Origin of the sequence: Kitasatospora sp. NBC_01287 (assembly GCF_026340565.1) — a bacterium.
Lineage (GTDB): Bacteria > Actinomycetota > Actinomycetes > Streptomycetales > Streptomycetaceae > Kitasatospora.
The window spans coordinates 5,273,903-5,385,415 of sequence record NZ_JAPEPB010000001.1 but is presented as its reverse complement, the minus strand read 5'-3'; the positions used below and the strand labels follow the sequence as shown (position 1 = coordinate 5,385,415).

107 protein-coding genes and 1 pseudogene (2 of these 108 only partly in view) are annotated in these 111,513 nt (G+C 72.8%); 38 read left to right on the top strand and 70 right to left on the bottom strand.

Going from position 1 to position 111,513, the window contains the following annotated elements:
• The 3 genes and pseudogenes from OG455_RS23280 to OG455_RS23270 form a co-directional block, all read left to right on the top strand.
• On the top strand, positions 1–1,377 hold the 3' portion of the coding sequence (locus OG455_RS23280; protein ID WP_266296697.1) for a phosphatase PAP2 family protein. Its footprint begins 6 nt before the window's first position; the window shows 1,377 of its 1,383 coding nt (coding positions 7–1,383); its start codon lies off the left edge, out of view; its stop codon occupies positions 1,375–1,377.
• A 108-nt stretch (positions 1,378–1,485) separates the two neighbouring features.
• Complete coding sequence (mug, locus tag OG455_RS23275) at positions 1,486–2,061, top strand: G/U mismatch-specific DNA glycosylase (protein ID WP_266296695.1); 576 nt, start codon at positions 1,486–1,488, stop codon at positions 2,059–2,061.
• Between the two features lie 194 nt (positions 2,062–2,255).
• Positions 2,256–3,266: pseudogene (locus OG455_RS23270) on the top strand (NADP-dependent oxidoreductase).
• 54 nt (positions 3,267–3,320) lie between these two features.
• On the opposite strand, the gene OG455_RS23265 reads toward OG455_RS23270, so the two are convergent.
• Complete coding sequence (locus OG455_RS23265; RefSeq protein WP_323185556.1) at positions 3,321–4,634, bottom strand: citrate/2-methylcitrate synthase; 1,314 nt, start codon at positions 4,632–4,634, stop codon at positions 3,321–3,323.
• A 138-nt stretch (positions 4,635–4,772) separates the two neighbouring features.
• Between OG455_RS23265 and OG455_RS23260 the strand changes: the two genes are divergently transcribed.
• Positions 4,773–6,044 carry a citrate synthase/methylcitrate synthase gene (locus tag OG455_RS23260; protein WP_266296691.1) on the top strand — a complete coding sequence of 424 codons (1,272 nt, stop codon included), beginning with the start codon at positions 4,773–4,775 and terminating at the stop codon, positions 6,042–6,044.
• Positions 6,045–6,196: 152 nt separating this feature from the next.
• On the opposite strand, the gene OG455_RS23255 is transcribed toward OG455_RS23260, so the two are convergent.
• Entirely contained in the window at positions 6,197–6,598 is a 402-nt protein-coding gene (locus OG455_RS23255) for a YccF domain-containing protein (RefSeq protein ID WP_266296689.1), read from the bottom strand.
• A gap of 207 nt (positions 6,599–6,805) precedes the next feature.
• Here OG455_RS23255 and OG455_RS23250 point away from each other — a divergent pair, with 207 nt between their 5' ends.
• Both OG455_RS23250 and OG455_RS23245 read left to right on the top strand, forming a co-directional pair.
• Entirely contained in the window at positions 6,806–7,642 is an 837-nt protein-coding gene (locus tag OG455_RS23250) for a PP2C family protein-serine/threonine phosphatase (RefSeq protein WP_266296687.1), read from the top strand.
• Positions 7,643–7,699: 57 nt separating this feature from the next.
• The gene (locus tag OG455_RS23245) at positions 7,700–8,710 is read left to right on the top strand and encodes an MASE1 domain-containing protein (protein WP_266296685.1); all 1,011 of its coding nucleotides are present in this window, start codon (positions 7,700–7,702) and stop codon (positions 8,708–8,710) included.
• Between the two features lie 9 nt (positions 8,711–8,719).
• Here OG455_RS23245 and OG455_RS23240 read toward each other — a convergent pair whose 3' ends face one another.
• The 3 genes from OG455_RS23240 to OG455_RS23230 all read right to left on the bottom strand — a co-directional run bounded on the left by OG455_RS23240 (position 8,720) and on the right by OG455_RS23230 (position 11,182).
• Positions 8,720–10,198, bottom strand: coding sequence for a CehA/McbA family metallohydrolase (locus OG455_RS23240; protein WP_323185646.1), 1,479 nt, complete (start codon positions 10,196–10,198; stop codon positions 8,720–8,722).
• A gap of 248 nt (positions 10,199–10,446) precedes the next feature.
• Positions 10,447–10,743, bottom strand: coding sequence for a YciI family protein (locus tag OG455_RS23235; RefSeq protein WP_266296684.1), 297 nt, complete (start codon positions 10,741–10,743; stop codon positions 10,447–10,449).
• A gap of 1 nt (position 10,744) precedes the next feature.
• Complete coding sequence (locus tag OG455_RS23230; protein ID WP_266296683.1) at positions 10,745–11,182, bottom strand: helix-turn-helix domain-containing protein; 438 nt, start codon at positions 11,180–11,182, stop codon at positions 10,745–10,747.
• 168 nt (positions 11,183–11,350) lie between these two features.
• On the opposite strand from OG455_RS23230, the gene OG455_RS23225 reads away from it, so the two are divergent.
• Positions 11,351–12,259: an MBL fold metallo-hydrolase gene (locus tag OG455_RS23225; protein WP_266296682.1), complete on the top strand. Its 909-nt coding sequence runs from the start codon at positions 11,351–11,353 to the stop codon at positions 12,257–12,259.
• Between the two features lie 67 nt (positions 12,260–12,326).
• Here the strand turns inward: OG455_RS23225 and htpX are convergent, their stop codons facing one another.
• The 11 genes from htpX to OG455_RS23170 form a co-directional block, all read right to left on the bottom strand.
• Positions 12,327–13,187: a zinc metalloprotease HtpX gene (gene htpX, locus OG455_RS23220; RefSeq protein ID WP_266296681.1), complete on the bottom strand. Its 861-nt coding sequence runs from the start codon at positions 13,185–13,187 to the stop codon at positions 12,327–12,329.
• A gap of 139 nt (positions 13,188–13,326) precedes the next feature.
• The gene (locus tag OG455_RS23215) at positions 13,327–14,883 is read right to left on the bottom strand and encodes an NADH-quinone oxidoreductase subunit N (RefSeq protein WP_266296679.1); all 1,557 of its coding nucleotides are present in this window, start codon (positions 14,881–14,883) and stop codon (positions 13,327–13,329) included.
• Between the two features lie 3 nt (positions 14,884–14,886).
• Positions 14,887–16,446, bottom strand: a complete 1,560-nt coding sequence (locus OG455_RS23210) for a NuoM family protein (protein ID WP_266296678.1) — start codon at positions 16,444–16,446, stop codon at positions 14,887–14,889.
• Between the two features lie 58 nt (positions 16,447–16,504).
• Positions 16,505–18,592, bottom strand: a complete 2,088-nt coding sequence (locus tag OG455_RS23205; RefSeq protein WP_266296677.1) for an NADH-quinone oxidoreductase subunit L — start codon at positions 18,590–18,592, stop codon at positions 16,505–16,507.
• Positions 18,589–18,972, bottom strand: a complete 384-nt coding sequence (nuoK, locus tag OG455_RS23200; RefSeq protein ID WP_266296676.1) for an NADH-quinone oxidoreductase subunit NuoK — start codon at positions 18,970–18,972, stop codon at positions 18,589–18,591. Before nuoK ends, OG455_RS23205 begins: the two co-directional genes overlap by 4 nt.
• A 6-nt stretch (positions 18,973–18,978) precedes the next feature.
• Positions 18,979–19,617 (bottom strand): NADH-quinone oxidoreductase subunit J, encoded by a 639-nt coding sequence (locus OG455_RS23195; RefSeq protein ID WP_266296675.1) that lies wholly within the window; start codon positions 19,615–19,617, stop codon positions 18,979–18,981.
• Entirely contained in the window at positions 19,614–20,099 is a 486-nt protein-coding gene (locus OG455_RS23190; protein WP_266300922.1) for a 4Fe-4S binding protein, read from the bottom strand. The genes OG455_RS23195 and OG455_RS23190 overlap by 4 nt, the downstream gene beginning before the upstream one ends.
• A 50-nt stretch (positions 20,100–20,149) precedes the next feature.
• Entirely contained in the window at positions 20,150–21,097 is a 948-nt protein-coding gene (locus OG455_RS23185) for a complex I subunit 1 family protein (protein ID WP_266300921.1), read from the bottom strand.
• Between the two features lie 11 nt (positions 21,098–21,108).
• Positions 21,109–22,092: an NADH-quinone oxidoreductase subunit C gene (locus OG455_RS23180; protein ID WP_266296674.1), complete on the bottom strand. Its 984-nt coding sequence runs from the start codon at positions 22,090–22,092 to the stop codon at positions 21,109–21,111.
• Positions 22,089–22,721, bottom strand: coding sequence for an NADH-quinone oxidoreductase subunit B (locus tag OG455_RS23175; protein WP_266296672.1), 633 nt, complete (start codon positions 22,719–22,721; stop codon positions 22,089–22,091). The genes OG455_RS23180 and OG455_RS23175 overlap by 4 nt, the downstream gene beginning before the upstream one ends.
• Positions 22,712–23,128 (bottom strand): NADH-quinone oxidoreductase subunit A, encoded by a 417-nt coding sequence (locus tag OG455_RS23170; protein ID WP_266296671.1) that lies wholly within the window; start codon positions 23,126–23,128, stop codon positions 22,712–22,714. Before OG455_RS23170 ends, OG455_RS23175 begins: the two co-directional genes overlap by 10 nt.
• A 261-nt stretch (positions 23,129–23,389) precedes the next feature.
• Here OG455_RS23170 and OG455_RS23165 point away from each other — a divergent pair, with 261 nt between their 5' ends.
• The gene (locus OG455_RS23165; RefSeq protein ID WP_266296670.1) at positions 23,390–24,601 is read left to right on the top strand and encodes a sensor histidine kinase; all 1,212 of its coding nucleotides are present in this window, start codon (positions 23,390–23,392) and stop codon (positions 24,599–24,601) included.
• Between the two features lie 102 nt (positions 24,602–24,703).
• On the opposite strand, the gene OG455_RS23160 is transcribed toward OG455_RS23165, so the two are convergent.
• Together OG455_RS23160 and OG455_RS23155 are read right to left on the bottom strand one after the other, a co-directional pair.
• Complete coding sequence (locus OG455_RS23160; RefSeq protein WP_266300920.1) at positions 24,704–25,750, bottom strand: S1C family serine protease; 1,047 nt, start codon at positions 25,748–25,750, stop codon at positions 24,704–24,706.
• Positions 25,751–25,957: 207 nt separating this feature from the next.
• On the bottom strand, positions 25,958–28,564 hold the full coding sequence (locus OG455_RS23155; protein WP_266296669.1) for a PQQ-binding-like beta-propeller repeat protein: 2,607 nt from the start codon (positions 28,562–28,564) through the stop codon (positions 25,958–25,960).
• Positions 28,565–28,963: 399 nt separating this feature from the next.
• On the opposite strand from OG455_RS23155, the gene OG455_RS23150 reads away from it, so the two are divergent.
• Positions 28,964–29,611, top strand: coding sequence for a TetR family transcriptional regulator (locus tag OG455_RS23150; protein WP_266296667.1), 648 nt, complete (start codon positions 28,964–28,966; stop codon positions 29,609–29,611).
• 206 nt (positions 29,612–29,817) lie between these two features.
• On the opposite strand, the gene OG455_RS23145 is transcribed toward OG455_RS23150, so the two are convergent.
• From OG455_RS23145 to OG455_RS23120, 6 genes are all read right to left on the bottom strand, one after another.
• Positions 29,818–30,762 (bottom strand): beta-ketoacyl-ACP synthase III, encoded by a 945-nt coding sequence (locus tag OG455_RS23145; protein ID WP_266296665.1) that lies wholly within the window; start codon positions 30,760–30,762, stop codon positions 29,818–29,820.
• 230 nt (positions 30,763–30,992) lie between these two features.
• Positions 30,993–31,955: a L,D-transpeptidase family protein gene (locus OG455_RS23140; RefSeq protein ID WP_266296663.1), complete on the bottom strand. Its 963-nt coding sequence runs from the start codon at positions 31,953–31,955 to the stop codon at positions 30,993–30,995.
• Between the two features lie 107 nt (positions 31,956–32,062).
• Positions 32,063–33,226: an aminofutalosine synthase MqnE gene (gene mqnE, locus OG455_RS23135; protein WP_266296661.1), complete on the bottom strand. Its 1,164-nt coding sequence runs from the start codon at positions 33,224–33,226 to the stop codon at positions 32,063–32,065.
• A gap of 63 nt (positions 33,227–33,289) precedes the next feature.
• Positions 33,290–34,261 carry a threonine/serine dehydratase gene (locus OG455_RS23130; protein WP_266296659.1) on the bottom strand — a complete coding sequence of 324 codons (972 nt, stop codon included), beginning with the start codon at positions 34,259–34,261 and terminating at the stop codon, positions 33,290–33,292.
• Positions 34,262–34,263: 2 nt separating this feature from the next.
• Complete coding sequence (locus OG455_RS23125) at positions 34,264–34,725, bottom strand: Lrp/AsnC family transcriptional regulator (RefSeq protein ID WP_266296657.1); 462 nt, start codon at positions 34,723–34,725, stop codon at positions 34,264–34,266.
• 150 nt (positions 34,726–34,875) lie between these two features.
• The gene (locus OG455_RS23120) at positions 34,876–35,610 is read right to left on the bottom strand and encodes a UbiX family flavin prenyltransferase (protein ID WP_266296655.1); all 735 of its coding nucleotides are present in this window, start codon (positions 35,608–35,610) and stop codon (positions 34,876–34,878) included.
• A gap of 40 nt (positions 35,611–35,650) precedes the next feature.
• Between OG455_RS23120 and OG455_RS23115 the strand changes: the two genes are divergently transcribed.
• The 3 genes from OG455_RS23115 (at position 35,651) to OG455_RS23105 (ending at position 37,696) form a co-directional block, all read left to right on the top strand.
• Positions 35,651–36,397, top strand: a complete 747-nt coding sequence (locus OG455_RS23115; protein ID WP_266296653.1) for a cyclase family protein — start codon at positions 35,651–35,653, stop codon at positions 36,395–36,397.
• A 20-nt stretch (positions 36,398–36,417) separates the two neighbouring features.
• Positions 36,418–36,849 (top strand): PH domain-containing protein, encoded by a 432-nt coding sequence (locus OG455_RS23110; RefSeq protein ID WP_266296651.1) that lies wholly within the window; start codon positions 36,418–36,420, stop codon positions 36,847–36,849.
• A gap of 136 nt (positions 36,850–36,985) precedes the next feature.
• Positions 36,986–37,696: an MOSC domain-containing protein gene (locus OG455_RS23105; RefSeq protein WP_266296649.1), complete on the top strand. Its 711-nt coding sequence runs from the start codon at positions 36,986–36,988 to the stop codon at positions 37,694–37,696.
• A 74-nt stretch (positions 37,697–37,770) separates the two neighbouring features.
• On the opposite strand, the gene OG455_RS23100 is transcribed toward OG455_RS23105, so the two are convergent.
• From OG455_RS23100 to OG455_RS23090, 3 genes are all read right to left on the bottom strand, one after another.
• Positions 37,771–38,139, bottom strand: coding sequence for a VOC family protein (locus OG455_RS23100; RefSeq protein ID WP_266296647.1), 369 nt, complete (start codon positions 38,137–38,139; stop codon positions 37,771–37,773).
• Positions 38,140–38,210: 71 nt separating this feature from the next.
• Positions 38,211–39,122 carry a menaquinone biosynthesis prenyltransferase MqnP gene (mqnP, locus tag OG455_RS23095; protein WP_266296645.1) on the bottom strand — a complete coding sequence of 304 codons (912 nt, stop codon included), beginning with the start codon at positions 39,120–39,122 and terminating at the stop codon, positions 38,211–38,213.
• A gap of 70 nt (positions 39,123–39,192) precedes the next feature.
• Positions 39,193–40,650 (bottom strand): menaquinone biosynthesis decarboxylase, encoded by a 1,458-nt coding sequence (locus OG455_RS23090; protein ID WP_266296643.1) that lies wholly within the window; start codon positions 40,648–40,650, stop codon positions 39,193–39,195.
• 108 nt (positions 40,651–40,758) lie between these two features.
• Between OG455_RS23090 and OG455_RS23085 the strand changes: the two genes are divergently transcribed.
• The 3 genes from OG455_RS23085 to OG455_RS23075 all read left to right on the top strand — a co-directional run bounded on the left by OG455_RS23085 (position 40,759) and on the right by OG455_RS23075 (position 43,451).
• Entirely contained in the window at positions 40,759–41,088 is a 330-nt protein-coding gene (locus OG455_RS23085; protein WP_266296641.1) for a PLD nuclease N-terminal domain-containing protein, read from the top strand.
• Positions 41,089–41,580: 492 nt separating this feature from the next.
• Positions 41,581–43,167, top strand: a complete 1,587-nt coding sequence (locus tag OG455_RS23080) for an acyl-CoA carboxylase subunit beta (protein ID WP_266296639.1) — start codon at positions 41,581–41,583, stop codon at positions 43,165–43,167.
• 62 nt (positions 43,168–43,229) lie between these two features.
• On the top strand, positions 43,230–43,451 hold the full coding sequence (locus OG455_RS23075; protein ID WP_266296637.1) for an acyl-CoA carboxylase epsilon subunit: 222 nt from the start codon (positions 43,230–43,232) through the stop codon (positions 43,449–43,451).
• Between the two features lie 244 nt (positions 43,452–43,695).
• Here the strand turns inward: OG455_RS23075 and OG455_RS23070 are convergent, their stop codons facing one another.
• The 7 genes from OG455_RS23070 to hemL all read right to left on the bottom strand — a co-directional run bounded on the left by OG455_RS23070 (position 43,696) and on the right by hemL (position 50,832).
• Positions 43,696–44,100 (bottom strand): hypothetical protein, encoded by a 405-nt coding sequence (locus OG455_RS23070; RefSeq protein WP_266296635.1) that lies wholly within the window; start codon positions 44,098–44,100, stop codon positions 43,696–43,698.
• Positions 44,101–44,292: 192 nt separating this feature from the next.
• Positions 44,293–45,447 (bottom strand): c-type cytochrome biogenesis protein CcsB, encoded by a 1,155-nt coding sequence (gene ccsB / locus OG455_RS23065; RefSeq protein ID WP_266296633.1) that lies wholly within the window; start codon positions 45,445–45,447, stop codon positions 44,293–44,295.
• A complete protein-coding gene (locus tag OG455_RS23060) occupies positions 45,444–47,270 on the bottom strand; it encodes a cytochrome c biogenesis protein ResB (RefSeq protein ID WP_266296631.1) in 1,827 nt (608 codons plus the stop codon). Before OG455_RS23060 ends, ccsB begins: the two co-directional genes overlap by 4 nt.
• 2 nt (positions 47,271–47,272) lie before the next feature.
• The gene (locus tag OG455_RS23055) at positions 47,273–48,064 is read right to left on the bottom strand and encodes a cytochrome c biogenesis CcdA family protein (RefSeq protein ID WP_266296629.1); all 792 of its coding nucleotides are present in this window, start codon (positions 48,062–48,064) and stop codon (positions 47,273–47,275) included.
• Positions 48,061–48,657, bottom strand: coding sequence for a TlpA disulfide reductase family protein (locus OG455_RS23050; protein ID WP_266296627.1), 597 nt, complete (start codon positions 48,655–48,657; stop codon positions 48,061–48,063). The genes OG455_RS23055 and OG455_RS23050 overlap by 4 nt, the downstream gene beginning before the upstream one ends.
• A 142-nt stretch (positions 48,658–48,799) precedes the next feature.
• Entirely contained in the window at positions 48,800–49,501 is a 702-nt protein-coding gene (locus OG455_RS23045; protein WP_266296625.1) for a histidine phosphatase family protein, read from the bottom strand.
• Positions 49,498–50,832 (bottom strand): glutamate-1-semialdehyde 2,1-aminomutase, encoded by a 1,335-nt coding sequence (gene hemL, locus OG455_RS23040; RefSeq protein WP_266296623.1) that lies wholly within the window; start codon positions 50,830–50,832, stop codon positions 49,498–49,500. Before hemL ends, OG455_RS23045 begins: the two co-directional genes overlap by 4 nt.
• A gap of 406 nt (positions 50,833–51,238) precedes the next feature.
• Here hemL and OG455_RS23035 point away from each other — a divergent pair, with 406 nt between their 5' ends.
• Entirely contained in the window at positions 51,239–51,727 is a 489-nt protein-coding gene (locus OG455_RS23035) for a hypothetical protein (RefSeq protein WP_266300919.1), read from the top strand.
• Between the two features lie 13 nt (positions 51,728–51,740).
• Here OG455_RS23035 and OG455_RS23030 read toward each other — a convergent pair whose 3' ends face one another.
• From OG455_RS23030 to OG455_RS23020, 3 genes are all read right to left on the bottom strand, one after another.
• Entirely contained in the window at positions 51,741–52,256 is a 516-nt protein-coding gene (locus OG455_RS23030; protein ID WP_266296621.1) for a GNAT family N-acetyltransferase, read from the bottom strand.
• Positions 52,257–52,333: 77 nt separating this feature from the next.
• Complete coding sequence (locus OG455_RS23025; protein WP_266296619.1) at positions 52,334–53,977, bottom strand: RICIN domain-containing protein; 1,644 nt, start codon at positions 53,975–53,977, stop codon at positions 52,334–52,336.
• A gap of 235 nt (positions 53,978–54,212) precedes the next feature.
• Entirely contained in the window at positions 54,213–54,452 is a 240-nt protein-coding gene (locus OG455_RS23020) for a chaplin (protein WP_266296617.1), read from the bottom strand.
• Between the two features lie 253 nt (positions 54,453–54,705).
• Between OG455_RS23020 and OG455_RS23015 the strand changes: the two genes are divergently transcribed.
• From OG455_RS23015 to OG455_RS23000, 4 genes are all read left to right on the top strand, one after another.
• Positions 54,706–54,945: a chaplin gene (locus tag OG455_RS23015; RefSeq protein ID WP_266296615.1), complete on the top strand. Its 240-nt coding sequence runs from the start codon at positions 54,706–54,708 to the stop codon at positions 54,943–54,945.
• Between the two features lie 180 nt (positions 54,946–55,125).
• Positions 55,126–55,368, top strand: coding sequence for a chaplin (locus OG455_RS23010; protein WP_266296613.1), 243 nt, complete (start codon positions 55,126–55,128; stop codon positions 55,366–55,368).
• A 34-nt stretch (positions 55,369–55,402) separates the two neighbouring features.
• Complete coding sequence (locus tag OG455_RS23005; protein ID WP_266296611.1) at positions 55,403–55,669, top strand: chaplin; 267 nt, start codon at positions 55,403–55,405, stop codon at positions 55,667–55,669.
• Positions 55,670–55,780: 111 nt separating this feature from the next.
• Positions 55,781–56,158: a hypothetical protein gene (locus tag OG455_RS23000; RefSeq protein ID WP_266296609.1), complete on the top strand. Its 378-nt coding sequence runs from the start codon at positions 55,781–55,783 to the stop codon at positions 56,156–56,158.
• Between the two features lie 89 nt (positions 56,159–56,247).
• On the opposite strand, the gene OG455_RS22995 is transcribed toward OG455_RS23000, so the two are convergent.
• Entirely contained in the window at positions 56,248–56,928 is a 681-nt protein-coding gene (locus OG455_RS22995) for a hypothetical protein (RefSeq protein ID WP_266296607.1), read from the bottom strand.
• 432 nt (positions 56,929–57,360) lie between these two features.
• Between OG455_RS22995 and OG455_RS22990 the strand changes: the two genes are divergently transcribed.
• The 3 genes from OG455_RS22990 (at position 57,361) to OG455_RS22980 (ending at position 58,601) form a co-directional block, all read left to right on the top strand.
• Positions 57,361–57,699 (top strand): rodlet layer protein, encoded by a 339-nt coding sequence (locus OG455_RS22990; RefSeq protein WP_266296605.1) that lies wholly within the window; start codon positions 57,361–57,363, stop codon positions 57,697–57,699.
• Between the two features lie 65 nt (positions 57,700–57,764).
• Positions 57,765–58,103 (top strand): rodlet layer protein, encoded by a 339-nt coding sequence (locus OG455_RS22985; RefSeq protein ID WP_266296603.1) that lies wholly within the window; start codon positions 57,765–57,767, stop codon positions 58,101–58,103.
• A 222-nt stretch (positions 58,104–58,325) separates the two neighbouring features.
• Positions 58,326–58,601, top strand: a complete 276-nt coding sequence (locus tag OG455_RS22980) for a hypothetical protein (RefSeq protein ID WP_266296601.1) — start codon at positions 58,326–58,328, stop codon at positions 58,599–58,601.
• 68 nt (positions 58,602–58,669) lie between these two features.
• Here the strand turns inward: OG455_RS22980 and hemB are convergent, their stop codons facing one another.
• The 6 genes from hemB to OG455_RS22950 all read right to left on the bottom strand — a co-directional run bounded on the left by hemB (position 58,670) and on the right by OG455_RS22950 (position 65,102).
• Positions 58,670–59,665, bottom strand: coding sequence for a porphobilinogen synthase (gene hemB / locus OG455_RS22975; protein WP_266300918.1), 996 nt, complete (start codon positions 59,663–59,665; stop codon positions 58,670–58,672).
• Complete coding sequence (locus OG455_RS22970) at positions 59,662–61,320, bottom strand: bifunctional uroporphyrinogen-III C-methyltransferase/uroporphyrinogen-III synthase (protein ID WP_266296599.1); 1,659 nt, start codon at positions 61,318–61,320, stop codon at positions 59,662–59,664. The genes hemB and OG455_RS22970 overlap by 4 nt, the downstream gene beginning before the upstream one ends.
• On the bottom strand, positions 61,317–62,327 hold the full coding sequence (hemC, locus tag OG455_RS22965) for a hydroxymethylbilane synthase (protein WP_266296596.1): 1,011 nt from the start codon (positions 62,325–62,327) through the stop codon (positions 61,317–61,319). Before hemC ends, OG455_RS22970 begins: the two co-directional genes overlap by 4 nt.
• A 50-nt stretch (positions 62,328–62,377) precedes the next feature.
• Positions 62,378–63,736, bottom strand: coding sequence for a glutamyl-tRNA reductase (locus tag OG455_RS22960; RefSeq protein WP_266296594.1), 1,359 nt, complete (start codon positions 63,734–63,736; stop codon positions 62,378–62,380).
• Positions 63,733–64,578 (bottom strand): redox-sensing transcriptional repressor Rex, encoded by an 846-nt coding sequence (locus OG455_RS22955; RefSeq protein ID WP_266296592.1) that lies wholly within the window; start codon positions 64,576–64,578, stop codon positions 63,733–63,735. Before OG455_RS22955 ends, OG455_RS22960 begins: the two co-directional genes overlap by 4 nt.
• Before the next feature lie 251 nt (positions 64,579–64,829).
• On the bottom strand, positions 64,830–65,102 hold the full coding sequence (locus tag OG455_RS22950; protein ID WP_266296591.1) for a glutaredoxin family protein: 273 nt from the start codon (positions 65,100–65,102) through the stop codon (positions 64,830–64,832).
• 74 nt (positions 65,103–65,176) lie between these two features.
• Between OG455_RS22950 and OG455_RS22945 the strand changes: the two genes are divergently transcribed.
• The 3 genes from OG455_RS22945 (at position 65,177) to OG455_RS22935 (ending at position 68,984) form a co-directional block, all read left to right on the top strand.
• On the top strand, positions 65,177–66,148 hold the full coding sequence (locus tag OG455_RS22945; RefSeq protein WP_266296590.1) for an HAD family phosphatase: 972 nt from the start codon (positions 65,177–65,179) through the stop codon (positions 66,146–66,148).
• Positions 66,149–66,703: 555 nt separating this feature from the next.
• Positions 66,704–67,444, top strand: a complete 741-nt coding sequence (locus tag OG455_RS22940) for an ECF subfamily RNA polymerase sigma factor, BldN family (RefSeq protein ID WP_266300917.1) — start codon at positions 66,704–66,706, stop codon at positions 67,442–67,444.
• A 262-nt stretch (positions 67,445–67,706) separates the two neighbouring features.
• Positions 67,707–68,984 (top strand): DUF5667 domain-containing protein, encoded by a 1,278-nt coding sequence (locus tag OG455_RS22935; protein ID WP_266296588.1) that lies wholly within the window; start codon positions 67,707–67,709, stop codon positions 68,982–68,984.
• 93 nt (positions 68,985–69,077) lie between these two features.
• On the opposite strand, the gene OG455_RS22930 is transcribed toward OG455_RS22935, so the two are convergent.
• From OG455_RS22930 to proC, 8 genes are all read right to left on the bottom strand, one after another.
• A complete protein-coding gene (locus OG455_RS22930) occupies positions 69,078–70,094 on the bottom strand; it encodes a lysophospholipid acyltransferase family protein (RefSeq protein WP_266296586.1) in 1,017 nt (338 codons plus the stop codon).
• A 6-nt stretch (positions 70,095–70,100) separates the two neighbouring features.
• Positions 70,101–71,180, bottom strand: a complete 1,080-nt coding sequence (locus OG455_RS22925) for an NAD-dependent epimerase/dehydratase family protein (RefSeq protein ID WP_266296584.1) — start codon at positions 71,178–71,180, stop codon at positions 70,101–70,103.
• Between the two features lie 138 nt (positions 71,181–71,318).
• On the bottom strand, positions 71,319–71,417 hold the full coding sequence (locus OG455_RS22920) for an AURKAIP1/COX24 domain-containing protein (RefSeq protein WP_003948845.1): 99 nt from the start codon (positions 71,415–71,417) through the stop codon (positions 71,319–71,321).
• 121 nt (positions 71,418–71,538) lie between these two features.
• Entirely contained in the window at positions 71,539–71,748 is a 210-nt protein-coding gene (locus OG455_RS22915; RefSeq protein WP_035847941.1) for a helix-turn-helix domain-containing protein, read from the bottom strand.
• A gap of 202 nt (positions 71,749–71,950) precedes the next feature.
• Complete coding sequence (locus tag OG455_RS22910; RefSeq protein ID WP_266296580.1) at positions 71,951–73,150, bottom strand: acetoin utilization protein AcuC; 1,200 nt, start codon at positions 73,148–73,150, stop codon at positions 71,951–71,953.
• Complete coding sequence (locus OG455_RS22905) at positions 73,131–74,345, bottom strand: MFS transporter (RefSeq protein ID WP_266296578.1); 1,215 nt, start codon at positions 74,343–74,345, stop codon at positions 73,131–73,133. Before OG455_RS22905 ends, OG455_RS22910 begins: the two co-directional genes overlap by 20 nt.
• A 126-nt stretch (positions 74,346–74,471) precedes the next feature.
• Positions 74,472–75,128, bottom strand: a complete 657-nt coding sequence (locus tag OG455_RS22900; RefSeq protein ID WP_266296576.1) for an HAD family phosphatase — start codon at positions 75,126–75,128, stop codon at positions 74,472–74,474.
• Positions 75,129–75,133: 5 nt separating this feature from the next.
• Entirely contained in the window at positions 75,134–75,961 is an 828-nt protein-coding gene (gene proC, locus OG455_RS22895) for a pyrroline-5-carboxylate reductase (RefSeq protein WP_266296574.1), read from the bottom strand.
• A gap of 491 nt (positions 75,962–76,452) precedes the next feature.
• On the opposite strand from proC, the gene OG455_RS22890 reads away from it, so the two are divergent.
• A complete protein-coding gene (locus OG455_RS22890) occupies positions 76,453–77,964 on the top strand; it encodes a cation:proton antiporter (protein ID WP_266296572.1) in 1,512 nt (503 codons plus the stop codon).
• 50 nt (positions 77,965–78,014) lie between these two features.
• On the opposite strand, the gene glgA is transcribed toward OG455_RS22890, so the two are convergent.
• Positions 78,015–79,199, bottom strand: a complete 1,185-nt coding sequence (gene glgA, locus OG455_RS22885; RefSeq protein WP_266296570.1) for a glycogen synthase — start codon at positions 79,197–79,199, stop codon at positions 78,015–78,017.
• Positions 79,200–79,242: 43 nt separating this feature from the next.
• Positions 79,243–79,401 (bottom strand): hypothetical protein, encoded by a 159-nt coding sequence (locus tag OG455_RS22880; RefSeq protein WP_266296568.1) that lies wholly within the window; start codon positions 79,399–79,401, stop codon positions 79,243–79,245.
• A 279-nt stretch (positions 79,402–79,680) separates the two neighbouring features.
• Between OG455_RS22880 and OG455_RS22875 the strand changes: the two genes are divergently transcribed.
• Positions 79,681–81,027, top strand: coding sequence for a helix-turn-helix domain-containing protein (locus tag OG455_RS22875; RefSeq protein ID WP_266296566.1), 1,347 nt, complete (start codon positions 79,681–79,683; stop codon positions 81,025–81,027).
• A gap of 46 nt (positions 81,028–81,073) precedes the next feature.
• Here the strand turns inward: OG455_RS22875 and glgB are convergent, their stop codons facing one another.
• From glgB to OG455_RS22845, 6 genes are all read right to left on the bottom strand, one after another.
• The gene (gene glgB, locus OG455_RS22870; RefSeq protein WP_266300916.1) at positions 81,074–83,428 is read right to left on the bottom strand and encodes a 1,4-alpha-glucan branching protein GlgB; all 2,355 of its coding nucleotides are present in this window, start codon (positions 83,426–83,428) and stop codon (positions 81,074–81,076) included.
• A gap of 183 nt (positions 83,429–83,611) precedes the next feature.
• Positions 83,612–85,153, bottom strand: coding sequence for a hypothetical protein (locus tag OG455_RS22865; protein WP_266296564.1), 1,542 nt, complete (start codon positions 85,151–85,153; stop codon positions 83,612–83,614).
• A complete protein-coding gene (locus tag OG455_RS22860) occupies positions 85,153–87,165 on the bottom strand; it encodes an alpha-1,4-glucan--maltose-1-phosphate maltosyltransferase (protein ID WP_323185553.1) in 2,013 nt (670 codons plus the stop codon). The genes OG455_RS22865 and OG455_RS22860 overlap by 1 nt, the downstream gene beginning before the upstream one ends.
• A 22-nt stretch (positions 87,166–87,187) precedes the next feature.
• Positions 87,188–87,751: a DJ-1/PfpI family protein gene (locus tag OG455_RS22855; RefSeq protein ID WP_266300914.1), complete on the bottom strand. Its 564-nt coding sequence runs from the start codon at positions 87,749–87,751 to the stop codon at positions 87,188–87,190.
• Between the two features lie 76 nt (positions 87,752–87,827).
• Positions 87,828–89,492 carry a thiamine pyrophosphate-binding protein gene (locus tag OG455_RS22850; protein WP_266296562.1) on the bottom strand — a complete coding sequence of 555 codons (1,665 nt, stop codon included), beginning with the start codon at positions 89,490–89,492 and terminating at the stop codon, positions 87,828–87,830.
• Between the two features lie 106 nt (positions 89,493–89,598).
• On the bottom strand, positions 89,599–90,450 hold the full coding sequence (locus OG455_RS22845; RefSeq protein WP_266296560.1) for a type 1 glutamine amidotransferase domain-containing protein: 852 nt from the start codon (positions 90,448–90,450) through the stop codon (positions 89,599–89,601).
• Positions 90,451–90,735: 285 nt separating this feature from the next.
• On the opposite strand from OG455_RS22845, the gene OG455_RS22840 reads away from it, so the two are divergent.
• The 6 genes from OG455_RS22840 to OG455_RS22815 all read left to right on the top strand — a co-directional run bounded on the left by OG455_RS22840 (position 90,736) and on the right by OG455_RS22815 (position 95,451).
• Positions 90,736–91,437, top strand: coding sequence for an NAD(P)H-binding protein (locus OG455_RS22840; RefSeq protein ID WP_266296558.1), 702 nt, complete (start codon positions 90,736–90,738; stop codon positions 91,435–91,437).
• The gene (locus tag OG455_RS22835) at positions 91,434–91,859 is read left to right on the top strand and encodes a VOC family protein (RefSeq protein WP_266296556.1); all 426 of its coding nucleotides are present in this window, start codon (positions 91,434–91,436) and stop codon (positions 91,857–91,859) included. Before OG455_RS22840 ends, OG455_RS22835 begins: the two co-directional genes overlap by 4 nt.
• 47 nt (positions 91,860–91,906) lie before the next feature.
• Positions 91,907–93,388 (top strand): ankyrin repeat domain-containing protein, encoded by a 1,482-nt coding sequence (locus tag OG455_RS22830; RefSeq protein WP_266296554.1) that lies wholly within the window; start codon positions 91,907–91,909, stop codon positions 93,386–93,388.
• A gap of 43 nt (positions 93,389–93,431) precedes the next feature.
• Positions 93,432–93,740 carry a muconolactone Delta-isomerase family protein gene (locus OG455_RS22825; protein WP_266296552.1) on the top strand — a complete coding sequence of 103 codons (309 nt, stop codon included), beginning with the start codon at positions 93,432–93,434 and terminating at the stop codon, positions 93,738–93,740.
• Positions 93,741–93,776: 36 nt separating this feature from the next.
• Positions 93,777–94,463, top strand: coding sequence for an EthD family reductase (locus OG455_RS22820; protein WP_266296550.1), 687 nt, complete (start codon positions 93,777–93,779; stop codon positions 94,461–94,463).
• 97 nt (positions 94,464–94,560) lie between these two features.
• Positions 94,561–95,451 carry a TMEM175 family protein gene (locus OG455_RS22815; protein ID WP_266296548.1) on the top strand — a complete coding sequence of 297 codons (891 nt, stop codon included), beginning with the start codon at positions 94,561–94,563 and terminating at the stop codon, positions 95,449–95,451.
• Positions 95,452–95,552: 101 nt separating this feature from the next.
• Here OG455_RS22815 and OG455_RS22810 read toward each other — a convergent pair whose 3' ends face one another.
• From OG455_RS22810 to OG455_RS22790, 5 genes are all read right to left on the bottom strand, one after another.
• Positions 95,553–96,776: an IS701 family transposase gene (locus OG455_RS22810; RefSeq protein WP_266296546.1), complete on the bottom strand. Its 1,224-nt coding sequence runs from the start codon at positions 96,774–96,776 to the stop codon at positions 95,553–95,555.
• 105 nt (positions 96,777–96,881) lie between these two features.
• Positions 96,882–99,038, bottom strand: a complete 2,157-nt coding sequence (locus tag OG455_RS22805) for an AGE family epimerase/isomerase (protein ID WP_266296544.1) — start codon at positions 99,036–99,038, stop codon at positions 96,882–96,884.
• The gene (gene glgX / locus OG455_RS22800; protein WP_266296542.1) at positions 99,035–101,122 is read right to left on the bottom strand and encodes a glycogen debranching protein GlgX; all 2,088 of its coding nucleotides are present in this window, start codon (positions 101,120–101,122) and stop codon (positions 99,035–99,037) included. The genes OG455_RS22805 and glgX overlap by 4 nt, the downstream gene beginning before the upstream one ends.
• Before the next feature lie 228 nt (positions 101,123–101,350).
• Positions 101,351–102,043 (bottom strand): NAD(P)H-binding protein, encoded by a 693-nt coding sequence (locus OG455_RS22795; protein WP_266296540.1) that lies wholly within the window; start codon positions 102,041–102,043, stop codon positions 101,351–101,353.
• 136 nt (positions 102,044–102,179) lie between these two features.
• On the bottom strand, positions 102,180–103,514 hold the full coding sequence (locus OG455_RS22790; protein WP_266296538.1) for an NDP-sugar synthase: 1,335 nt from the start codon (positions 103,512–103,514) through the stop codon (positions 102,180–102,182).
• A 521-nt stretch (positions 103,515–104,035) separates the two neighbouring features.
• Between OG455_RS22790 and OG455_RS22785 the strand changes: the two genes are divergently transcribed.
• Both OG455_RS22785 and OG455_RS22780 read left to right on the top strand, forming a co-directional pair.
• A complete protein-coding gene (locus OG455_RS22785) occupies positions 104,036–104,491 on the top strand; it encodes a hypothetical protein (RefSeq protein ID WP_266296536.1) in 456 nt (151 codons plus the stop codon).
• 59 nt (positions 104,492–104,550) lie between these two features.
• Complete coding sequence (locus OG455_RS22780) at positions 104,551–105,000, top strand: hypothetical protein (protein ID WP_266296535.1); 450 nt, start codon at positions 104,551–104,553, stop codon at positions 104,998–105,000.
• A 170-nt stretch (positions 105,001–105,170) separates the two neighbouring features.
• On the opposite strand, the gene OG455_RS22775 is transcribed toward OG455_RS22780, so the two are convergent.
• From OG455_RS22775 to OG455_RS22755, 5 genes are all read right to left on the bottom strand, one after another.
• On the bottom strand, positions 105,171–105,659 hold the full coding sequence (locus tag OG455_RS22775; protein WP_266296533.1) for a hypothetical protein: 489 nt from the start codon (positions 105,657–105,659) through the stop codon (positions 105,171–105,173).
• A gap of 76 nt (positions 105,660–105,735) precedes the next feature.
• Positions 105,736–107,580: a dihydroxy-acid dehydratase gene (gene ilvD, locus OG455_RS22770; RefSeq protein WP_266296531.1), complete on the bottom strand. Its 1,845-nt coding sequence runs from the start codon at positions 107,578–107,580 to the stop codon at positions 105,736–105,738.
• Between the two features lie 107 nt (positions 107,581–107,687).
• Positions 107,688–108,452, bottom strand: a complete 765-nt coding sequence (locus OG455_RS22765) for a class I SAM-dependent methyltransferase (protein ID WP_266296529.1) — start codon at positions 108,450–108,452, stop codon at positions 107,688–107,690.
• Positions 108,453–108,483: 31 nt separating this feature from the next.
• Positions 108,484–109,287, bottom strand: coding sequence for a sugar phosphate isomerase/epimerase (locus OG455_RS22760; protein ID WP_266300913.1), 804 nt, complete (start codon positions 109,285–109,287; stop codon positions 108,484–108,486).
• A gap of 288 nt (positions 109,288–109,575) precedes the next feature.
• A complete protein-coding gene (locus OG455_RS22755; protein ID WP_266296528.1) occupies positions 109,576–110,538 on the bottom strand; it encodes a Ppx/GppA phosphatase family protein in 963 nt (320 codons plus the stop codon).
• A gap of 118 nt (positions 110,539–110,656) precedes the next feature.
• Between OG455_RS22755 and OG455_RS22750 the strand changes: the two genes are divergently transcribed.
• Entirely contained in the window at positions 110,657–111,412 is a 756-nt protein-coding gene (locus OG455_RS22750; RefSeq protein WP_266296526.1) for an alpha/beta fold hydrolase, read from the top strand.
• A 41-nt stretch (positions 111,413–111,453) separates the two neighbouring features.
• Positions 111,454–111,513: the beginning of a hypothetical protein gene (locus tag OG455_RS22745; protein WP_266296524.1), read on the top strand. It continues 771 nt past the right edge of the window; only the first 60 of its 831 coding nucleotides appear in the window; it begins with the start codon at positions 111,454–111,456; its stop codon lies off the right edge, out of view.

Here is a 111,513-nt window from a genome sequence, read left to right as displayed (position 1 = left end):
AGCCCGCTCCACCTCGTCCGTCCCGCCGCCGACACGAGTCGCTCGGCGCCGGCCCGTCTCCCGTCGACCGCCCCGGATCCCAGCGATAGCGAGAGCGGGGGCGCTGGTCCGGACGAGACGCCGGACCCGGACGGCGGCGCCCTCGACGGCCACCGCTCCCCCGACGGCGGCTCCGCCAACGGCAGCTCCGCGAGCGGCGCGGCGCGGCGGACGGCGCCCCCGACGGCCGGCACCACGCCCACCGCCCCCACCGCCGCCGCCACCGCTCCCTCGACCTCGACCCCCCCGACCACGGCCGCGCCGAACGGGTCCACCGGCGTCAGCGGCAGGCGGCAGGAGTCGTCGGACGGCCTGCGGGGCCGGCTGGCCGGGGCCTGGGACGCCCTCGCGGGGATCCGGCACCGGGCGCGGTACCTGCGGCTGCTGGCCTGGCCGCTGTACTTCTTCGCGCTCTGGCGGTACATCGCGGACAACGGGCTGCCCTACCAGAACGACGTCGTCTTCTGCTGGCTGATCGGCGCGCTGATCGCCGCCACCGTGCAGAGCGGGCACCGGTTCGGCTGGCTGCGGGTGCTGCGCGACTGGCTTCCGGTGATGTTCGCGGTGTACGTCTACTCACTGCTGCGCGGCTACGGGGCCCACACGCCCTGGCCGGTGCGCTGGCGACCGCAGCTGGAGATCGACAAGGTGCTCGGCTTCGGCCAGGTCTGGACCGTGCGGCTGCAGCACTGGCTGTACACCCCGGGGCACCCGCACTGGTACGACTACCTGTGCACCACGGTCTACATGTCGCACTTCTTCGCGATCTTCATCGTGCTGGCCGCGCTCTGGAAGCGCCGGCACGACCGCTTCACCCGGCTGCTGGCCTTCTACCTGGCGCTCACCTTCGCGGGCTTCGCGACGTACATCCTCTACCCGGCCGACCCGCCGTGGCTGACCGCGCAGAACGGGCACCTGCCGGACCTGACCCGGGTGGTCTCGGACGTGCTGACCCAGAGCGGGATGCCGCGAGCCGGGTCGATCTTCGAGAACGGCAGCCAGTTCGACAACGACGTGGCCGCGATGCCCTCGCTGCACGCCGCCTACCCGATGCTGCTGGCGCTCTTCTTCTGGCCGACCGCCGGGCGCAAGCTGCGGGTGCTGCTGGCCGCGTATCCGCTGGCGATGGCCTTCACCCTGGTCTACGGCGCCGAGCACTTCGTGATCGACGTGCTGATGGGGTGGCTGTACGCCGCCGCCGTGTACTACGGGCTCGGCCGGGTGCTGGACCGGCGGGCGGCCAAGCGGGCGGCCGCCCGGGCCGAGCGGGACCGGGAGCGGCAGCAGGCGCTCGGCGCCACGCCCGAACCGGCCGGCGCCACCGCGATGACGGCCTAGCCCCACCATTCGTCCGACTCATTGAACTGGTGCCTCGAAGGTAGCGACCTTCGGGGCACCAGTTCGTTCGGTCCTCGGGGCACCGGTTCGCACGGCAGACTGGCCCTCGTGCAGACTCCCGCCACCGACCCGGCCCCGGCTCCGTTCCGCCCCACCCCCGCGCAGCTGGCCGCCGCCCAGGACGTGACCATCCCCGACGTGTCCGCTCCCGGCCTCCGGGTGCTCTTCTGCGGGATCAACCCCGGGCTCTGGTCCGGCGCCACCGGCCGCCACTTCGCCCGTCCGGGCAACCGGTTCTGGCCGGCCCTGCACCGCTCCGGCTTCACGCCCCGACTGCTGCGCCCGGACGAGCAGGGCGAACTGCTCGCCCTCGGCCTGGGCATCACCAACGTCGTCGCCAGGGCCAGCGCCAAGGCCGAGGAGCTGAGCCGGGCGGAGCTGAAGGAGGGCGGCGCGGCACTGGTCGCACGGGTCGCCGAGCTGCGACCGCGCGCGCTGGCGGTGCTCGGGATCGGCGCCTACCGCACGGCGTTCGGGCGCCCGCGCACGGTGGTCGGCCGGCAGCCCGAGGGCCTGGGTGACACCGAGGTCTGGGTGCTGCCCAACCCGAGCGGACTCAACGCGCACTACTCGCTGGACGCCCTGGCGGCGGAGTTCCGCGCCCTGCGCGAGGCCCTGGAGTGACCGCCCGGCGCACACGTAGGACCCCTCCATGAGGCCCCGTCCATGAGGCGCTTTCATGGATGCCCGCGATTCCATCGACACCACCCCCTGCTTCCGGGCCGCCCCCGCTCCTAGCGTGATCGACACCGCCCGAGATCGGCACCGCCCGAGATCGGCACCGCCCGATCGCCCCGCGCAGGAGTCAGGAGCCCGTGATGTCGTCGCTGCACCCCAAGGCCGTCCACCTGGTCGCCCGTCCCACCGGACGCGCCACCGCCGAGCAGTTCGCCTTCGTCGACGACGAGCTGCCGCCGCTCACCCCCGGCACGGTGCTGGTCGAGAACGTCTACCTCTCGGTCGACCCGTACATGCGCGAGGCGATGGGCGTCGACGGGAGCTGGAAGCTGCACACCCCGTTGGAGGGCCGCTCGATCGGCCGGGTGATCGAGTCCAGGGCGCCCGGGCTCGCGGTCGGCGACCTGGTCCTCCACCGGCGCGCCTGGCGCACCCACGCGGTGCTCACCCCGGCCGACGTATGACCGCTGCCGGCCATCGACGGCGTGCCGCTGAGCACCCATCTGAGCCTGCTCGGCGGCACCGGCCTGAGCGCCTACGTCGGCCTGACCCGGGTGCTGCGGCTGCAGCCCGGCGAGTCGCTCTTCATCTCGGCGGCCGCCGGCGGGGTCGGCACGGCGGCGGGGCAGTTCGCCCGGCTGCTCGGCGCCGGGCGGATCATCGGCAGCGCCGGTTCGAAGGCCAAGGTGGCGCACCTGACGGAGCGGGCCGGGTTCGACGCCGCCTTCGACTACCACGACGGGCCGGTGGGCGACCTGCTGCGGGCGGCGGCGCCGGAGGGCATCGACACCTTCCTGGACAACGTCGGCGGCGACCACCTCGAAGGCGCGCTCGACGTGCTGCGCGACCACGGGCGGATCGCCTGGTGCGGCGCGATCGCGCAGTACAGCACCGCCGAGCCGCCCGCCGCACCGCGCAACCTCTACAACGTGGTGCACAAGGCGCTGCGGCTGGAAGGGTTCCTGGTCCGTCAGCACCTGGACGCGCAGCAGGAACTGACCGACTTCCTGGTGCCGCACCTGCGCTCCGGCCGGGTGCGGGCGGACGAGACGGTGGTGGCCGGCTTCGAGAACGTGGTGGACGCGTTCCTGGGCCTGCTGGACGGCGCGAACATCGGCAAGATGCTGGTCCAGGTGAGCGAGGAGTCCTGACAGGCTCCGCCAGCGGCGCAAGCGCCGTCAGCGCCGTCAGCGCCGTCACCGCCGTCAGCGCTCCGGGCGCGGCCCCGTGTAGTCGGCCCGGGTCCGCAGCCGCAGCGGTGCCTCGCGGTACTCCTCCATGGCGTGCGCGAGCCAGCCCGCCGTCCGGGCGACCGAGAAGATCACCTCACCCGCCTCGGCCGCCATGCCACCCACGTGGGCGAAGGCGGCCAGGGCCAGGTCCACGTTGGCCGCCTCGGCCGCGGTGGCCCGGTGGCCGCCGGCCGCCCGCACCACCGCGTCGACCGCCGCGAGCACCGGCCCGGCGGCCGGCAGCGAGCGCTGCGCGTCGAGCAGCGCGACCGCGCGCGGGTCGCCCCGCGGGTAGAGGCGGTGGCCCAGGCCCGGGATCGAGCGGCCGGTACGGAGGTACTCGGAGACCACCGGCACCGCGTCCCCTGCGGCCAGCACCTCGGCGAGCATCCGGTGGGCCGACGCGCTGGCGGCGCCGTGCAGCGGACCGTCGGACGCGCCGAGCCCGGCCGAGAGCACCGCGTACGGGTCGGCCCGCGCGGAGGCCGCGACCCGGGCTGCGACGGTGGACACCGCCAGCTCGTGGTCGGCGAGCAGCACCAGCGCGCGGTCCAGGCAGGCCACCGCGCCGGGCGGCGGCGCGCCGGGCGCCAGGCGGGACCAGAGGCGGGCGGCCAGCGACTCCCCGGCCGGCGGCACCCCGACCGGCGACTCCCCGGCCGACGGCCCGGCCGACACCGTCGGCAGGGCCTCCACCTGCGCGGCGATCAGCGCCGCACCGACGGCCCGGACGTTCTCCTCGCGCAGGTCGAAGCGGAGCGGATCCAGCGAGGCCGCGACCGCCGCCGAGACCCGCAGCCGGTCGGGCAGCCTGATCGCGGCGGGCAGCGTCTCCCCCGTGCGGCGCAGCGCGGCCACCAGGTCGGCGGAGGCGTGCAGCGCGAGGCCCTGATCGGCGTCGATGCCCCAGAGCAGGCCGACCGCCGCCTCGAAGCCGTGCCGCTCGGCGAACTCGACGGCGTCCACACCGCGGTAGTAGAGCCGGCCCCCGTCGATCAGGGTGAGCGCGGTGCGCACGGTGACCGGCTCGATCGGTGGCAGATCCCCGTAGCCACTGCCCGGCGCTCTCCCCGCACCTCCCCCTGCCACTCCCGCCGCGCCCGCCCCCGCCGCTCCCCTCGGCGGGCGCCGTCGCGGACCGCCGGCGAGTGCCGCCACCTCCTCGGCGTCGAAGGTGCTGCCCTTGCCGCCGGGCACCCGCTCACTGCTCAGCAGCCCGCGGCTGGCGTACGCGTAGACGGTCTCCACCTTGACCCCGAGCAGCTCGGCCACCTGCTGCGTCGTCAACCTGCCAGCGCTCATCCCACGGCCTCCCGTTGTGTTGCCCGCAGTATCTCATATTGATTCAATCAACATTGACAACATGGATCAATGCTCGGAGAGTACTGACTGTCAGCCCGTTCCGAGGAATCCGAGGAGGCAGTCATGGCCACCGCCATAACCCCGAGCGCAGCGTCCACCACCCCGAACGCGACGTCGGCGCCGACGGCAGCGTCCGCGCCGAGCACGCCGTCCGCACCGGCCGCGCCGACTGCGCCGTCCGCACCGACCGGCGAGGTGGGCATCGAGGTGCCGCGCGGCCTCAAGGGCGTCGTCGTCACCGAGACCGCGCTCAGCGACGTGCGCGGACTGGAGGGCTTCTACCACTACCGCCAGTACTCGGCGATCGAACTGGCCGAGCAGCGCGGCCTGGAGGACGTCTGGCACCTGATGCTGCTCGGCGAACTGCCGGACGCCGAGGCCCGGGCCGCCTTCCACGCCCGCACCGCGCCGCTGCGCCGACTGCCCGAGGCGCTGCGCCCGCTGCTGCCCGCGCTGGCCGCCGCCACCAAGGACGCCGGACCGCTGGCCGCCCTGGGCCCGGCGCTCGCCGTCGCGGCCGCCGATCGGGGCATCCGCCCGCTCTACGACACCGCGCCGGAGCAGCGGATCGAGGACGCGCTCTTCGCCACCGCGCTGGTGCCCACCATCCTCACCGCGCTGCACCGCCTGCAGCAGGGCGAGCAGCCGGTCGAGCCGCGCGAGGACCTGCCGTACGCCGCCAACTACCTCTACATGCTGACCGGCCGCGAACCGGGGGCGGCCGAGGCCAGGGCGATCGAGCGCTACCTGATCTCCACCGTCGACCACGGCTTCAACGCCTCCACCTTCACGGCCCGGGTGATCGCCTCCACCGGCGCCGACCTGGTCGCCTGCCTGGTCGGCGGCCTCGGCGCGCTCTCCGGCCCGCTGCACGGCGGCGCCCCCAGCCGGGCCCTGGACACCCTGGACGAGATCGGCACCCCCGACCGGATCGACCCCTGGATCCGCGCCCGCGTGCTGGCCGGCGACCGGATCATGGGCTTCGGCCACCCCGTCTACCGCACCGACGACCCGCGCTCGCGCATGCTGCGCGGCGTCGCCGAGGGCTTCGGCGGCGAGCTGGTGGATTTCGCCGTCGAGGTCGAGCGCCAGGTCCTCGCGATCCTCGCCGAGCTCAAGCCGGGTCGCGAACTGCACACCAACGTCGAGTTCTACGCGGGCGTGGTGATGCACCTCTGCGGCCTGCCGAGCGAGATGTTCACCCCCACGTTCGCCGCCGCCCGCGCGATCGGCTGGAGCGCCAACATCCTGGAGCAGGCCGCCGACACCAAGATCATCCGCCCGGCCGCCCGCTACACCGGAACCCCCGCCCCCCAGCCGGTCCCCAGCCCCTGACCCGGCCGCCCGCTACACCAAATGCCCCACCGCTGACACGAAATCACCGCTTTCCGCCCGAGGAACCCGGCAGCTCGCCATCCCGGCCACACTTGTCCGACACAACGAGTGGCACGTCGACGGTGGCGGCACCGGTCGGTCGCCTGCCGGGATCACCAGCCGGCGAACCGCTGGTCCGTGGGGACCACCTCGCGGCCCAGCGGCATCAGCGAGATCGGGATCATCTTCAGGTTCGCCCAGCCGAAGGGGATCCCGATGATCGACACGAAGAGCGGGATGCTCGTGGCCAGATGCGCCAGCGCCAGCCACCACCCCGCGAAGACCAGCCAGATCACGTTGCCCACACAGGACGCGGCCCCGGCCTCGGGACGCTCCACCGTCGTGCGGCCGAACGGCCACAACACGTAGCCGGCAATGCGGAACGAGGCAATTCCGAATGGAATTGTAATAATCAGAATGCAGCAGATAATTCCGGCGATCGCATAGCCGATGGCCATCCAGATACCGCAGAAGACCAGCCAGAGCACGTTGAGGACGAAGCTGAGCACCTTCATGACTCAAGCGTTGCACGCCTGCGGCGGGACTACTAGACGAACGCCCTCCTTCCGCTCCCGTTCGGCCCGGTGGCCCACCTGCCCGATGCCGAACGGGTGACCGGACGGTCGGGAAGAGTGAACTGGGCCGGCCGGGCGAGTGGGAAATAGGATGAGCGTGGTTAGTGCCCGCCCCGCTGGGACCCGACGCAGCACTTCGGAGGGTCGATGACCCGACGCCGCCCCGCCCGCCATGTGACCGCCGACGAGCTGCTGACCGAACTGGGCCGGCTCACCGAGCAGGCGCTGGAGCGCGCGGAGCTGCAGCAGGCGCGGGTGGAGCTGGCCGAGGCGCTGCAGCGCGAGCTGCTGCCGGCCGAGTTGCCCGAGCTGCCCGGCCTGCGCGCGGCCGCCCGGTACTCGCCCGCTCGGCACGGGCTGAGCGTCGGCGGCGACTGGTACGACGGCTTCCGGCTTCCGGACGGCGCGCTGGCGTTCTCGATCGGCGACGTCCAGGGCCATGACGTCGAGGCGGCGGCCTTCATGGGGCAGGTACGGGTGGGCCTGCGCGCGGTGGCTGCGACCGCGGCCGACCCGGGCGAGGTGCTCAGCCGGGCCAACGACCTGCTGCTGTCGATGGACAACAGGCTCTTCGCGACCTGCAGCTTCCTGCGCTTCGACCCGGCCACCCGGGAGCTGGCGCACGCCCGGGCCGGCCATCTGCCCTGGGTCTGGGCCACCGCCGGCGGCGACTGGGGGCTGGCCGAGGACGAGGGCGGACTGCCGCTCGGCGTGCTGCCCGCCGAGGAGTACCCGGTGACCCGTCGGCGGCTGCCGCCGACGGGAGGTGCGCTGGTGCTGGTCACGGACGGGGTGGTCGAGGGCCCGGCGTTCCCGATCACCGCGGGCCTGGAGCAGGTGGCCCGGGTGACCAGGGCCGGGGTGCGGGCCGACCCGGCCGAGTTGGCCGCCGAGGTGATCAAGGTCGCGGACCTGACCGGGCACACCGATGACGCCGCCGTCCTGGTGCTGCGGCACGACGAGCCACCGACCGGCGGAGCGTGAGGGCGCCCGCGCGTGTCACAGCCGCGTGCGTCACCGCGGCGTTGTCTGATGGCTGCTGTGCTGCGAAACGCTGAGCCGCTGCTGCGGGACCCCGGGCGCCTGGGCATCGCGGTCCTGCGGGTGCTCGCGGTCGCGGCCGCCTACTTCGTCTCCGGCCGGCTCGGCCTGCTCCAGCAGATCGTGGTCGCGGGGGCCAAGGTCACCCCGCTCTGGCCGCCCACCGGCATCGCGCTGACCTGCCTGCTGCTGCTCGGCCTGGGCATCTGGCCGGGCATCGCGCTCGGCGCCTTCCTGGTCATCGCCTCGATCGGCCCGCTGCACCCCGCCTCCCTGGGGATCGTGGCGGGCAACACGCTGGCCCCGGTCGCCGCCTGCCTGATGCTGCGCCGGGTCGGCTTCCGGGTCGGGCTGGACCGGCTGCGCGACGGGCTGGCCCTGGTCTTCCTGGGCGCGCTGGGCGGCATGCTGATCAGCGCGACCGTGGGCAGCGGAGTGCTCTGGCTGAGCGGCTCGGTGCCGGGCCACGAGTTCCTGGCCACCTGGTCGGCCTGGTGGACCGGCGACGCGATGGGCGTCCTGGTGGTGACCCCGCTGCTGCTGGCGCTGCGCGCCTTCCGGCTGCCCGAGGAGCGCGAGCCCTTCGACTGGGTCGAGCCGGTGCTGCTGCTGGCCGGCACGGTGGCGATCACCCTGATCGCCACCGCCAGCTCGCTGGGCCTGCTCTTCCTCGTCTTCCCCCTGCTGATCTGGGCCGCGCTGCGGTTCCAGCTGATCGGCGCCGCGCCCTGCGTGCTGGTGGTCTCGGTGCTCACCATCGCGGCCGCGGTCGACCACGAAGGACCGTTCAGCCACCACAGCGTCTTCTCGACCATGGTGATCCTGCAGGCGCTGAACGGCTCGGCCGCGTTGACCGGGCTGCTGCTCTCCGCCGTCATCGCCGAGCAGCAGTCGATGTACCAGCGGATCGAGCAGGCCTGCCTGGGGCTGGCCGAGGTGGTGGCCAGGCTCGCGCCGGGCGAGGACGACGGCCGCTGGCCGCCGTCCGGGGACGGTGGCAGCGGCCCGTAGCGCCGCCCGTTACTGGAGCGACAGCAGGATCGGGTTGGTCAGCGCCGCCATCGGACCGAACGGCAGCGCGGGTCCCATGGTGTTGCCCTGGCCCGGTGTCCCGTCCGCGAGCGGGTGGCGGACCTCGGCGCGCACATAGCTCGCCAGCGAGGCGGTGGTGCGCCAGACCACGGTGCCCGCGCCGCTCGCGGGCAGCGCCTGCTGGTGCAGCTGGCCCTCGTCGGTGATCAGCCGCACCGTGCCGTCCGGCACCCCGGCGACGGTGAGGGTGACGTCCACCGGCGCGTCGGCCGGGACGGTGAGCCGCTCGCCGATGCCCACCTGGCGCCCGTGCCCGGTAGCGGTGAAAGCCAGCTGGACCGCGGCCGACTCGGCCAGCCAGCTGCGTCCGGCCCGCAGGCCGGCCAGGATCTGCTGCCGCGTCAGGTCGTCGGCCAGCACCACGTTGTGCGGGGAGCCGATCACCTGCGGCACGCTGTGCGCGTCGCTGTTGCCCATCGCCGGCAGCCACGGCCGGCCGGCCCGCAGGTCCTCGGCCAGTCGGCCGTCCCAGGTGTCGACGGCGGACTCGTCGTCGTAGGTCCACGGCCCGTTCCACACCTCCACGGCGTCCGCGCCCTGGTAGCCGAACTTGAACTGGCAGGCCACGTACGGGCAGTACGGGTGCGCGGGCACCACCAGGCCGCCCGAGCCGCGCACCTGGCGGACGAACCGCGGGTAGGCACCGTCCCGGGAGCGGTAGCGCCAGTCGATCCAGTCCCCGGGCGGCAGGCCCAGCGCCAGCCAGTGGCCGTTGCGGGTGGTGACCTCCTCACCCGTGATGATCAGCAGGTCGGGCCCGGCCAGCGGGCCCCAGATCCCGTGCGAGGCGGACGTGTTGTGGTCTGTGGAGACCATGAAGTCCAGCCCGGCCGCACGGGCCCCGGCGGCCACCTCCTCGGGCAGCCGGCGCCCGTCGGAGTAGACCGTGTGGAGGTGGCAGTCGCCGCGGTACCAGGCCCGGCCGCGCCCCTCGGCCCGGTCGGCCGGGTAGCGCGGGGTGAAGGCCGGCCCGGGATCGCCGAACGTCAGCGTCACCTGGACGGAGTAGTTCAGCCCCTGCGGCGCCACCTGGTACGGGCCCAGCACCACGTGCCACGTCCCCGCCTCGACGGGGCCCGGCAGGTACCCGGGGGTCGCCTCGCCGTTGCTGATCTCGAAGGAGGTGCGGAACCCGCCGGACCAGCCCCGGAACCCGGCGGACCCGAGGTCGGTGCCGCGCTGGTCGAAGATCCCGATGTCGCAGGAGTTGCCGGGCACGCCGGCGGGCACGGCGGGCTTGTCGTAGCTGTAGGAGACGGCGATCTGCCGCACGCCCGGCGGGACCTCGACGGGCAGGTGGACGAAGTCGGCGGCCCCGGTCTCCAGGTGGCCGGTGATGGTCCGGGTGGCGGTGCCGGCCGCCGGGGGCGGCGCGGCGGCGGCGAAGGAGACCGGCGCCAGGGTCAGCGCGGTGACCGCGCCGGCCGCCAGACCGCCCCGCAGCAGGGCGCGCCGGTCGGTGCCCCGCTCGTCACCGGGGACGGGGTGCTCGCGGTTGTCGTCGTCGCTCACGGTGGGTCCTCCCTTGGCGTGTCCGTGTCGACTGCCTACCCCGACCGGTTACGCCACGGCGATCGGCACTCGGACGGCGGGGAACCGACGGGCAATCAGTCGGGGCGCCTGCCCGTCACCGCCGCCTCACCGCCGACCCACCGTCAGCCCGCCCGCACCGCCAGCGAGTCCAGCGCCGGCGCCGTCTTGGTCGGCAGGAACTCCACCACCTGGTACTCGGCCACCCCCGCCTTGTTGAACGGGTCCTCGGCGAGCACCGCCGCCAGCGCCTCGGGGCTCGCCGCCTGCGCCAGGATCACGCCGCCGGTGCGGGGCACCCGGCGGCCCGAGGCGAGGAAGACGCCCGCCGCGTAGTTCTGGTCCAGCCACTCGACGTGGGCCGGGACCAGCTCGTCGATCCGCTCCAGCGCGGCGGTGTAGGTCAGTGTCACAACGAACATGTCAGTCTCCCGAGTCATCGGAGTCGTAGCGCAGCCGAGCTTCCTCGACCTCGTTGATGTACCGCTCCGCCCAGTCGCGCACCGCCGCCAGCGGCGCGTCCAGCGTCTGCCCGAGGGTGGTCAGTCGGTACTCGACCCGCGGCGGGACCACCGGGTACACCCGGCGGACGACCAGGCCGTCGCGCTCCAGGCTGCGCAGGGTCTGGGTGAGCATCTTCTCGCTGATGCCGCCGACCTCCTCGCGCAGCTCGCTGAAGCGCTTGGTCCCCGTCGCCAGGGAACCCACGAGGAGCGCGGTCCACTTGTCGGCGATCCGGTCGAGCGCCGCGCGCGAGGGGCACGGGGCGCTGTAGACGTCGGCCCGGTGGCCGTCGGGGAGGATGGTCGGCGCCCGGCCGGGGGTGCCCGGGCGAGGGCGTCGGACGGGTGGTGTCGGCACCTCTGCAAGCTAACTGAAGGAGAGTCAGCACGCCAGGACTTACTTCCCGGTGGCCGGCGCACCTGCAAGTGCGTACTTCCCGTTGGAGAGCGACTCTCCAATAGTCAGTGGCACGAGCACTACGGCGCAGACGCCACCGCCGAAGGCGCCACCACCGAAGGAGAAGCCATGCCCCACCCCGCCCCGCGTGCCCAGGTCAGCATCGGCGGCACGACCGTCACCTACCTCCCGGACGGCCACGGCCGGCTGGACCCCGCCGCCTTCTTCCCGCCCAGCGCCCCGGGCGGCTGGGCCCCGCACCGCAGCCACCTGGATCCGGACGGGTGGTTCACCGTCAGCATCGGCTCCTTCCTGGTGCGGACGGCCGACGGCCGCGCCCTGCTGGTCGACCTCGGCCTCGGGGTGGTCGACTTCAGCATCCCGGGCCTGGCCGAGTTCCGCGGCGGCGAGCTGCTCGACTCGCTCGCCGCCGAGGGCCTGGCACCGACCGATGTCGACACCGTGGTCTTCACCCACCTGCACCACGACCACGTCGGCTGGACCACCGACCTGGCCCCCACCCCCGACGGCACCGCCGGCCGGGCCGCCACCGCGCTGACCTTCCCCCGCGCCCGCCACCTGGTCGCCGCGGCGGAGTGGCACCACTGGTCCGGCACCGCCGACCCGGCCGGCCCCGACCCGCGCGCCGTCCAGCAGCCGCTCGCCGAGCGCATCGCCTTCGTCGCGGACGGCGAGGTGATAGCGCCCGGCGTGCGCGTCCTGGCCACCCCGGGCCACACGCCCGGCCACCTGAGCCTGGAGGTCACCGACCCCGCCGGGCGCGACGGCCGGCGCCTGGTCGTGCTGGGCGATGTGCTGCACTGCCAGGTGCAGGTGGCCGAGAGCCACTGGACCTGCGCCTTCGACCACGACCCGGCCCAGGCGGTCCGCACCCGCGAGCGGCTGCTGGCCGAGCTGCGGGACGACGCGGTGATCGTGGCCGGCGGCCACTTCACCGAGCAGGTCTTCGGACAGGTGCTGCCGGTGACGGCCCGCCGGGCCTGGTCCTCGCCGGAGCCGGCCCTGCTCGGCCGCTGAGACCGGCCCGCCGGGGGAGGCCGGCCCGCCGGGGGAGACCGGCGGGGCCGGCCTGCCGAAGCGACCGCTACGGTCGGCCTGCCAGCCGCTCCAACCGGGCGATCCGGTCGGCCATCGGGGGGTGGGTGGCGAAGAGCCGGGTGCCGGAGTCACCGCGGCGGAACGGGCTGGCGATCATCATGTGGCTGGCGGTCTGCAGCTGCGGCTCGGGCGGCAGCGGGCGCAGCTGGGTGCCCGTCTCCAGCTTGCGCAGGGCGCCGGCGAGGGCGAGCGGGTCACCGGTGATCCGGGCGCCGTCGGCGTCCGCCTGGTACTCGCGGGAGCGGCTGACGGCCAGCTGGATCATGGTCGCGGCGAGCGGGCCCAGGATCATGATGGCGAGCACGCCGAAGAGCCCGGGTCCGTCGTCGTCCTCGCTGCGGCCGAACGGGATCAGCCAGGCGAAGTTCACCAGGAACATGATCACCGAGGCCAGCGCTCCGGCCACCGAGGAGATCAGGATGTCGCGGTTGTACACGTGACTGAGTTCGTGGCCGATCACCCCGCGCAGCTCGCGCTCGTCCAGCAGGCGCAGGATGCCGTCGGTGCAGCAGACCGCGGCGGTGCGCGGGTTGCGCCCGGTGGCGAAGGCGTTGGGGGCCTCGGTCGGCGAGAGGTAGAGGCGGGGCATCGGCCGGCGCGCGGAGGTGGAGAGCTCGCGGACGATCCGGTACAGCACCGGTGCCTCGATCTCGCTGACCGGGCGGGCCCGCATCGCGCGCAGCGCGAGCTTGTCGCTGTTCCAGTAGGCGTAGCCGTTGGTGGCGAGGGCGACCGCCAGGCCGATGAGCAGGCCGGTGCGCCCGAAGAAGCTGCCGATCAGCAGGATCAGTGCCGACAGTCCACCGAGGAGAACGGCCGTTCTCAGTCCGTTGTGCTGGCGGTGCACGGCAGCCCCTCCAAGTGGTGCGGTGGGAAGCCCTCTGGTCACATCCCTCTGTGCTCGGTCAACGGAGGAGGTCGGGGCTCAGGTTCCCTTCCTCCCACGGCGGCGGACCGGGCGCACCCCGGCAGCCGTGCCGCTCACCTCAGAAGAGGGTGCCCGCCACCACCTGGAGCACCAGCTGGGGAGCCACCGAGAGCACCACCGCGACCGCCGTGGTCAGCCCGAGGGTGACGGCCAGCGGCCTGGGCACCCGGGCCGGCGCGGTGTCGGCGCCGGGCGCGAAGAGCTTCGCCAGCCAGAAGAGGTAGTAGTACAGGGCGATCACCACATTGACCGCCATCACCACCGCGAGCCAGCCCAGGCCCGCGTCCACCGCGGCCCGGAAGACGACCACCTTGCCGAAGAGGCCGACCACGCCCGGCGGCAGACCGGCCAGGCAGAGCAGGAAGAAGGCCAGCGCCAGCGCGGCCCAGCGGTTGCGGGCGAAGAGGCCCCGGTAGTCGTCCAGCCGGTTGGCCGGGCTGGTCCTGGCGACCACCGCGGCCACCCCGAAGGCGCCCAGGTTGACCAGGCCGTAGATCAGCGCGTACGCGACCGTGGCACCCAGCGGGTGGGCGTCCCCCGCGTAGCCGGCCGCCGCCAGCGGGACCAGCAGGTAGCCCGCCTGGGCCACCGAGGACCAGGCCAGCAGGCGCACCGCGCCCTGCGCCGAGTCGGAGCGCTGGCGCAGCGCGGCCGTGTTGCCGGCCGTCATGGTGACGGCGGCGATCACCGCGAGCAGCAGGCCCCAGGTGTGGCCGTAGGGGCGGAAGGCGAGGTTGGTGACCAGCGCCAGACCGGCGAAGCCGGCTGCCTTGCCGACCACCGAGAGGTAGCCGGCCACCGGCAGCGGGGCACCCGCGTAGGTGTCCGGTACCCAGAAGTGGAACGGGACGGCGGCCACCTTGAAGGCGAAGCCGACCAGGGTCAGCGCCGCCCCGGCCTCGGCGAGCGGCCGCAGCCGCGCCGGGAGGTGGGCCAGGCCGTCCGCGATGGCGCCCAGGTGCAGGCTGCCGGTGGCGGCGTAGACGAAGCTGACGCCCAGCAGCATCACGGCCGTCGCGGTGACCGAGGAGAGGAAGAACTTCAGCGCGGCCTCGCCGCCGCGCCCGTCGCGCTTGAAGGCGACCAGCGCGAAGGAGGGCAGCGAGACCACCTCAAGGGCGATCACCAGGGTGGCCAGGTCCCGGGAGGCGGGCAGCAGCGCGGCCCCGGCGGCGCTGCTGAGCAGCAGGAACCAGTACTCGCCGGCCGGCAGCTTCTCCTCGTCCACGGTGTGCAGCGAGAGCAGCGCGGCGATCAGCGCGCCGCCGAGCGCGAGCAGTTGGAAGACCAGCGTGAAGTGGTCGGCCACGTAGGAGCAGCCGCCGGTGCCGCCGGGCAGGCAGAAGGTGGCCCGCGGCCGGCCGCCGGTCAGCGGCAGCAGCGCGAGCAGGGCCAGCACCAGGCCGAACACGGTGAGCGGACCGAGCAGCCGCTTGCGGGAGTCGGGCAGCAGCAGGTCGGCGAGCAGCACCAGCAGCGCGGTCAGGGCGGCGATCAGCGGCGGGGCGATCGCCACCCAGTCGACGGACTGGATCAGCGCGCCCGGGTTGGCCACGGCGAGCAGCGAGGTCGGGTTCACGGCGGACGGCCCCAGGGGGTGAAGGGTGCTGATCATCGGTCAGCCACCTGCCAGCAGCTGCTTGACGGCCGGATCGGAGAGCCCGAGCAGCAGCGCGGGCCAGCACCCGGCCAGCAGGCTCAGCGCGGCCAGCGGCGTCCAGCTCACCGCCTCGTACGGGCGCAGTTCGGCGGGCTGGGCGACGGCGGGCTGCGTCGGGTCGCCCATGCAGACCCGGCGGACCACGATCAACAGGTAGGCGGCGGTCAGCAGGGTCCCGAGGCCGGCCAGCACCATGTAGGTGACGAAGGCGGGCCGGGACAGGCCCGCGGCCGGGTCGAAGGCGCCGAACATCGCCAGCACCTCGCCCCAGAAGCCGGCCAGGCCGGGCAGGCCGAGGCTGGCCACCGCGGCGAAGGCGAGCAGCGCGCCGAGCCGGGGCGCCCGGCCGTAGAGCGCGGCCCCGGTGGCGCCCGAGAGGGTGTCCAGATCGGCGGTTCCGTAGCGGTCCTTGAGCGCGCCGACGATGAAGAAGAGCAGGCCGGTGACCAGGCCGTGGGCGATGTTGGCGAAGAGCGCGCCGTTCACCCCCACCGGGGTGAGCGAGGCGATGCCCAGCAGCACGAAGCCCATGTGGCCCACCGAGGAGTAGGCGATCAGCCGCTTGAGGTCGCCCTTGCGGCCCGGCCTGGTCAGCGCGAGGCAGGCCAGTGAGCCGTAGACGATGCCGACGGCGGCCAGCGCGCCGAGGTAGGGCGCCAGTGTGGCGGTGCCGGAGGGCACGATCGGCAGCAGCACCCGGACCAGGCCGTAGGTGCCCATCTTGAGCAGCACGCCCGCCAGCAGCACCGAGCCGGTGGTCGGCGCGGCGGTGTGGGCGTCGGGCAGCCAGCTGTGCAGCGGCCAGCCGGGGGCCTTGACCAGCAGGCCCAGGCCGATCGCCAGCGCGGCGACCACCTGGGTGCCGTGCGAGAGCCCGTGACCGTGCGCGGCGGCCAGCGCCGTCATGTCGAAGGTGCCCGTCTTCAGCCCCACCAGCAGGAAGCCGAGCAGCATCACCGCCGAGCCGAGCAGCGTGTAGAGGATGAACCGGTTGGCCGAGGCCGTCCTGGCCCCGCTGCCCCAGCGGGCGATCAGGAAGTACATCGGGATCAGCACGATCTCGAAGGCGAGGAAGAAGAGCAGCAGGTCCAGCACCAGGAAGGTGGCCAGCATGCCGACTTCGAGCAGCAGGAAGAGTCCGGTGTAGGCCCGCGCGGACGGGGTGCCCGCACCGTGCGGCAGCCGCTTGGTGGAGTAGAGCGCGCAGAGGAAGGTGAGCAGCGCGGTCAGCACCACCAGCGGCAGCGAGACGCCGTCCACCCCGAGGTGGAAGCGCACGCCGATGGCCGGGATCCAGGCGGTGTCGACCACGCCCTGCATCCGGCTCGGGTGGGCGTGGTCGAAGGCGGCCGCCAGTGCCACGGCCAGCGCCAGCACCAGGCCGGTGACCACCGCGTTGAAGCGCAGCGCGCGCCGGTCGCGGGTCTCGGTGTCCGGGCCGAAGAGGCCGGCCGGGGCCAGCGTGGCGGCGGCGCCGAGCAGCGGCAGCACCAGGAGGGCGATGAGGAGCACGTTCATCGGGGACTCCCTGGGCGGGCCGGGGCGGACGGGTGACGGGTGACCAGCTGGGCGGGCGTCATGTGCCGACCGCCACGAAGACCGCGATCAGCACCGCACCGGCCAGCAGCGCGCTCAGGTAGGTCTGCGCGTTGCCGTTCTGGCTGCGGCGCACCACCCACCCGAGCAGCTTGGCCGCTCCGCCGGAGGCCTGCACGTAGCCCTCGACCACCTCGCGGTCCAGGAACCTGACCAGGGCGGCGAGGGCCACGGTGGGACGCACGAAGAGCCGGCTGTAGAGCTGGTCCACGTGGAAGCCGTGCTGCGCCGGACGGTAGAGCGGGCCCAGCAGCAGCCGGCCCGGGTCGGTGACCGGTCGGGGCGGCGTGGCGGTTGCCGTCGCGGGGACGAGGCTCTCGGCCCCCGGCGCACCGCCCTGCTCGGGCACCCGCTCCACCAGGGCTGCGGCCCGGGCGGTGCTCGTGCGCCAGGCCGCGTAGCTGATCAGCACCCCGGCCGCGGCGAGGCCGGTGCCGAGCACCCAGGTGACCGGACTGGGGCGCAGCGATCCGCCGTCCAGCAGTTTGGGCAGCCAGTCGGGGTCCAGGCCGGCGACACCGAAGGCCATGGTGGGGAGCGCCAGCACCCAGAGCGGCCAGCGCATCGCGGCCGGCTCGGCCTGGCCGGGGTCGGCCTCGTCCACCTCGGGCGAGGAGGGCGCGTCCGGCTCGGTGGCGAGGGCGGCGGGATCGGCGAGCCCGGCCGGCACGGCTGGCACGGCGGCGAGCAGCGCACCGGCGCGGCGGCCCGGGAAGGCGAGCAGCCACAGCCGCGTCGCGTAGGCGCCGGTGAGCAGCGCGGTGGCCAGGCCGGCCACCAGCACGAGCCACCCCGCCGCGTGCGGCACCGCGCTCGCCGGGCCGACACCGTTGGTCAGCGCCTCCCCGGTGGCGGCGTGCTCGGCGGCGGTGAGCACCGACTCCTTGGTGAAGAAGCCGGAGAACGGCGGCAGGCCGACCAGGGCCACCAGGCCGATGCCCAGCGTCCAACGGGCGTCCGGCACCCGGTCGCGCAGCCGGGGCAGCCGGGACATCGCGGAGAGCGAGTTGGTGTGCGCGGCGTGGATCAGCACACCGGCGGCCAGGAACAGCAGTGCCTTGAAGGCGCCGTGGCCGACCAGGTGGAAGACGGCCGCCTCGCGGTCGCCGCAGGCCAGCGCGCCGGCCATGTAGCCGAGCTGACCGACGGTGGAGTAGGCCAGCACCCGCTTGATGTCGTCCTGGGCCAGCGCGCAGAGCGCCGAGCCGACCATGGTCACCGCCGCCATCACGGCGAGCACCACCAGCGCCGCGCCGGAGAGCAGGAAGACCGGCAGCAGCCGGGCCACCAGGTAGATGCCGGCCGCGACCATGGTGGCGGCGTGGATCAGCGCGGAGACCGGGGTCGGGCCGGCCATCGCGTCCGGCAGCCAGGTGTGCAGCGGGAACTGCGCGCTCTTGCCGGCCACCCCGCCCAGCAGCAGCAGGGCGATCAGCGTGGGGTGGTGCAGTTGCCCGTGCGCGGCGGCCTGCAGCACCCCGGTGATCCGGAAGGTGTGCGCGTCGGCGCCGAGCAGGAAGATGCCGAACAGGAACGGCACGTCACCGAGCTTGGTGACCAGGAAGGCCTTGAGCGAGGCGCCCCGGGCGTCCTCGGTCTCCCAGTGGTGGCCGATCAGGAAGTACGAGCAGATGCCCATGATCTCCCAGCCGACCAGCAGCACGATCAGGTCGCCCGAGTAGACCACCAGGAGCATCGCGGCGGTGAAGAGCGAGACCAGCGCGGCGTAGGACGGGTAGCGCGGGTCGGAGCGCAGGTAGGCCGTGGAGTAGACCTGCACGCAGGTGGCGACCACGCCGACCAGCACCGAGAGCAGCGAGGTGTAGCCGTCCAGGTGGAGGGCCAGCCAGATGTCCGGGCCGCCGGTGGGGGCGAGCCGGGTGCCGGCGTCCAGGGCGCTGCCGGTGCCCAGCTGCAGGGCGGTGACCAGGGCCAGCACGGTGGCGGCCGCCACCGGCAGGATCGCCAGCGGCCGGGCGAAGCCCGGTGCCCGGCGGCCGGTGGCGAAGAGGGCGGCGGCGCCGAGCGCGGGCAGCGCCGGGACGAGCACGGGGAGGGCGAGGTTCACGAGAGGGTCCGGCCCTTCGACGCGGCGTCGGCTTCCAGGTCGAGCGGCTGGGCCGGGGCCGGGACCTCCGCGGCGCGGTCGCCGAGCACGGTCAGCCGGTCCACGTCGGCGGTGCCCCTGGTCCGGAAGACCAGCAGCACGATCGCCAGGCCGAGGCCGATCTCGGCGGCGGCCACGGTGATGGTGAACAGGGTGAGCGCCTGCCCGGCGTGCAGCGCGTCGCGCAGCCAGGCGTCGAAGGCGATCAGGTTGAGGTTGACGGCGTTGAGCATCAGCTCGACGGACATCAGCACGAGGATGGTGTTGCGCCGGGCGAGCAGGCCGTAGACGCCGATGCTGAAGAGCAGCGCGGCGAGGACGGCGGGGTAGGCGAGATGCATCGGCGGTCAGCGCTCCTGCTGCTGGGGGGCGGCGGAGCCGGCAGGGCGCCGGGTGCGCAGCCGGCCCGGGCGCGGCCGGGCGCCGCCCTTGCCGGTGCGGGAGATGACGATCGCGCCGACCAGCGCGGCCAGCAGCAGCACCGAGAGCGCCTCGAAGGGCAGCACCCAGTAGCGGAACAGACTGGCGCCGACCGCGGCGGTGGAGCCGCCGCCCGCGCCCAGGTCGATCCAGGAGGTGCGGAAGGCGTCGACCACCAGGGTCACCAGGGTGCCGGCCGAGGCCAGCGCGACGCCCAGGGCGATCCACCGGTTGCCCGAGTCGGCGTCCGGTGAGCGGCCGATCGGCGCCCTGGTGAGCATCAGGCCGAAGAGCACCAGGACGACCACCGAGCCGAGGTAGATCAGCACCTGCACCCAGGCCACGAACTCGGCGGTGAGCAGCAGGAACTCGATCGCCAGGCCGCCGAGCGCGACGACCAGCCAGAGCGCGGCGTGCACCAGCTGCTTGGTGGTCACCGAGATCAGCGCGGCGCCGAGCACGGCCAGGCCGACCAGCACGAAGACGATCTCCACCCCGGTCGGGGAGAGGAAGCCGCGGGTGGCGGGCGCCAGCGAGCCGGTGGCGGCGAGCAGGGTCGCGGTCATGCGGAGTCACCCCCGGCGGCGGCCGCCAGCTTGTCGGCGGCCTTGCGGGCGGCGGCGATCTCCTTGGGCTCCTCGGCGGCCGGGTCCAGCGCGGGCGGAGCCGGCACGGTCCACATCCACTCGCGCAGCTTCTCCCGCTCGTGGGTCAGCTCGTGGATGTCGGTCTCCGCGTACTCGAACTCGGGCGACCAGAAGAGCGCGTCGAAGGGGCAGACCTCGATGCAGATCCCGCAGTACATGCAGAGCGAGAAGTCGATGGCGAAGCGGTCCAGCACGTTGCGGGTGCGGGCGCGCGCGTTCGGGTCGACCGCCGGGAGGGTCTCCTTGTGCGAGTCGATGTAGATGCACCAGTCCGGGCACTCCCGGGCGCAGAGCATGCAGACGGTGCAGTTCTCCTCCAGCAGCCCGATCACGCCCCGGCTGCGCGGCGGCAGCTGCGGCTGGACCTCGGGGTACTGCGCGGTGACAGTCTTGCGCGTCATGGTCCGCAGGGTGACGGCGAGGCCCTTGGCCAGGCCGGAGCCGGGGAGGTTCACTGGGAGATCGCCACCTTGATGATGCCGGTCAGAGCGAGCTGGAGGAGCGCCAGCGGGATGAGCCCGGTCCAGGCGAAGCGCATCAGCTGGTCCTCGCGCAGCCGCGGGAAGGTCACCCGGGCCCAGATCACCACGAAGGCGAGCGCGAAGGTCTTGAGCAGCGTCCAGAGCCAGCCGAGGCTGTGCGGCAGCGGTCCGTGCCAGCCGCCGAGGAAGAGCACCGCGGTGAGCGCGCAGAGCACCAGGATGCCGGCGAACTCGGAGAGCAGGAAGAGCGCGAAGCGCAGCCCGGTGTACTCGGTGTACGCGCCGAAGATGATCTCGGAGTCGGCCACCGGCATGTCGAACGGCGGGCGCTGCAGCTCGGCCAGGCCGGCCGTGAAGAAGACGAAGCCGCCGATCGCCTGCCACGGGATCCACCACCAGTGGAAGCCCGCCATGATCCCGGTCAGCGAGACGGTGCCCGCGGCCATCGCCACCGAGGCGCCGGCCAGCAGCATCGGCAGCTCGTAGGACATCAGCTGGGCGGCCGTGCGCAGGCCGCCGAGCAGCGAGAACTTGTTCGCCGAGGCCCAGCCGGCCATCAGCGAGCCGAGCACGCCGATGCCCATGACCGCGAGCACGAAGAAGATGCCCGCGTCGACCGCCTGGCCGACGAAGCCGTTCGGGCCGACCGGGATCACCAGCAGCACCAGCAGGTACGGCAGCAGCGCGACGGCCGGGGCGAGCTGGAAGACACGCCGGTCGGCGCCGGCCGGGACGATGTCCTCCTTCTGCGCGAACTTCACGCCGTCGGCGACCAGTTGGGCCCAGCCGTGGAAGCCGCCGGCGTACATCGGGCCGAGCCGGCCCTGCATGTGGGCCATCACCTTGTGCTCGGTCTGCCCGATGATCAGCGGGAAGGTGAGCAGGACGACCAGCGCGGCGAGGCAGCGCAGCAGCATGTCGAGCAGGTTCACGTGCCCTCTCCGTTCTGGTCCTCGGGTGATGCGGGCTCGGGTGATGCGGGCTCGGGTGCGGCAGGCGCGGCCGGCGGTGCGTCGGAGGTCGGCTCGGCCGACTTCTCGGGCTCGGCGGGCACAGCGGGCTCGGCGGGCACAGCGGGCTCAGGATCGTGCGCGGGCACCGGGGAGTGCCACGGAGCGTCGGTGCCGCGGGTGCGCGCCGGGCGCTCGGGCCGCTCGGCCTGCTCGCCCGGGGCCGCCGCCTGACTGGTCGAGCCCTCGGTGATGCTGCGGGTACGGCGCGGCCGGTCGGCCCGCACCGCGGGCGCGCCCTCGGCCCCGGCCCCCGGCGCGGCCCCCGCACCGGCCGCCGCCGCGCGCGGACCGCGCGCCGCCCGCGCCGGGCGCTCCGCCACCGGTGGCAGGGTGCCCTTGAGCGGCCCCCACTCGTTGGGGTCCGGCACCCCGGGCGGCTGCATCTTGCGCCGCGCCGGGCCGCCGTGGTCGTGCTCGCTCTCGCCCGGCTCCTTCGCGCCCGGCCAGGCCTTGGCGACCCGGGCCGCGAGCACGAACTCCTTGCGCAGCGGGTGCCCCTCGAAGCCGTCCGGGAGCAGCAGCGGCACCAGGTGCGGGTGGCCGGTGAAGTCGATGCCGAACATCTCGTGCGTCTCGCGCTCGTGCCAGGCGGCCCCGGCGTAGACGCCGGCGGCGGTGGCCAGCGCTGCGCCGGCCCGCGGCACCCGGGTGCGCAGCAGCAGGTGGCGCACCCGCCCCGCGTCACCGACGGCGGCCAGGTGGGCGCAGACGGCGAAGCCATCGGCCAGCTCGTCCACGGCGCTCAGCCAGTCGAAGAAGCGCAGGCCGAGCCCGTCGCGGGCGGCGGTCAGCGCCTCGACCCAGTGCTCGGCGGGCACGTCCACGGTGAGCAGGTGGTACGCCTCGGCGGCGCTCGCCCAAGGGCCGATCGCCGCGGCCGTCTCCTCGGGGCCGGTCACCGCGCACCTCCGGGGCCCGGTACCAGCGGTCGGCGCAGCGCGCCGTTGGACGGCGGGCCGTAGCGCTCCGGCAGCGACTCGGCCGCGATCTTCTCCTGCAGCTTGAGGATGCCCTGCAGCAGAGCCTCGGGACGCGGCGGGCAGCCGGGCACGTAGACGTCGACCGGGATGATCTGGTCCACGCCCTTGGTCACCGAGTACGAGTCCCAGTAGGGGCCGCCCGAGTTGGAGCAGGCGCCGAAGGAGATGACGTACTTGGGCTCGGGCATCTGCTCGTAGAGCCGGCGCACGGCCGGTGCCATCTTGTCCGTCACCGTGCCCGAGACGATCATCAGATCGGCCTGACGGGGACCGGGCGCGAACGGGATGACTCCCATCCGGATGAAGTCGTGGTTGGCCATCGAGGCGGCGATGAACTCGATCGCGCAGCAGGCCAGCCCGAAGTTGAAGCACCACAGGCTGTACCGGCGGCCCCAGTTGAGCACCACCTTGACCGGATCGGGGGCGAGCCGGGACAGCGCGCCGAGCCGGGGCCGCTCCAGCGCCCCGGGGCCGGGGGCGGCGGGGTCGGGCAGGCCGAGCGGGACCGGTCCGCCGGAACCGTGGCCGTGGCCGTGGGTCACGTCCATTCCAGGACCCCCTTCTTCCAGGCGTAGAGCAGCCCGATCGCGAGGAAGCCGAGGAAGACGAACATCTCCACCAGCGTCGCCATGCCGTAGCCCGCGGCGGCGAAGACCGTCGCCCACGGGAAGAGGAAGATCGCGTCGACCGCGAAGATCACGTAGAGGAAGGCGTAGACGTAGTAGCGGACCTGGGTGTGCGCCCAGCCCTCACCGACCGGATCCACCCCGCACTCGTAGGCGAGCAGCTTCTCCGGCGACCAGACCGCCGGACGCAGCAGGCGGTTGGCCGTGAACCCGACCACCAGGAAGAGCGCGCCGACCACCGCGAGCAGACCGACGGCCGCGTAGGCGTCGAAGTAGCCGCTGCCCAGCGCGGGGTCGGCCGCGAGGGCGCTGGCCCAGGGGCCCTGCATGCGTTCGCCTCCAGCGGTCTTTACACGTCCATAACCTTCGCTATGGCGTGAGTCTATGGCCACCACCGGGTGACCCCGGCACCCCGCCCGACCCGTAAGACAACTCGTGGACCCCTGGCCCGTCCCGCCGGTCCTCGGCGGGACGGGTGAAGGGTGGGGTTATCCCCCGGTCAGGCCTCTGCCGAACCCCAGTGCGCCGGGACCCCCTCACCCGCCAAGCTGGTACCGCCAGCCACCTCACGACGAGAACGGACGTACCCGATGAAGCTCAGCCGCGAGAGCCGACCCGAGGCCCGCCCGCTCTACGGCGCCCAGATGTGGCAGGAGGTCCGGCACCACCTGCTCGGACTGCCGGTCGGGATCCTGGTCTTCGTCGTCACGGTGGTCACCCTCAGCGTCGGCGCGGCCCTGAGCGTCACGGTGGTCGGGCTGCCGCTGCTCGCCCTCGGGCTGCGCCAGGCCCGCTGGTTCGGCGCCCGGGCCCGCGCCGGGGCCCGGATCAGCCTGGGCGCCCAGGTCGAGGAGCCGGCACCGCTGCTGGTCACCCGGCCGGGGACGGCGGGCCGGGTGCTGGCCGCGATCACCGACGGACTGAGCTGGCGCTCGGTGCTCTACTGCGTGCTGATGCTGCCCTGGGGCATCATCACCTTCAGCGTCACCCTGGTCTTCCTGATCGCCGGCTGGCCGCTGCTGCCCTGGGTGGTGCGCCACCTCGCCGCCGCCCACCGGGTGGGCGTGGAGGCGCTGCTCTGCCCGAGCGGGCTCTCGGTGCGGGTCCGCGAGCTGGAGGAGGACCGCGGCGCCGTCGTCGACACCGCCGCCGCCGACCTGCGCCGGATCGAGCGCGACCTGCACGACGGCGCCCAGGCGCGGCTGGTGGCGCTGGCCATGGACCTCGGCCTGGCCAAGGAGAAGCTGCTGGACACCGAGCTGACGCAGGAGCAGGCCTCGGCCGCCAAGATGGTCGACGCCGCGCACGGCGAGGTGAAGCTGGCCCTGCAGGAGCTGCGCGACCTGGCCCGGGGCATCCACCCCGCGGTCCTCACCGACCGCGGCCTGGACGCGGCGCTCTCCTCGGTCGCCGCCCGCTGCACCGTCCCCGGCGGGGTGCGGGTCAACGTGGACCTCTCCGGCCCGGACGGCCGGCAGGAACGCCCGGACTCCGCGGTCGAGGGCATCGCCTACTTCACGGTCAGCGAGCTGCTCACCAACACCTCCAAGCACGCGGGGGCCGGCCGGGCCACGGTGGACGTCTGGCGCTCGGCCGACCGGCTGATGCTCCAGGTGAGCGACGACGGCCGGGGCGGCGCGAGCGCGCCGGGCGGCGGCTTCCGCCCGGGCGGCGGGCTGGCCGGGCTGGCCGAGCGGATCGGCGCGGTGGACGGCGTCTTCCTGGTGGAGAGCCCCGAGGGCGGCCCGACCACGGCCACCGTGGAGCTCCCCTGGCGCACCCGGGCGGCCCGGACCGCCTGAGCGGCGGCGGTCCGGCGGCGGTCCGGCGGCGCGACCCTTGCGCGGTGCGCGCCACCGGACCGGTTCGAGGGGCGGCCCCGGGAGGGCGGCTGCGACGCGCCGTCAGGAGCCGAGGGTCCCCAGCGTCACCTCGGCCGTCTTGCTCGCCCCGGCGCGGGTGTAGGTGACGGTGGTCTTGCTCCCCGGCGAGAGCGAGGCCAGCGCGGTGGTCAGCGAGTTGACCGTGGTGATCTGGGTGCTGCCGATCTGGGTGATCACGTCACCCGCCTGCAGCCCGGCCGCGGCGGCCGGACCGCCCGCGCTCACGCTGACGATCGCCACCCCGGCCGGCTGGTAGGTGCCGCCGTAGTAGGGCTGCACCGTGACGCCGAGCGCCGCCCGGCCCGAGTTGGTCACCTTGCCGCTGCTGATCAGCTGGTCGGCGATGTTGGTGATGGTGGCACTCGGGATCGCGAAGCCGATCCCGGTGGCGGCGCCGCCGTTCAGCTCGGGGTCGACGGCGGCCAGCGTGTTGATGCCGATCACCTGGCCGGAGAGATTGACCAGCGCGCCGCCGCTGTTGCCCGGGTTGATCGCGGCCGAGGTCTGCACCATGTTGCCGATGGTCGCGCCCGGCGAGCCGCCGCCCTGCGGTTCGGTGACGGTCCGCCCGGTGGCCGAGACGATGCCCTGGGTCACGCTGCTGGAGAGCCCCAGCGGACTGCCCATCGCCAGGGTGATCTGCCCGACCTCCACCTTGCCGCTGTCCCCGAAGACCGCCGGGCGCAGGCCGCCGGGCGGGCTGCTCAGCCTGACCACCGCGAGGTCGTCGTCCGGGTAGCTGCCGACCAGCGTCGCGGCCAGCTGCGAGGTGCTGTTGGCCAGGCTCACCTGGAAGGTGGTCGCGCTGCCCACCACGTGCGCGTTGGTGACGATGTCGCCCTTGTCGTCGTAGACGATCCCCGAGCCGAGCCCGGAGCCGGTGGTGATCTGCACCACCGAGGGCAGCACGTCGGCGATCACCTTCTCGTAGTCGTCCTGCAGCTGGTTGGTCACCGAGGGCGTGGCGGTCGCGCCGGAGGAGCCGGCGGCCGAGGCCGAGGAGGACGAGCCGCTGGTGCAGCCGCTGAGCGCCAGCGCCGAGCAGAGCGCCAGCGCGCCCGGCAGCACCAGCCTGGCGCCGGCGGCCCGGGGTCCGGTGGGCCGCGGGCCGGACGGGAACGGGCGGGTGTTGTCCTTCGAGGGGTGCACCTGGGCTGCCTCCGGTTCCGAACATGCGGGACTGCTGCCCGACTGCCGTCGAGTTTTGCCAGCATTTCACCGAAATGTCCGGATCCCCGCTATCGGCGCGCCGCCCCACCGGCGCCCCGGCCGCGCTCAGCGCTGCTCGGGCACCGCCGTCCCGTAGACCGCGTCCAGCGCGTAGACGCAGCGGTCCTTGCTGCTCACGAAGACCTTGCCGCCCACCGCCACCGGAGAGCCCGTCAGCTCGCCCTTGGTGCCCAGCTCCCAGCGCAGCCGCCCGGTGGCCAGGTCCACGGTGTGCAGCGAGTGGTCCCGGCTGCCCAGGTGCACCAGCCCGTCCGCGGCCGCGGGGGCCCCGACGATCTCGCCGCGCGCCGCGTAGCGCCACAACTCCCGTCCGCTCGCGGTGTCGAAGGCGAAGAGCGTCTCCCCGCTGGCGATCAGCGCGGTGCGCCCGGCCAGCACCACCGGCTCGGCGCCCTGCCGGCTCGCGGTGCGCCCCTGCCAGCGGACCCGCCCGCTGGCGCCGTCCAGGGCGTAGAGGGTGCCCAGGTAGTCGGCGACGTAGACCGACGGCGTGGCCGCGTCGTCCAGCGTCGGCGGGGTGAAGAGCACCACCGGCGCCTCGAAGCGCCAGCGCCGCGCCCCGCTGACCGCGTCCAGCGCGTACACCGAGGTGCCCGCGGTGACGTAGACCAGGCCGTCGCGCACCGCGGGCCGCGAGGGCACGTCCTCGCCCACCGGGAAGGTCCAGCGCGGCAGCCCGCCCCGGGCGTCCACGCAGCGCAGCCGTCCGCCGCCGTAGTAGTAGACCGAGCCGGCCACCAGCGCCGGGCCCGACTGCGGGTTCTCGTAGTCCTGCTGGGCGTCCTCGACCCGCCACAGCTCCGCGCCGTTGGCACTGGAGCGCACCTGCACCCCGCCGCCGCGCAGCCCGCAGCAGAGCACCCCGTCGGCGGCGTCCAGCGAGTAGACCCAGCCGTCCAGCGAGGTGCGCCAGCGCTCGGTGCCGTCGGCCACGTCCACGGTGTAGAGGTGCGGGCCGTCGGCGGCGTGCAGCCGGCCCGCGTCCACCGCGACCGCCCAGGCCACGTCGCGGGTCTTGTAGCGGCGCCGGCCCGAGGCGATGTCGAGCGCGTGCACCTCGAAGCTGGAGACGAACAGGGTGCCGTCGGCGACCAGCGGCGTGCCCCAGACGTCGTTGGACATCCGGAACCGCCACGGCCGCCAGCGGCCCTGCGCCGACTGCTCGGCCCCGGTGGGCGAGCTGCCCGCCGCGCCCGCGCCGGCCTGGGCCGGCCCGGCGAGCGGCGCCGCGGTGCTGCCGCCCGAGCGGCGCACCCAGTCCGTCTCGGCGGGTGTGGGCCCGGTGGCGGGCCGCTCCTGCTCCACCCCGTGCGCCTGCGGCCCCGGCCCTATCCGCACCGAGGCGCCGGAGAGCTGGATCTCCTGGGCCGGCTCGCGACGGTGCCGGCGGGCCGCGCCGATCTTGGCGGTCGCCGCCTCGCTCTCCGCCGCGGCGCCGGCTCCGGCACCAGCCCCGGACCCGAGCCGGGCCGTGGCCGAGCGGCCCTGCTCCCCCTGCCCGGCCGCCGCCTGGGCGACCGCCGCCTGCCCCAGCGGGCCCAGCGCGCCGGTCCGCGGGTCCACCGCCTCAGGCCGGGCCGGCCGTGCGGGCGGCGGCCCCCAGTGCCCCTCGGGCACCGCGGGGGCGCCCTGGCCCTGGCGGGCCGCCCGGTAGGGCTCGGGCACCGGCGGCGGGCCCGGCGGCAGCGGCGGCACCGCGGGCGCGGCCACCGGCCCTGCGGGCACGGCCTGCGCCGCCGCGCCCCGGGACCCGGGCAGGTTGCGCCCGCGCCGCTTGCGCTCGATCAGCTCCAGCGCGTTCGGCGGCAGCCAGTCGCCGCCCTCCTCCCCCGCGTCGTCGCGGGAGAAGAGGTGCGGGGCCAGCTCCGCCTGGATCTGCGCGGGGGTGGGCCGGTGCTCGGGCGAGGGCCGCATGCAGGCCCGCACCAGGTCGACCAGCTCCACCGGCAGCCCGGACAGGTCCGGCTGCTCGCGCAGCAGCTTGAAGACCGTCTCCACCGGGTTGCCGCCCCGGTAGGGCGCGTGCCCGGTGGCGCAGAAGACCAGCAGCGAGCCGAGCGAGAAGACGTCGCTCGCCCCGGTGACGCTGCGGCTGTCCTTGGCCTGCTCCGGCGACATGTACGCGGGCGTGCCCACGGCCACGTTGGTCATGGTGAGCCGGGTGTGCGAGACGCCGGCCGCGATGCCGAAGTCGATCACCCGCGGGCCGTCCTCGACCACCAGCACGTTGGACGGCTTGAGGTCACGGTGCACCAGCCCGGCGGCGTGGATGGACTGCAGGGCCTCGGCGATGCCGGCGACCAGCCAGCGCACCGCGTCCACCGGCAGCGGCCCGCAGTCGCCGACCAGGTCCTCCAGCGAGGGCGCGGGCACGTAGGCGGTGGCCAGCCACGGCACCCGGGCGTCCGCGTCGGCTTCGACCACGGCCGCGGTGTAGAAGCCGCCGACCGTCTTGGCCGCCGCGATCTCGCGGGCGAACCGGACCCGGAACAACTCGTCCTCGGCCAGCTCGCCGCGCACCGTCTTGATCGCCACCCGCCGGCCGGAGGCCGACCTCGCCAGGTACACCAGCCCCATCCCACCGGCGCCGAGGCGCCCGAGCACCTCGAAGGGCCCGATCCGTCTCGGATCCTGCGCCGTCAGCTGGTCCACTCGGCTGCCACCTCCCCGTCCGCACGCCACCCGGTCGGGGGCCGGAGCTGATTCTCCAACGCACCCGCCCCCTGAGCCAATCTCCACCCGCACCGGTTCCACGGCCGTGTCGCACCGCACCGTCGGGTTCCGGCCGCCGTGGCCCCCTCCGAGGCCGACGTCCCGTCGAATCCATGTCCGGCCAGCGGATCTGACGACGCCTCGGACGTCACCGCATTCACGCACAACACTACGCAGAGCGACCCGAGGGCCCTTCAGCCCACTGGCCGTCACTCTGTGCCGCCATCAGCACACGGGGGGGCTTCGAATATCGCTATCCCGGCCCTCAATACCCGCCCGAGCGGACTAATAGTCGCATCACCGAATCGCGCCATGATCGGTGCGCGGTAAGCTGACGGCATGACAGGACAAGTTCGCACCGTCGACGGTCGCGTCGCCGGGCGACGCGGACAGGAGACGCGGCAGAAGCTGCTCGACTGCCTCCGCGAGATGCTCAGCACGTCGCCGTACCGGGACGTCAAGGTCATCGACGTCGCCCGTATGGCGGGTACCTCCCCCGCGACCTTCTACCAGTACTTCCCGGATGTCGAGGGCGCCGTCCTCGAGATCGCCGAGGAAATGGCCAAGGACTCCGTCGAGCTCAAAGAGCTGATCGACGGAAAGTCCTGGGCAGGAAAGTCCGGCGCCACCACGTCCGAAGAACTGGTGGACGGATTCCTCGCCTTCTGGCGCAAGAACGACGCCATTCTGCGCGTGGTCACCCTTGGTGCCGCAGAAGGGGACAAGCGGTTCTTCAAGATCCGCATGACTGTCCTCAACTCGGTCGCCAAGCCGCTCGCGGATGCCGTCAAGGACCTCCAGGCCAAGGGCCAAGCCGACAAGGCGCAGGACGCCGCGGCGGTGGCCGGCTCGCTGATCTCCCTGCTCGCCTCGGCGGCGGAGCATCAGAAGGCCTTCACCTCCTGGGGGGTCAAGGTCAAGGACCTGAAGCCCACCCTCGCCCCCCTGGTCTACCTGGGCGTCACCGGCAAGAAGCCTCCCAAGTAGACCGTCCTTCCACCCCGTTTTCCCTCATATCGTGTGCTCGCGCGTGGCCCCGGCCTCCTGTCCGGTGGACGTCGGGCGGCGGCCGTGTCCTCGGGGGAGGTTCGCCGACGTACCGCAGCGCGCTGGCCCAAGACATGCCTGTGGGCGGGATCCCGACCGGGGTCCCGCCCACCGGCATGTCCGGCCGCCACCAGGGCCTGTGGCCCTCAGGGGCAGCGGATCACCTGGCCCGCGTAGGCCAGCCCGCCGCCGAAGCCGAAGAGCAGCACCGGATCACCGCTGGTCAGCTCGCCGCGTTCGACCAGCTTGCTGAGCGCGAGCGGGATCGAGGCGGCCGAGGTGTTGCCCGAGTCGACCACGTCGCGGGCGATCACGGCGCCCGGCGCGCCGAGCTTGGCCGCGATCGCGTCGATGATCCGCAGATTGGCCTGGTGGGCGACGAAGCCCTTCAGCTCGCCCGGATCGATCCCGGCCCGCTCGCAGGTGCGCCGGGCCAGCGGGGCGATCTGGGTGGTGGCCCAGCGGAAGACCGCCTGGCCCTGCTGGCTGATCACCGGCTTCCACCCGGTGATGGTCACCGCGTCGGTCTTCTCGGGCTCCGAGCCCCAGACCACCGGGCCGATGCCGGGCTCCGCACCGTCCGGCTGGGCCTCGACCACGGCCGCCCCGGCGCCGTCGGCGAAGATCACGCAGGTCGAGCGGTCGGTCCAGTCGATGGTGTCCGACATTCGCTCGGCGCCGATCACCAGCGCCCGGCTCGCCGCACCGGCCCGGATCGCGTGGTCGGCGGTGGCCAGCGCGTAGGAGAAGCCGGAGCAGACGGTGTTGATGTCGTAGGCCGCGGGGCTGGGGATCCCCAGGCGCGCCGCGACCGCGCAGGCCGTGTTGGGGCTGCGCTCGACGGCGGTGCAGGTGGCGACCACCACGAGGTCGATGTCACCGGGCGCCAGACCGCTGTTGGCCAGCGCCTTCTGCGCCGCCTCGGTGGCGAGGTCGACGAGCGTCTCTCCCTCGGCGATGTGCCGCTGCCGGATGCCCACCCGGCTGCGGATCCACTCGTCGTCGGTGTCGACCAGCGCCGACAGGTCGTCGTTGGTGAGGACCTTGGGAGGCTGGTAGTGGCCGAGCGCCACGATGCGGGAACCGGTCATGCTGCCACTCAACCCGGTTACCGGTGCGTCAACTGCTCACGGCCGGTGACAGGATCCGGCCCCCGAAGCTGTAGGAGCCTGACAAGGGCCCTTGTCCCGCAACGGGGAACAGGCGCCATTTGGTGACATGAAGAGAAATCTCAGGTTGACGATCGGGCGTTCGCTCGACCACCAGTTCGAAAATCGCTAATGGCGCCCCCCGCTGCCGAGCGCGCTACCGGGAGCGCGGCTCAGGTGGCCAGCGAGGCCGCGTCGCCCATCACGATCACCGGGTGGGCGGCCGGGTCCAGGGTCCGGAGCAGCTCGGTCATGTGGTCGGCGGTGAGCGAGACGCAGGCGTGGGTGGGCCCGCCGTGGTCGACGTGCAGCCAGATGCCGCCGCCCTTGGCGTCGCCCAGCGGCTCGCGCGGGTCCAGCGGGGAGGTGCCGGTGACCCGGTTGTAGTCGATCGCCACCACGTAGTCGAAGGCGCCGGCCAGCGGTTCGCCGTTGAAGCCGGTGCCGCTCGCCACGAAGCCGTCGTCCTGGTGGTACGGCAGTTTGCTGCCCGGGTCGGGCTTGAGGCCGCCCGCGTCGCTGAGGGTGAAGACCCCGATCGGGCTGCGCAGGTCGCCGGAGGCGTGGTCGGCGGTCCAGCCGGCGTCGCCGTTGTGCGCGGGCCACACGGTGCCCGGGCGCCAGCGGCCGTCGGGGGCGCGGCTCCACAGGGTCACCGTGGCGTCGGAGGAGTCCTTGCCGGTGCCGGAGGCCAGCACCACCTGGTTGGCGTCGGCCGGTATCCGGCCGCTGAAGCCGGAGCCGAGGCCGGGTATCGCGGCGAAGCTGCCGTCCGCCCGGTCCGAGCGGTCGGCGGTGGGTGCCTCGGTGTGCTCGGCGGCCGCGCTCGGCTGGGGCGAGCCGCTCGGGGCGGCCGGTGGCGGGGCCGGCCGGGAGGTGGCTGGCTGCCCGAGCGCGGTGGCGCCGCGGTGCGCCGCGAACGCGCCGCCCGGGCCGAAACCCAGCCAGCCGACGGCCGCCGCGACCAGGAGCGCCGCGGTGCCCGCGGTGGCCGCCCCGCGCCGCTTGCGCGCCTTGCGGCGCCGGCCCTGGCGGCTCCGCGCCCGGCTCCCGGGACGGGCCCGGGAGCCCGTCGGCTCCGCGGCGGGCGGCCCCGCCTTCCTGCGGCGGGCGGCGGCGCGATGGGATCCGGACATGCACTCGATCCTGCCAAAGCCGACCACGCACGGTAAACCCGGGCCGCCCTAAATCCCCATGAAGAGGCATCAGGACTGGTGGGGAGGGTGTGTGCGACCAGCGGTGATCAGAGGCGCATCGCCTGCGGGGCCTCCCGGCGCAGCGGGTCCGGGCCGTCGTACTCGCGGATGACCTCGTAGCGGGTGTTGCGCTCGACCGGCCGGAAACCGGCGTCCCGGATCAGGTCGAGCAGGTCCTCGCGGCCGAGCTTGTTCGGGGTGCCGAAGTTGTCCGCGTCATGGGTGATCTTGTACTCGACCACCGAGCCGTCCATGTCGTCGGCCCCGTGGCTGAGCGCGAGCTGGGCGGTGGTGACGCCGTGCATCACCCAGAAGACCTTGACGTGCGGGACGTTGTCGAAGAGCAGCCGGGAGACCGCGAAGGTCTTCAGCGCCTCGGCGCCGGTGGCCATCTCGGTGCGGGCCATCAACCGGTTGCGGACCACGCCGTCCTTGGAGTCGTGGAAGTCGTGCTGGTAGCGCAGCGGGATGAAGACCTGGAAGCCGCCGGTCTCGTCCTGCAGCTCACGCAGCCGCAGCACGTGGTCGACCCGGTGCCGGGGCTCCTCGATGTGCCCGTAGAGCATGGTGCACGGGGTCTTCAGGCCCTTCTCGTGCGCCAGCCGGTGGATCCGCGACCAGTCCTCCCAGTGGGTCTCGTGGTCGACGATGTGCTGGCGGACCTCCCAGTCGAAGATCTCCGCGCCGCCGCCGGTCAGCGACTCCAGGCCGGCGTCGATCAGCTCGTCCAGGATCTCCGAGGCGCTCAGCCCGCTGATCTTCTCGAACCAGTGGATCTCGGTGGCCGTGAAGGCCTTCATCGAGACGTTCGGCAGCGCGGCCTTCAGCTCGCGCAGCGAGCGCGGGTAGTAGCGCCACGGCAGCGTCGGGTGCAGGCCGTTGACGATGTGCAGCTCGGTGAGCGACTCGCTCTCCATCGTCTTGGCCAGCCGCACCGCCTCCTCGATCCGCATCGTGTAGGCGTCCTTCTCGCCCGGCTTGCGCTGGAACGAGCAGTAGGCGCAGGAGGCGGCGCAGACGTTGGTCATGTTGAGGTGGCGGTTGACGTTGAAGTGGACGACGTCGCCGTTCTTCTCCGTCCGCACGTGGTGCGCCAGGCCGCCCAGCCACGCCAGGTCGTCGCTCTCGTAGAGCGCGATGCCGTCCTCGCGGGTGAGCCGCTCACCCGCGTAGACCTTCGCCTCCAGCTCCCGCTTCAGCCCTGCGTCCATGCGGTGAACCGCCTCCTACGTCTTCGATCCAATGGCCGATGTGAGCCGGAACCGAGACTACGCCTATGGCTCCAGCAGCTCGGACAGCAGCTTCGGGTCCAGGTTGCCGCCGCTGACCACGGCAGCGAAGACCCGCCCCCGCCCGCCGGCCCGCAGTTCACCCGCCCGGTGCAGATAGGCGGCGGTGGCCACCGCGCCCGAGGGCTCGGCGACCAGGCGGCCGCGCCGGGCCAGCACCGCCACGGTGTCGCGGATCTCCGCCTCGCTGACCGTCACGATGTCGTCCACGTAGGCCTGCAGGTGCTCGAAGTTCAGCGCGCCGAGCGGGCTGCGCAGGCCGTCCGCGAGGGTCCGGTAGCGCTCGGCGACCGACCACGGGCGCAGCTCGCCCGCGTGCAGGCTCTCGCGCGCGTCGGCGGCCAGCTCGGGCTCGACGCCGATCACCCGCACGCCCGGGGTGGTCAGCTTGATCGCCGCCGCGGTGCCGCTGATCAGGCCGCCGCCGCTGACCGGGACCAGCACGGTGTCCAGCTCGTCCGGGGCGTCCTCGCCGATCTCCAGGCCCACCGTGCCCTGCCCGGCGATGATCGAGGGGTCGTCGTAGGGCGGCACCCAGACGTAGCCGTGCCGGGCCGCCAGCTCGGCCGGCCGGGTGTCCCGCTCCTCGGCCGGCACCAGCACCACCTCGGCGCCGTAGGAGCGGGTCGCGGCCACCTTCACCTCGGGCGAGGTGTCCGGCATCACGATGACGGCCTCCAGGCCCAGCTGCCGGGCCGCGTAGGCGACCGCCTGGGCGTGGTTGCCGCTGGACTGGGCGACGACGCCGCGGGCCCGCTCCTCGGCGGTCAGCTGGGCCAGCCGGTTGTAGGCGCCGCGGATCTTGAAGGCGCCGGTGGGCTGCAGGCTCTCCGGTTTGAGCCAGAGCCGGCGGGTACCGTCCTCGGCCCAGGGCGCCGGCAGCAACGGGGTGCGCACGGCGACCCCGGCTATCCGCCGCTGCGCGGCCCGCAGTTCTTCCAGTCCGACCAGTGGCACGGCTACTCCCCGGTGTTGAGCGGCAGGTCGCTGACCCGGTTCTCCCACTTGGTGGAGAGCACCACGGTGGTGCGGGTGCGGGCCACCCCCTTGGTGCCGGAGAGCCGCTTCACCACCGACTCCAGGCCCTCGACGTCGGAGACCCGGACCTTGAGCATGTACGAGTCGTCACCGGCGATGAACCAGCAGTCCTCGACCTCGCCGAGGTCCTTGAGCCGGTGCGCCACGTCCTCGTGGTCGGCGGCGTCGGTGAGCTGGAGGCCGATCAGCGCGGTCACCCCGAAGCCGAGCGAGGCCGGGTTCACCGTGGCCCGGTAGCCGGTGATCACCCCGGCCTGCTCCAGCCGGTTGATCCGGTCGGTGACGCTCGGACCCGACAGGCCCACCAGGCGGCCCAGTTCCGCGTAGGAGGCGCGGCCATTCTCCCGGAGCGCCTGGATGAGCTGTCTGTCCACCGTGTCCATGTACCGTCCGCGTCCTTCCGAACCGAGCCAGACTCCGAGAGCATTATCCGCAGTTCCAAGGTCACGCTTGCCGCGCAACCCGGAAATCGCAGACGTCAGGTGTCGGCTGCCAGATATCGCAGAGAACATACTCTCCCGGGACGCGCCTTCTTACGCCCCCTGGGCCCCGCGGGCCGCACCCAGCTCGCCCGCCCAGCGGCGGTAGAGCCGGTGCGGCACGCCGACCGCGTCCAGCACCCGGCCCGCGACGAAGTCCACCAGCTCCTGGGCGGTGGAGCCGCCCGCGTAGAAACCGGGCGCGGCCGGCAGCACCACGGCCCCGGCGGCGTCCAGTTCCACCAGGTGACGCAGCGTCACCCCGTCGAGCGGGGTCTCGCGGACGCAGACCACCAGCGGGCGGCGCTCCTTGAGGGTGACGGCGGCGGCGCGCTGGATCAGGTCCTTGCTCAGCCCGAGCGCGATCCCGGCCACCGCCCCAGTGGTGGCCGGCACCACCAGCATGCCCTTGGCCGGGTAGGAGCCGCTGGAGGGGCCGGCCGCGAAGTCACCGGCCGTCCAGTAGCGCACGCCGTCCAGGCCGTCGTTGCCCGCGCCGTCGTTTCCAGTGTCGTCGTCGCCCGCGCCGTCGCCGGCCGGGCCGTCGCCTGGCAGCCCTTGCTCGCCGCCCAGCCAGGCGGCCAGGTCGGCGCGCCAGTGGGCGTCCCGGAAGGAGATCCCCGTCTCGTCCAGGATGGTCAGCCGGGCGGCCCTGCTGACCACCAGGTCCACCGCCTCGCCGGCCGCCAGCAGGGCCCGGAGCACCGAGGCCGCGTACGGCGTGCCGGACGCACCGGTGACCCCGACCACCCAGGGCCGCCGAACTGTCCGCTGCTGTTCGTTCCGCATACCTCGCACCCTAGGGCGTGGGACGCGGCAGGATGTCGGCATGGCGCCGACCCTGATCGACCTCACCCACCAGGTCACCACCGGCATGCCCGTCTACCCCGGCGACCCGGAGGTGGGGCTGCGCCCCGCGCTGACCACCGACACCGCCGGGGTGAACGTGCTCGCGCTGCACCTGGGCTCGCAGTCCGGCACCCACGTGGACGCGCCGTACCACGTGGACGTCACCTGGCCGACCCTGGACGGGCTGCCGCTGGAGCGCTTCACCGGCCCCGCGGTGGTCGCCGACCTGCGGGCGCTGCCGGCCCGCAGCGCCGTGACGCCCGAGCAGCTGGCGCCCGCGCTGGCCAAGGCCGCGCCGGGCACGGTGCTGCTGCTGGCCACCGGCTGGCCCCGGTTCTGGGGCTCCGAGCGGTACCTGGCCCACCCGTACCTGACCCCGGAGGCGGCCGAGGCCATCGTCGCGGCCGGCGTGCGCACGGTCGGGGTGGACGCGCTGAGCGTGGACCCCACCCCCGACCCGGGCCCGGGCGACCCGGCGGTGGCCGCCCTGCTGGCCGGCCTGAGCGACGAGCACGACGGCGAGCCGGCGGCCGCGCAGCCGCAGCTGGCCGCGCACCGGATCCTGCTGGGCGCCGAGGGCGGCGGCGTGATCGCGGAGAACCTCACCGACCTCACCGCGCTGCTGGAGGCCCAGGCCCGGGAGAAGCCGATCGGCGTGAGCCTCTTCCCGCTGCGGCTGGCGGCCGCCGACGGGGCGCCGGTGCGGGCGGTGGCGCGCGTGGGGTGAGCTGCGGGTACTGTCCGCGGGTGGAGAATCTGACTTTCAGCCCGTCGAGACGCCAGCTCACGATCTACCTGCTGCGCCTGCTCGCCCTGGTCGTCGTGGTCTGCGGCGGCGCGCTGCTGCTCACCGGCAACGGCCCGGCCGCCGCGATCGGCGCGGTCGTGATCTTCGTACCGCTCGGCGCGGGCTTCGCCCGCGGCCGCACCACGCTCAGCCGCGCCGGCATCGAGGTGCGGCGGGCGCTGGGCCCCACGCAGCTGATCGAGTGGTCGCAGGTCAAGGAGATCCGCGAGGAGCAGCGCGGCGGCACCCGGCTGCTGCGGGTCGAGGTGACCGGCGGCCGCGGCTTCCCGCTGCCGGTCCCCACCCACACCGTGCTCGCCCCCAACCCCGGTTTCGCCGCCGAGCGGGACGCCCTGCTCGGCTACCGCAAGGGCCGCGGCAAGCGCCGCTGAGCTCCTGCCCGGGCCCTGGCGAGCGGCGCCCCGGGCCCGTCCGACGGTCCGTCAGGGAGGCCCGTGGGGCGGCTGATCAGCGATGACCCCTATAGGTCTAGACCATCCCTCGCCGCCCCCGATAGGCTGACCGGCCATGGCAGAGATCGTCGGTGTGGTCGAGCGGCTCTGGCGCTATCCCGTGAAGTCCACCGCCGGGGAGCGCCTGTCGGAGGTCGCCGTCGACGATCGCGGCCTGGCCGGTGACCGGCTCTACGCGGTCCGGGACGGCGAGGGCCGGTTCGGCTCGGGCAAGAACACCCGGCGGTTCCGCCGGATGGACGGGCTGCTGCGGCTCGGCTCGCGCCTGGGGCGCCGGCTGGACGGCCCCGAGCTGCTCGATCCGCTCGGCCGCACGGTCGCCGACCCGGACGCCTTCCTCCGCGCCTACCTGCAGCGCGAGGACGTCGGGCTGGCCCGCGAGGACGCCGTCTCGCACTTCGACCAGCTCCCGGTCAGCCTGCTCACCACCGCCACGCTGGACTGGGTCCGCGAGGCCGTGCCGACCGCGCTGGTCGACGAACGACGGTTCCGCCCCAACATCCTGCTCCGCACCCCGCCGGGGACCAGGCCCTTCGTCGAGGACGACTGGCTCGGCCGGGAGGCCGCGCTGAAGTCGGGCGCCCGGCTCCGCTTCGTCCGCTCCAGCGAGCGCTGCGTGATGGCCACCGCGGCGCAGCCGGGGCTGCCGCACGCCCCGGAGATCCTGCGGGTGCTGGCCAAGGAGCACGACAACCGGCTGGACGCGCTGGCCATGGTGAGCGCGCCGGGGCTGCTGCGGGTCGGCGACCGGCTGCGGCTGCTCTGAGCGGCGTACGGCGGGCAGCGGGCCACGGACAGCGGGCGCCGGGCACCCCGGCCCACCGGCCCACCGGCCCGGCGTCAGGCGGGGAGCAGGCAGAACGGGTGCCCGGCCGGGTCGGCGTAGACCACCCAGCCCTCGCCGCGCCGCAGCAGCGCCGCCCCGTGCGCCGTGACCTCGCGCTCGGCGGCGGCCAGGTCCGCCACCTCCACGTCCAGGTGGACCTGCTGCGGGTGCAGCGGATCGGGCCACTGGGGCGGGTGGAAGTCCGCCACCCGCTGGAAGGCGAGGACCGGGCCGCCCGGCGTGTGCAGGGTGGACCAGTCCTCGTCCAGCGACCACTGCGGGTCGGGGCGGTCCACCTCGCCACCGAGCAGCACCGCGTAGAAGCGGGCCAGCGCGGCCGGGTAGTGGCAGTCCAGGACCACGCTCTGCAGGGTGCCGATCATGTGCCGCCTCCAGGTGCTGTCGGGGGTTCCGATCATCCCGCATCGGCACCGGCCGGACACACCGCCCCGGCTCAGCCCAGGCGCAGCCCGCGCAGGATCAGGTCGAGCAGGGCGAGGCCGAAGAGCGAGATGCCGACGAAGCCGTTGGTGGTGAAGAAGGCGCGGTTGAGCCGCGAGATGTCGCCCGGCTTGACGATGCTGTGCTCGTACAGGAAGGCGGCCACCACCACGGCGAGTCCCACGTAGTAGGCCGGGCCGGCGTGGGTGAGGACGCCGTACCAGGCCAGCAGGCCGCTGGTGACCAGGTGGCAGGCGCGCGCGCCGTACAGGGCGCCCGCGATGCCGAACCGGGCCGGGACCGAGCGGACGCTCTCCGCGCGGTCGGTCTCGATGTCCTGGCAGGCGTAGATCAGGTCGAAGCCGCCGATCCAGATGCCGACCGCCAGGCCCAGCACCACGGCCTGCCAGGACCAGCTGCCGGTGACGGCCAGCCAGGCGCCGATCGGGCCCATCGCCTGGGCCAGGCCGAGGATGGCCTGCGGGAAGTCGGTGAACCGCTTGCCGTACGGGTAGACCACCATCGGCACCACGGCGACCGGCGCGAGCACCAGGCAGAGCGTGTTGAGCGAGGCCGCCGAGGCGAGGAAGACCAGCAGCGCGATCGCCGAGCCGGTGTATGCGGTGCGCAGCGAGACCGCGCCGGTGACCAGCTCGCGGCCGGCCGTGCGGGGGTTGCGGGCGTCGAGCTCGCGGTCGATGATCCGGTTCGCCGCCATCGCGAAGGTGCGCAGGCTCACCATGGCGAGGGTGACCACCAGGAGCTGGCCCCAGTGCACCCGCTTGTCGGCCAGGAACATCGCGGTGAGGGTGGCGATGTAGGCGAACGGGAGGGCGAAGACCGAGTGCTCGATCATGACCAGGCGCAGGAAGGCCCTGGCCCTGTTCGGGGGCGGGGCCTCGAACAGGTCGGCGGCGGTGGTCACAGCCCGGGACCAACCCCGCTAGTGCGGGGAGCAGCGCCCCGCCCCTTCGCCCTCATCATGCCTGGAGCCATCACAGCCCGTACTCCTTCCAGCGTGCCGTCACCCGTTCGGCCGTGGCCGGGTCCGAGGTGATCATCTCGGGCCACCCGCCATCGCGGGTGTAGCCCTCCTCCGGGAGCTTACGGGTCGCGTCGATGCCCGCCTTGCCGCCCCAGAACTTCTGGTAGGAGGCGTGGTCGAGGTGGTCCACCGGGCCCTCCACCACGCTCAGGTCGCGGCTGTAGTCGGTGTTGCCCAGCGCCCGCCAGGCGACCTCCTGGTAGTCGTGCACGTCGCAGTCGGCGTCCACCACGATGATCAGCTTGGTCAGCGACATCATGTGCGCGCCCCAGATCGCGTGCATCACCTTCTGGGCGTGCTTGGGGTACTTCTTGTCGATCGAGACGATCACGCAGTTGTGGAAGCCGCCGGCCTCGGGCAGGTCGTAGTCGACGATGTCCGGCACGATCACCTTGAGCAGCGGCAGGAAGAAGCGCTCGGTGAACTTGCCCAGCGGGCCGTCCTCGGTCGGCGGGCGGCCGACCACGATGGACTGCAGCAGCGGGCGCCGACGCATCGTCAGGCAGTCGATGGTGAGCGCCGGGAAGGGCTCCTGCGGGGTGTAGAAGCCGGTGTGGTCGCCGAACGGGCCCTCGGGGAGCAGCTGGTCGGGCTCCAGCCAGCCCTCCAGGACCACCTCGGCGTCGGCCGGGACCTGGAGCGGGACGGTCTTGCAGTCGACCATCTTGACCCGCTCGCCGGCCACGAAGCCCGCGAAGAGGTACTCGTCGATGTCGCCGGGCAGCGGTGCGGTGGCGGCGTAGGTGACCACCGGCGGGCAGCCGAAGGCGATCGCGACCGGCAGCCGCTCGCCGCGCCGGGCGGCCACCGCGGCATGGTTGCGGCTGTCCTTGTGGATCTGCCAGTGCATGCCGATGGTCCGCTTGTCGTGCCGCTGCAGCCGGTAGAGGCCGAGGTTGCGCACCCCGCTGTCCGGGTCCTTGGTGTGGGTGAGCCCCAGGTTGAAGAAGGAGCCGCCGTCCTTGGGCCAGGTGAAGAGCGCGGGCAGCTTCTCCAGGTCGACCTCGTCCCCGGTCAGCACCACCTCCTGCACCGGCGCCTCGCTCGACTTGACCTTGCGCGGCGGCACGTGGGCCATCGAGGCGAGCTTGCCGAAGGCGTCCCGCACGCCGGTGAAGCCCTGCGGCAGCTCCGGCTTGAGCAGGCCGGCGATCTTCTGGGCGATGTCCTCGGGCGACTTGAGGCCGAGCGACTTGGCGAGCCGGCGCTCGGTGCCGAAGACGTTCATCGCCAGCGGCATCTCGGCGCCCTTGACGTTCTCGAAGAGCAGCGCCGGGCCCTTGGCCTTCTGCACCCGGTCGACGATCTCGCCGATCTCCAGGTGGGGGTCGACCTCGACCTTGATGCGCTTGAGGTCGCCTTCTCGTTCGAGGGCCCGCAGGAAGGAGCGGAGATCGTCGTATGCCATGCCTGCCAGTATCGGCTACCCGCTAGCCTGGCCTGGTCAACAGGGCCCGCCGCAGCGCGCTCGGCGCGGGCCCGGCCACCACCCGGTCCGTGGGGGGAGATCGCCGCCGTGCTGGACTTCGTACCATTCCTGGTCGTCCTGGTGCTCTGGATCTGGGCGTTCATCGACTGCCTGACCACGCCGGAGCAGGAGGTCCGCCTGCTGCCCAAGGCCATCTGGCTGCTGCTCATCCTGTTCTTCGGCGAGGTGCTGGTCGGGCCGCTGGTCTGGCTGCTGGCGGGGCGTCGGCGCGGGCTGCCGGTGCTCGGCGCGGCCCGGGTCGGGGCCGGCGCACCCGGGCGGGTGCCGGCGCCGGACGACGATCCCGAGTTCCTGGCCGCGCTGTCGCGGGAGAACGAGCGCCGCCGCCGCGAGGGCCCGGGTGACGGGCCCGCCTGAGCCACCCCACCCGGCCCGGTCCGGCCCATGGCGCCGCGCACGGGCCGGACCCTGGGCTGTGTCCGCCTCGACCCGGTGCTGTACCCACTGATCCGCTATCTTCCTCTTTTGGCGCATCTCTACGACTGACGGTCCGTGGCCGGCGTCGATCACGCACCTCCGAAGACCCCCTGCGGCACCCTGCCGACCCCCCTGCCGACACCCCTTCACACCCACTCTGAGCTGGGAAGTCATTCCACCGGGCCAGGACCGGACGATCTTGGCGTGCACCGGGCAAGGCGGCCCACAAGGGACACCAGGCTCACTACCCCCGGTAGTCACCGGCCGGGTTTTCTGTACAGGCCCGACAGGTAAAGCTCCCGGACCTTGTACGGAATCAACGCCGAAACGGAGCACTCGACCCTCGTAATGTCGTAGGGGAAGCAGGAAATCGCAGCCGGAGGCCACAGCCGACACCGACTGCTCGCTCGCTCATATACCTGGGAGTTCGAGATGACGGTGTTGCAGGAGGCCGCGGCGGGGGATCCCACCGACGCGCGCGGCCGGGTGGCCGAGCTGCACGAACTGCGCGAGCGGGTGCGGCGCGGTCCGAGCGACAAGGCGACCGAGGCGCAGCACGCCAAGGGCAAGCTGACAGCGCGTGAGCGGATCGACCTGCTGCTGGACGAGGGCTCCTTCCACGAGGTGGAGCCGCTGCGCCGGCACCGCGCCCAGGGCTTCGGCCTGGAGGGCAAGAAGCCGCACACCGACGGCGTGATCGTCGGCTGGGGCACCGTGCACGGCCGCACCGTCTTCACCTACGCGCACGACTTCCGGATCTTCGGCGGCGCGCTGGGCGAGGCCCACGCGCAGAAGATCCACAAGATCATGGACATGGCCATCGCGGCCGGTGCCCCGCTGGTCTCGCTCAACGACGGCGCCGGCGCCCGGATCCAGGAGGGCGTCACCGCCCTGGCCGGCTACGGCGGCATCTTCCAGCGCAACACCCGCGCCTCCGGCGTGATCCCGCAGATCTCCGTGATGCTCGGCCCCTGCGCCGGCGGCGCGGCCTACAGCCCCGCGCTGACCGACTTCATCTTCATGGTCCGCGAGACCTCGCAGATGTTCATCACCGGTCCCGACGTGGTCCAGGCGGTCACCGGCGAGCAGATCACCCAGAACGGCCTGGGCGGCGCCGACGTCCACTCCGCCGTCTCCGGCGTCTCGCACTTCGCCTACGACGACGAGCAGTCCTGCATCGAGGAGGTCCGCTTCCTCCTCTCGCTGCTGCCGCAGAACAACCGCGAGATGCCGCCGGCCACGCCGAGCGACGACCCGGTGGACCGGCGCAACGACTCGCTGCTCGACCTGGTGCCCGCCGACGGCAACCGCCCGTACGACATGCGCAAGGTGATCGAGGAGATCGTCGACCACGGCGAGTACCTGGAGATCCACGAGCGCTGGGCGACCAACGTGATCGTCGCGCTGGCCCGGATCGACGGCCACGTGGTGGGCCTGATCGCCAACCAGCCGCAGTCGCTGGCCGGCGTGCTGGACATCAACGCCTCCGAGAAGGCCGCCCGCTTCGTGCAGATGTGCGACGCGTTCAACATCCCGCTGGTCACCCTGCTGGACGTGCCCGGCTTCCTGCCCGGCGTCGACCAGGAGCACGACGGCATCATCCGGCACGGCGCCAAGCTGCTCTACGCCTACTGCAACGCCACCGTGCCGCGGATCCAGCTCATCCTGCGCAAGGCCTACGGCGGCGCCTACATCGTGATGGACTCCCGCTCGATCGGCGCCGACCTCTCCTACGCCTGGCCGACCAACGAGATCGCCGTGATGGGCGCCGAGGGCGCGGCCAACGTGATCTTCCGCCGCGACATCAACGGGGCCGAGGACCCGGACGCGATGCGCGCGCAGAAGATCAAGGAGTACAAGAGCGAGCTGATGCACCCGTACTACGCGGCCGAGCGCGGCCTGGTGGACGACGTCATCGACCCCGCCGAGACCCGCTCGGTGCTCGCCTCGGCGCTGACCATGCTCCGCACCAAGCACGCCGACCTGCCCTCCCGCAAGCACGGCAACCCGCCGATGTAGCGGCTGCGCGCAGCCGTCCGACCATTCGCCGTCCGCAGCTTCCGGGGGAGAGAAACCCGATCATGACCGCGTCCATCGCGTCCACCGAACCGCTCGTCCGCGTCACCCGCGGCGCCCTCTCCGACGAGGAGCTGGCCGCCCTCACCGCCGTCCTGCTGGCCCGCGCCGCGGCCGGCCAGCAGGCCGCCGCGGCCCTGCCGGCCATCGAGCCGATCGCCCGCTGGACGCGCTCCGAGCGCCGCCCCGCGTACTACTCGCCGGTCAGCTGGCAGTGGGCCGCGTAACCGGGCGCCACGGGGCCCGGCGGGCCCTTCGCTGACCGCGGGCCCGCGTGTGCGATCCCGCGCCGCGGGATCGCACGCCGGCCCTGCCGGACAGCCGCAGCGCGGCTCGGGCGGACGGGCGGACGGGCGGACGGGCGGACGGGCGGACGGGCGGACGGGCGGACGGGAATCGACCGGACGGGCGCGGGGACCGGACGGCTTCAGCGGCTTGAGCGAGCCAGGCGACTTCGACGGCTCAGGCGGCTCAGGCGGCGACCAGCGCGCTGGAGCGCCCGGCGTGCATCAGGTCCAGGTGCTCGGCCAGCAGTTGCGGGTCCTGGGCCAGCCAGAGCCGCAGCGCGGCCCCGAGCATCGCGCAGCCCGAGCCCAGCCGCACCCCGGTGGCCAGCGCCACCTGGTCGGCGGCGGGCACCAGGAGGTCGGCCAGCGGCGTCGGCAGCCAGACGGTCAGCGCGCACGGGGCGGGATCGGCGAGCGCGGCCAGCAGCCGGTAGGCGCGTGCGGTGCCCTGCAGCGTGGGCAGCACGTCGAGCAGCCCGTCGGCCACCACCTCGGAGAGGTCGCTGCGGTGCCCCTGGGCGAGGCGGCGCAGCAGCGCGCGCTCGGCGACGGTGATACGGACCGTCAGCATGAGCTCTTCGCTCTCCATGTCCGACCTCCTCGCCTTCGGCACCGCGCAATTGGTACCGGTACGTCCTACTCTGTCACAGCCGATCGGCTGTTCTGATTCCTGCCCACCGGAGCGGGCGTGACACCCCGTCAGAACGTGATCCGGCCGACGTCGCATCGGCTTTGCCACCCTCGCGGCGGCGCCGGCCCGCTCGGGCCGGTGCCGCTCGGGTCACCCCACGCCGGCGTAGGAGTGCTTACCGGTGATGAAGATGTTGACGCCGTAGTAGTTGAAGATGAAGCAGGCGAAGGCCAGCAGCGCCAGGTAGCCCGCCTTGCGGCCTCGCCAGCCCGCGGTGGCCCGGGCGTGCAGGTAGCAGGCGTAGACCACCCAGGTGATGAAGGACCAGGTCTCCTTCGGGTCCCACTCCCAGTACTTGCCCCAGGCCGACTCCGCCCAGATCGCGCCCGCGATGATGGTGAAGGTCCACAGCGGGAAGACCAGGGCGTTGATCCGGTAGGAGAGCTTGTCCAGGGTCGCGGTGGCGGGCAGCCGTTCCCAGATCGAGGCCGGGGTCTTGAACGGGCCGCCGGCCAGGCCGGCCGCGCGGCGCTTGTCGAAGGACTCGCGGCCCAGGTAGAGCGCCGTGGAGGCGAAGGCCGCGTAGAAGGCGCCACCGCAGATGATCGCGGTGGTGACGTGGATGCCCAGCCAGTACGAGTGCAGCGCCGGGACCAGTTGCTCGTCGGCGGTGTAGAGCACGGTGGTGGCCAGGCCCAGGTTGAGCGTGACGGCGACCACCGCCGGCAGGCCCATCCAGCGCACCGGCTTGCCGAGCACCAGCAGCAGCAGGTAGGTGCCGATCATGGTGACGCCGAAGGCGCAGGAGAACTCGTACATGTTCCCCCACGGGAACCGCATCACCGACAGGCCGCGGAAGAGCACGCCGGCGAAGTTGCACAGGAACCCGAGCACGGTGAGCGAGATCGCGATCCGGCCGGCCAGGTCGCCCTTCTCGCTGCCGCCGGCCGCACCCGGACCGTCGGCCTCCTGCTCGTCGCCACGCCCGCTGGTGACCACCGCCTTGCCCTCGCCTGCCAGCGCGGTGCGGGTCAGCGTGGTGGTGCCGCCGCCGGAGGTGGCGACCGTGACGGTCACCTTCTTCGCCGCGCGGGCCGCCTCGGCCTGCCCGGCCGCGGTGGTCGCGGCAGCCGCCTCGGCGAGCGAGGCCTGCGCGACCGAGCGCCGGGCGACGCCGCCCTTGCTGCCGAAGGTCCACTCGAACATGTGGGCGAACATGGCCAGCGCGTAGACGAACATGGCCGAGTAGATCAATTTGTCGGACAGGCCCGACAGCTGGGTATTGACCCCGATGGCGAGGTTCACCGGTCTACTCCCTTGGTTTCCTGGGCGGCGGGGGTGGCGTCTGCTGGTGTGTCAGGTGGCGCGGCGGCTGACGGCTCCTCGGCCGCGGACGGCTCGTCGAGGTCGGGCTCGTCGAGGTCGGGCCCCTCGGAGTCGCGTTCGTCGGGGTCGCGTTCGTCGGAGTCGGGCTCGTCGTCCAGGGCCGGTGCGTCGTCCTGCAGCTCGACCGCCAACTCCGCCAGTTCCTCGGCGATCTTCGCCGACTCGCTGCGCGACAGGCCCGCCAGCTCGACCAGGGTGCGACCGCCCGGCGCGGCGACCGCGCGGACCCAGATGCGGCGCCGCTGCACCTGCAGCGAGCCGATCAGGCCCACGATCGCCAGCACCGCGCCCGCGAGCGCGATCGAGTTGCCCGGGCGGTGCGAGACGCTGAAGCTGGCCCACTGCTTGTAGCCGTCGAAGGTGATCGAGCCGTAGCCGTCGGGCAGTTCCCAACCCTGGCCGGGCGTCATCTTCTTCGCGGCGGGCTGCCCGTCCTGCTGCAGCTGCGTCAGGTGGCTCAGGTCCAGCTGGTAGACGTTCTGCGGGGTGCCGGAGTCGGTGCCCAGGTCGCCCTCGTAGGCGTTGAGCACCAGCGCCGGGTTGGCGTCGCCCGGGAAGAGCGAGCGCGGGCCCATGGTCGGGTCGAAGTTGTCCGGCGCGGTCGGCAGGAAGAAGCCGGAGAAGCCGAGCTGGACCTTCTTGCCGTCCTTCTGCCCGTAGTCGCTGACCTTGACCACGCCGGTCGAGGTCAGGTTGGCGTCCTGCGGCAGGAAGGGCACCGCGTCATGGAAGACCACCTTGCCGGTGGCGTCCTTGACCGTGATCACCGGGGCGTAGCCGTGGCCGATCAGGAAGACCTTGCTGCCGCCGATCTCCAGCGGGTGGTTGACCTGGATGTCGCCGGCCTTGAGCTTGGTCGGGTCGGAGCCCTGCCAGTAGTGGACGTTGGCCGCGAAGGTGCGGGGCTGGCCCATCTGGTCGCCGGTCAGCTGGTAGGTCGCGGTGAAGTCGTCCAGGTGGAAGCCGAACGGGTCCAGGTCGTCGGGACCGTAGAAGGCCGACCCGGAGAAGTCGTCCATCTGGGTCAGCGTGTTGGTGTAGCCGTCACCTTGGACCACCAGCTTGCCGCCGGTGCCGCTGGCCAGGCTCGCCCAGGCGAAGCCCGCCAGCAGGGCGAAGAGCGAGAGGTGGAAGAGCAGGTTGCCGACCTCGCGCAGGTAGCCCTTCTCGGCCGCCACCGCGCCGCCGCTGGTGTGCGCCCGGAACCGCCGCCCGCGCAGCAGCCGCTGGGCCGCGGCCGCGGCCGCCGCGGGATCGACGTCGGTGTGCCAGGCCGCGTAGACCGGCATCCGGGTCAGGTTGGCGGGCGCGGCCGGCGGCTTGGCCCGCAGCACCCCGACGAACTGCCAGGTGCGCGGGATGATGCAGCCCGCCAGCGAGGCGAAGAGCAGGATGTAGATCGCCGAGAACCAGACCGAGCTGTAGACGTTGAACAGCTGCAGCTTCTGGTAGATCGGGGTCAGGTCCTTGTGCGCCTGCTGCCAGGTCTGCACCTGGAAGGCGTTCTCGCCGGTCTGCGGGATCAGCGAGCCCGGGATCGCGGCGAGCGAGAGCAGGAAGAGCAGGATCAGCGCGACCCGCATCGAGGTCAGCTGCCGCCAGGTCCAGCGCAGCCAGCCGAGCACCCCTATCCCGGTGGGCGCGTCGGATTCGACCGGAGCGGTGGTGAGCCGCGCGGCGGACGCCTCGTCGGCCGGTGGCTGCTCACCGGCGGCGGGCGCCTTGAGGTCGGTGTCACTCACGGTCAGAATCCGATCGAGGAGTTGCTGAAGGCGTACTGGAGCTGGTTGGTCAGGTAGTCCCAGCCGCCGGTGACCAGCAGGATCCCGACGACCACCAGCAGGCCGCCGCCGATCCGCATGACCCATTGGTAGTGCCTCTTGATGAAACCGAAGGCCCCCAGCGCCCGGCGGAAGGCCAGGGCGGCCAGCACGAACGGTACGCCCAGCCCGAAGCAGTAGACGGTCATCAGGAACGCGCCGCGCCCGGCACTCGCCTGGTTCCACGCCAGGCCCTGCAGCGAGGTCAGGGTCGGTCCCAGGCACGGCGTCCAACCGATCCCGAAGACCAGCCCGAGCATCGGGGCGCCGAGCAGTCCGACCACCGGGCGGTGGTGCGAGCGGAACTCACGGGTGCTGAAGCCGGGCAGCACGCCCATGAAGGACAGGCCCATCAGCACGGTCAGCACACCGAGCACCCGGTTGATGACGACGGTGTGGTCCTTCAGGTCCTGCCCGAAGTAGCCGAAGAGCGCCCCGCCGGAGACGAAGACGACCGAGAACCCGAGGACGAAGAGCACCGCCCCGGCCAGCATCCGCCCGCGGCGCCGGCCCTGGGCGTCCGCCAGGTCGGCGGCCGAGAAGCCGGTCACGTAGGAGAGGTAGCCCGGCACCAGGGGCAGCACGCAGGGCGAGAAGAAGGAGACCAGGCCCGCGGCCACCGCGATCGGCGCGGCCAGCAGCAGCGGCCCGGTGGAGACGGTCGCGTTGGGTTCCGCGACGGCGAGGAGCGCCCCGCTCACGAGTGCTGCGCTCACGAGTGCTCCGCCAGCAGCGGCGCGAGCATGGCGTCGAGGTCGTAGATCGACATCGCCTTCATCGCCCGGGCGGCCAGCCGGCCCTGCCGGTCGACCACCATGGTGGTCGGGATCGCCTGCGGGTTGAGGCTGCCCTTGGGGAACTTCAGGATCTGGGTGCCGTCCGGGTCGTAGATGCTCGGGTAGGTGATGCCCTGGTTGACCTCGAACTGGTGGGCGTTGGTCGGGTCGGTGTCCCGGGTGTTGATGCCGAGGAACTGGACGCCCTGGTCCTTGTACTTCTCGTAGGACTGCTCCAGGCCCTTGGCCTCGTCGCGGCAGGGCGAGCACCAGGAGCCCCAGATGTTGACCACCACGATCTTGCCCGCGTAGTCGGAGAGCTTGACCTGCTGCCCCTCCAGGTCCTTGCCCGCGATCGCCGGGGCCGCCTTGCGCGCGGCGAGCGGCACCGTGTCCACGCCACCGGTGCCGGAGACGAAGCCGGCCTGGGCGTCGCCGCTGCCGCCCGATCCCGTCGAGCATCCGGCGAGGGCGAGGACTGCTGCCGCGGCGGTGAGCAGCGCGGCCAGGCGGAAGCGGGGCGTAGCAGACATGTGAAAAGTTTCGCATGGCAGTTCAGAGGCTTTGAGGGGGGTCGGCAGTTACGTGTCGACCCCCCACTGAACTGGCGTTGTAAAGATCCTTTAAACGCCGAATGAGAGCCGGAAAACCAAGCCCCTCAATTACCGGCCGGTCCTAGGCCCCGAAGCTTTTGGCGACCGGCTTGTCGCCCTTCTTGCCCTGGCCCGTCAGGTGCGCCGGCAGCAGGTCCCTGGCCGGCTCGCGGTAGCCGACCGAGACCAGCCGGTCGCCCTCGTAGGTGAAGCTGGTCACCGAGGCCAGCGAGCACTGCCGCTTGCGCGGGTCGTGCCAGAGCCGGCGCTTCTCGGCGAACGAGCGGGCCGTCCAGACCGGCAGCTGGTGGCTGACCGCGACCGCCTCGTGCCCGCGCGCCGCGTCCCGGGCGGCGGCCAGCGCGCCCATCATCCGCACCGCGACCTCGACGTACGGCTCGCCCCAGGACGGGCGGAAGGGGTTGGTCAGGTGCCTCCAGTAGCGGGGGTTGCGCAGCGAGCCGTCGCCCACGCCGAAGGTCTTGCCCTCGAAGACGTTCGTGGACTCGATCAGCCGCTCGTCCACCGCGACCTTCAGGCCGTGCGACTCGGCGGTCGGCTCGGCGGTCTCCTGGGCCCGCTCCAGCGGGGAGGCGACCACGTAGGTGATGTCGCGGTCGGCCAGGTGCTCGGCGACCCGGTCGGCCATCCGCCGGCCCAGTTCGGAGAGGTGGTAGTCGGGCAGGCGCCCGTAGAGCACGCCCTCCGGGTTGTGCACCTCGCCGTGCCGGACCAGGTGGACGACGGTGATCTCGGGGCCCGTCCCCGGCGTGTCGGTGGTCATCGGAGTTCCTCGGTGGGCTTGGCCAGCGCGGCGGCGCGGGCGGCGGCGGGCAGCGCGGCGGCGATCCGCTCCAGCGCGCGCTCGTCGTGGGCGGCGGAGACGAACCAGGACTCGAAGGCGGACGGCGGCAGGTAGACCCCGTCGGCCAGCAGGCTGTGGAAGAAGTCGGTGAAGCGGAAGGCCTCCTGCCGCTTGGCCGAGGCGTAGTCGGTGACCGGCTCGTCGGTGAAGAAGACCGAGAACATGGTGCCCGCCTTCTGCAGCCGGTGCGCCACGCCCTCCTTGGTGAGCGCCTCGGTGACCAGCGAGGAGACCGTCTCGGCGACCTTGCCGACGGTCGCGTAGACCTCGTCGGTGCAGGCCCGCAGCTGGGCCAGGCCGGCGGCGGTGGCGATCGGGTTCCCGGAGAGGGTGCCCGCCTGGTAGACCGGGCCGGCCGGCGCGAGGTGGGCCATCACATCGGCCCGTCCGCCGAAGGCCGCGGCCGGGAAGCCGCCGCCCATCACCTTGCCGAAGGTGAGCAGGTCCGGCGCCCAGCCCTCGTGCGCCGCCTCCAGGCCGTACCAGCCGGCCTTGGAGACGCGGAAGCCGGTCATCACCTCGTCGGAGACGAAGAGCGCGCCGTTCTCCTCGCAGAGCCTGGCCAGGCCCGCGTTGAAGCCGGGCAGCGGCGGCACCACACCCATGTTGCCCGGGGCCGCCTCGGTGATCACGCAGGCGATCTCGCCGCTGTGCAGCGCGAAGGCCTCCTCGACCGCCGCCAGGTCGTTGTACGGCAGCACGATCGTGTCGCCGGCCTGAGCCCCCGTCACCCCGGGCGTGTCCGGCAGCGCGAAGGTGGCCACCCCGGAGCCGGCCGCGGCCAGCAGCGCGTCCACGTGGCCGTGGTAGCAGCCGGCGAACTTGATCACCTTGGCCCGGCCGGTGAAGCCCCGGGCCAGCCGGATCGCGGACATGGTGGCCTCGGTGCCGGAGGAGACCAGCCGGACCTGCTCGACCGGAGCGACCCGCGCGACGATCTCCTCGGCCAGCTCCACCTCGCCCTGACCGGGGGTGCCGAAGGAGGTGCCGCGACCGACCGCCTCCCGGACCGCGTCCAGCACGGCCGGGTACGCGTGGCCGAGGATCATCGGCCCCCAGGAGCAGACCAGGTCGACGTACTCGCGGCCGTCGGCGTCGGTCAGGTAGGGGCCGGTGCCGGAGACCATGAAGCGCGGGGTGCCGCCGACCGCGCGGAAGGCGCGCACCGGGGAGTTGACCCCGCCGGGGGTGACGACCGAGGCTCGTTCGAAGAGCGACTGGGACTGGGGTGCTTCATAGGGGTAGCTCACAAGAGCACATCCTCTCAAACGGCTCAAACGGCTCCGCTCTCAAATCGTGTCCTTTACCTCTGCATGTCGGACCCGATCATCTGGAACGATGATCCGTGTGCGGCTACGGGTCCGTTCATCCCGCACACTGGAGAGCGCGCGGTCCCGCGCCCCGGTGGGGGACGGGCCCGAGGTGACGCGATGCGGTCGAGCATGGCCGAATGCGGCGCACACTCGACGCGCAAATGGTGACAAAACGGCAAAACAGGACATCCGGCGGGACACCGGATGTCCGGGGGTCTGTCGATTCCGGCGAATTCCGGTGAGGATGGTCCGAGTGTCCGAGGAGCAGGACGGCTTCGAGGAGGCCACGGGGGCCGGCCGCAAGGCCGCCCGCGCGGGAAGGGGAAGGCGGGGTGAAGGAAGCGTGGGGGTAACGTACAAATACTTCGGCGCACCCGACCGCGCGACCGCCGCCAGAGTCCCCACCGCGCTCGGCCCCGGCGGCCTGGGTCTGGACGCCGGCGAGCTCGGCTCGCTCGGCCGCCTCGGCGACCTGATGGAGACCAGCGGCTCCCCCACCGGCCACCTCTCCACCAAGATCAAGCCGGAGACCATGAGCGCCATGGTCCTCACCGGCATCGAGGGCGTCCCGCTGCACCAGGTCCCCCCGCTGGAGCTCGTCGTCCTCCACCCTGACTACGCCGTCGTCCAGCTCCCCCACACCGTGGTCGAGCCCCTGCGCAAGGCGGACGACACCGAGCTGGGCGCGGCCGCCTTCATCTGGTCCACCGTCCCCGACCGCCGCGGACCGCGCGACGCGTTCGTGATCTACAGCATGCTCCACGAGTGGCAGGACTTCGCGAACCGGCTGCACGACGCGGGGCACCAGCTGTACTGCCTGGTCTGGCCGTGAGCCGCGCCGCCCGCTAGGACCTGTCGTAGCGCGCGGCGGAGGTCGGCCGGTCCAGGGCGTGAACCGTGATCGGGCGGCCTGCGAGGGTGTCCGTGCGCAGGGGGGTGAAGCCCAGGCGGTGGGCGACGGCGGTGGAGGCGTCGTTGCCGAGGTGGATCATGGCGGTGATCCGGGTCAGGCCCAACTCGCCGAAGCCCCAGGCCAGTACGGCGCGGGCGGCCTCGACGGCGTAGCCGTGGCCCCAGTGCGGGCGGGCCAGGGTCCAGCCGGCCTCGGTCTCGTCGAACTGCTCCCACCAGAAGAGGCCGCTGCGGCCGATCGGCTCGCCGGTGGTGGCGAGTTCGATGGCGCACAGGCCGTGGCCGCGCTGCTGCCACTGCTCCTCGATGCCGGCCAGCCGGGCGGCCGCCTGTTCGCGGGTGTAGCCGCCGAGGAAGCGGCCGACCTCGGGGTCGGCGTGCAGCTCGACCCACCAGTCGGTGTCGGCGGTGGTCAGCGGGCGCAGGCGCAGGCGTTCGGTAGTGATCACCGTGTTCACCCTAGCGGCCCCCTGACGCTGCGTGGGAGGTCGGGCGGGCCGACTTCCCACGCAGGCCTGAAGGTTGGTCAGCTGTGCAGGTAGACGATGCCGAGCTTGGTCAGCTGCCAGAGCTGGGCCGAGGCACCGGTGTCCGCGGCCAGTTCGACGATCGGGTTGTTCTGGCCGTCGTGGTCGGCACTGGCCGTGGCGACCATCGCGGTGTTCTGCGAGTCGGCGAGCTTGTAGCGGGCGTTGCCGGCCGGCTCGAAGACCCAGTGCTGGTTGCCGCCGCCGTTGCAGCTCCACTGCTCCAGCCGGGTGCCGGTCGCGGTGGCGCCGCCGGTGGCGTCCAGGCACATGTTCCGGTTGCCGCTGAAGTCCAGCTCGTAGCTGCCGCCGGGCTTGGCCTCCAGCACGAAGGACTGGTTGAGGCCGCCGTCGGCCGGGTAGTTGATGGCGAGCCGGCCGTTGGTGCTGTCACCGTAGGTGCCGCCGCCGGACAGGTCGAGCACCTGGCCGGTGGCCGTGTTGGTCAGCTGGTACCAGGCACCGTCCTCGGGCCCGTCGCCGAACGGCTGACCCGGCGTCAGCGGCATGATCGTGGTGCCGTCGCCCTGGTCGAGGGTGCAGTACGCCTCCTGCTGGCCCGGCTGGTCGTAGAACTCGGCGAGGCAGTTTCCCTCGCCGTGGTAGCCGGCCACCCGCAGGTGGTAGGACTGCCGGATCTCGTTCTCGCAGAGCGAGAGGATCCCGATCGAGAAGTCGCAGCCGTTGCGGGTGTTCTCCGAGAGGTCGATCACGTCGCCGTTGGTGTACTCGTAGGGCGAGGTGGTCCACTCCGCGCAGACCTCGTGGCCGTAGGAGACCCGGCGCTGGTCCAGGAAGCGGACGCCCGGCACCGCCTCGGCGGCCTGGCGCAGCGCGTCGTCGAAGGTCGGCACCACCCAGTTGTGGCCCCAGGCCAGGTCCTCGGGGAAGGCGGGGCAGCCCTGGGCGACCTTGGTCGCGTAGTCGTTGGCCCGGATGTCGGGGGTGATCGGGGTGAAGTACGACTGGAAGACCAGCTGGTAGGAGCCGTCCGGGTAGCCGGCGGTCCGCATGGTGTCGCGGACGTCGGTGATCGCGGCGGTCACCTTGGGGATCACCTTGGCGGCCCGCTGGGTGATGGCGGCGCTGCCGATGGTGTCCCGGCAGCCGGTCGACTGCGGGATCGGGAAGTACTGGCCGAGGCAGCTCTCCATGATCCCGCTGAAGTCGAAGTCGTCGTTGGCGCCGATCGTGACGACCACCATCTTGACGTCGTACTTGGCCGCGGTCTGCGCGAGTTGGGCGTCCTGCTTGGGCTCGCCGTAGTCGCCGCTGCCGCCGCCGGTGACCTGCGCCAGGGTCGGGTCGCTGACCAGGTCTCCGGTCTGGGCCCCGGAGCAGGCCAGGTCGACGGCGGTCAGGCCGGACAGTCCGGTGTCGAAGATCTCCGACTGGGGGTGGCGGTGGCAGTAGTCCTTGGGGCCGTCGGTGCCCGCGAAGTAGCCGTCACTGGTGTCGGTGCCGGCGCCCTCCCCGGAGATGGCGCTGTCGCCGAGCGAGACGATCGCGCCCGGCAGCGCGGCCCGCGGGCTCGCCGTGTCGGCCCGGGCCTGCGGGGCACCGGCGGCCAGGCCCAGGGTGGCGACCAGCGCGGCCACGGCCAGCAGGGCGGTGGGGGGACCTGAGGTGAATCTCCTGATCACGCATGACTCCTAGGTGGGGGTGGCGGAGTGGTGCGGTGAGCGGGTTCACATCGTAGGTACTGACAAGTAGTACAACAAGGCTCAGGACAACGAAACTTGAGTCGCACTCATGTCCGTTGCGTGGCTCACCTGTTCGGACAGGTGCTCGCGCCGGGCAGGCGTGCGGGCATGCCGAAGCCGCCGCCCGGGTGCCTCAGGAGGGGAGGCGGCAGGCGGCGGCTCGGCCGGGCGTGGGTCAGCCCTCGTTGACGCAGGTGTTGCCGAAGGCCGGGTTCAGCAGGCCGATCACGTCGACGCTGTTGCCGCAAGCGTTGACCGGGATGTGGATCGGAACCTGGACGGCGTTGCCCGAGAGCACACCCGGGGAACCGACCGCGGCGCCCTCGGCCCCGGAGCTGGCCAGGGCGGTACCGGCACCCGCGGCCACGATGCCGACCACAGCGGCGCCGACAGCGGCAGCCTTCTTGACGCTCATATTGAGTCTCCTTGTTGCTGAGCACGATGCGTGCATGATCAGCAACGACCCCTTTGCCACCTGGTTGCGGCTTCCAATCCTGAATCACCCGTTCGTACGCACCTGCGCCGGCCCGCCGCCCCGTGCCGCCAGGCGATCGGGTGATCCCACCGACGATCCCGCCACCCGCCCGTTTCCGCCCGGGACGCCGGTCGTTCTAGCTCGGGAAGCCGCTTCACACCGTCAGCAACCGTAGGCAGAAAGAGAATCCGTCATGCGCAAGCTCGTCCACGGCGCGTTCGGCGCGGCCGCCGCCGCTGCCCTGATCCTGGGCGGCGCGTCCGCCGCCTCCGCCCACGCCGGTGCCGAGGGTGTCGCGGCCGGTTCGCCCGGTGTGCTCTCCGGCAACCTGGTGCAGATTCCGGTGCACGTCCCGGTCAACCTGTGCGGCAACAGTGTCGATGTGATCGGCCTGCTGAACCCGGCCTTCGGCAACACCTGCGTCAACCACTGACGATCGGAACGGCATTCCGGTCCGGGGCCGCGGCGAGCTCACCGCCTTTTCGCCCGCCCGAGTGATTCCGGGCAGCCGACCGGAACCTTCCGATCACCTTTCCTGTTTCGCCCGATGCGCCGGAAGGCCTCGACCGCAACTGCGGCGAAGGCCCCGGAAAACCAACGGAGGATTACCCCCATGCGCAAGTTCTCGAAGACCGTCGTCCTGTCCGCCGCCGCCGCGGGCCTGCTGCTCGCCGGTGCCGGTGCCGCCAACGCCAGCTCGGGCGCCCAGGGCGTCGCGGCCGGTTCGCCCGGCGTGCTCTCCGGCAACCTGGTCCAGGTCCCGGTGCACGTCCCGGTCAACCTCTGCGGCAACACGGTCGACGTGGTCGGCCTGCTCAACCCCGCCTTCGGCAACACCTGCCTGAACCACGGCTGAGCAAGCCCCCGCCGTAGCTGAACTGGAGATTTCCATGCAGACCAAGAAGATCGCCATCCTCACCACCGCCGCCGCGGGCCTGGTGCTCGGCGCGGCCGGTGCGGCCAACGCCAGCGCGGGTGCCGAGGGCGTGGCCGCGCACTCGGCCGGCGTCGGCTCCGGCAACGCCGTCCAGGTCCCGGTGCACATCCCGGTCAACCTCTGCGGCAACTCGGTGAACGTGGTCGGCCTGCTCAACCCCGCCTTCGGCAACACCTGCGTCAACGCCGAGCCCGAGCACCACCACGACGACGACTGCTGAGCAGCGCCCGTCATGTGACCGCCGGCCCCCGGACCTCTCCGTCCGGGGGCCGGCGTCGTCTCCCGGCGCCGCCCGCGCGGCGCCGCTCCGGACCCAGGGGAAGGACCCCCGTTGAGCCTCACCACCACCAGCGGCGCGCTGGCCGCGCTGGGGGCCGCGCTGCTGCTCACGCCGGCTGCCGCCGGCGCCGCCGTCGCGGCCGCCGCCGCAGAGCCCACCGCCCAGCTGCAGCCGACCCGGGTCGGCCCGGCGCTCGGCGCGCTGGGCAGCACCACCGGCTACGTCACCGGGCCGGTCAAGGACCTGCGGCTGGACCCGTTCGCCCAGTCCGCCGCCGACCCGCTCAACAACGCGGTCGCGGTCGAGCCGGACAACCCGGGCATGCGGCCGGTCAGCTCCACGGCCGTCACCGGCTCGCTCAGCGACGGCGGGGGCGCCAAGGACCTGCCGGGACTGGGCCTGCTGATGGGCGCCGTGCCGGGCAGCTGACCCGGCCCGGGGCCGCTGCCGCCCCCGAGCAGCGTCCAGGCCCGGTGCGTGCGTTCGCACCGGGCCTGGACCCTGCTCGGGGGACGGCCTCAGGCCTGGGAGTCGTTGCCCATCGCCTCGTCGGTGGCCGCCATGGTGGTGGCCAGCAGGTTCTGCGCCGCCTGGGTCACCGAGGTGTGCTTGTCCGGGCCGCCGAGGCTGGCACTGGCCCCCGGCACCGCCGAGACCGCGCCGGGCAGGATCCGCGGGTCCAGGTCGCCGGGCGCCAGGTCGCCGTCCTTCAACCCGCCGTCGGGGCCCTGCACGAAGTTCAGCGGGTGGCCCAGGCCGACCGCCGGGCCGACCGCCTTCAGCGGGGCCTGCGGCGCGTCCAGGCCCAGCGTGCCCGGCCGCACCCCGTCGGCGAGCGCGGGCACCGGGACGTTGGTGTCCAGGCTGGGGCCGACCTTGCTGAAGTTGAGCGGCGGCACCACCTTGTCCGGCACCACCTCGTGCGCACCCTGCCCGATCGACGTGGGCGGCTGCACCGGCGAGGCCGGCAGGCTGCCGGTGACGTCGCCGCCCAGTCCGTCGAGCATCGGCGCCTGCCCGGTGACCGTCCCCAACGGCACCCGCAGCGGCACGCTCTTGGTGGCCAGTTGGTCCTCCACGGCCTTCACCTCGGTGGGCGTCATCGGCTTGGCACCGGCCGCCGCGGCCGCGCCCTGGCCCGCGATGGCCGAGGCGCCGACCGCCAGCAGCAGTACACCGGTCCGCTTGGAGAGCTTCATCGTCGTTCCTGATCCGATCTCGTGAGGCAGTGGGGCAACGGCCCCGGCGCCGCGCGGACAGGCCGACGAAGACAACCGGGGTCGATCTGCTTCAACGACCCGACGCCGAATGAGTGGGCACGACTTAGCCAGAACGGGCTATTAATAGCACCGACACGCCGGGCGAACAGGTCGTACCGAATTTTTCCCGGCACGCCTCGCGTAACTTTCCCGGCCGCCGTTCTTTGATACCGGTGTCACCGCACAACGAGCGCGACGGCGGCCGGATCGGCCGCCCACTCGCTCCGCAGTCGAGGATCAGCCGGAGATCCCTGCCGGATGTGATCGCATTCCTGAATACGCCGCAAAAGTCATGGTGACCGCAGACCAGGTCAATTCGTTGAACGGATTGCACCCAGACGCAGCGGACGAGCAATCCAGAGAGGAATTCCCATGATCAAGAAGACCCTGGCCACCGTCGGCCTGGTGGCCGCGGCTGTTGCCGCCGGCGTGACCCCGGCGATGGCGATCGGCAACGCGGACGGCTCCGGCGCCTCGCTGCAGGGCAACGGCGGTACCAACAACACCGGGACGTGGGGCGACCACAGCCCGAACTTCCACTTCCTGGACAACGCGAACATCTGCCTGCCCGAGATCCACCACGTCCAGGTCGGCCTGGTGCCGGTCCAGGCGGACATCCCGGTCGGCAACCAGCAGATCCACCAGGTCTGCAACGTCGGCCAGCCGACCCAGTCGAACGGTGACGGCGTCGCCTCGCACCTGATCGGCTGACGGTCCCCCGGTTCCACCCGCTCCACCATCCCGTAGTAACTCCACCGCAGTAGAGAGAGCACCCCATGCTGAAGAAGGTTCTCGCCACCGCCGGCCTGGCCACCGCCGCCATCGCGATGTCCGCCGCGCCCTCCATGGCGATCGGCGACGCGGACGGCTCGGCCGCCTCCGTTCAGGGCAACGGCGGCACCAACGCGACCGGCACCCACGGCGACCACAGCCCGAACTTCCACACCCTGGACAACCCGAACATCTGCCTGCCCGAGGTCCACCACGTCCAGGTCGGCCTGATCCCCGTCCAGGCGGACATCCCGGTCCTCAACCAGCAGCAGCACCAGATCTGCAACGTGGGCCAGACCACCCAGAGCAACGGTGACGGCGCGCTGTCGCACCTGATCGGCTGATCCAGCCCCTCACACGGGCGGACCGGCCGGCCCCGACCGGTCCGCCGAGCAGTCCACGGACCGCACCTGAGACCGACCTGACCCTCCAGAGCAGTACCTGACCCTCCAGAGCACGACCCGGCGGGGCCTGGGGAGCACGCCTCCCTCGGCCCCGCAGTCATGTGAGTAACAGTGGGCGGCCGCTCCCCCGGGCGTCCGCCTCCGACAGAGAGGACCGACCTCATGCAGAGAATGCTGGGCAGGGCCGCCGCCGTCGCGGCCGGCGCGCTGATGATCGCCGGTATCGCCGCTCCCGCCTACGCCCATGTCTCCACCGGTGGCAGCGGCGGCGGCGTGGTCAGCGCCGCCCCGGTCTTCGCGGCCGGCTGGCACGACGGCTGGGCGGGCACCGACCACGTCCACACCTGCTTCGAGGGCGCCCGCTGGGCGACCGACACCGCCACCGGCGGCGAGGGCAGCGGCCAGGTCGAGATCGACGGCTGGCACCACCACGCCTGAGCCGGGCAGCACCGAGGGGGCGTCAGCACAGTGCTGACGCCCCCTCGGTCACCTCTCCTGAGGCCTGCTCAGCGGCGGAGCAGCCGGGCGGCCTCGACGGCCCAGTAGGTGAGGATCTGCTCGGCGCCGGCCCGGCGGATCGAGGTGAGGGACTCCATGATGGTCCGCTCCCGCTCGATCCAGCCGTTCGCCGCCGCGGCCTCGACCATCGAGTACTCACCCGAGATCTGATAGGCCACCACCGGCACCGGCGAGCGGTCGGCGACCTGCCGCAGGATGTCCAGGCAGGGCATGGCCGGCTTGACCATCACCAGGTCGGCCCCCTCGGCGAGGTCGAGCTCCAGCTCGCGCAGCGCCTCGCGGGCGTTGGCCAGGTCCTGCTGGTAGGTCTTGCGATCGCCCTTGAGCGAGGAGTCGACCGCCTCCCGGAACGGGCCGTAGAGCGCGGAGGCGTACTTGGCCGTGTAGGCGAGCACCGCGACGTCCTGGTGACCCGCCGCGTCCAGCGCCCGGCGGACCACGCCGACCTGACCGTCCATCATCCCGGACGGGCCGACCATGTGGACCCCGGCCTCGGCCTGCACCACGGCCATCTCGGCGTAGCGGGCCAGCGTCGCGTCGTTGTCCACGCTGCCGTCCGCCGCGAGCACCCCGCAGTGCCCGTGGTCGGTGAACTCGTCCAGGCAGAGGTCGGACATCACGACCAGCTGCTCGCCGACCTCGGCGACCACGTCGCGGATCGCCAGCTGCAGGATGCCGTCCGGGTCCGTGCCCTGCGAGCCCACCGCGTCCTTGGTCCGCGGCACGCCGAAGAGCATGATGCCGCCGACACCGGCCTCGGCCGCCTCGACCGCCGCCTTGCGCAGCGTGTCGCGGGTGTGCTGGACCACGCCCGGCATCGAACTCACCGGCACCGGCTCGCTGATGCCCTCCCGCACGAAGGCCGGCAGGATGAACTCGGCCGGGTGCAGCCGGGTCTCCGCCACCAGGCGGCGCACCGCGGGGGTGGTGCGCAGCCGGCGGGGGCGGATGGCAGGGTAGGACAAGACTCCTCCAGTGGTCAGCGCGCCTTGCGGCGCGAACCGGGGCGGCGCTCGCTGGGCCGGTAGACCGGCTCGCCGGCCGAGGTGGCGGCGTCCCGGCGGCCCGCGCCGAACTCGGCCAGCGCCTGGGCCAGCGCGGAGGCGGACGGCGCGGGGGCCATCACGTCCACCCGCAGGCCGTGCTCCTCGGCGGTCTTGGCGGTGGCCGGGCCGATGCAGGCGATGATCGTGACGTTGTGCGGCTTGCCGGCGATGCCGACCAGGTTGCGCACGGTCGAGGACGAGGTGAAGAGCACCGCGTCGAAACCGCCGCCCTTGATCGCCTCGCGGGTCTCGGCCGGCGGCGGCGAGGCGCGCACGGTCCGGTAGGCCGTCACGTCGTCCACCTCCCAGCCGAGCTCGACCAGGCCGGCCACCAGGGTCTCGGTGGCGATGTCGGCGCGCGGCAGCAGCACCCGGTCGATCGGGTCGAAGACCGGGTCGAACGGCGGCCAGTCCTCCAGCAGGCCGGCCGCGGACTGCTCGCCACTGGGCACCAGGTCGGGCTTCACGCCGAAGTCCACCAGCGCCTTGGCGGTGGTCTCGCCCACCGCCGCGACCTTGATCCCGGCGAACGCCCGGGCGTCCAGGCCGTACTCCTCGAACTTCTCGCGCACCGCGCGCACCGCGTTGACCGAGGTGAAGGCGATCCACTCGTAGCGACCGGTGACCAGGCCCTTGATCGCCCGCTCCATCTGCTGCGGGGTGCGCGGCGGCTCGACCGCGATGGTCGGCACCTCCTGCGGGACCGCGCCGTAGGAGCGCAGCTGCTCGGAGAGGCCGGTGGCCTGCTCCTTGGTCCGCGGCACCAGGACGTTCCAGCCGAAGAGCGGCTTGGTCTCGAACCAGGAGTGCGAGTCGCGGTGCGCGACCTGGTCGCCGACCACGGCTATCACCGAGGTGGCCGGGTCCACCGGGGCGGAGACCGGCGAGGGCAGCACCCGGGCCGCCTTCAGGTCGGCCGCGATGGTGGCCAGCGTGGAGGTGAAGGTGCGCTGGCGGGTGGTGGTGCCCGAGAGCGTGGCGCAGAGCGCGGCGTCCGGCTTGCGGCCGTGGGTGACCAGCGCGGCGGCGGTGGCGGGCAGCTGGCCCAGGGTGGTGCGCACCACCAGGGTGGTCTCGGGCACGCCGAGGTCCAGCACGGCGCCGGCCAGCAGCGCCGAGCCGTCCACGAAGCGCACGTCGGCGCCGTTGCTGCCGCGCAGCGGGACGCCCGCGTAGGCGGGGACGCCGACCGACTGGGCCACGCCCGGGATCACCTCGAAGGCGGTGCCGGCCTTGGCGCAGAGCAGCATCTCCTCGGCCGCCCGGCCGTCCAGGCCCGGGTCGCCGTCGACGGTGCGGACCACGTGCTTGCCGGCCTCGATCGCCTCGGCGATCAGCCGGGCGAGCGAGGCGGCGTCGCCACCGCCGATGTCGATCGAGGCGCCCGCGCCGTCGGCGACGGCCGGCGTGTGCACCTGGACGTCCGTGGGGCAGTGGCTGCGCACGGCGCCGGCGGTGAGCGGATCGGCGATCAGCAGGTCGGCCGAGGCCAGCACCTCGACCGCGCGCAGCGTGAGCAGACCGGGGTCGCCGGGACCGGCACCGAGGAAGGTGCAGCGTCCGGAGCGGTCGGCGGTGTTGGTGGGGCTCATCGGACTCGCTCCCCCATCAGACCGGCCGCCCCGCCGTCGAGCAGCCTGGCGGCCAGCGCGTGGCCCAGGGCCAGTGCCTGCCGTTCGGCCGTCCCGTCGGACGCGAGCGGGCCAGTGGTGGACATCGTCAGCAGGGTGGCGCCGTCGACGGTGCCGACGACGCCCTCCAGCCGCAGTTCGTTCGTGCTGCTCAGCCGGGCCAGGGCGGCCACCGGGGCGGAGCAGCCGGCCTCCAGCGCGGCCAGCAGGGCGCGCTCCGCGACGACGGCGGCGCGGGTGGCGGCATGGTCCAGGGCGCCCAGGGCGGCGAGGAGTTCGGGCGCGTCGGAGCGGCACTCGATGGCGAGGGCGCCCTGCCCGGGGGCCGGGAGCATCAGCTCGGGCTCCAGGTGCTGGCTGATGTCGGCGGCGCGGCCCAGCCGGTTGAGGCCGGCGGTGGCGAGCACCACGGCGTCCAGCTCGCCGCCGGTCACGAAGCCGATCCGGGTGTCGACGTTGCCGCGGATGGGCACCGTCTCCAGCTCCACGCCCTGCGCGGCGGCCCAGGCGTTGAGCTGGGCAATCCGGCGCGGCGAGCCGGTGCCGATCCGGGCGGCGCGCCCGGCGCACTTCTCGACCAGGGCCTCCAGGGTGAGACCCTCCCGGGCCACCAGGGCGTCCCGGGCGTCCTCGCGCGGCGGCACGGCGGCCAGGGTGAGGCCCTCGGGCGCGGCGGTCGGCAGGTCCTTGAGCGAGTGGACGGCGAAGTCGATCCGGCCCTCCAGCAGCGCGTCGCGCAGCGCGGAGACGAAGACCCCGGTGCCGCCGATCTGCGCGAGGTGCTCGCGGGAGGTGTCGCCGTAGGTGGTGATCTCCACCAGTTCGACCTCGCGGCCGGTGCGGCGGCTGACCTCGCGCGCGACCATCCCGGACTGGGCCATGGCCAGCGCACTGCGCCGGGTGCCGAGCCGCAGCGGTATCGTCTCGACATCCAACTGGCCCTGATGCGTGCTCAGTTGACCATTCATAACGTGATCATCCCGGTGGTGCTGGTGGTCGAGAGGGTGGTGCAGTTGACTCATCGGGCCGCTCCGCCCGCGAGACTACCGCTGGTGGGCTGCGCCTGCGGACCAACGGGCGTACCGGAGACGGCGTGCACCGCGCCCGGGTCGAGGTCGAACAGCTCGCGCAGCGCCTCGGCGTAGGAGGCGCCGCCGGGCTCGGCGGCCAGCTGCTTGACCCGCACCGTCGGTGCGTGCAGCAGCTTGTCGACCACCCGGCGCACGGTCTGCGCCACCTCGGCGCGCGAGCGCTCGTCCAGGTCGGGCAGGCGGGTCTCCAGGCGGGCCAGCTCGGCGCCGACCACCTCGGAGGCCATCGCGCGCAGCGCCACCACGGTGGGGGCGATCCGCGCGGCGCGCTGGGCGGCGCCGAAGGCGGCCACCTCGTCGGCGACGATGCCGCTGACCGCGTCCACGTCGCCGGCGCCGGGCAGTGCGGCGTCGGCCTGGGAGAGCGACTCCAGGTCGATGAGCAGCGCGCCGGGCAGCTCGTGCACGGCGTGGTCCACGTCGCGCGGCATCGCGAGGTCCAGGAAGGCCAGCGGTGCCGCCTCGGCCCGGGCCGCCACCGCGGCGGCCACGTCGGCGGCCAGGATCACCGCACCGGCCGAGCCGGTGCAGGAGATCACCAGGTCGACGTCGGCCAGTGCCTGCGGCACCTTGGCGAAGTCGACCGTCCTGGCGCCCAGGGTGGCGGCCAGCCGCTCGGCCCGCTCGGGGGTGCGGTTGGCGATCAGCAGGTCGGCGACCCCGGCCCTGGCCAGGGTGGCGGCGGCCAGCGAGCTCATCGAGCCCGCGCCGACCACCAGCGCCCGCTTGCCGGCGATCTCACCGGCGTCGATCCCCAGACCGGCGGCGATCCGCTCCAGCCCGAAGGTGACCAGCGACTGCCCGGCCCGGTCGATCCCGGTCTCGCTGTGCGCCCGCTTGCCGACCCGCAGGGCCTGCTGGAACAGCTCGTTGAGACCGCGCCCGGCGGTGTGCTCGTCCTGGGCCGTGGCCAGCGCGTCGCGCAGCTGGCCCAGGATCTGGCCTTCGCCGACCACCATCGAGTCCAGGCCGCAGGCCACCGAGAAGAGGTGGTGGACGGCTCGGTCCTCGTAGTGGACGTAGAGGTGGGCGGTGAGCTCCTCAAGGTCCACGCCGCTGTGGTGGGCGAGCAGCAGCGAGAGCTCGGCGACGCCGGCGTGGAACTTGTCCACGTCCGCGTAGAGCTCGATCCGGTTGCAGGTGTTGAGCAGCGCCGCCTCGGAGACGGTGGCCGTGGCGGCCGCGTCGTGCAGCAGGCGGGTGGGGCCCTCCCCGGTCAGCGCGGCGCGCTCCAGGACGGTGACGGGGGCGGTGCGGTGGCTCAGCCCGACGACGAGCAGGCTCATGCGGGCATCACCGCCGGCCGCTCGTGCTCGCTGCCCGCCGACTTCTGGGCCTTGTCGTTCTTCTCCGGCTTGGCCTCGGGCTTGGTGCCGGCGGCCGCACGGCGCAGCTTGGCGGCGGCCGCGCGCACCGGGTTGGCGGTCCGACTGGGGGCCGGCTCCTCCTCGCGCTCGTCCTCCAGGTCCTCGCCGGCCTTGCGCTGCTCGTGGAAGGCCAGGATCTGCAGCTCTATCGACAGGTCCACCTTGCGCACGTCCACGCCGTCCGGAACGGTCAGCACGGTGGGCGCGAAGTTCAGGATGCTGGTGACGCCCGCCTCGACCAGCCGGTCGCAGACCTGCTGGGCGGCGCCCGGCGGAGTGGTGATCACACCGATGGAGACCTGCTGGTTCTCCACGATGGACTCCAGTTCGTCCATGTGCCGCACCGGCAGGCCCGCCGCGCTGCTGCCGACCACGCTCGGGTCGGCGTCCAGCAGGGCCGCCACCCGGAAGCCGCGGGAGGCGAAGCCCCCGTAGTTGGCGAGCGCGTGGCCCAGGTTGCCGATCCCGACGATCACGACCGGCCAGTCCTGGGTGAGGCCCAGCTCACGCGAGATCTGGTACACGAGGTACTCGACGTCGTAGCCCACGCCCCGGGTTCCGTAGGAACCGAGGTAGGAGAAGTCCTTGCGCAGCTTGGCGGAGTTGACCCCGGCCGCGGCGGCCAGCTCCTCCGAGGAGACGGTGGGGACCGAGCGCTCGGAGAGCGCGGTCAGCGCGCGCAGGTAGAGCGGGAGTCGGGCCACGGTGGCCTCGGGAATACCGCGGGCACGGGTCTGGCGTCCCACAGGGGTGCGGCGCATGGAGCCTCCGTCGGCAGGGCTGGGGGGCGAGGATTTGGGGGTGGATCGGCCGATTGCCACGGTGCTCCTGTGGGTGAAGCTGGGCTTTGGCTGCCAGGCTATGCGTTTGTGAACGTGTGCACAAAGATGGTGTCCGTTTTGTCCCGTCACAGTGACGCGCATCACGCCACCGGCCGGGCCGGCCGCACCATCGTCGCCCACGGGGCGCCGTCCGACCAGAAGTTCGAACCGAAACGGCGCCGCGCCCATGCCTACCGCGTGAGCGCGGCGCGCAGCCGGGTCTCGTCCACCCGCCAGAAGTCATGCTGGCGCCCGTCCACCAGGGTGACGGGGATCTGCTCCCAGTACTCCCGGTAGAGCTCCTCGTCCTGGGTGATGTCGCGCTCCTCGAACGCGGCCCCCAACTCGGCGGTGACCCGGACGATCACCGCCCTGGCCTGCGCGCAGAGGTGGCAGTCGGGCTTGCCGATCAGCGTCACGGTGCGATCGGCGGGGTTCTTGGCACGGCGCAGCAGTGGAGTCACCGACCCATTGTGCGCCGTCCGCGCGCCGCCGCCCGGCGCGTCCGGGGCGGCCCCGGCTGACTATGCTCGGTCCCATGGCCGCGCTGCGAAGGCTCACCCAGGCAAGGCGTTCCTCCTCCGAGCGGGCCGCCCTGGCGGGCGAGGCCGCCGCCGACGCAGCCGAGCAGGCGCTGCGGGCGGCCGCGCAGTCGGCTCCGCGGGCCGATCCTCGGGCCGACCCTCGGGCCGATCGGGCGGAGCAGCCCGAGCAGGAGCCGGCCGGCCCGCCGGTGGACCACCCGCAGGGCGCCGCCTTCTTCGACTGCGACAACACGATCCTGCAGGGCGCCGCGGTCTTCTACCTCGGCGTCGGGCTCTACCGGCGGGACTTCTTCAACCGGCTCGACGTGGCCAAGTTCGCCTGGCAGCAGGCCTGGTTCCGGCTGCACGGCACCGAGGACCCGAGCCACATCGCCGACGCCCAGCACACCGCGCTCTCGCTGGTGGCCGGCAAGCGGACCGCCGACCTGGAGGCGATCTGCGAGGAGATCTTCGAGGAGATCGTCGCCGCCAAGGTCTGGCCGGGCACCCGGGCACTGGTCCAGATGCACCTGGACGCCGGGCAGCGGGTCTGGCTGGTGACCGCGGCCCCGCAGGAGGTGGCCCGGATCATCGCCCGCCGCCTCGGGATGACCGGCGCGCTGGGCACCGTGGCCGAGGCGGTGGACGGCCGCTACACCGGGCGGCTGGTCGGCGAGATGCTGCACGGCCCCGCCAAGGCCGAGGCGGTCCGGGCGCTGGCCCGGCGCGAGCAGCTGGACCTGGGCCGGTGCGCCGCCTACAGCGACTCGGCCAACGACATCCCGATGCTCTCGCTGGTCGGACACCCCTTCGTGGTCAACCCCGACGGCCGGCTGCGCCGGTACGCCCGGGCGCACGGCTGGCGGGTGCAGGACTTCCGCACCGGCCGCAAGGCGGCCCGGATCGGCGCGCCCGCCGCGGTGCTGCTCGGTGCGGCGGGCGGCGCCACGGTGGCGGCGATCGCGCTGCGCCGCAAGCGGCGCTGACCCTCCGTCAGCCCACCGGCCCCGCGCGGAGGCCATCACCACACCTGTCACCAGCGAACTTCGCGCTGCCGTCGGCCCGACGCGCCGAGTGACCGGTTTTGATCGTTCGAACGCCCCGGAAAGTCCGGGATTGGCAGGCCCGAGGGCGGGGAAACCGCCCGCCCGACCGTGCAATCGGTCACAGCCCGCCGCCAAGTGGTCACCCCGGGCGCGCGGTTCGGCGCTCCGTTCGGTCGGTTTCAGCTCATATACCACGCGAAGTGGATCCGAAACGACCACTTCCGCCACAGGGTGTAGCTGTCATTGCACAAAGCGTTATTCTCTCCTGGATGCACGCCCACCCCAGGTGTCCCCCCGGCGGGGTGACGGGGAGCGTGCTCTCCGCGCAGGCGGAGGTGATCCGTCCACAGTTCTGCCTCTGGGAGTCCCGTGTACCCACCCGTCCGGAACGACGCGCCTGCTCCCTCCCGCCCGTCGCCACCCGCCCACGACCGTGCGCTGCCCCGCGGGGCCGAGCGCAACCTGCGCCTGCTGCGCACCCTGCTGCGCGCCCAGTTGCTGGCGCCGCTGCCCAGGCTCGCCGGGGCCGAACCGGTCCCGGTCGGCGGTGCGTTCGTGCCCGCCCCGGCCTTCGGGCCCGGCCTGGCGCTGCGCTCCACCGCCGCGGGCGGCACCGGCACCCGCACCCGGGGCGCCGGCGGCACCCGCGGCCGCACCGGGACGCTGCCGCACCAGGGCACCGAGGCCGAGCCGAACCCGATCATGGAGCTGGTCGAGCGGGCCCAGGCCGGCGAGAGCGAGGCCTTCGGCCGCCTCTACGACCACTACTCCGACACGGTCTACCGCTACATCTACTACCGGGTCGGCAGCCGGGCCACGGCCGAGGACCTGACGAGCGAGACCTTCCTGCGCGCGCTGCGCCGGATCGGCACCTTCACCTGGCAGGGGCGCGACTTCGGCGCCTGGCTGGTGACCATCGCGCGCAACCTGGTCGCGGACCACTTCAAGTCCAGCCGGTTCCGGCTGGAGGTGACCACCGGGGAGATGCTCGACTCCAACGAGTGCGAGCGCAGCCCGGAGGACTCGGTGCTGGAGTCGCTCTCCAACGCGGCCCTGCTGGACGCGGTGCGCCGACTCAACCCGCAGCAGCAGGAGTGCGTCACGCTCCGCTTCCTGCAGGGCCTCTCGGTCGCCGAGACGGCCAGGATCATGGGAAAGAACGAGGGCGCGATCAAGACCCTGCAGTACCGCGCCGTCCGCACGCTGGCCCGGCTGCTGCCGCCGGACGCCCGCTGATCCGGCCCCGCCCGCCCTCGATGAACATAGCTGACGACCGGTCACCCCGAAGACCGTTCCCACACGTCCGGGTGAGAATGCGGTCACATGATCACTCGTGCGTAACCGACCACCCGCACCGCTCGTTGCCCAACGTGCAGACCCCCTCGGGAGTCGCGGTCAAGCCAGGTCGCGATCAGTCACCCGAAGGAGTGGATTTGGCCCGCCGTGGCAACCGTCCGGCAGGCCGGGGAGTCGACAACGACGAAGGGAGGTGTGGCCCGTGACGGCAAACGTGCTGGAGCACCGGCGGGCGAAGGCCTTCGCCGAGGCGCTGGAGGCCCACCGGACGGGACAACCGGCGAACAGAGCGGTCCTTGGGCAACTCCTGGACACGGCAGAGGCCTTGACCGCGCTCGCCGCGCCCGCCATGGACGCCGAGGTGAAGACCGTCCAACGCGCCCAGCTGCTGGCCGCGTTCGAGCAGGTGACGGCAGGCGGCGGCCTGGGCGCGGCGCCGCGCCAGCGGCGCCACCGGGCCGAGCGGGTGGGCCAGCGGCGGCGCTGGGGGCGGCGGTTCGCGATCACCGGCCTGGTCGCCGGGGTGACCGTCGGCAGCTTCGCCGGGGTGGCCACCGCCAGTTCGGGCGCGCTGCCCGGCGACCCGCTCTACGGGATGAAGCGCGGCCTGGAGGGCCTACGGCTCGACCTGGCCGGCTCGGACTCCGAGCGCGGCGAACTGCTGCTCGACCAGGCCTCCACCCGGCTGGCCGAGGCGCGTTCGCTGGTCGGCCGCGGCGGCGGTCCCGGTGGCCTCAGCCCGAGCACGGTGGCGCGGCTCAACTCGGCGCTCAAGGACATGCACGCCGAGGCCGCCAAGGGCCGCGACCTGCTGCGCTCGGTCTACCAGGCGAACGGCTCGCTCGACCCGATGCGCAAGCTGGCCGACTTCACCGAGGCCCAGGACAGCCACTGGAGCGCACTGCAGCCGCGGCTGCCCGCTCAGTTGACCCCGGTGGCGGGCCAGGTGGACCAGCTCTTCGGCGCTCTCAACGAGGACATGGCGCAGGCCCACCTCGATCCCGTCGAGAGCGGTCCCGCCACCCCCGCGGCCACCGGCTCGCCCACGGCCGGCGAGCGCCCGGGCACCCCCCGGCCCGGCGCGGGCGCCCCGAGCGGCGAGGACGGCCACCCGGCCACCGCGCCCAGCGGCGGCAACCGGACCGGCGGCGAGGAGCCCTCGACCGGCGGCGGCGCACCCGCGCCGAGCACCGGTGGCGGCAGCGCGGCCACGCCGGGCAGCCCGCTCGGCGGCGGCAACCCGGTCAGCGGCCTGGTCAACGGCCTGACCGGCCCGCTCACCGGCAGCGGCGCCACGCCCGCCGCCCCGGCACCGTCCGGCAGCCCCGCCCTCTCCCCGGCCCCGGGCAACGCACCCGCCCCCGGCGGTACGGCGGCGGCGCCCGGCCAGGGCAGCAGCACCCCGCCCGCGGTGCAGGGGCTCAACCTGCCGCCGCTGATCCCGGGGCTGCTCCCGGGCCTGGGGCTGGACGGGAACTGAGTGCGCGCCAGGGGCGCACCCGGCCGATGACGGCGGGTGCGCCCCTGGCGCCGCGGCGCCGCTGGGAAGTGGACTCAGCAGAAGAGGCGCTGCTCAGAAGAAGACGCTGCGGCGGTCCACCAGCAGCTGGTACAGCGTGTGCTGGATCGTCTCCCGCACCTCGTCGGTGAGGTTGAAGACCAGCATCGGGTCCTCCGCCGCCTCCGGCGGGTAGCCGTCGGTCCTGATCGGCTCGCCGAACTGGATCGTCCACTTGGTCGGCAGCGGGATCGCGCCCAGCGGGCCGAGCCAGGGGAAGGTCGGGGTGATCGGCAGGTAGGGCAGCCCCAGCAGCCGGGCCAGGCTCTTCACGTTGCCCAGCATCGGATAGGTCTCCTCGGCGCCCACGATCGAGCACGGCACGATCGGCACCTGGGCCCGCAGCGCGGAGGCGACGAACCCGCCGCGCCCGAAGCGCTGCAACTTGTAGCGGTCGGCGAAGGGCTTGCCGATCCCCTTGAAGCCCTCGGGCCAGACCCCGACCACCTCGCCGCGCTCCAGCAGCGCCTGGGCGTCCTCGTTGCAGGCCAGCGTGTGGCCGGCCTTGCGGGCCAGCTCGCCGACCAGCGGCAGCACGAAGACCAGGTCGGCGGCGAGCATCCGCAGGTGCCGGCGGCCGGGGTGGTGGTCGTGGATGGCCACCTGGGTCATCAGCGCGTCCAGCGGGACGACCCCGGAGTGGTTGGCCACCACCAGCGCGCCGCCCTCGGCCGGGATGTGCTCGATGCCGCGGACCTCCACCCGGAAGTACTGCTCGGCCAGCGGCCGCAGCACCGAGAGGAAGACCTCCTCGGTCAGCTCGCGGTCGAAGCCGAACTCGTCCACCTCGTAGTCGCCGGTGATCCGGCGCCGCAGGAAGGCCAGCCCGCTCGCCGCCCGGCCCTCCCAGCCCTTGCCGAGCACCGTCTCCGCCACCGGGCCGAGCCGGCCCGACAGCAGCGAGCCGAGGCCGTCGGCGAGCCTGGCGGCGAAGGCCTCGGCGCCCGCGGCAGTGCCGGGCGACCAGCTCGGCGCGGACTCGATCGGGATCACCTTGGCCTCGCCGGCCAGCTCCTCGTGGGCGGCACTCATCGGGCCTCAGCTCCTGTGGTCGGTGGCGAGCAGCAGCGCGGCCAGCCGGTCGGTGACGGCGGTCAGCCGCTCGGGCGGCAGCAGGCCGCCGCGCTGCCCGGCGGCGAAGTCGGCGAAGGCCTCGGGCGTGGTGAACCGCGGGCGGTAGCCGAAGACTTCGCGCAGCGCGGTGGTGTCCACCACCCGGCCGTGAGCCAGCAGGCCGATCTGCTCGGTGGAGAAGTCCGAGACCCTGGTCCGCTTGGCCAGCGCGGCCACCCAGCCGAGCGCCGGCAGCAGCACCGGGACGGTGGGCCGGCCCAGCCGCCGGGCGCACTGCGAGAGCAGCAGCACGCCCTCGCCCGCGACGTTGAAGGTGCCGGTCCGCCGCGGGCCGCCGTCGCCCGGGTCCAGCGCGGCCAGCCGCAGCACCTCGACGGCGTCGTCCTCGTGCACGAACTGCAGCCGCGGGTCGTGGCCGAGCGCGGTGGGCAGCACCGGCAGCGCGAAGTACTCGGCGAGCGGCGTGTCGGCGCCGGGGCCGACCAGGTTGGCGAACCGCAGCACGGTGACGGCGATGTCGGGTCGGCGCCGGGCGAAGCCGCGCACGTAGCCCTCGACCTCGGCCGCGTCCTTGGCGAAGCCGCCGGTCGGCAGGGTCTTGGGCGGGGTCCGCTCGGCGAAGACGGCCGGGTCGCGCGGGGTGGCGCCGTAGACGCCGGTGGTCGACTTCACCACCAGGCGGCGCACCAGGCCGGACTGCTGGCAGGCACCGAGCAGCTGCATGCTGCCGATGACGTTGATCTCCTTGACCGTGGCGCGGGCCACGGCGACCGGGTTGGTGGCGCTGACGTTGAGGTGCACCACGGTGTCCACCCCGTACTCGGCCAGCACCCGGGCGATCGCGGGGCGGCGCAGGTCGGCGTGCGCGAAGGTGTAGTCGGCGGCGGCCCGGTCCTGCTCGCCGGCCGCGGGGCCGACCGGGCGGCGCGGGGGTTCGGTGTCCACCCCGACCACCAGGTCCACCCCCGGCTCGCGGCGGATCCGCTCGGCGAACCGGGCGCCGAGCTGCCGGGCCACACCGGTGACCAGCACGACCTTGCCCACGTCTCGCCGCCCTCCCTGCCCTCGCCCCGTGCGGGGCGGGTGCTTGCACCGTACCGCGTCAAGGAGCCGAAACGGGTGCTGCCCGCCCCGGCGAGGCCGGGACGGGCAGCACTGCACCTGGAGCGAGCTCCGCAGGTGTTACTTCTTGTTGCGACGCTGCACGCGGGTCCGCTTCAGAAGCTTGCGGTGCTTCTTCTTGGCCATACGCTTGCGACGCTTCTTGATGACAGAGCCCACGGAACAACCCTCGCTCACTGAGACTCCCGCCCGTGAGAGACGGAGTCCATACGACTGACGGAGGGCCTAGCCTACCGTTTGCGCGCCCAGCACCGTAATCGGGGCGGAACGCGCCCGGCGGTCAGGCGCTCTGCCGGCCGACATAGGAGTCCTTGAGGTAGTCGTGGACCGCCTGTTCGGGCACCCGGAAGGACCGGCCGACCCGGATGGCAGGCAGCTCACCGCTGTGCACCAGCCGGTAGACCGTCATCTTGGAGACCCTCATGACCGAGGCGACTTCCGCCACGGTCAGGAAGTTGACCTCTTGCAAGGGGCGTTCGCCGGAACTCATGACCTCACCGACCCTTTTCCGTGTGCAAGGCACCGGCTTCCCCTCCGGTGACTCCACCGACACACGCGTATCCCCAGAGTAGTTGCGGGTGATACGCGTGGGAAGAGGGTGGCGCCGACTCCTTGTACGGTCAGAGATGCGCCTGTTGCAGTACGTAGCCGGTCAATTGTCCGGCCCAGTCGCCCTCACGTCCAGAAGGCCTTCACGGCAGCAGGCCGTGGTGCGGGAAGACCGCCCGGCGGGTGGCCAGGATCGCCTGGTCGAGGCGGTCGCCGGGATCGTAGCCGGACTCGGCGAAGTCGCGGAAGCGCGCGTCGGCGCCGTCGGTCATCCGGGACGGGGCCGGCTGCCGGGTGCGGCGGTAGACCTCGGCGCGCCAGGCCTCGGGGGTCTCGGCGGCCGGGTCGATCGGGTGCCCCGCGGCGGTGGCCACCAGGTGGGTCCAGGTCCGCGGCACCACGTCCACCACCGCGTAGCCGCCCCCGCCGAGCGCCACCCAGCGGCCCTCGCAGTGCTGGTGGGCCAGCTCGTGCAGCGCGGCGGCGACCGCGCGCTGGGCGTCCACGGTGACCGCGAGGTGGGCCAGCGGGTCCTCCAGGTGGGTGTCCGCGCCGTGCTGGCTGACGATCACCTCGGGCCGGAAGGCGGCGATCAGCTCGGGGACCAGCGCGTGGAAGGCGCGCAGCCAGCCCGCGTCGCCGGTGCCGGCCGGCAGCGGCAGGTTGGCGGCCGCGCCCGGGGCTTCCGCGCCGCCGGTCTCGGTGGCCCAGCCGGTCTGCGGGAAGAGCGTGCTGGGGTGCTCGTGCAGCGAGATGGTGAGCACTCTGGGGTCGTCCCAGAAGGCCTGCTGCACGCCGTCGCCGTGGTGCACGTCCACGTCCACGTAGACGACCCGCTCGGCGCCCAGTTCGAGCAGCCGGGCCACCGCCAGGGCGGCGTCGTTGTAGACGCAGAAGCCGGAGGCCCGGCCGGGCATCGCGTGGTGCAGGCCGCCGGCGAAGTTGACGGCGTGCCGGGCCCGGCCGTGCCAGACCGCCTCCGCGGCGCCGACCGACTGGCCGGCGATCAGCGCGGAGGCGGTGTGCATCTCCGGGAAGACCGGGTTGTCCTCGGTGCCCAGGCCGTGCGGCTCGTCCAGCGTGCCCGGGTCGGCGGCGGCCTTGCGGACCGCCTCGATGTAGTCGAGCCGGTGCACCAGGTGCAGGGTGGACTCACCGGCCGGCGGGGCGGCGGTCACCGTCACCCCGGGCAGCGCCGGCAGCCCGAACGCCTCGACCAGCCGCATGGTGAGCGCGAGCCGGGTCGGGTCCATCGGGTGGGCCGGGCTGAAGTTGTAGGCGGTGACCCCCTCGTCCCAGAAGAGGCACAGGCTGCAGGACTGGTCAGGCTCGGCTGGAGGCATGGTCCAACGCTAGTGGTTCGCTCGGCGCCGGGGCGAAGTGCCCGGCGAGCGGGACCACGGCGAGCACCAGCACCATCGGGGCCAGCAGCGCCCAGCGGAAGGAGCTCGCCCCGGCGATCGCGCCGACCAGCGGGGAGCCGATCAGGAAGCCGACGTAGTTGAAGAGGTTGAGCCGGGCCACCGCCGCGTCGGAGTCCCGGGGGAAGAGCCGGCCGCCGGCCGCGAAGACCTGCGGGATGACCACGCAGATCCCCACGCCCAGCACCGTGAAGCCGGCGATCCCGGCCCACGGCGCGGGCGCCGCGGCCGCGATGCCGAAGCCGAGCGCGGCCACCGCCGCGCCGCCGCGCACCACCGGCACCGCGCCGAAGTGCTGCACGCCGCGGTCGCCGAAGCTGCGCCCGAGCAGCAGCGCGACCATGTAGCCGGCGTAGGCGAGGGCGGCCACCCGGTCGGTGCTGTGCAGGGTCTCGGTCAGGTACTTGGCGCTCCAGTTGGAGACCGTGGCGTCGGCGATGTAGGCGAAGGCCATCGCGGCGCAGAGCGGCAGCAGCGGCTTCCAGGGGATGGACCGGGCGGCCGCCGCGACGGCCTCCTGGACGGCGGCGCCCAGCTCGCGGGGGCCGGCCAGGAAGCGCCCGTTGACCAGCGCGGCCGGGACCAGCACGGCCGCGCAGCAGCCGAAGAGCGTGATCAGGTGCAGGTGCGCCCCGGCGCTGGCGAGCAGCGCGCCGATGATCCCGCCGGCGCTGAAGGCGGCGTGGAAGCCGAGCATGATCGAGCGGCCGTAGCGGTGCTGCAGGCCGACCCCGAGCATGTTCATCGAGGCGTCGAGCGCGCCGACCAGCAGGCCGAAGGCGGCCAGTGAGAGGGCGAGCGCCCAGAGCGTGTGGCCCAGGCCCACCCCGACCAGGGTGAGGCAGAGGGCGGGCTGGACCACCCGCAGCACGGCGCGCGGGGTGGTCCGCTTGACGATCTGCTCGGAGCTGATCGAACCGACGCCGGCCAGGATCGGCACGGCGGCCAGGAAGACGGTCAGCGTGCCGTCGCTCAGCCCGTACTGCCGCTGGATGCCCGGGATCCGGGTGACCAGCAGGGCGAACGCCACCCCCTGGATCAGGAAGCTGACCAGCAGCGCGGTACGGGCCTGGCGCAACCGGGCCAGGTCGGCCGGTGTCTCGGCCTGCGTCGTCATCCGGACCTCGCTCACCACCGGCCCAGTGGCTACTGGCCGGTACGACGATATTGGCGCGAGCGTAGGGGGTGGCCGCCCGTTTGGGGAGGGTCACGACCGCAACGATCAGGCGTCGAGCGGCCGGGGTCAGGCGTCGAGCAGCTTCGCGACCTCGGCGAGCGTGCCGATCAGCCCGGTCGCGCCGGCCTCGGTGAGCCGCTCGGCCGGGGTGAGCGCGGTGTAGCCGTACACGTCCATCCCGGCCGCCCGGGCGGCCAGCACGCCCATCGCGCTGTCCTCGACCACCAGGCAGCGGACCGGCTCTACCGCCAGGGTACGAGCGGCGTGCAGGAACAGGTCGGGCGCGGGCTTGCCGATGCCGACGTCCTGGGAGCTGAAGATCCGCTCCTCGGGGAAGAAGCCCCGCAGACCGGTGCGGTCGAGGGCGGCGCGGATCCAGCCGTGCCCGGCCGAGGAGGCCAGGCAGTACGGCGTGCCGCGCCCGGCCAGCTCCTGGAGCAGCTCGGCGGCGCCGGGCACCGGGGTCAGTTCGGTCTCGAAGGCGGCGAAGACCCGGTCGTGGAAGGCCTGCGGGAAGTCGGCGGGCATGGTGCCGCCGAAGCGCTCGGCGACCACCTCGTGCACCGCGTGGCTCGCCCGGCCCATGTAGTCGCGGTAGGAGTCCTCCAGGGTGGTCGGGAAGCCCAGGCCGGTGAGGTACTCGGCCAGCAGGCGGTTGGATATCGGCTCGCTGTCCACCAGCACGCCGTCGTTGTCGAGGACGACCAGGTCATAGCGGTCCATGGCGATCACTTCCCGCCCGAGGCCAGCTCGCGGGAGCGGTTCCTGGCCGCCTCCAGCGCGCCCAGCAGCGCGGCCCGCACGCCGTGGTTCTCCAGCTCGCGGATGGCCGCGATGGTGGTGCCGGCCGGTGAGGTGACCGCCTCGCGCAGCTTGACCGGGTGCTCGCCGGAGTCGCGCAGCATCACCGAGGCGCCGATCGCGGACTGCACGATCAAGTCGTGCGCCACCTGCCGGGGCAGGCCGAGCAGGATCCCGGCGTCGGTCATCGCCTCGACCAGGTAGTAGAAGTAGGCGGGGCCCGAGCCGGAGAGCGCGGTGGCCGCGTCCTGCTGGGACTCGGGCAGCCGCAGCGCCTTGCCGACCGACTGGAAGATCTCCTCGGCGCGGCGCAGGTGCTCCTCGCCGGCGTGCGAGCCGCCCGAGATGACGCTCATCCCCTCGTCCACCAGCACCGGCGTGTTGGGCATCACCCGCACCACCGGGGTACCGCCCGGCAGCCGGGCCTCGAACCAGCGGGTGGGGATGCCGGCGGCGGCCGAGATGACCAGCCGGTCACTGCCGACGTGCGGGCCCAGCTCCTCCATCAGCGTGCCCATGTCCTGCGGCTTGACCGCCAGGATCAGGGTGTCGGCCAGCTTGGCGGCCTCGCGGTTGCCGCAGGCCGCGACGCCGTACTTGCGGGCCAGTTCGGCGGCCCGCTCGGGGCGGCGGGCCGTGACCCAGATCTCGGCCGGGCGCTTGCCGGCCCGCAGCAGGCCGGAGAGGAGGGCTTCGCCGATCTTCCCGGTGCCCAGGAAGGCGATCCGCTGGGGATGGACGGCGCTGTTGCTCATGGCTCGGCTCCTTGATCACCGCGAGGGTACTGCGGCCCATCCTCGCACCAGGCCTGCTCCGGGCGGGGGCCCGTCCACCCGGCGGACGCCCGTGCCGCACCGGGCGGGACCGGCACCGCGGACCCGCGTGGCGGACCGGCGCGGCGGACCCGCGCGGCCCCGGCGCGGCCCCGGCGCGGGCCCGGCGCGGCACTCTCGGACGCGCTGCGACACGCCAGTCGATCCGGCAGTCACAGGGCGGCCGCGGGGGAAGTCCCGGGGCATTCGCGGCGCCCCGGCACGGCTGGGACTTCGGACAGTACGACGCCACCAGGAGCGGCCTCGGGGCGACTATTCAGTGACCCGTTATATTTCTGATTGTCAATTACGTTGTAATAATTTGCTCCGCCGCAGCTCCGGATATCGGCGGAGGCCGGGAGGTTCCGCATGACCGCCGCCTCGCACGCCCCCTGCCGGCCGACCACGCAGGGTGGCTACGGCCAGGATCGCCGATGAGCTCCTTCGACCTGACCACCCGGCTGCTGGCCGGTCTCGCGGTGCTGCTCGGGCTGAGCCGCGGCGCCGGGAGCCTGGCCACCCGGTTCGGGCAGCCGGCCGTGCTGGCCGAGATCGCCGTGGGGGTGGCCCTGGGCCCCTCGGTGCTGGGACGGCTGCTGCCGGGCGTGCACCGGCAGCTCTTCGGCCAGGAGGTGCAGTCGGTGCTGAACGGGCTGGCCCAACTGGCGGTGGCGCTGTACGCCTTCGAGATCGGGCGGCACCTGGTCGACCGGGACCAGCGGCCCGGCACCGGGGCGGGGACGGGGAACGGGACGACGGGCAGGGGGGCGGGCGGGACGGCGGCCTCGCCCGGCCTGGCCGGGCGGCGGGCGCCGCTGGTGCTGGCAGCCGCCTCACTGCTCGCGCCGGCCGCCGCCGGGGTCGCGCTGGCCCCGCTGCTGCACGGCCGCGGGCTGGCCGGGGCGGGCATCGGCCTGGGCGCCTTCGCGCTCTTCCTGGCCTGCTCGTTCGCGGTGACCGCGGTGCCGGTGCTGGCCCGGATCCTGCAGGACCGGGGCCTGGAGCAGAGTGCCGTCGGGCGGCTGAGCCTGCAGGCCGCCTCGATCGGGGACGCGGTCTGCTGGTGCCTGCTGGGTCTGGCGCTCTGCCTGGCCGGCCGCACGGGGTGGCCGCAGCTGCTGGCCGGGCTGCTCGGCGCGGGGCTGGCGGCGGTGCTCGCCCACCGGCGCGCACGGCGGCCGGCCGCGGCCGGGGGGCGCGAAGCCGGGGCGGGGCGGGCAGCCGGGGCGGGGCGCGAGGCGGGCGTGGTCGCCGTGAGCGGAGCGGTCTGCCTGGCCGCCGCGACCTCCTCCGCGCTCGGCCTGCACCCGCTCTTCGGCGGCCTGGTGCTCGGGCTCGCCTGGCCGAGGACTTCACCGAGTATCAGTTCGCTGGGCGCGGGTTCGCCGACCGGTTCGCCCGCCGGTTCGCCCGGAGCCGGTTCGCCGGGCGCCCGCTCCGTGGCCGTCACGTCACTCACAGTCAGTTCACCGAGTGTCAAGTCCATGCCCGAGGGCTCGTCAACCCGCCCGCCGCAGCGGGACGCACCGGTGATCGGCCAGCTCGCCGCCGTGCTGCTGCCCTGCTTCTTCCTGGGCACCGGGCAGCAGGTCGACCTGGGCGTGGGAGTGCTGGACGGCGGCTTCCCGCTGCTGGTGGCGGGGCTGCTGGCGGTCGCCACGGCGTCCAAGTTCGCCGCCTGCGCGCTGGTCGGCGCCCGCTACGGCTGCCCGCCCCGGGACGCGCTGCGGCTGGGGGTGCTGATGAACACCCGCGGCCTGACCGAGATCGTCGTGCTGACCACCGGGTACCAGGCCGGCCTGATCGGCCACCGCCTCTTCGAGGCGCTGCTGGTGGTCGCCCTGCTGGCCACCGCCGCGGCGGGGCCCGCCCTGTCGCTGCTGGCTCCGCGCCCGGTCCCGCTCCCCGGGCGCCCGGGTGCCGCGCGGCCCGCGCCACTGCCGTGAGCGCGGGTGGCGCGGCGCCCGGCCGTTCGGTCGTTCAGCCGCCCGGCCCTTCAGCCGACCAGCTTCTCGTAGACCCGCAGCGTGCGTTCGGCGACACCGGTCCAGGAGAACCGCTCCACCACCCGGCGCCGACCGGCCGCGCCGAGCAGCTCGGCCAGGTCCGGGTCGTCGAGCAGCCGGTTGACGGCGGCCGCCAGGGCCCGTGCCAGCTCCTCCGGGTCGGCCGGCTCGCCGGTCCCGTCAGGGCGGGGCCGGTAGCCGACCAGCAGGCCGGTCCCGCCGTCCTCGACCACCTCGGGGATGCCACCGACCGCGGTGGCCACCACGGCCGTCCCGCAGGCCATCGCCTCCAGGTTGACGATGCCCATCGGCTCGTAGAGCGAGGGGCAGACGAAGACCCTGGCGTGGGTGAGCAGTTGGCGCAGGCTGCGACCGTCGAGCATGCCGTCGATCCGCACCACCCCGTCGCGCGCGCGGCTCAGCTCGGTGACCAGGTCGGCCACCTCGGCGGCGATCTCCGGGGTGTCCGGCTGACCGCAGCAGAGCACCAACTGGGCCTCGGGGCGCAGCGCGAAGGCGGCCCGCAGCAGCTGCGGCAGGCCCTTCTGCCGGGTCACCCGGCCCACGAAGAGCACGATCGGGCGCTCCGGGTCGACGCCGAACCTGACCAGCGCGTCGGTGCGCGGATCGGGCCGGTAGGCCTCGGTGTCGATGCCGTTGTGGATCACGTGCACCCGGGAGGGCTCGACCTGCGGATAAGCCGTCAGGATGTCCTCGCGCATCGCCGCCGAGACCGCGATCAGCGCGTCGGCGGTGCCGGCGGCCGAGCGCTCCATCCAGCTGGAGAGCGCGTACCCGCCGCCCAACTGCTCGGCCTTCCAGGGGCGCAGCGGCTCCAGGCTGTGCAGCGTCATCACGTGCGGGATGCCGTGCAGCAGGCCGGCCAGCTGGCCTGCCGCGTTGGCGTACCAGGTGTGGCTGTGCACCAGGTCGGCCCCGGCGCAGTCGGCGGCGATCCGCAGGTCGGCGCCGAGGAAGCGCAGCGCCGCGTTGGCGTCGCCGAGGTCGCTGGGCAGCGGGTAGGCCCGGGTGTCCGGCTCGCTGCGCGGGGCCCCCAGACAGCGGACCTGTACCTGCGCCGACCGCCGCAGCGCCCGGGTGAGTTCGGCCGCGTGGACCCCTGCGCCGCCATAGACCTCCGGCGGATATTCCCTGGTCACGAGGTCGATCCGCATGGCGTGTCCCTTCCGGTGTCGGGCAGCGCGGGGAGGTGGCGGGTCAGCAGCAGCCGTTGCCGATGTCCAGGGTCGGGCTGGCGGCCGGGACGGGCGGCGGGGTCACGGTCGAGCCCGTGTCGGCGAGCGCGTGCGCCGGGGCGAGCAGAAACCCGACAGCCGCGAGCAGACCAGTGGCGAGGAGCGGAACGAGCTTGCGCATGGCGACGTACCTTTCGCTGGGCCGATGGTTTGACAGGCAGAGTCAATCTGAGTTGACCGAAGCTGTCAATCATCAACTTCGGCAATCCACAGGCTCCACGGAGAGTGACCATGCGGCAGCGGGGAACAGGACACGGGGAGGAGCGCGTTGCGGATACCGAGCACCGCCGGCTCGGTAGATAGCCTTGGCGGCCGTCAGTCGGAGGTGTAAAAAATGGAGTCAAATGGGCATCCCCGAGGGACGGCTCGAACAGCTGACCTCCCCGTTGACCGGAGAACCATGGACCAATCACAGAGCGGTACGAATGGCGTCGGGCAGCGGCTGCGCGAGTTGCGGCAGAAGCGTGGTCTGAACCAGCAGGACCTCGCTTCCGCGGATATCTCGGTCAGCTATGTCTCCTTGATCGAAACCGGAAAGCGGGCGCCCTCGGAGACCGTGCTGAAGGCGCTGGCCGCCCGGGTGGGGTGCACCGTCGACTACCTGAAGACCGGGCGGGACGACGCCCGGGTCAAGGAGTTGGAGCTCAAGGTCGCCTTCGGCGACATGGCGATGCGCAACGGATCCAACGGCGAGGCGCTGCAGTCCTACAGCGAGGCGCTCGCGAACGCCCCGCTGCTCGGTGAGCAGATGGTCCGGCGGGCCCGGCTGGGCCAGGCGCTGGCCTTCGAGAAGCTGGGTCGGCTGGAGGCCGCGATCCAGCTCTTCAGCACCCTCCACGAGGACCCGGCCGTCGTGGCGGGGTCGGTGGAGTGGGCACAGGTCGCGGTGGCGCTCTGCCGGGCCTACCGCGAGGCCGGGGACCAGGTGATGAGCGTCGAGGTGGGCGAGCGTGCGCTGCGCACGCTCGACCAGCTCGGACTGGACGTCACCGACGACCACATCCAGATCGGCGCCACCCTGATCAGTTGCTACTACAACCGCGGCGACCTGACGCAGGCCCAGTTGCTGGTCAACCGGCTGACCGCGCTGGCCGAGCAGAACGGCTCCCGGGTGGCCCGCGGCGCGGTGTACTGGACCGCCGCCCTGGTGGCCAACTCGAGCGGCCGGGTCGAGGAGTCGCTCGCCCTCACCGAGCGCGCACTGGCCCTGATGGCGGAGACCGACAACGCCCGCCACGTCAGCCTGCTCAAGATCAACTGTGCTGACTACCTGCTCGACACCGAGTCCGAGGACCTGGACCGCGCCCAGCAGCTGCTCGACGAAGCACAGGAGGCGATGCTGGAGGTGGGCACGGCGGCCGAGCAGGCCAGACTGGAGACGGCCTGGGCCCGGCTGGCACTGCGTCAGGGCGCCCCCGAGGCCGCCGCCGACCGGGCCAGCCGCGCCCTGGGCCTGCTGCGCAACGAGGCCCGCTTCGAGTCCGCCTTCACCCGGGTGGTGCTCGCCCAGGCGCAGTTCGAGCGGGGCGAGGCCAGGGAGGGGGCCGAGACGCTGCGCGCCGTGGAGCGCCAGCTCGGCACCATCCCCGCCAACCGGAACACCGCGATGGTCTGGCGGCTGGTCGGCGACCTCTGGCAGGCCCACGGCTTCACGGCCGAGGCGCTGACCACCTACCAGCGGGCGCTGAGCGGGGTGGGGCTGCGACCGCTGCGGGCATCCAGCAAGGTCGTCGCGCCGCTCTCCTGAGCCGGTGCGCCGGGCCGGGACCGAGCGTCCCGGCCCGGCCCGCCGCTCAGCCCGTCTCGACGGCGGCCGGCACATGGTCGCGCCGGGTGCTCGGCCGGGCCAGGTCGCCGGCTTCGGCGTCGAGGGGCTCCCGCCGAAGCGGGTCGGTCTCGGCCGCGTCCAGCCCGCGCGCGGGGATCACCGGCAGCTCGGGGCCCTGCGGGCAGAGCCACAGGGTGGACAGCGCCGGCAGGGTCAGCCCGACGCTGAACGGCTGACCCTGCCAGGGCACCTCCTCGGCCAGGTAGGGCTCGCGCCGCCCGGCGCCGGCGCCGCCGAACCGCGGCTCGTCGGTGTCCAGCACCGGGTGCCACCACCCGCCCGCCGGCAGGCCGATCCGGTAGCCGGTCCGGACCTCGGGGCACAGGTTGCTGACGCTCGCCAAGGCGCGCCCGGCGGTGTCGCGCCGCAGGTAGGAGTAGACGTTGTCGCGGGCGGCGTCGGCGTCCAGCCAGCGGAAGCCGGCCGGGTCGGAGTCCAGCTGCCAGAGCGGCGGGTAGTCCTGGTAGATCCGGTTGAGCTCGCCGACCAGCCGCTGGACGCCCCGGTGGTCCGCCGCGGCCGGCCAGTCGTCGTCCAGCAGCCACCACTGCGGGCCCTGTTCGTGGTCCCACTCCGCGCCCTGGGCGAACTCCTGTCCCATGAAGAGCAGTTGCTTGCCGGGATGGGACCACATGAAGCCCAGGTAGGCGCGGTGGTTGGCGCGTTGCTGCCACCAGTCGCCGGGCATCTTGGCGACCAGCGCGCCCTTGCCGTGCACGACCTCGTCGTGCGAGATCGGCAGCACGTAGTGCTCGGAGTAGGCGTAGACCATCGAGAACGTCAACTCGTGGTGGTGGTACTGGCGATGGACCGGCTCGCGGGAGAAGTAGCGCAGCGAGTCGTGCATCCAGCCCATGTTCCACTTCAGGCCGAAGCCCAGGCCGCCGGCGCCGTCGCGGCCCGGCGAGTCGGTGGGGCGGGTGACGCCGTCCCAGGCGGTGGACTCCTCGGCGATGGTGACCACGCCGGGGCAGCGGCGGTAGACGGTGGCGTTCATCTCTTGCAGGAAGGCGACCGCGTCCAGGTTCTCCCGGCCGCCGTACTGGTTGGGCGTCCACTGCCCGTCCTGGCGGGAGTAGTCGAGGTAGAGCATCGAGGCCACCGCGTCCACCCGCAGGCCGTCGATGTGGAACTCCTCGCACCAGTAGACCGCGTTGGCGACCAGGAAGTTGCGCACCTCGGTGCGGCCGTAGTCGAACTCCAGGGTGCCCCAGTCGGGGTGCTCGGCGCGGCGCGGGTCGGCGGGCTCGTAGAGCGGCGCGCCGTCGAAGCGGGCCAGCGCGAAGTCGTCCTTGGGGAAGTGCGCCGGCACCCAGTCGACGATGACGCCGATGCCGGCCTGGTGCAGCGCGTCGATCAGGAACTTGAAGTCGTCCGGGGTGCCCAGCCGGGCGGTGGGCGCGTAGAACCCGGAGACCTGGTAACCCCAGGAGCCGCCGAACGGGTGCTCCATCACCGGCAGGAACTCCACGTGCGTGAAGTTCAGCTCCCGCAGGTAGGCCGGCAGCTCCACCGCCAGCTGACGGTAACTCAGACCCGGTCGCCAGGAGCCCGGGTGCAGCTCGTAGACCGACATCGCGGCGTTCAGGTAGGACACCTCGCCCCGGCGGGCCAACCAGCGCGCGTCGCCCCAGGTGTAGTGGGAGGCGTGCACCACCGAGGCGGTGGCCGGCGGCGCCTCGGTGCGCCGGGCCAGCGGGTCGGCCTTCTGCAGCAGCCGCCCGTCGCGGGTGGCGATCTCGTACTTGTACCGGGTGCCCTCGCCCAGACCCGGCACGAAGAGCTCCCAGACCCCGCCGGCGCCCAGTGAGCGCATCGGGAACCCGGTGCCGTCCCAGTAGTTGAAGTCGCCCACCAGGCGGACGCCTTCGGCGTTCGGCGCCCACACCGCGAAGGCGGTGCCGGCCACCCCGTCCACCGTGCGCGGGTGCGAGCCGAGCGCCTGCCAGAGCTGCTCGTGCCGCCCCTCGCGGATCAGGTGCAGGTCCAACTCGCCCACCGTGGGCGCGAACCGGTAGCCGTCGTGCTCCACGCGGTCGTGGTCCCGATAGCCGACCGTCAGCCGGTAGCGGGGCTCCCAGCCGCTGGGCAGCAGGCCGGTGAAGAGGCCGTCGGCGCCGGCGGCCAGCGCCAGCGTGCCGACCTCGGTCTCCAGCAGCACCCGCTCGGCACCCGGGCGCAGCACCCGCACCACCACGCCACCGCGCACCGGATGGGCGCCGAGCACGCTGTGCGGATCGTGGTGGCGGCCGGCCAGCAGCCGCCCGGTCTCCTCGGCGGACGGCCGGGCCGGGGAGAGCTGCAGGACCGGGGGATCCAGTTCGAGTGCGAGGCGGGGTGTCACGGGAGCGGGTCCTTACGTCCGGGGGGCATGGTCCAGGGGGCATGGCCGGGGGGAGATGGGGCGGGGCGGCTGGGCGCGAGCGAGGTGCGGGCCGGAGGGTGCGGGCCGGGTGGGTGCGGGCCGGGGTGCGGGTGACGCGGAGCGGCGGGTGGGCGGCGGTCAGCGGCCGAAGACCAGGCGCTGGATCGCCGCGAGCGGGATGGGCAGCCAGCCGGGCCGGTGCTGGGCCTCGTAGACCGCCTCGTAGACCGCCTTCTCGGCCTCGAAGGCGCGCAGCACCACGGGATGGCAGTTCGGGTCCGTGCCGCCGGCCGCCGCGTAGCCCGCGGTGAAGGCCCGGCGGTTGCGCACCGCCCAGGCGTACGCCCGGCGGGAGCGGCGCAGTTGCTCGGCGGAGGCCTCCGCCGAGGCCTCGGGCGGCACGGGCAGCGTGGCCAGCGCCTGCTGGGCGGCGTAGTCGAAGGAGCGCAGCATGCCCGCCACGTCCTTGAGCACCGGCTGCGGCAGGTGGCGCTCGGCCACTGGGCGGGACGGCTCGCCCTCGAAGTCGATCACCTTCCAGCCGTCCTCGGTGCGCAGCACCTGGCCCAGGTGCAGGTCGCCGTGGATCCGCTGGCCGAGAAGAGTGCCGGTGCGCCCGGCGACCTTCTCGTAGTCCTCGTAGAGGCCGGCCAACCGCCCCTCGTAGGGCTCCAGTTCCGGCACCTGGCGGACCGCGGCACGCAACTCCCGGTGCAGGGCGGCGACCTGCTCGGCCACCGCGTCGCAGTCCAGCACGACCTGCGGGAAGGCCTCGGCCAGGGCGGCGTGCACCTCGGCCACCGCCGCGCCCAGCGTCTTGGCCTCGGCGGTGAAGCCGCCCAGAGCGGGGACGCGGCAGCTGTCGCCGAGGCAGTCGGCGGCCTGCTCGACCGCCAGCTGCCAGCCGTCGCCGCGCGCGGGCAGGAAGTCCTCCAGGATGCCGAGCACCACCGAGTGCTGCGGATCGCCCTCGGTGTGCAGCCAGCCGGCCAGACCCGGGATCCGCCGGCAGCGCACCCGGGTCAGGGCGCGCAGCGCGTCCGTCTCCGGGTGCGGGCCCGGCTCCGGCTGGCGGAAGATCTTGAAGAGCAGCTGGTCGCCGTAGACCACCGTGCTGTTGCTCTGCTCCACCGCCAGCGCCCGGGCCGCCAGGCCGCGCGGCACCGGGCGGGCGCCGGTGAGAGACATCCGCAGTGCGCCGCTCTCGCCGCCATCGCCGCTCTCGCCGCCCTCCCCGGCCGAGGCCCGGGTGGCCGTGCGGTCCAGCAGCCGCTCCATCAACTCGTGGTCCTCGGTGGCCTCGTAGAGCGTCCAGCCGTCCCAGCGGCCACCCTCGGCCCGGCCGATCTCGGCCGCGGCCAGCTCCGCGGGCAGGCTGCGGCGCAGCCCGAGGAGCAGTTGGTAGTGGTGGCGGGTGCCCCCGCCGGTGCCGTGGCGAGCGTCGAGCAGCGAGTGCAGCAGCACCGCTCCCTCGCCGCGCTCACCGCGCTCGCCGGCCGGGTCCAGCACCGAGGCGCTGACCGGGGTCAGGCCGGCCAGGTGCCCCTGCTCGTGGGTGAACCAGCGCCGGGTCACCAGCCAGGGCAGCAGCGCGGGCAGCAGCGGGCGCAGCAGCTCGTCGGCCTGCAGGGCGGGGCCGTGCTCCGCGATCAGGCAGGTGGCGCAGAGGGACTGGGACATCACTGCTCCTGACGGATCGTCAGAATGTGCGCGGGTGAGGCCTGCGGGTCCAGCCGGACGTAGTTGCGCCGCCCCCAGGCGTGGTCGCCGCCGCCGAGTTCGCAGTGCACGTCGAGCCCGCCCGGCCGCTCGGCGAGGAGCTCCTCGGGCAGCGTGACGGTCGCCTCCTGGACCTGGCGCGGGTCCAGGTTGACCACGACGATCACCTGGTCCGCACCGGTCCGCTTGGTGTAGGCGATGACCTGCTCGTTGTCGGTGGGCAGGAAGGTGAGGTTGCGCAGCTCCCGCAGGGCGGGGTGCTCGCGGCGCAGCCGGTTGAGGGTGGTGAGCAGTGGCGCCAGGGTGTCGGTGCGGCTCCAGTCGCGCGGGCGCAGCTGGTACTTCTCCGAACTCGCGTACTCCTCGCCGTCCGGCGCGAGCGGGGTCGACTCGGCCAACTCGTAGCCGGCGTAGATGCCGTAGCTGGGCGAGAGGGTGGCGGCCAGCACCGCGCGCAGCGCGAAGGCGGCCGGCCCCTGGTGCTGCAGGTGGCGGGGCAGGATGTCCGGGGTGCTGGCGAAGAAGTTGGGGCGCAGGAAGGCGCCGGTCTCCTCGGTCAGCTCGGTCAGGTACTCGGTCAGCTCGGCCTTGCCGGTGCGCCAGGTGAAGTAGGTGTAGGACTGCTGGAAGCCGATCTTCGCCAGCGTGCGCAGCATGGCGGGGCGGGTGAAGGCCTCGGCCAGGAAGATCACGTCGGGGTCGGTCCGGTTGATCTCGCCGATCACCTTCTCCCAGAAGTGCACGGGCTTGGTGTGCGGGTTGTCGACGCGGAAGATCCGCACCCCGTGGCCCATCCAGTGGCGCAGCAGCCGCAGCGTCTCGATCACCAGGCCCTCGAAGTCCTGGTCGAAGTTGATCGGGTAGATGTCCTGGTACTTCTTCGGCGGGTTCTCGGCGTAGGCGATGGTCCCGTCGATCCGGTGGCTGAACCACTCCGGGTGCTTGTTGACCCAGGGGTGGTCGGGCGAGGCCTGCAACGCGAAGTCCAGCGCGATCTCCAGGCCCAGCCGCCCCGCCTGGGCCACGAAGGCGTCGAAGTCGGCCAGCGTGCCGAGGTCGGGGTGGACCGCGTCGTGGCCGCCCTCCGGCGAGCCGATCGCCCACGGCGAGCCGACGTCGTCCGGGCCCGCGGTGAGCGTGTTGTCGGGCCCCTTGCGGAAGGAACGGCCGATCGGGTGGATCGGCGGCAGGTAGAGCACGTCGAAGCCCATCGCGGCGATCGCCGGCAGGCGCTTCGCGGCGGTGCGGAAGGTGCCCGAGCGCGGGGGCGTCAGGGTGGCGCCCTCCGAGCGCGGGAAGAACTCGTACCAGGAGCCGTACAGTGCCCGCTCCCGCTCCACCTGGAGCGGCAGCGCGGCGGAGGAGGTGACCAGCTCACGCAGCGGGTAGCGGCTGAGCACCCGCTCCACCTCCGGCAGCAGCGCGGCCGCCAGCCGGGCCAGCGGGGCCCGGGCGGTGTCGCGCAGCGCGGCGGCGGCACCCAGCACCGCGATCCGCCCGCCCGCGCCCGGCACCCCGGCGGCCACCCGCTCCAGCAGCAGCGCACCCTCCTCCAGGGTCAGTTCGACGTCCTGGCCGGCCGGCACCTTGATCTCCGCCCGGTCCAGCCAACTGCTCACCGGGTCGCTCCAGGCCTCCACGGTGTAGGTCCAGCGGCCGACCGCGTCGGCGCGGACCTCGGCGCCCCAGCGGTCGGTGCCGGGCGCCAGCTCGCGCATCGGGATCCAGGGGCCCGGCCTGCCGTCCGGGCCGCGCAGCTCGACGTTGGCGCCGAGCTTGCCATGGCCCTCGCGGAAGACGGTCGCGCTGATCAGCACGCTCTCGCCGACCACCGCCTTGGCGGGACGGCGGCCGTCCTCCACCACCGGGGCCGGGTCGAGCACGGGGATACGGCCCACCAGCGGGGCGAGGACCGCCCCGGCGGTCGGACCCGGGCGATGGGCGCCCTCGGTTCGGGTGACCAGGTCGGTCATGTCCAGCTCCCCCTGTCGGGCGTCAGGAGAGCCCGGCGTGGCGCCGGCCGCTCCGCTTGGCGAGCTCCTCGATGATGGTGCGGGCGAAGACGTGGCAGTGGTTGCCGGTGCGGGCGGTGACCAGGTCCTCGTCGACCACCACGTCCTCGTCGACGTAGATGCCGCCCATGTTGTTCAGGTCGCCGAGCAGGTTGTTGTGCACCACCGCGCGGCGGCCGCGGATCACCTGCGGGATCGGGGCGGCCAGCCACATGCCGTGGCAGATGATCCCCTTGACGATGGCCGGGTCCGCGAAGGCCCGGCGCAGCAGGGTGGCGGCCGGCGGCAGCTGGTCGACCCGCTCGGTGTAGCGCAGCCGGTCGGCGACGATGCCCGAGGGGACGATCACCGCGGCGTACTCCTTGAGCGCGTACTCGTCCAGGTCCTCGAAGGACTCGGCCACCTCGAAGGGCATCCGGTGCTCGTGACCGCGGAAGACGATCCGCTCGTTGCCCCAGAGCCGGGTCAGGAAGTGCGCCTCGGCGCCCTCCTCGGCGAACCTGCGCTGGTAGTAGAGGATCTCCGGTTCGTAGAAGTCGCTCTCCATAAGGACCGCGATCTTCTGGCCGTTCAGCAGCGCCACGGCGCTCTCCCTTCCTGGCTCCGGTCCTGGCCGCGGGCGGTCAGCGGCCGATGACGAGGTCGATCAGGAACGGGCCGGGGTGGGCCAGCGCCTCGGTGATGGCGGGCGCCACCTGCTCGGGCTTCTCCACCCGCAGCGCGCGCACCCGCAGCGACTCGGCGAGCTTGACGAAGTCGATCGCCGGGTCGGACAGGTCGAACGGCTCGGGGAAGGCGTGCTCGTCGACGTGCTGGGTGCGCCAGTACTCCTCGATGTTCAGGTCGAGCAGCCGGTAGCGGCCGTTGTTGCAGATCACGAACTTGGCGGCGATGTCGTAGCGGGCGGCGGTCCACAGCCCCTGGACGGTGTACATGCTGCCGCCGTCGCCGGTGAAGCCGACCACGGTGCGCTCGGGGTGGGCCAGCTTCGCGCCGATCGCACCGGGGATGCCGACGCCCAGCGAACCGCCGCGGGTCTGGTGCCAGTGGCCCGGCCGGTTGACCGGCAGGTGGCGGAAGAGGCCCGGCGAGGAGGTCAGCGCCTCGTCGAAGAGGACGGCGTCGGCGGGCAGCTGCTTGGCCAGTTCGAAGCCGAAGTAGGCCGCGCTGAGCGGCTCCTGGGCCGCGGCCGCACCCTCGGCCAGGGCCGCGGCCTGGTCCTCGGCCCGCTGCCGCTCGGCCCGGGCCAGCCGGCCCTGGGCCTCGGCCCGGCGCTCGCCGGTCAGCTTGCCGCGCAGCGCCTCGGTGAGCCTGGGCAGGGTGGCCTTGGGGTCGGCCAGCAGGCCGAGGTCGACCGGGAAGTTCTTGGCGATCGCGCCGCTGTCCAGGTCCAGGTGGACCACCTTGGCGCCGGGCGCGAAGACCCCATCCAGCAGCGGGTAGACCTCGGGCAGCGCGTAGGTCCCGACGATCAGCACGCCGTCGGCGGCGCCGATCACCTTGGCGCTGACCTCGCCGAACATGTGGCCCAACTGCCCACCGTAGAGCGGGTGTTCGACGGAGAGGTTGACCTCGGCCCAGTCCGCGCCCCAGACCTGGGCGCCCCAGGTCTCCGCGAACTCGGCCAACTCGGGCTGGGCGCCGGAGAAGTGGACGCCGTCGCCGGCGATCACCAGCGGGTGGCGGGCGCCGGCCAGCAGCGCGGCGGCCTGCTCGACGCCGGCACTGTCCGGGACGCTGGTGGTGGTCAGGTAGGAGGTGGGGACCACCTCCTCGGTGGTCTCGGCGTCCATCACATCGGCCGGCAGCACCACCAGGACCGGGCCGTAGGGCGGGGTGGCGGCCACCTTGAAGGCCCGGCGCAGCACCCGCAGGGTGGAGTTGGGATCCACCACCCGGGTGGCCCACTTGGTCACCGGCTTGGCCATCCCGACCAGGTCGGCGGCCATCTGGGCGTCCATGCTGTCGTAGGCCAGGCCGGACTCGCCGACCACCACGACCAGCGGGGCGTGGCCGCGCATCGCCTGGTAGAGCATGCCGATCCCGTTGCCCAGGCCCACCCCGGAGTGGAGCTGGAGCAGGGTGGGCCTGCGGGTGGCCCGCGCGTAGCCGTCGGCGATGCCGACCACCACCGCCTCCTGCAGCGCCAGCACGTACTGCAGGTCGGGGAAGCCGCGCAGCTCGTCCAGGAAGCCCTGTTCGACGGTGCCGGGGTTGCCGAACATGTACTGCACACCGTCGGCTGTGAACTGTTCTAGCATGGCCACCCGGGCCGGCCTGCTGGTCATCGTCCTGCCTCATCTCTGCTTGGGTGCGCGCGGGTTGGGCGGGCGGCCGCGCGGTGCGCGCCGGATGCGGCCGCCCGCCGAGGGACTGCTGCCTCGGGGTGCCGGCTCAGGCCTGGTACAGGTCCGGCTGGAAGCCCCACTGACGCAGCCCCTGCTCCAGGACCTCGACCACCTTCTGGCCGGTGAGGTAGGAATCGGGGGTGGAACGCCCGGTGATGAAGGGGTAGTCGACGATCACCGAGGTCACGTGGCCGAAGTTGCCGTGGTAGGCGCCGCGCGGCGCGGTGGCGTCCCGCAGGATGTACTCGAGCGGGTAGGACGGCGGGCCGATCTGGAAGTCGGTGCCGACGAAGCCGGTGCCGTCCTTGTAGTCGTACTCGATGCAGTGGCCGGTGACGTGCTTGTTGCGGATGATGCTGATCCGGTCGTCCTGCTCACGGGCGAAGGCCAGGCAGGCCACCCCGTAGCACTCGGCCGCGATCGGCAGGTCGAGGTGGTAGAAGGCCAGGATCAGGTCGTGCACCCGCCAGTTGTTGGCCAGGTCGACGATCGGGCCGCTGCCGCCGACGATCAGCAGCGCGTCGTAGCGCTCGGCGATCTGCTCCTGCACGTGCTGGCGGCGGGTGTGGTAGCCCTCCCAGGCCCGCAGGAAGTCGGAGCGGCTGCGGTAGGGCCGGTCGGGCAGCCAGGAGGAGAGGTCCAGCGGGTTGTCCAGCCGGTCCGAGGCCTCGACCGCCTTGACCTTCTCGGCCATCTCGGTGCTGGTGACCGAGCGGCCCAGCGGCGGGTCGATGAACTCCGGGTCGTAGCTCGGCGGCAACGCCACCGCGCGCTTGCCGGTCGGGGTCGCGAAGGTGACCTCGTAGCCGGCCTTGTCGAAGGTCTCCAGCGGACCGATCAGCTCTTCTCCCCAGTACCCGTACTCCGAGAGCACGACGAGGATGCGCTTCTTCGCCATCAGAGATGGTCTCCTTAGGTCACGGACAGGGGCGGTCCGTTCAGGTGTACCAGTGGGTCCGATGAGCCAGACAGGCTCGTTTTACAGAGACTTGACCGGTCGTCATCTCACTGCCCGTACTGTGCCGAGTGCCTGAACGGCCGCTAACCCTCAATGAACGCAATAGCGTTGACTTCTGCGCGGGCTTCTCACTTGACCCGATATGACTGCGATAGTGACCTCGGCTGTGATGGCGGGTCCTGACAGCGATCCCGAGTACCCGGCAGCCGTTCGACGGGAGGACCGATGGAGAGTCCGACAGCGGTGATCGGCGGGACCGGCCGGCTGGGCCGGCTGATCACCCGCAGGCTGCTCGAACAGGGCGGCCCTGTCCGGGTCGTGGGCCGCAGCGCCGGGTCCGCCAGGAGCGCGGCCCCTGCGGCCGGGGCGGGGCTTTCGTACCTGCGGGGCGACGTCCGCGAGATCGAGTCGCTGGTCGCCCCGCTGGCCGGCTGCTCGGCGGTGGTCTACAGCGTGGAGCCCGGCACCGCCGACGCGGGGCCCGACAGCCCGCGCGCCACCATGTACCAGGGCGTGCTCAACCTGCTGGGCGCGCTCGGCACCGCCCGCCCGCACGTGGTGCTGATCAGCCAGATCTACGTGACCCGCAGGGGCCACTCGATGAACGCCTACGGCCGGCTGCTGGACTGGCGGCTGGCCGGCGAGGACGCGCTGCGCGCCGCCGACCTGCCGCACACCGTGATCCGCCCCAGCTGGCTGACCGACCACCGGGCGGCCGGCGGCCGGATCCGGCTGGAGCAGGGCGACCTGGGCGACGGCAAGATCAGCCGGGCCGACGTGGCCGAGGCCGCAGTCCAGGCGCTGCACCTGCCCGAGGGCGCCCGGACCACCTTCGAGATGTACAACGAGCCGGGCCCGGCCGATCCCGACTGGCCGCTGCTGCTCGGCGCCCTGCGGCGCGACGAGCCCGCGGCGGTGGCCCGGTGAGCGCCGGACAGCCGCTGCCGCTGCGCCAGCTCTCCGCCTGCCTCTCGGTGGCGGACCTGGACGCCTGCGCCACCTGGTACCACGAGGTGCTCGGCTTCACCCCGATCCGCGGCCTGGCGCTGCCGCAGTTCGACGCCGAGGTGGTCTACCTGGGCAACGGCACCCAGGTGCTGGAGCTCATGCGGGTGGCAGACGGCATCGAGCTGCGCCGCCCGCTGCCGCCGAACCACGGCGCGCTGCACGGGGTGTCCCAACTCGCCTTCTACGTGGCTGACCTGGCCGAGACCACCGAAGAGCTCAAGGCCCGCGGCGCCGAGTTGGTCACCGAGGTGGCCGACGTCCCCGCGCTCGGCGTCAAGGCGCTCTTCGTGCGGGACCCGGAGGGCCACTACCTGGAGTTCATCCAGGCCGACTGGCTCTGAGCATCGTTCGACCGGCTCTGCCCATTACCTCGAAAAGGAGCACCGAGATGACCGAATCCCCGCAGAGTGCCGCCACCCGCGCGGTGGCCGAGCGCTGGTTCACCGCCCTGACCGGCGGCGACTTCGCCACCGCGCTGGACTGCCTGGCCGACGACGTGGAGTGGATCAACTACGCCCCGGTCCCCGGCTACAACGACGACATGGCGTGGATCGGCACCGTGCACGACAAGCAGGGCGTGCTGGACAGCCTGGGCGTCTTCACCGGCGTCTGCGAGGTGGGCAAGGAGGAACTGGTCAAGATCGCGGTCGACGGCGAGAACGCCGTCGGCGTGATCCACGAGGAGTCGGTGGTCAAGGCGACCGGGCTGCCGTTCGAGATCGAGTTCATCCAGTGGCTGACCGTGCGCGAGGGCAAGGTCGTGCGCTGGAAGTCCTACACCGACCCCTCCGAGATCATCCGGGCGATCCGCGGCGACGACGACCCGCGCAGCCGGCACACCAGCCGCCCGCTGCTGGACGCCGTGCAGGCCAAGGACACCGCGCTGGTCACCCTGCTGCTCGCCCAGGGGGCCGACCCCAACACCCGCGACGAGGACACCGGCCTGACCGCGCTGCTGAGCGCGGCGGGCCAGGCGGACCCGGCCACCGTGCGGGTGCTGCTCTCGGCCGGGGCCGATCCGCTCACCGCGGACAGCCGGGCCGGCGCCACCGCGCTGCACAAGGCCTGCCAGGGCGGCAGCCTGGAGGTCGCCAAGGCGCTGGTCGAGGCCGGGGCCTTCGTGGACGCGGTGGCCCCGACCACCGGCCACACCCCGCTGATGGACGCGCTCTGGTACAAGTACCCGGACCTGGTGGAGTACCTGCTGGCCCAGGGCGCGGGGCTGGAGGTCTTCACCCACTACGGCTTCTCGCTCAAGCAGCACTTCGAGTACGAGCTGAACGTCAACACCCGGGGCAAGGACCTGCTGCTCCGCGCCGAGCAGCACCTCAACGACCGGCGGGCCGCCGACGGCGCCGCCGTCGAGGCGCAGCGGCTGATGGCGGCCGTGGCGGCCGGTGACACCGAGCGGGTGCCGGCCCTGCTGGCGGCCGGCGCGGCGGTCGACGCGGTCTTCCCCCGGCTGAACGGCTTCAACGACGGCCACATCCCGCTGCACGTGGCCGCCCGCGACGGACACACCGAGATCGTCCGGCTGCTGCTGGAGGCCGGCTCCGACGTCAACGCGGTGGAGCCCTGCTTCGGTGCCTCCCCGCTGCACAAGGCGGTCTACAACGGGCACGCGGAGATCACCGCGCTGCTGGTCGCCCGCCCGGGCATCAACCTGGACTTCCAGGGCGCCACCAACGGCTACACCCCGCTGCACGACGCCATCTGGCACGGCTACGAGGAGTGCGTGCGGATCCTGCTGGACGCCGGCGCCCGCACCGACCTGGTCGGCCACGACGGCAAGACCCCGCTGGACCTGGCCGCCGAGGTGTTCGGCGCCGAGCACGAGCTGACCCGCCGCCTGAACGTCACCGCGCAGTAGCCCATCCCGAGGTTCTCACGCACCGTCAGACGAGGAGAGCGCCATGCTGTTCTACGTTCAGATGAAGTGGAAGCACGAAGGCAGACTCACCCTGGACGAGCTCTGGGAGGTCGAGCAGGAGGAGGCGGAGCACGCCGTCGAAACCCTCAACTCGGGTTTCTGCGTCGGGATCTGGAAGGTGGCGGCGCAGAAGCGGGTGATCGCCATCATCGAGTCGCCGGACGCCGAGGAGCTGGACCGCACGGCGCTGGGCCGGCTGCCGATGCGCGAGTACCTGGAGTTCGAGCAGGTCTGGCCGCTGCGCGACTACCTGGGCTTCGCCGAGGACGTCAAGAAGCGCTACCAGGTCTGACGCACCGTCATCCGACCCGCACCACGAGGAGTTACGATGATCCATCAGCTGATCTTCGCCCACCCCAGGCCCGGCATGACCGAGCAGGAGTTCCAGCGCTACTGGCTGGAGGTGCACGCGCCGAACTTCGCCTCGAAGATCCCGCAGATCCGCAAGTACGCGGTGGACACCCGGATCCCGCTCGGCCCCGAGCCGGCCGACCCGCTCTGGAGCGGCATCGCCGAGATCTGGCTGGAGAACGACGAGGAGCAGGTCGCCTCGCTGCAGACCCCCGAGTTCCTCCAGGGCGCCCGGCTGGACGAGCCCAAGTGGGCCGCCTTCTGGCGCACCGTGGTGCTGGACACCGACGCCCACGTGGTGCTGCCCGGCCCCGGCCCGGCGCACTCGCACCCGGTCAAGCTGGTGCTGCTGGTCAAGCGGACCAACGGCAGCACCGTCGAGCAGTTCCGCGGCCGCTCGCTGGAGCAGCACGCCAAGCTCGCCCTGGAGCTGCCCGGCCTGGTCCGGTACAGCCAGAACTTCACCCGGGACGGCTGGTACGGCCTGGGCGAGACCCTGCTGGACGGCGCCTACCTGTTCAACTTCGAGACCGAGGACGCGCTCCGCGCGGCCTACGAGTCCCCCGAGTTCGCCGCCCTGCTGGCCGACCTGGAGCAGTTCGTCGAGCCGCGCTACATCCACCAGATCGCCGCCGTCGAACACTGGTTCATCGGCACCGAGTGAGTTCCTCCTGATACACACATATCCCTGGCAGTGGTCGGCCCGGGGCAGCGCGCCGGCTGCCCCGGGCCGCCGCCGTACCCCTGGGAGGTCAAGCGCCATGAATCCGATCCGCCATCACCACCACGACCAGCAGCGCGAAGCGGCCCCCGAGCCGATGGAGATCAGCACCGGACGACTGGAGGCGTTCAGCGACGGCGTGTTCGCGATCGCGATCACGCTGCTCGTGCTGGACTTCCAACTGCCTTCCGGGAACGGCCCGCTGCTGGACCGACTGGCCCACGAGTGGCCGGCGCTCGGCGCCTACGTGGTCAGTTTCCTGATCATCGGCGTGGTCTGGATGAACCATCACACGATGCTGCACTACATCCGCCGGGTCGACCGGGTGCTGCTGCTCTTCAACCTGGTGCTGCTGATGAACGTCTCGTTCATCCCGTTCCCCACCCACGTGCTGGCCAACGCGCTGAGCAGCGGGCACGGCGAGCGCACCGCCGCGGTCTTCTACGGACTGACCCTGACGCTGGGCGGCATACCGTTCAACGCCGTCTGGATCTACGCCTCGGCCGGGCACCGGCACCTCGGCAAGCACATCACCCCGGCACAGGCCCTCGTGCTGCGCAAGCACTTCATCATGGGGCCGTTCATGTACCTGGCGGCCACCCTGGTCGGGCTGATCAGCGCGGTGGCCAGCATGACCATCTTCGGGGTGTTGCTGCTCTTCTACATGATCGAGGTGCTGGGCACCTCCTCGAGCGCGTCCCACCCGCACGAGGAGCAGCCCCGCTCGCCGGTCCAGTTGCTGACCGCGGTGGCCGAGCCACCGCCGGCCGACGCGGCCGGGTCCGCGCCCGCCCCGGCGCCCGAGCCGGCGGCGCAGCCGACCCCGCGCCCCGTACCGCGGCAGCCGGAGCAGCCGCCCGCGGACCAGCCGGTGTGCGAGCACTGCGGCCACCCCAGGGACGAGGAGGCCGAGCCGGCGCCGGCGCACTGAGTCGCCGGCACGCCGAGTACGCCCGGCACGCCGAAGGCCGGTGCCGCCCCAGCGGGTGGCACCGGCCCTCGGCGCGGGCGCCTGCCTTCACGGCCTCGCCCTCACTCCACGGCCCGCTCCTCCTCCAGCACGTCGTCCAGCACGTCGTCCAGCTCGTCCTCGCCCAGCTCGCGCAGCGCGTGGTAGCCGAGCGCGGCCGAGGCCAGCGTCACGTGGTGGTGCCAGCCCCGGAAGGAGCGGCCCTCGAAGTCGCCGAGCCCGAACTGCTGCAACCGCTCGCAGCCGTAGCTGGACTTGTGCCGCAGCTCGGCCAGCGCGACGGTCTCGGCCAACCGGCTCGCGGGCAGGTTGGTCACCCAGTAGGTGCGCGGCTGCGGGCGGCCGAAGGGCCATTCGACCACCAGGTGGCGGGCCCCGCGGGCCCCCGGGCCGTGCAGCTTGGGGTGGTGCCCGGCCGGCAGCCGCCCCACCATGAACTGCGAGTGCCGGGCCCGGTTCTCCGGGCGGTCCTGCCAGGAGAGCACCGCGCGCTCGCCGTGCTCGCCCAGGTCCCTGGCCAGGTCGGCGGCGGGCCTGCGGTGGGTGCCGGCGTGCCCGGCCAACCGGCGTACCGGCAGCTGGGCACTGGGCGCGATCTCGACCAGGTAGCCCAGACCGCGCTCCTCCAGGCCCAGCAGCAGCGGCTCGACCTCGTGCTCGAAGGACCAGTCGGCCAGGATGGGCGCGATCGGCACGTCCCACTCGTGCAGGATCTCGTCCACCGACTCCAGCACGTAGCTCCAGCGCGGGCGGTGGCGCTCGTCCTCGGGGATGTGCGCCTGACCGCGCAGCTCGTGGTCGCGGTCCCAGTGCCTGGGCAGCATCAGGTGCCAGTTCACCGGCAGGCTGCCGCCCTTGTGCACCACCGAGGCCGCCAGGGCCAGCTGGCAGTTCATCATCCGCCCCTCGGAGGCGACGAACTGCCGCCCCACGCCGGCGGAGCGGTCTCCGTTCTTGGGGAAGACCACCTCGTCGAACGCCCAGGCCTCCGGCGCCGTCAGCGAGCAGATCCGCTCCGCGAGATGGCGTCTGACGCTCTCGAAGGACCAGGTGCTCTGGTTGACGAACTGCTGGATCGGTTGGACCGCGCGACGCCCGAGCACGTGCTCGGAGATGTTTGCGGGAGTCTTGCGGCCGCTCGCGTGCAACAGGCCGCGCAGGTAGACCTCACCCCAACGCCGCTGGTCGGAGCGGGCGAAGGGGGCGAACAACCCTTGGCAGAACTCGGAGATTTCGTCCTGCCGCTCCCCCGCGAACGTTTCGCGGCGGTGCGAAATCGTGGACACAGCGCGCTCCTTCGGTGGATTCATGACGGCCCGGCCGCCAAATGGCCCTGTCCTTCTCCGCTACGGGGGGGCGTTGGAGAAGGACAGGGGTCGGTCTGCTGCCCGTCAGTCGTCGCTGCTGCCCCGTGCGTCGAGCAGGAAGGCGTCCGTGGCGACCAGCGCCTGGGAGACCTCCGGCAGCGCGCAGCCGACGATCACGAAGTCGACGTCCATGCCGATCTTCGTGCGCTGGAAGAGGAGTTCGTTGATCGCCGGGCGGGCCATCTCGGTGACCTCGCCGAGGTGGAACTCCACCCGGCGCGGGTTCACCGACAGGGCCTCGTTCAGGCCCCGGCGGAACTTCTCCAGCTCCTCGCGGTCGACGATGCCGGCCAGCTTGATGTGGGCGGTCTTGCCGTCGAACTCACTGGATATGCGCAGCCGCATCTCCACCGGTTCGACCTCGACCCGCACCTTCAGGGGGGTGTCACTGGCCGGCAGGTTGACGGTCAGTCCCTTGGGGTCGAAGTCCTGGTAGAGCTGGTCGTCGATCCAGACCTTGTCGATCTGGATCGAGCCGGCCGGCAGCAGGTCCGGCGCCACCCGCAGCACCCGGTCGGGGAACGAGGCGGGCAGCGGGCGGAAGTGCAGGGTCAGCGGCGAGGAGGTGAGCAGCAGCCCGGTGTAGGTGGCGGCCAGGTAGCACAGCTCCAGCGCGTGGTAACCGGCCATCGAGTGGCTGCCCTTGAGCCGCTCGGTGCCGATCAGGTACGGGATGCCGTTGGCCAGCACGTTGAAGTAGACGCCGCCGTCGTCGTAGTCGAGGAAGAAGGCGTTGTAGAACGCCGCCGCCTCGCGGGCCAGCCGCCGGTGCTCCGGGTCGCCCGAGACGCCGGCCAGGATCAGGTAGGCCAGGATCGACTGCTCCTGCTGCCACCAGGCCTTGCGGTCGTGCCAGACCAGCCGGTGGCCCCCGGTGGCCGGGTCCTCCTGCCGCTCCACCACGTCGTACCAGCCGCCGCGCTGCTGGTCGCTGCCGACCGCCGGCATGATCTCGGCGATCCGCTCGGCCAGTTGCGCGTACTCCGGCTTGTCGGCCAGCGCCCGGATCCGGGTCAGGTTCCAGGCGATCTTCAGGTTGTGGCCGACCACAGCGCGGTCCTGCTGCCAGCCCCAGGTGCGGTCCGGGCTCCAGTCGGCGTGGAAGCGCTCCTGCACGAACGGGCTGTTGGGCTCGTCCGGGAAGTGCTCGGCGATGGTGTCCGCGGTCTCCTCCAGGAGCTTCGCGAAGTCCTTGCGCCCGGTGGCCAGGTAGGCGTTGATCAGGTACGCGGGGGCGTGGTCGCCCACCGAGTTCCAGTTCTTGCGCGAGCGGTTGCGGCCCAGCGCGTCGGCCCGCGGGTCCATGGTGATCGGGTCGAGGTGGGAGAAGAACCCGCCCCGCTCCTGGTCGCGGAAGTACTTGTCGAAGAGCCGCACCGTGTGGTCGATGTCGGAGAGGATCTGCGGGTCGCCGGTGATCCGGTAGGTCTGGGTCGGCCCGGCCAGCGCGTAGATCTGCTCGTACATCGGGATCGCGTCGTAGTCGTCGCCGAACTCCGAGGCGAAGACCTTGCGCTGGCCGTTCCTGGTGATGTCGATGCCGTGGTACCAGTAGACGACGTTCTCCCGCTCGTCCACGACCCGCATGTGCTCGCGCAGGTACTCGGTGCCCGACTCGGCGGCCTGCAGGAACCGCTCCTCGCCGGTGAGCATGAAGGCGGTGGCCAGGCCGTAGACCAGCCGGGAGATGGTGTCGGTCTCCTGGCGCACGTCGCTGTCCGCGCTCTCCACCACGTGGGTGCCGTGCAGGGTCAGCTTGGTGCGGAAGTTGCGCCAGTCGTAGACCCCGTCGGGGAAGTGCCCGCGCAGGTAGAAGTCGGCGATCTCGGCGGCCTGCCGCACCCACCAGGACGGGTGCTCGAAGACGTAGGCGCCGCGGCTCTCCTCGGGGAAGGTGAGCTGGCGGGCCTCGATCCGCTGCCCGCCCTCCCACTGGTAGAAGATGCCGTAGACGAAGACGTACCGGCCCTCGGCCAGCATGTCCCGGGTGGCGCCCGTGGTGTCCTTGGGCGGCTCGCCCAGGTTGCGCACGATCTGCGAGTTCAGCGCCTCGTCCAGGTGGATGGTCACCTCGCGGCCGTCCGAGGTGCGCAGCCCGAAGCGCTCCCGGGTCGGCTCGTAGGTGGTGACGTACCCGGCGATGCTGTCCGAGTAGGTGTGCCTGGTGTCTGGAGCGCTCATCGGGTGGTACCTCCGTCGTCGGGCAGCGTGGTCAGCACGACCACGCTGCGGCCATGGGCGTGGAGGGTGTGGCCGGACAGCGGCAGCGGGGCCTGAAGCGGGCGGATGGACTCGCCCGGCCCGCGCGCCGTGTCAACGGCCAGCGCCCAGTGGTGGCCCGGGACATGGGGCAGTTCACAGTCCAGGCCGAGGTGGTACATGTTCATCACGATGTGCAGGTCGGGCTCGCCTTCGAAGCCGGCCAGGGTGTACGAGAGCACCCGGGCCTGGGCGTCCTCCCAGCCGGGCTGCTCCAGTTGGCAGCCGTGCCAGGTGACCTCGGGCAGGTCGCGCTCGTTGCGCCGGTCGTCGAAGAACCGCGGCTGGCGCAGCGCCGTGTAGTGCTTGCGCAGCGCGATCATGCCGCGGAAGAACTCCCGGACCTCGGTCTCCTTCTCCGCCTGCTCCCAGTCCAGCCAGGAGATCTGGTTGTCCTGGCAGTAGGCGTTGTTGTTGCCGCCCTGGCTGTTGCGGAACTCGTCGCCCGCCAGGATCATCGGCACGCCCCGGGAGAGCAGCAGGATCGCGGCCATGTTCTTGATCTGCTGCACCCGCAGCCGCTCCACCTCGGCGGCGTCGCTGGGGCCCTCGACCCCGCAGTTCCAGCTGTAGTTCTCGTGGCTGCCGTCGGCGCCGGCCTCACCGTTGGCCAGGTTGTGCTTGCCGTTGTAGCTGACCAGGTCGTTGAGCGTGAAGCCGTCGTGGCAGGTGATGAAGTTGACGCTGTTGGTGGGCAGTTCGCCCTGCCGGCTGAAGAGGTCGCGGGAGCCGCCGACCCGGGTGGCCACGGTGCCCACCAGACCGGCGTCGCCGCGCACGAAGCGCCGCACGTCGTCACGGAACGGCCCGTTCCACTGTGCCCAGCGCTTCCCGGGGAAGCGGCCGACCTGGTAGAGGCCGCCGCCGTCCCAGGGCTCGGCGATGATCTTCGTCTCGGAGAGGATCCCGGACAGCTCGATGCCCCAGAGCACCGGCGGGGTCTCCATCTCGTAGCCCTCGGCGCCGCGCGAGAGCTCCGAGGCGAGGTCGAAGCGGAAGCCGTCCACGTGGTGCTCGGTGACCCAGTACTCCAGGCACTCGATGATGAACTTGGCGACCGCCGGGTGGTTGGCGTTGATCGCGTTGCCGCAGCCGGTGAAGTCCATGTAGTGCCGGCGGTCCTGGGACCACAGGTGGTAGTAGACCTCGTTGGCCTGGCCGCGGAAGCTGATCGTCGGGCCGTGCTCGTTGCCCTCCGAGGTGTGGTTGAAGACCACGTCGAGGATGACCTCGATGCCGGCCTGGTGCAGCGCCTTGACCATGTCGCGGAACTCTTGGATGTGCTTGCAGCCGCACGGGTCGGAGCAGTAGTCGCTGTGCGGGGCGAAGAAGCCGAAGGGGTCGTAGCCCCAGTAGTTGCGCAGCGGCGTGCCGTCCGGGCCGCTGCGCAGCACCTGGCGCTCGTCGAAGTCGAAGACCGGCAGCAGCTCGACCGCGGTGATCCCGAGCTCCTTGAGGTACGGGATCTTCTCCACCACGCCGCTGAAGGTGCCGGGGTGGGCGACCTGGGCGGTCGGCGAGGAGGTCAGGCCGCCGACGTGCATCTCGTAGATCACCGAGTCCGCCAGCGGGGTGCGCAGCGGCTCGTCGCCCTCCCAGTCGTAACCGTCCAGGTCGACGACCATGGAGCGCATCGACTGCGCGCAGTTGTCCTCCGGTCCCACCGCGTGGACCCGGTCCCAGAGCGTATTGATATTCGCCCGGGAGTACGGGTCGAGCAGCACCTTGCGGTGATTGAAGCGGGTACCGGAGTCCTTGGTGTGGTGCGGGCCGTCCATCCGGTAGGCATAAACCTGACCCGGACCGACGTCGCTGACATGGCAGTGCCAGAAGTGGTAGCTGTGGTGCCGCTCGTGGTCGAAGGTGATCACCCGAGCCGGCTCCAGTGCGTCGAAGCTGTCGAAGAGCAGCAGGTCCACCTGAGTGGCTCGCTCGGAGAAGACCGAGAAGTTCACCCCGGTGGAGTCCACGGTGGCGCCCAGCGGCTGCGGGCGTCCCGCAGTCACCTCTGCCCGCGTGAGTGTTTCGACCGGGACTTCGGTCGTCACTATCTGACTCATGGTCATATCCGCAGTCAACTCCCTACCCATGATGCACCCGGAACTGTGGATTCCGACCGGTTGTCCCCCGAACGGAGGACATCCCCCGGTCGCACTCTCCGCCACCGCCAACGCGCGCACGGGTGCGGGCGGAGAACGGCGGGCCCGGCATCGCGCCCCGGGCCCGCCTGTTGCTCAGGCGACCGGTGTCCGGTCCCAGACGAGCGAGCCGAACGCCTCGCTCCAGGACTGGAACGGCACACCGGGTTCGTTGAAGATCTCGAAGGTCACGCCGCGGGCGGCCGGGGTGTACAGCGCCTGCACGCAGGCCTCGGCCACGTCGACCCTGGCCACCTGGCCGGCGCCGCGGTCGCCCTGCTCCAGGCGCACCCGGCGGCCCGCGCCGTGGTCGTCGATCAGCCAGCCGGGGCGCACCACGGTGTAGGGCAGGCCCGAGTCGCGCAGCGCGTCCTCACCCGCGTGCCGCCAGACCAGCAGGCGGCCGTAGGCGTTCAGCGGGTGGCCCTGGTGGGTCGCGTGCAGCTGGCTGATCAGCACCACGTGCGGCCGGTTGCCGCCCGCCGCGGCCGCCGCGATCGCGTGCCGCACCCCCTGGTACACCGTGGTCTCCGGCCGGTCGGGGCCGAGGTCGTCGGTGCCCGGCTCGACGCAGTAGACCAGCGCCGAGCAGCCGGCCAGCGGCGCCGCCAGGGTCCGCGGGTCCCGCACGTCGCCCTGGCTGAACACGGCCTCGGGCGCCGGCCCGCGGTGGGCGGGGGGAGCGCTGCGGCCGACCACGCGCACGTCCTCCTGGCGCTCCAGGAGTCGCTGCACGATGATCCGGCCGACGCGCCCCGCGCCGCCGACCACCACCACCGGGTTGTCCATGCTTCCTCCTCTGCTGGGCCGTGCTGAACGGTGCTGCTCGCGCTGAACGGTGCTGAACGGTGCTGATCCGTGCTGCTCGTGCTGCTCGTGCCGAACGGTGCTGATCCGTACTGCTCGCGCCGATCGGGCGTGTCCGTCAGACCCAGCGCAGGATGTCGTCCGAGCTGGTCAGGCTGGTGCCCGCGGGAAGGTTGGCGATGGCCGGCACTCTGAGTCGCGGATAGACGCTGACCCCGGACAACCGGCAGCCCGGCCAGAGCTGGGCGCCGTCGCCGATGGCCGAGAAACTCTCCAGTCGGACCGGGTTCTCCCGGTCCGACTGGATCTCCACCATCGGCCCCACATAGGTGTCGCTCACCTCGGCGTACGGCCCTATCACCGAGGCGTCACCGCAGGAGCTGCGGGCCAGCCGCGCCCCTTCGCGCAGTTCGACGCCGTCCCCGACGTCGGCGTACTCCAGGTGGACGTCGGTGCCGACCGCCACGTGCCGGCCGATCCGCACCCCGGGTCCGATCACCACGCTGCCCTCCTCGATCTTGTCGGCCAGCGTGGTCCCGGTGATGTCGTCCCGGGTGGCCAGCGAGCTCTCGTGGATCCAGTACCGGGGACTGGCGCTGTGCGGGGCGGCCATCAGCTCGTTCATCAGCGGGTAGTCCCCGGCCAGCACGTCCTTGAGGGTGATCAGGTAGTCCTCGACGTTGCCGAGGTCGCCGAGCCGCGCGATCGGGTGGGCGGCCACCGGCAGCCCGCGCCCGACCAGGTACGGCAGCAGGTCGCCGCCCCAGTCCAGCCGCTGCTGCGCCTGGCGCATCAGCTCCGGCTCCCGGGCGGCCTGGCGCAGCCGCGCGCAGTCGACCAGGTACATCCCGGCGTTGGTGGGCAGCTTGGCGTCGGCGTCGGTGCGCACCTCGGGGAAGAGCTCCCGGATCCGCGCCGCGTCCGGCTTCTCCACGAAGCCGGAGACCAGGCCGCGGGCGTCGCTCTGCATCGCGCCGTACTTGCCGGCCACCTCGGCCGGGGTGCGGGCCACCGCGGCCACCGTGACCACCGCCCCGGCGGCCCGGTGGGCGGCCGCCAGTTCGGCGAGCGAGAAGTCGAAGATCGAGTCGACCGGCAGGACCAGGGCCTGCTCGGTGAGGTCCCACTCCTCCAGGTTGTGCAGGGTGGCGGCACCGGAGCCGACGTTGTACCGGTCGAAGCTGGGGCGGGAGTAGCGCACCTCGACGCCGTAGCGCTCGCCGTGGCCGATCAGCAGCATGATCTGGCTGCGGTTCTCCAGCCCCTGGGCGACCACGTAGAACCGGCGGATGCCCTGCTCACGGCAGGCGTCGATGACCCACTCGATGAGTCGGCGGCCGACGAAGGGGATCAGGGCCTTGCTGCGGATGTAGTCCGCGGACTCCAGGGTGATCGGTTTGGCCCGTTCGCCTCGCCCGCCGGCCAGGATGATCCCCACGGTCCCGGTCCCCATGTCTCCGCCACCCATCTCGCATCCCCACGTTGGCGACCTTGTCCACTAAGACTCAACAACATGAGTCACAGTGTGTCAACGGAGGAGTCAAGTCGGTGGTCGAATGCCCCCTTTATCGTCAGGTCGCGCACGCCTTGATCGGGCAATTTGTCAGTGCCATGACAAGAGAATTCGGACCTTCTTTCCTGAAACGCCCCTGCCGTGGACCCGCCAAGCCGGGACGTCTGGGGGTCAATGCTGCGAGGGGGTGCGTTTGGGGCGATTCGGGCGCGTGGAATTAACGATCTGACTGACCGTCACATCAGGGCGCCCCAATCGGGGGAATCCCGTGACCAACGGTAGCCAGGATTAAAAACAACCTTGATCGGTCGGTGGAACGCCTAAAAGAAGAGATATCTTCGAGGGGTGGAGTCCTCGTTTGCGCGCGGCTTCGAGCGTGGTGGACCGGCGTCCATAGATGGACCGGTGGCATTGGCCGCGGCCATGCCTGAGGGGGGTTTGGCAGGATCATGGTTGAGCCGATGCGCGCGGCATTCTTCGATCTCGGGACCAATCAGCGCACCCCGCACTGCCTGCGGGCACTGCGGGAGGCCGCGGCCAGGCACCGTTCGGCCGGTGACCTGGTGGTCCTTGTCCTCTCCCGCCCCTGGCCGCCCGCCGAGGCGGCCGCCCTCGGTGTCCAGGCCGACCTGGTGCTCCACCCGGAACCGCCGGCCCCCACCCACCGGCCGGCCCCGAACGGCGCCGAGCCGCCGGTCACCGTGATCGAGGCGATCACCCTGCTCGGCCTCGACCCGGCCCGCTGCTTCGGCTACGTCGACCACTGCGAGGGCCTGCGCACCCTGCGGGTGGTCGGCAACCCCCGGGTGATCGGCGTCGACCCGGAGCTGGCCGAGCACGCCAGCTCGCACGGCTGGCCGGTGCTGGAGGACGCCCAGCAGCCGGCCGGGCAGAGCCGGTCCCAGGGCTCCCAGTAGGGGAAAAGTCAGGGCTGCCGGCTCTGGCCCCGCGGCGCTGCGAGGAGCACCGTGGAGGCATGGAACACGGAGATCTGTCGCGACGCGAGAACCGTCAGCTGGCCGTCGCCTCCGCCACCCTCGGACCGTGGCGCTCCGCCGCGGCGGTGGGCGCGGTGGTCGGCGGTGCCGCTCTGGCCGTGGATGTGGTCACCGGCCACTGGTCCACCGGCATCCTGGCCGGCCCGGTCGGGCTGGCCCTGTTCTTCTTCTTCCTGGTCGGCGGTGTCGGCGGCCGGCTCCGCCGGGACACCGGGGACCGCCGGCTGCGGCGCTGGGCCGACGCCAACCCCTGGCAGTCCGCGCTGCCGCTCAGCGGCGCCCTGCTGGTGCTGAACACGCTGGCGCTCAGCCTGCTCGGCAGCTGGGGCATCTTCGGCGCCTTCTTCACCTCGCTGCTCCCCGCGGGCATCCTGCTCCTGGTGCTCGGCGTGGTCGGCTCGGTCAAGGGGGCCCGCCGATCGGGCTGACCGGGCAACCGGGCAACCGGGCAACCGGGCAACCGGGCAATACCAAAACGGAACGCGCACCGGACGGCCTTCGGTTGGCCGCCCGGTGCGCCAACTGCCGTGGCCGATCCGCACACTGACCACGCGCCGATCACCGATGCCCCGTCACAGCGGCCCGACGACCGAGCCCGCTACTTCTTCCTCCGCTTCGCCGGCCGCCCCGCGCGCGAGGCTCCGCGCTTCTCGTGCCGGGCGGCCGCGCGCTCCCAGGCCGCCCGCTGGACCGCCTCGCCCGGGGCCTCCACCAGGCTGCGGACGAAGTAGGCCGCGGCCGAGCCCACGCAGCCGATCAGCCAGACGGCGCCGAGCGACTTGTCCTCGGCCATCCAGCCCTCCAGCGCGTCCCGGCCCTCGGCGAGGAGCTTCCAGGTGCGCAGCGCGGCCAGGCAGGAGCAGATCGCGATGGCGGCCACCAGCAGCCAGTTGACCAGGCCGCCGGCCTTGGACAGCTGCACCCCGCTGACGGCGAACCGCAGCACCAGCGCGCCGGCCGCCGTGGTGGCCAGCGCGCCGAGCGAGACGGCGACGCGGCGCAGCCGGTAGGCCGCGCCGCGGTCCACCCAGGTGGTGCCGAAGAAGCGGATGGGCTCAGGGGCGGGCGTGCTGCGGTCCTCGGTCACCACTCCAGTATCCCTGAGCCCCAGGTCGCGGCCTCGGAGCCCGGGTCCGATCCGACGCGGGACGAGACCCGGGCGCTCAGCCCAGCTTGCTGACGTCGCGCACCGCGCCCTTGTCGGCCGAGGTGGCCATCGCCGCGTAGGCCTTGAGCGCCGCGCTCACCGGGCGGTCCCGGTGCAGCGGCTGGTAGCCGCCCGTCTCCTCCAGGCGCAGCCGGCGCTCGTGCAGCTCCTCGAAGGAGACCTCCAGCTGGACCGAGCGGCCCGGGATGTCGATCGAGATGATGTCGCCGTCCTCGACCAGCGCGATCGTGCCGCCGGAGGCCGCCTCCGGGGAGGCGTGGCCGATCGACAGCCCGGAGGTGCCGCCGGAGAACCGGCCGTCGGTGATCAGCGCGCAGGCCTTGCCCAGGCCCCGGCCCTTGAGGAAGGAGGTCGGGTAGAGCATCTCCTGCATGCCGGGGCCGCCCTTGGGGCCCTCGTAGCGGATCACCACCACGTCGCCCTCCTTGACCCGCTTGGTCAGGATCGCGTCCACCGCGTCCTCCTGGGACTCCAGCACCACGGCGGGCCCGGAGAAGGTCCAGATCGACTCGTCGACACCGGCGGTCTTCACGATGCAGCCGTCCTCGGCCAGGTTGCCGTAGAGCACGGCGAGGCCGCCCTCCACCGAGTAGGCGTGCTCGACGCTGCGGATGCAGCCGCCGGCCCCGTCGGTGTCCAGCGAGTCCCAGCGCTCGGACTGGGAGAAGGCGCTGGAGGAGCGGACGCAGCCGGGGGCGGCGTGGAAGAGCTCGACGGCGGTCGGCGAGGGGGAGCCGCCGCGCACGTCCCAGGTCTTGAGCCACTCGGCGAGCGAGTCGCTGTGCACGGTGTGCACGTCCTCGTTGAGCAGCCCGCCGCGGTAGAGCTCGCCGAGGATCGCGGGGATGCCGCCGGCCCGGTGCACGTCCTCCATGTAGTACGAGCCGTTCGGCGCGACCTTGGAGAGGCAGGGCACCTTGCGGGAGATCTGGTCGATGTCCCGCATGTCGAAGTCAAGCTCGGCCTCCTGGGCGGCGGCCAGCAGGTGCAGGATCGTGTTGGTCGAACCGCCCATCGCGATGTCCAGGGCCATCGCGTTCTCGAACGCGGCCCGGGTGGCGATGGAGCGCGGCAGGACGGAGTAGTCGTCGCCGTCGTAGTGGCGCTTGGTGATCTCGACGACGGTGCGGCCGGCGTCCTCGTACAGCGCCCGGCGGGCGGTGTGGGTGGCCAGCGTGGAGCCGTTGCCCGGCAGCGAGAGGCCGATCGCCTCGGTCAGGCAGTTCATCGAGTTGGCGGTGAACATGCCCGAACAGGAGCCGCAGGTCGGGCAGGCGTTCTCCTCGATGATGGCGATGTCCGCGTCCGAGACGTTCTCGTTGACGGCGTCGGAGATCGCGTTCACCAGGTCGAGCTTGCGCACCGTGCCGTCGACCAGCACCGCCTGGCCGGCCTCCATCGGACCGCCGGAGACGAAGACGGTGGGGATGTTGAGGCGCAGCGCGGCCATCAGCATGCCCGGGGTGATCTTGTCGCAGTTGGAGATGCAGATCAGCGCGTCCGCGCAGTGCGCGCTGACCATGTACTCCACGCTGTCGGCGATCAGGTCGCGCGAGGGCAGCGAGTAGAGCATCCCGTGGTGACCCATCGCGATGCCGTCGTCCACCGCGATGGTGTTGAACTCGCGCGGGATGCCGCCGGCCGCCGCGATCGCCTCGGAGACGATCCGGCCCACCGGCTGCAGGTGGGTGTGGCCGGGGACGAACTCGGTGAAGGAGTTGGCCACCGCGATGATCGGCTTGCCGAAGTCCTCGCGGGCTACACCGGCCGCCCGGAGGAGGGCGCGCGCGCCTGCCATGTTGCGACCGTGGGTGACCGTACGGGACTTCAGCTCGGGCACGGGATTTCTCCATTCCCTTCGGGTAGGTAACTGCCGAGCCTACGCCCGCCGCCCACCACCCGGACGCACCGTCCGCATCGCGGTCACCCGTGCCCGGCCGCCACCGGTCACCCGCGCTTGACCGCCACCGTGGCCTCGACCCGGTACTCCTCGGTGACCCGGCCGTCCGGGAAGACCTCCAGCAGCGCGGCCCGCTCGGCCGCGAGCACCGGCTCCTTCACCGCCTCGTCCAGCACCGCGAAGTAGGACTTGGAGCGCAGGTCGGTGATCACGTCCTCGACGGTGATCCGGCGCTCCCAGCGCAGTTGGCGGGTGGCCACCTCGAAGGGATGGGCGTCCAGCGCCCCGGTGATCACGTTCATGTCGCCGTAGTAGTGGAAGTTCGGCAGCGCCGCGGCCAGCCGGGCCTCCTGCTCACCCAGCCACGGCACCGAGCGGTCCTTGAGGTTCCAGACCAGCGCCAGCGCCCCGCCCGGGCGCAGCACCCGCAGCGCCTCGGGCACCGAGCGCAGCGGGTCGGTCCAGTGGAAGGCCTGGAAGTAGGTGATCAGGTCGGCGGTGGCGTCGTGGAACGGCAGGTCGTCGCCGCCGCCGCGGACCAGCGGGATCCCCGGGCTGACCCGGTGCAGTTGGGCCGCCATCCCGGGGCTCGGCTCGACCGCGACCACCTGGGCGCCGCGCGCGTGCAGCAGCCGGGTGGCGATCCCGGTGCCGGCCCCGACGTCCAGCACGTCCGAGCCCTTGAGCGGACGGCCCGTCAGCTCCTCGATCGCGTCGAAGAGGCCGGCCGGGTACGAGGGCCTGGCCCGGTCGTACTCGGCGGCCACGGCGCCGAAGCTCGAAGCGTGCTCGTCGTGCTGAGTCCGGGTCATGGCCTGCCGCCTCCGAGGGTCGTTCGTACCGTCAGAGTACGCGCGAGCCGGTGGCCAGATGCAGCCGGGTGAAGGCCAGCGCCTCGGCCAGGTCCGCCTCCCGCTCGGCGGGTGAACCCGAGCGGCGGGTGTTGACCTCCAGCACCACGTGGCCGTCGAAGCCGGTGCGGGCCAGCCGCTCCAGCAGCTCGGCGCAGGGCTGCTTGCCGCGGCCGGGGATCAGGTGCTCGTCCTTGCCGGAGCCGGTGCCGTCGGCCAGGTGCACGTGCGCCAGCCGCTCGCCCATCCGGTCCACCATGGCGAAGGCGTCGATCCGCGAGGTGGCCACGTGCGAGAGGTCCACGGTGAAGTGGCGGTAGGCCTCCTCGGTGACGTCCCAGCCGGGGGCGTAGGCGAGCACCTCGCGGTCCTTGTAGCGCCACGGGTACATGTTCTCCACCGCGAAGCGCACCGCGGTCTCGCCCGCCATCCGCTCGATGCCCAGGACGAACTCGCGGGCGTACTGGCGCTGCCAGCGGAACGGCGGGTGCACCACCACGGTGTCCGCGCCCAGCGTCTCGGCGGCCGCCCTGGCCCGCTTGAGCTTGGTCCACGGGTCGGTGGTCCAGACCCGCTGGGTGATCAGCAGGCAGGGCGCGTGCACCGCCAGGATCGGCATCCGGTACTGCTCGGAGAGCGCGCGCAGCGCGTCCAGGTCCTGGCTGACCGGGTCGTTCCAGACCATCACCTCCACCCCGTCGTAGCCCAGCCTGGCGGCCAGCTCGAAGGCGATCGCGGTGTTGTCGGGGTAGACCGAGGCGGTGGAGAGGGCGATCTTGGTGTCCGGGACGTGCAGCGCCGGGTGCGCGGGCAGCACCAGCCGGTCGGTGGTGCGCAGCAGCGGGTCACGGCGGCGCTGCGGCGCCTCGCGGCGCGGCGCCCTGGGCAGCCGGGGCCGCGGCGCGGCGCCGGCCCGGGCCGCCCGCCGCCGGGGGCGGGCCTGGGCCCGCTCGTCCGGCAGCCGTTGGTCAGGCCGCTCGTCCGACCCCTCTGGCCGCTGTTCGGGCCGCCGTTCCTGAGGGCGCTCGTCCTCCACCTCGGGCTCGTCCTCCACGGGAGACAGGGTAGACCGGGCGGCCCGGTCTCAGGCGGACGGCGCCGGAAGCGGTGTCCCGCCGTGCTGGCCCATGCTGTCCAGGCGGCGCAGGATGATGCCCTCGCGCAGCGCCCACGGACAGATGTCGAGTTCTTCCAGACCGAACAGGTCCATCGCCGCGTCGGCCACCAGCGCCCCGGCCAGCAGCTGGCGGGCCCGGCCCTCGGAGACCCCGGGGATCTTGGCCCGCTCGGCCGGCGTCATCGCGGCGAGCCTGGGCAGCCAGGCGGCCAACCCGCTGCGGCTGAGCTTGCGCGGCACCCGCGGACCGGCCTCGGCGGGCGCGGCGCCGGTCATCCTGGCCAGCTGCTTGAAGGTCTTGGAGGTGGCCACCGCGTGGTCCGGCGCCCCGAGCCTGGACACCTCGCCGACCACGTCGGCGATCTCCGCCCTGATGTGCCGGCGCAGCTCGCGCACCGCGTCCGGGTCGACCACCTCGCCGGGCAGCCAGCCCGCGGTCAGCCGGCCGGCGCCCAGCGGCAGCGAGACGGCGGTGTCGGGCTGCTCGTCGATGCCGCAGGCGATCTCCAGCGAGCCGCCGCCGATGTCCAGGTCGAGCAGCCGCCCGGAGGACCAGCCGAACCAGCGCCGCACCGCGAGGAAGGTGAGCCGGGCCTCGTCCTGCCCGGAGAGCACGTTCAGCTCCACCCCGGTCTCCTCGCGGACCCGGCGCAGCACCGCCTCGCCGTTGGCCGCCTCGCGCACCGCCGAGGTGGCGAACGGCAGCAGGTCGACCACGCCCTTGTCCTCCGCGACCCGCAGCGAGGAGGCGATGTGGTCGATCAGCCGCTGGATCCCCTCGACCCCTATCTCCCCGTGCCCGTCGAGCAGCTCGGCCAGCCGCAGCTCCGCCTTGTGCGAGTACGCGGGCAGCGGCGCGGCGCCGGGGTGGGCGTCCACCACGAGGAAGTGGACGGTGTTGGAACCTACGTCGAGCACACCGAGTCGCATAATTCACCACGCTACGCCACCGGACCTGCCCGGATCGCGCCTGTTCGATTGCCGACCGGCCCCGGTTCGGGCCAGCCTGTCAGCTGACGTCCCCTCGATCACTTGGGAGCCAAGCATCATGACGGTCAGTCACCGCCTCCTGGGCGCCGGCGAGCACAAGGTCATCGTCCTGCACGACTGGTTCGGCACCACGGCGGGCTGGGGCCCGTTCCTCGACTACCTGGACCGCTCGGCCTTCGGCTACGCGTTCCTGGACTACCGCGGGTACGGCGACCGGGTCGACGTGCCCGGGGACTACACCCTGGCCGAGATCGCCGCCGACGCGCTGGCGCTGGCCGACGAGCTGGGCTGGCAGCGGTTCTCGCTGGTCGGCCACTCGATGGGCGGCAAGGCGGCGCAGCGGGTGCTCGTCGAGGCGCCGGAGCGGGTGCGCAAGCTGGTCGGGATCGCCCCGGTGCCGGCCGGGGCCTTCCCGCTGGACGAGGACTCGCGGCCGCTGTTCGAGGCCGCCCCGCAGAACTTCACCGCCCGCCGGATGATCCTCGACCAGGTCACCGGGCAGCGGGCGAACCCCGTCTGGCTGGACCGGATGGTGGCCCGCTCCAGCGCGACCAGCCGGGTGGACGCCTTCGCCGCCTACCTGGCCGAGTGGACCGCCCAGGACTTCGCGGCGAAGGCGGCCGGCCTCCAGCTGCCGGTCAAGGTCTTCGTCGGCGAGCACGACCTGGCGATCACCCCGGAGGTCTTCCGCACCGGCTGGCAGCCGCTCTACCCGGCCGCCGAGCTGGAGGTGCTGCCCGCCACCGGCCACTACCCGATGTACGAGACCCCGGTGGCCTTCGCGACCGCCCTGGAGGCGTTCCTGCGGGCCTGACCCGGGCCCGGGCGGATGTCGGTGGCGGCTACCCTTGCCAGGTGGCCGCCATCGACATCCCCGCCCCGACCAGCAAGAAGCCCCTGCCCGAGATCGGGCCG

What these genes read in the sequence shown, in the direction of transcription:
- OG455_RS23165 (WP_266296670.1), top strand. Translation starts at nt 23,390, where the DNA reads ATGAAGCTCAGCCGCGAGAGCCGACCCGAGGCCCGCCCGCTCTACGGC.
- OG455_RS22765 (WP_266296529.1), bottom strand. Translation starts at nt 108,452, where the DNA reads ATGACCCGGACTCAGCACGACGAGCACGCTTCGAGCTTCGGCGCCGTG.
- nuoK (WP_266296676.1), bottom strand. Translation starts at nt 18,972, where the DNA reads ATGCATCTCGCCTACCCCGCCGTCCTCGCCGCGCTGCTCTTCAGCATC.
- OG455_RS22930 (WP_266296586.1), bottom strand. Translation starts at nt 70,094, where the DNA reads ATGAGTGCCGCCCACGAGGAGCTGGCCGGCGAGGCCAAGGTGATCCCG.
- proC (WP_266296574.1), bottom strand. Translation starts at nt 75,961, where the DNA reads ATGAGCAACAGCGCCGTCCATCCCCAGCGGATCGCCTTCCTGGGCACC.
- OG455_RS23235 (WP_266296684.1), bottom strand. Translation starts at nt 10,743, where the DNA reads ATGTTCGTTGTGACACTGACCTACACCGCCGCGCTGGAGCGGATCGAC.
- OG455_RS23115 (WP_266296653.1), top strand. Translation starts at nt 35,651, where the DNA reads ATGGCGCCGACCCTGATCGACCTCACCCACCAGGTCACCACCGGCATG.
- OG455_RS22830 (WP_266296554.1), top strand. Translation starts at nt 91,907, where the DNA reads ATGACCGAATCCCCGCAGAGTGCCGCCACCCGCGCGGTGGCCGAGCGC.
- OG455_RS22955 (WP_266296592.1), bottom strand. Translation starts at nt 64,578, where the DNA reads ATGCGCCGCACCCCTGTGGGACGCCAGACCCGTGCCCGCGGTATTCCC.
- OG455_RS22890 (WP_266296572.1), top strand. Translation starts at nt 76,453, where the DNA reads ATGAGCTCCTTCGACCTGACCACCCGGCTGCTGGCCGGTCTCGCGGTG.
- OG455_RS23125 (WP_266296657.1), bottom strand. Translation starts at nt 34,725, where the DNA reads ATGGACACGGTGGACAGACAGCTCATCCAGGCGCTCCGGGAGAATGGC.
- OG455_RS23185 (WP_266300921.1), bottom strand. Translation starts at nt 21,097, where the DNA reads ATGCTGCTGCGCTGCCTCGCCGCGCTGGTCGTCCTGCTCACCTTCCCG.
- OG455_RS23215 (WP_266296679.1), bottom strand. Translation starts at nt 14,883, where the DNA reads ATGATCAGCACCCTTCACCCCCTGGGGCCGTCCGCCGTGAACCCGACC.
- OG455_RS22905 (WP_266296578.1), bottom strand. Translation starts at nt 74,345, where the DNA reads ATGACGACGCAGGCCGAGACACCGGCCGACCTGGCCCGGTTGCGCCAG.
- OG455_RS23150 (WP_266296667.1), top strand. Translation starts at nt 28,964, where the DNA reads ATGACAGGACAAGTTCGCACCGTCGACGGTCGCGTCGCCGGGCGACGC.
- OG455_RS23195 (WP_266296675.1), bottom strand. Translation starts at nt 19,617, where the DNA reads ATGACCGCGACCCTGCTCGCCGCCACCGGCTCGCTGGCGCCCGCCACC.
- OG455_RS23010 (WP_266296613.1), top strand. Translation starts at nt 55,126, where the DNA reads ATGCGCAAGTTCTCGAAGACCGTCGTCCTGTCCGCCGCCGCCGCGGGC.
- OG455_RS22880 (WP_266296568.1), bottom strand. Translation starts at nt 79,401, where the DNA reads ATGCGCAAGCTCGTTCCGCTCCTCGCCACTGGTCTGCTCGCGGCTGTC.
- OG455_RS22960 (WP_266296594.1), bottom strand. Translation starts at nt 63,736, where the DNA reads ATGAGCCTGCTCGTCGTCGGGCTGAGCCACCGCACCGCCCCCGTCACC.
- OG455_RS22805 (WP_266296544.1), bottom strand. Translation starts at nt 99,038, where the DNA reads ATGAGCGCTCCAGACACCAGGCACACCTACTCGGACAGCATCGCCGGG.
- OG455_RS23105 (WP_266296649.1), top strand. Translation starts at nt 36,986, where the DNA reads ATGGCAGAGATCGTCGGTGTGGTCGAGCGGCTCTGGCGCTATCCCGTG.
- OG455_RS23005 (WP_266296611.1), top strand. Translation starts at nt 55,403, where the DNA reads ATGCAGACCAAGAAGATCGCCATCCTCACCACCGCCGCCGCGGGCCTG.
- OG455_RS23045 (WP_266296625.1), bottom strand. Translation starts at nt 49,501, where the DNA reads ATGACCACCGACACGCCGGGGACGGGCCCCGAGATCACCGTCGTCCAC.
- OG455_RS23250 (WP_266296687.1), top strand. Translation starts at nt 6,806, where the DNA reads ATGACCCGACGCCGCCCCGCCCGCCATGTGACCGCCGACGAGCTGCTG.
- OG455_RS22780 (WP_266296535.1), top strand. Translation starts at nt 104,551, where the DNA reads ATGGAACACGGAGATCTGTCGCGACGCGAGAACCGTCAGCTGGCCGTC.
- OG455_RS22840 (WP_266296558.1), top strand. Translation starts at nt 90,736, where the DNA reads ATGGAGAGTCCGACAGCGGTGATCGGCGGGACCGGCCGGCTGGGCCGG.
- OG455_RS22865 (WP_266296564.1), bottom strand. Translation starts at nt 85,153, where the DNA reads ATGTCCCAGTCCCTCTGCGCCACCTGCCTGATCGCGGAGCACGGCCCC.
- OG455_RS23070 (WP_266296635.1), bottom strand. Translation starts at nt 44,100, where the DNA reads ATGGAGAGCGAAGAGCTCATGCTGACGGTCCGTATCACCGTCGCCGAG.
- OG455_RS23225 (WP_266296682.1), top strand. Translation starts at nt 11,351, where the DNA reads ATGCCCCACCCCGCCCCGCGTGCCCAGGTCAGCATCGGCGGCACGACC.
- OG455_RS22860 (WP_323185553.1), bottom strand. Translation starts at nt 87,165, where the DNA reads ATGACCGACCTGGTCACCCGAACCGAGGGCGCCCATCGCCCGGGTCCG.
- OG455_RS23145 (WP_266296665.1), bottom strand. Translation starts at nt 30,762, where the DNA reads ATGACCGGTTCCCGCATCGTGGCGCTCGGCCACTACCAGCCTCCCAAG.
- OG455_RS22945 (WP_266296590.1), top strand. Translation starts at nt 65,177, where the DNA reads ATGGCCGCGCTGCGAAGGCTCACCCAGGCAAGGCGTTCCTCCTCCGAG.
- OG455_RS23075 (WP_266296637.1), top strand. Translation starts at nt 43,230, where the DNA reads ATGACCGCGTCCATCGCGTCCACCGAACCGCTCGTCCGCGTCACCCGC.
- OG455_RS23175 (WP_266296672.1), bottom strand. Translation starts at nt 22,721, where the DNA reads ATGGACGTGACCCACGGCCACGGCCACGGTTCCGGCGGACCGGTCCCG.
- OG455_RS23170 (WP_266296671.1), bottom strand. Translation starts at nt 23,128, where the DNA reads ATGCAGGGCCCCTGGGCCAGCGCCCTCGCGGCCGACCCCGCGCTGGGC.
- OG455_RS22815 (WP_266296548.1), top strand. Translation starts at nt 94,561, where the DNA reads ATGAATCCGATCCGCCATCACCACCACGACCAGCAGCGCGAAGCGGCC.
- OG455_RS23140 (WP_266296663.1), bottom strand. Translation starts at nt 31,955, where the DNA reads ATGTCCGGATCCCATCGCGCCGCCGCCCGCCGCAGGAAGGCGGGGCCG.
- OG455_RS22970 (WP_266296599.1), bottom strand. Translation starts at nt 61,320, where the DNA reads ATGAGCCCCACCAACACCGCCGACCGCTCCGGACGCTGCACCTTCCTC.
- OG455_RS22875 (WP_266296566.1), top strand. Translation starts at nt 79,681, where the DNA reads ATGGACCAATCACAGAGCGGTACGAATGGCGTCGGGCAGCGGCTGCGC.
- OG455_RS22910 (WP_266296580.1), bottom strand. Translation starts at nt 73,150, where the DNA reads ATGCCTCCAGCCGAGCCTGACCAGTCCTGCAGCCTGTGCCTCTTCTGG.
- glgA (WP_266296570.1), bottom strand. Translation starts at nt 79,199, where the DNA reads ATGCGGATCGACCTCGTGACCAGGGAATATCCGCCGGAGGTCTATGGC.
- OG455_RS23210 (WP_266296678.1), bottom strand. Translation starts at nt 16,446, where the DNA reads ATGAACGTGCTCCTCATCGCCCTCCTGGTGCTGCCGCTGCTCGGCGCC.
- OG455_RS23120 (WP_266296655.1), bottom strand. Translation starts at nt 35,610, where the DNA reads ATGCGGAACGAACAGCAGCGGACAGTTCGGCGGCCCTGGGTGGTCGGG.
- OG455_RS22845 (WP_266296560.1), bottom strand. Translation starts at nt 90,450, where the DNA reads ATGGCGAAGAAGCGCATCCTCGTCGTGCTCTCGGAGTACGGGTACTGG.
- OG455_RS23260 (WP_266296691.1), top strand. Translation starts at nt 4,773, where the DNA reads ATGGCCACCGCCATAACCCCGAGCGCAGCGTCCACCACCCCGAACGCG.
- OG455_RS22995 (WP_266296607.1), bottom strand. Translation starts at nt 56,928, where the DNA reads ATGAAGCTCTCCAAGCGGACCGGTGTACTGCTGCTGGCGGTCGGCGCC.
- OG455_RS23050 (WP_266296627.1), bottom strand. Translation starts at nt 48,657, where the DNA reads ATGTCTGCTACGCCCCGCTTCCGCCTGGCCGCGCTGCTCACCGCCGCG.
- OG455_RS23020 (WP_266296617.1), bottom strand. Translation starts at nt 54,452, where the DNA reads ATGAGCGTCAAGAAGGCTGCCGCTGTCGGCGCCGCTGTGGTCGGCATC.
- OG455_RS22750 (WP_266296526.1), top strand. Translation starts at nt 110,657, where the DNA reads ATGACGGTCAGTCACCGCCTCCTGGGCGCCGGCGAGCACAAGGTCATC.
- OG455_RS23100 (WP_266296647.1), bottom strand. Translation starts at nt 38,139, where the DNA reads ATGATCGGCACCCTGCAGAGCGTGGTCCTGGACTGCCACTACCCGGCC.
- OG455_RS22990 (WP_266296605.1), top strand. Translation starts at nt 57,361, where the DNA reads ATGATCAAGAAGACCCTGGCCACCGTCGGCCTGGTGGCCGCGGCTGTT.
- OG455_RS22755 (WP_266296528.1), bottom strand. Translation starts at nt 110,538, where the DNA reads ATGCGACTCGGTGTGCTCGACGTAGGTTCCAACACCGTCCACTTCCTC.
- OG455_RS23015 (WP_266296615.1), top strand. Translation starts at nt 54,706, where the DNA reads ATGCGCAAGCTCGTCCACGGCGCGTTCGGCGCGGCCGCCGCCGCTGCC.
- OG455_RS23080 (WP_266296639.1), top strand. Translation starts at nt 41,581, where the DNA reads ATGACGGTGTTGCAGGAGGCCGCGGCGGGGGATCCCACCGACGCGCGC.
- OG455_RS22790 (WP_266296538.1), bottom strand. Translation starts at nt 103,514, where the DNA reads ATGGGGACCGGGACCGTGGGGATCATCCTGGCCGGCGGGCGAGGCGAA.
- OG455_RS22915 (WP_035847941.1), bottom strand. Translation starts at nt 71,748, where the DNA reads ATGAGTTCCGGCGAACGCCCCTTGCAAGAGGTCAACTTCCTGACCGTG.
- OG455_RS23190 (WP_266300922.1), bottom strand. Translation starts at nt 20,099, where the DNA reads ATGACGCGCAAGACTGTCACCGCGCAGTACCCCGAGGTCCAGCCGCAG.
- OG455_RS22900 (WP_266296576.1), bottom strand. Translation starts at nt 75,128, where the DNA reads ATGGACCGCTATGACCTGGTCGTCCTCGACAACGACGGCGTGCTGGTG.
- OG455_RS22785 (WP_266296536.1), top strand. Translation starts at nt 104,036, where the DNA reads ATGCGCGCGGCATTCTTCGATCTCGGGACCAATCAGCGCACCCCGCAC.
- OG455_RS22825 (WP_266296552.1), top strand. Translation starts at nt 93,432, where the DNA reads ATGCTGTTCTACGTTCAGATGAAGTGGAAGCACGAAGGCAGACTCACC.
- OG455_RS22850 (WP_266296562.1), bottom strand. Translation starts at nt 89,492, where the DNA reads ATGACCAGCAGGCCGGCCCGGGTGGCCATGCTAGAACAGTTCACAGCC.
- OG455_RS23090 (WP_266296643.1), bottom strand. Translation starts at nt 40,650, where the DNA reads ATGGCATACGACGATCTCCGCTCCTTCCTGCGGGCCCTCGAACGAGAA.
- OG455_RS22795 (WP_266296540.1), bottom strand. Translation starts at nt 102,043, where the DNA reads ATGGACAACCCGGTGGTGGTGGTCGGCGGCGCGGGGCGCGTCGGCCGG.
- OG455_RS23255 (WP_266296689.1), bottom strand. Translation starts at nt 6,598, where the DNA reads ATGAAGGTGCTCAGCTTCGTCCTCAACGTGCTCTGGCTGGTCTTCTGC.
- mqnE (WP_266296661.1), bottom strand. Translation starts at nt 33,226, where the DNA reads ATGGACGCAGGGCTGAAGCGGGAGCTGGAGGCGAAGGTCTACGCGGGT.
- OG455_RS22980 (WP_266296601.1), top strand. Translation starts at nt 58,326, where the DNA reads ATGCAGAGAATGCTGGGCAGGGCCGCCGCCGTCGCGGCCGGCGCGCTG.
- hemC (WP_266296596.1), bottom strand. Translation starts at nt 62,327, where the DNA reads ATGAATGGTCAACTGAGCACGCATCAGGGCCAGTTGGATGTCGAGACG.
- OG455_RS22820 (WP_266296550.1), top strand. Translation starts at nt 93,777, where the DNA reads ATGATCCATCAGCTGATCTTCGCCCACCCCAGGCCCGGCATGACCGAG.
- OG455_RS22855 (WP_266300914.1), bottom strand. Translation starts at nt 87,751, where the DNA reads ATGGAGAGCGACTTCTACGAACCGGAGATCCTCTACTACCAGCGCAGG.
- OG455_RS22985 (WP_266296603.1), top strand. Translation starts at nt 57,765, where the DNA reads ATGCTGAAGAAGGTTCTCGCCACCGCCGGCCTGGCCACCGCCGCCATC.